Here is a 115343-nt window from a genome sequence, read left to right as displayed (position 1 = left end):
AAACTTGGTTCGGTACAAAATCGATTGTTTTATATGCAGTAGCAGCTATTGCACTAATCATATTTGTTCGAGTAGAGCTAAAGGCAGAAGAACCAATTGTACCACTTTCTTTATTCAGAAATCGTCGCTTAAATATAGTAAATGGTTTAACTCTATTTGTAATGGCGATTGTCATCAGTATTTCGGCATACTTGCCTATTTTTGCACAGTCGGTCTTTGGAAAGAATGCTACGCAAGCTGGTTTAATGTTGACACCATTATCTGTTATGTGGACAGTAGGGGCAATTTTAGGGAGTAATTTAATTGGGCGCCTAACTTCTAAGACGATTATTCAAATCGGTACAGGGTTGTTAGTAATCGCTACATTTATCTTAACCACTTTATCTGCTGACTCAAATGAGATACTTGTCTATGTTGGAACTGGGTTATTAGGTGTTGGTATGGGTTTAATAGCACCAATGTTAATCATTGCTGTACAAACTTCGGCTGAAAGAGACCAACTTGGTACATCTATTGGCTTGAATTCCTTTATTAATACATTTAGTCAATCAGTTGGGGCAGCAATTTTTGGTATGTTGTTTAATATAGCAACAAGCGAAAAACTTGCTAGCTTTGGTAAAGGTGACATCAATTTAAATGGTCATTTCGATACAAATATATTTTCTAGTGAAGAAATTGGCCAACTGGTCGATATAATAGCTAATGGTATTCGTGTCGTATATTCAGGTTCTTTTGCATTTGCGATTGTCGCATTTGTTTTAGCGTTCTTTATTGCTAAAAAGAAACCAATCCAATAGTCGATAATATTCCGTAATAATGTAATGATAGGTGTTTAGAAAATGGTAAATAAAAAGAAGCAACAATTACATATGAAATTGAAGCTCTGGCTGATCATTTTACTAATCCCGGTATCGATTGCGCTTTATACAACGACAATCATCATGTGGCAGCAGTTAAGAGAGTTACCGATTATTAAAAAACTTGGTGCTGAAGATATGAAAGATATTCCAGCATTTGATATTGAAATTCCGAATAAATATATTCCGATTTATCAGAAGGCAGCAAAGAAATACAATATTCCATGGACGTTACTTGCAGCACATCATCGCATTGAAACACGGTTTTCAACTATGAAAACGCTAGAATCACCTGTAGGAGCGGTAGGGCATATGCAATTTATGCCATGTACTTTTGTTGGCTGGAATCATCCTTCCTGTAAAGACCTTGGTAAAGGCAATATTAATAAGAAGGAATTGACTGATCCTAAAACTATTAAAAGTTACGGTGGTTATGGAGTAGATGCAAATGGGGACGGACTAGCAGATCCATATAATATTGAAGATGCGATTTACAGTGCTGCCAATTATTTAGCAGCTAGCGGCGCAGCAAATGGTAAGATTAAAAAAGCTGTCTATCATTATAATCATGATGAAGAATATGTAGAGAATGTACTCTACTATTACAAACTTTATGATAAACATAAAAAAGAGCTTGTTTTTAATAGTAAAATAGCTTTAGAGGCTTCAAAAAAATAGAGCTAGTATTATTAGCTTTCTATAAACATAAACTAATTTGAGCACACCTTTATTTCCAAAGTGGTGTGCTCTTTTGGTATAAATGGTATGAGTAAGTTAGTTGAGATTAATTTTACTTAACACAGGTAATTTGGAAAGTTGAGATTGATTATTATATTAAAAGGTTTTTTTAGGTGAATGTTGAATGTATAAAGATTGTAGATAGGATTGCTTGGTAAGTTACATTATAAATAATGAGAAATAGCAAGGAGTTGGATTTTACCACACTATTAAATAGGGAAGGTGAATTATGAAATTTGTTCTGATATTTGGACCACAAGCAGTTGGCAAAATGACAGTAGGGTATGAATTAGAAAAAGTGACGGATTTAAAACTTTTTCATAATCATATGACCATTGAATTGGTTAATCCTTTTTTTGAATACGGAACTAAAGAAGGAAATAGATTAGTAAAATTATTTCGACAGGAAATATTTGAAGAAGTATCTAAAAGTAATCTATATGGTCTAATTTTCACCTACGTGTGGGCTTTTGACCTTAAAGCTGACTGGGATTACGTACAAGAAATTTGTCAGCTTTTCATATCTAAAGGTGGTATGGTTTACTTCGTAGAATTAGAAGCAGATTTAGAAGAAAGAATTGACCGAAACAAAAGCCCTTACAGACTACAAAATAAGCCGACAAAAAGAAATATAGAGGAATCTGAAAGTGATTTAAGAAGAACAATGGAAAATTATAGGTTGAATTCAGTAGCTGGTGAAATCAATAAGGAACACTACATAAAAATTAATAATACAAATATGAGTGCTGAAAAAGTTGCTGCAATAATTAAAGATAGGTTTAATCTGTAAAAATTTCCTTGGAAAAACATTTGTAATTAGAGAAGAAAATAAACGCAAAAAGGATAGATAAGGCAAAAATTGTTTGCCTCGTCTATCCTTTTCATGTGCTCATTTCTTGTTCATACTTCTTAAAATTAAACTTGCAACGAAGACTAAAATCACGCCACCGATAACTGAAGGGAAAACGTAGAAGCCTTGAACTTCCCATCCCCATGAACCGAGCAATTTCCCACCAAGCCAAGAACCTAAAATCCCAGCCACCATATTACCTATGATTCCTCCGGGTATATCTTTACCTAATATTAAGCCAGCTACCCAGCCGATTAATCCACCTACGATTAAATATAAAATAACACTCATTTATGATCACCCCTTTAGATGTATATTATTCGTATTACCCTATTGGAGTGATTTTAAACTTTTTTTATGCTTTAAAAGCAATTACCTCTGCACCAAGTGTGTTTTTGAAGTGGTTTAACGCCCATTTGTGACCTTTTTCGTCAAAGCTTGCAACCCCATTTTCGTAGATATAAGTTTTGAATCCTTTGTTGTATGCATCTACTGCTGTATGTAGTACACAAATGTCCGTGCAAACACCAACTAAGTGAATTTCTCGAATGCCTCTTTCAGCTAAAAGTTGATCTAAGTTTGTACCAGCAAATGAGCTGTATCGTGTTTTATCCATCCATAGAATGTTACTTTGAACTAGATGATTTTTGAAAATTTTTTGTAATGAACCAAAGAGTTCTCTTCCTTCAGTATCTCGAATATTATGAGGAGGGAACAATTTAGACTCTGGATGATATTCATCATTTTCTTCATGTAGATCACAAGAAAAAACGATGAACTCTCCATCTTTTATAAATTGTTCTGTTAGTGAAGAAATAGTTTGTTCGATTGCTTGGCCTGCTTTTCCACAAGTTAAAGCACCATCATCTGCTACAAAATCATTCGTATAATCGATTACAAGTAAAGCTTTCTTCATACTATAATGACCTCCAAATATGTCTTTACATATATCATTACATAGAGAGGTGAAATTGTCATATAAAACTTATTAGTTTGAATTTTTTGCAAAATAAGTTGTTTATGATTATAATATGGAAAAAGAAGGGGGAAGTACTTATGAATCAAACCTTAAAGAAGAAATTTAATAAACAAGGATTAGTATTTGCACTTATACACACAATTTTCTTCTTAAATCTTGTTGTGGATTTATGGGAGATTCGTTAGTCGCTGTTAAGTTGAAAATGATTATGATTATTCAAATGTCCTTTTAGCAGGAAAAGTAAAACATCATTATTAGATGGGTTTCTCGCTAAAGGGCATTTTTTGTTTTTTAATATATAGATAGGGTGTGAGGCAATGTCAACGTTTGATCGTGCCTTTGAACATTTGGAGTGTCCATTTGCGTGGATTGATTTAGATGCACTTGATGCAAATATCGATTTTATCAATCAACATAAAAACGGAAAAAGCATTCGAATTGCTACAAAATCGATTCGCTCAAAAGATCTCCTCACTTATATTGCTTCAAAGTTACCAACTTTTTCTGGATGGATGACGTTTACTGCTGAAGAGACGTTGTATTTGATAAATGAGGGGTTTGATCATTTTCTTATTGGCTATCCCATATTAGAACCGATGAGTACTAGAAAACTTGTTACACATGTGAAAGGTGGAAAGGACATTACCTTTATGGTAGATGATGTGAGACAAATTCAATTTTTGCAAGACATTGCAAATGAATACGACACATCTTTACATATTTGTATCGATATCAATCTCTCAATGAAAACCCCCTTTATTTACTTTGGGACAAGGCGTTCATCGTTACATTCTTTTTCACTACTTACACAATTTCTATCGCAATTATCATATTTTCCAAATATTATAGTGAAAGGCTTGATGGGCTATGAAGCGCAAATTGCTGGAGTAATCGATAAACCTCTACAAAAATGGCAAGCACCGATGATCCGATTTTTGAAAAATAAATCGAAGAAAAAGTTGACAGTTTTCCGTAAACAAGCTGTTGAGGAGTTATCGAAACGCTTTTCAACAATTGAATTTGTTAATGGTGGGGGTTCAGGGAGCTTACAATATACAATAGCTCAAGAAGAAGTGAGCGAGGTAACAGTTGGATCGGCATTTTTTGCGCCAGCACTTTTTGATCATTATCATACGTTGAATTTAAAGCCAGCAGCAGGTTTTGCGTTACGTGTCACGAGAAATCCTGCACCGAATATCGTTGTTTGTCATGGAGGAGGATATATCGCTTCTGGTGCAATAAGTAAGGACAAACAACCTGTACCTTATGATGCTCAAAATTATAATTTTTTCGATTTGGAAGGTGTAGGTGAGGTGCAAACTCCTCTTCATATACAAAGTGGTCATCAAATAAATATAGGGGATAAGATCTATTTTCGTCATGCTAAGGCAGGAGAGTTATGTGAGCGCTTTCTTAGTCTGGAAGCGAAACGAAAAGATCGATATATTGATAGTTTTGCAACTTATAGGGGGGACGGGAAATGTTTTCTGTAAAAGATTGGATTGATCAAAAAGAATGGGTAAATTGGTCAGGCAACGTGGTCAGTAAACCAACTAGATCCTTATTACCACTTTCTACTGAACATTTATCTCAGATAATAAAAAAAGTGAGTGAAAATGGGCAAACGCTTCGAGTAACCGGTGCTGGACATTCTTTCAGCCCTGTAGCAATGCCTGATGATATAGCTGTATCTCTACACAATATGCGAGGATTAATCAATGTCGATCAGGCATCAGGAGAAGTAACTTTATGGGCAGGGACCTATTTATATGAAATTGGGCCACTGTTAAAAGATTACGGACTAGCACTCCAGAATATGGGGGATATTCAAGAGCAAACAATTGCGGGAGCTGTTTCTACTGGAACACATGGTACAGGCATCACACTTGGTTCCATTTCAAATCAAGTAATTGCATGGGGGTTTGTAGACGGGGTAGGAGAATATCATGAACATAAAAGGGCAGCTGATGAATTGTCGAATTCCTTACATCTATCACTAGGATTGTTAGGGGTTCTTGTCCAAGTGACACTTCAAACTGTGCCATTATATAGTTTGAAATGTGTTTCGACACAATCCATTTTACCTGTGGCATTACAGGATTGGCCACAAATGATAAGAGAAAATCGCCATTTAGAATGGTTTTACTTCCCTGGTAGTGAGAAAGTACAAGTGAAAATGATGAACATGATACCAATAATTGAACAATCGAAGTCATCAAAAGTCATTGAAAGCGTTAAAAATCAATTTGTAGAAAATGGTTTGTTTTATCTGATGTCAGAACTGTGCCGTAAACAGCCTAAAAGAACCGCTCTCGTCAGTAAAATTTCTGCTTCTAGTGTTCCAAACGGTGTTAAAACTGGACTAAGCTACGAAATTTTCCCAACACCCCGTCATGTTAAGTTTTTAGAAAGTGAATATGCGATACCATTAGAACACTTTGAAGCATGTATGGAAGAGATACATTATACGTTACTTTCACATCCATTCCGTGTACATTTTCCGATTGAATGCAGAACGGCGGCAGGTGAAATGGGCTATCTAAGTCCAACAGGAGGAGTAGAATCAGCATTTTTAGCATTTCATATGTATAAGGGGATGGATGAGAAGCCTTATTTTAGATGGGTAAAACAATTAATGACGAAGTATAACGGTCGTCCTCATTTCGGAAAAGTGAACGCATTATCTGCAGAAAGAATGCTAGAATTGTATCCGAATTTGCCGAAATTTTTAATTCAACGTGACAAGTATGATCCAAATAACGTTTTCATGACAGCTTATTTTAAGACATTGTTTACACAAGTAGAGTGCCAAAGTTTAATAATGTAACGCCTTTCTAGCTCCATTCCATTTATAACATAACAATGGTATGGGGCTATTTTGATACCTAAATTAATGCAATTTAAAAATTTTTCTAAAAATTTAAAAAGTGTTCATAATTCAGCTAAAACCAAACTAAAAGGGAATGAAAACGCATACACAAATATTTAAATTTTTTAAATTGATAAACAATTCAAAAAATAAGGTTGACGTGAGTTCAAATACGTACTATGATAGCAACAATTTAAAAAAACGTTTGAGACAACATTCAAAAACGTGACTATGTTATTTAAAGAAAGAGTGATAGATATGGGAAACCAGTTAATTTATCTTGATGGGGATTTTGTTAAGAAGGAAGATGCGAAAGTATCAGTTTATGACCATGGCTTTTTATATGGTGATGGAGTGTTTGAAGGTATTCGTTCATATAACGGCAATATCTTTCGTTTAGAAGAACACTTAGTAAGACTCTATGAATCAGCAAAATCCATTTTACTAGAAATTCCATACACAATCGAAGAAATGACTGAAGTAGTGAAAGAAACAATTAAAGTGAATTCTCTACAAAGTGCTTATATCCGTTTAATCGTTTCACGTGGCGTTGGTAACTTAGGAATAGATCCTAGAAGTTGTAAGAAAGCAAGCGTAATTGTAATCGCTGAACCACTAGCTTTATTCCCAGCAGAGCTTTACGAAACTGGTATTGAAATTGTTTCAGCTTCAAGCCGTCGTAACCGTTCTGATGTATTAAGTCCAAAAACGAAAACATTAAACTATTTAAATAATATTTTAGTTAAAATAGAAGCTAACTTAGCAGGTGTTTCTGAAGCGTTAATGATGAATGGTGAAGGTTATGTAGCTGAAGGTTCAAGCGATAATATCTTTATCATTAAAGACAATAAATTAATCACGCCTCCAGGTTATATCGGTGCTTTAGAAGGGATTACGCGTAATGCAATCTTAGAAGTTGCTGCTAATAAAGGATACGAAGCAATTGAAGGTGTGTTTACTAGACATGATGTATATGTAGCTGATGAAGTATTCTTAACAGGTACAGCTGTTGAAGTAATCGCTGTAGTGAAAGTAGACGGCCGAATTATTGGTGACGGTACACCTGGTAAAGTGACAAATGACATTTTAGAGGGTTTCCGTGCAATCGTTGAACAAGATGGCGTGAAAGCTTACGACGTAAAAACTACAGTAGTGTAATGAGGGGCGTTTAAAATGAGAAGTGACATGATAAAAAAGGGAGTCGATCGTGCTCCGCATAGAAGTTTACTATATGCAACAGGTGTTAAAACAAAAGATTTAGATAAACCATTTATAGGAGTTTGTAATTCTTATATTGATATTATTCCAGGTCATGTTCATCTTCAAAAGTTTGCTGAAGTTGTAAAGGAAGCGATTCGAGAAGCGGGCGGGATTCCATTCGAATTCAATACAATCGGTGTTGATGATGGGATTGCTATGGGCCATATCGGAATGCGCTATTCATTACCAAGCCGAGAGCTAATCGCAGATTCTGCAGAAACAGTAATTAATGCACACTGGTTTGATGGTGTCTTCTACATTCCAAACTGTGACAAAATCACACCAGGAATGTTGATGGCAGCAGTTCGTACGAACGTTCCTTCAGTATTTGTATCAGGTGGTCCTATGGAAGCTGGTGTTTCTTCTACTGGAGAGCAACTTTCATTAACTTCTGTATTTGAAGGCGTTGGTGCTTATAAAAGCGGACAAATGACTGCAGAGCAATTAAAGGACATCGAAGATAACGCGTGCCCGACTTGTGGCTCATGCTCAGGGATGTTTACGGCTAACTCTATGAACTCTCTTATGGAAATGCTAGGAATGGCTTTACCAGGAAATGGTACGATCTTAGCAACTTCTGATGCACGTCATCAATTGATTAAAGACGCTGCAAAACATTTAGTCCAAATGATCAAGGATGATGTAAAACCGCGCGATATCATTACGAAAGAAACAATCGATGATGCTTTTGCCCTTGATATGGCCATGGGAGGTTCAACTAATACTGTTTTACATACATTAGCAATCGCTCATGAAGCAGAAATTGATTACAACATAGAAGACATTAATAAGGTAGCTGAACGCGTACCGTATTTATCGAAAATTATGCCAGCTTCGAATTATTCAATGCATGATGTTCATCTTGCAGGTGGTGTTAGTGCAATTGTCAATGAGCTTTGTAAAATTGATGGGGCCATTCATAAAGATCGAATCACTATCACGGGTAAAACAATTGCTGAAGATGTAGCAGGGTATGAAATTACGAATACGGATGTCATACGTACAAAAGATAATCCATATAGTCCTGTAGGTGGTTTATCAGTACTATTCGGTAATATTGCTCCTGAAGGCGCTGTTATTAAAGTAGGTGCTGTTGATCCTTCTATTAAGGAGTTCACAGGTGAAGCTATTGTCTTTGATTCTCAAGAGGAAGCTCAAGATAACATCGATAATGGTACAGTTCAATCAGGTCATGTCGTAGTCATTCGTTATGAAGGACCTAAAGGCGGACCAGGAATGCCTGAAATGCTTGCACCAACTTCCGCTATTATGGGGCGTGGTCTAGGTAAAGAGGTAGCACTTATTACAGATGGTCGTTTCTCAGGTGCTTCACGAGGTATCTCAATAGGGCATATCTCTCCAGAAGCTGCTGATGGTGGACCGATTGCATTAGTAGAAAATGGTGATACAATCTCTATCGATTTAACAAACCGTACGATAGAATTACAAGTTTCTGCTGAAGTCTTAGCTGAAAGAAAGCAAAACTTAAAACCTTTCGAACCAAAGATTAAAAAAGGTTACTTAGCACGATATTCTAAGCTAGTAACGAGCGCTTCTACTGGCGGCGTAATGAAAATATAGTTTGACAATCAAATATAGAAATCGTTGATGAGGTTAAAGGTTATAGATTTAAGTATTCACAGAGAGCCGGTAGTGCTGGGAGCCGGTAATACAACTATATCCGACATCCCCTCGGAGTGGGTTGCTAAACACGTAAGTAATTAGGTAACCCCGGGCGCAACCAATTGCGCTCGTTAGATAAAGAATAGATTTGTCTATTCAAAAGGTAGTCTTTTGACTATGAACAAGGGTGGTACCATGAAAAGCTTATTTTCATCCCTACGTAAAGGTTTTCTTTGCGTGCGGAGAAATGGGCTTTTTTTATATAAAAATTTGGGGAGGAGTTATATGATGAATGCACAAGTTCCACTAAAGAGTAGAGAATCAGCACCGGAAGAGGCCAAACAAGAAATTAAAAAGAAACAAAATGGTGCTGCATTATTCATCGAATCGTTAAAGAAACAAAATGTTGAAATTATTTTCGGATATCCAGGTGGTGCTGTCTTACCATTATATGACGCACTATACAAAGATCCGATTAAACATATACTCGCCAGACATGAGCAAGGAGCAATTCACGCTGCAGAAGGTTATGCTCGCGTATCCGGCAAACCAGGAGTAGTTATTGCTACATCTGGACCGGGAGCTACAAACCTTGTCACAGGTATTACAGATGCGATGATGGATTCTCTTCCACTTGTAGTCTTTACAGGTCAGGTTGCAACAACTGTTGTTGGAACAGATGCTTTCCAAGAAGCTGATATTGTTGGCATCACACAACCGATTACAAAGCATAACTATCAAGTGAAGAACATTAATGATATTCCAAGAATCGTAAAGGAAGCATTCCACATTGCTTCAACTGGTCGTAAAGGACCAGTACTAGTTGATATTCCAAAAGATATCGCAAATACCATTTTCGAATCGGAAGTGGATGATAATGCACCAATTAATTTACCAGGTTATCAGCCGACGTTGCATCCGAACTTTTTGCAAATCCAAAAAGCTGTGAAAGCAATCGGTGAAGCAAAACAACCTTTGATCTTAGCAGGTGCTGGAATTCTAGCTGCAGATGCATCGGTTGAATTAACTGAATTTGCTGAAAAACATAATATTCCGGTAACTAATACTTTGCTTGGACTTGGCAGTATTAACGGTGAACACGAGCTTTTCCTAGGGATGGCAGGTATGCACGGTACGTTTACGTCTAATATGGCGATTAGTAACTGTGACTTACTTATCAATATAGGAGCCCGCTTCGATGACCGTCTTACAGGAGATCTAAGCAAATTCGCTCAAAAAGCGAAAATAATTCATATCGATATTGACCCAGCCGAAATTGGCAAAAACGTTCCAACTGATATTCCAATTGTTGCAGATGCAAAAGAAGCATTAAAAGCACTATTGAAACAAGAGATTGAAACACCTGATACGTTGATTTGGCACGAGTATTTGACTGAATGCTTAGCGGAATACCCATTATGGTATGACGCAAAAGAGCCAGATACAGTTTATCCGCAACAAGCTGTGGAGCTAATTAACCGTATTACAAATGGTGAAGCAATCGTCACAACCGATGTAGGGCAACACCAAATGTGGACAGCACAATACTACAAATTTAAAACCGATCACAACTGGGTAACGTCTGGCGGACTTGGAACAATGGGCTTTGGTTTCCCAGCTGCAATTGGAGCGCAATTTGCTAAACCTGATCAAAGAGTTATCTCTATTGTAGGTGATGCAGGCTTCCAAATGACATCTCAAGAACTTGCTTTATTGAAAGAATTTAACTTACCAGTGAAAATTGTTATTTTAAATAACAGCTGTTTAGGGATGGTTCGTCAATGGCAAGAAACGTTCTATGAAGAGCGTTATTCATCTTCTCTAATGCCAGTTCAGCCAGATTTCGTGAAACTAGCTGAAGCTTACGGTGTGAAGGGTTACCGCATTAATACAATTCATGAGGCTGAAGATATACTAACTGAAGCACTGTTATCAGATGAACCAGTACTTATTGATTGTCGTGTAAAACAACTTGAAGTTGTTAATCCAATGGTAGCACCTGGTAAAGGATTAGATGAAATGATTGGGGTGAAAAAAGAATGAAAAGAGTTATTACAGTAACTGTGATCAATCAAAGTGGTGTCTTAAATCGCGTCACAGGTCTACTCATGAAAAGACAGTTTAACATCGAAAGTATTACGGTTGGTCATACAGAACAACCGGGTATCTCTAAAATGACTTTCATCGTACATGTAGAAGATGAAAATAAAATTGAACAATTGGTCAAACAGCTTTCAAAACAAATTGATGTGATCAAAGTAAATGATATCACTGACAAATCAATTGTTATACGTGAGCTTGCACTAATTAAAATTGTTGCTCCACCGAATTTGCGCATGGAGATTAACTCAATTGTCGAACCTTTCCGTGGTTCCATCATCGATATGGGTAAAAATGTTGTGACTTATCAAATCGTCGGTAACCCAGAAAAAATTGACGCATTCATTGAATTGATCCAACCATATGGTATTAAAGAGCTAACACGTACTGGAGTTACAGCATTTGTACGTGATGCACCAGTAAAACCAACAGCGCAACTTTCGATTTTACAATAAAAGCTTTTCAAAAAAACTACTAAACCAATCAGGGGGAATTTAAAATGGCAAAAATGTACTATAACAATGATATCAACGAGGCAACTTTACAAGGTAAAAAAATCGCAGTAATCGGATATGGTTCACAAGGTCATGCACACGCTCAAAACCTAAAAGAATCAGGTTTCGACGTTACAGTTGGTATCCGTCCAGGCAAATCTTTTGATAAAGCTGAGCAAGATGGACTAACAGTTAAAACAGTTAAAGAAGCAGCTGCAGAAGCAGACGTTATCATGATCTTACTTCCAGACGAACGCCAAAAAGCAGTTTATGAAGAAGAAATCGCACCAGGATTACAATCAGGAAATGCACTAGTATTTGCACATGGTTTCAATGTTCACTTTGGCCAAATCGTACCACCAGCTGATGTTGACGTATTCTTAGTAGCTCCTAAAGGTCCAGGACACTTAGTACGCCGCACATACGAAGCTGGCGCAGGTGTACCAGCACTATTCGGTATTTTCCAAGATGCAACTGGTAACGCAAAAGATTTAGCACTAGCTTATGCAAAAGGTATCGGTGCAGCACGTGCTGGTGTAATTGAAACTACTTTCAAAGAAGAAACAGAAACAGATCTATTCGGGGAGCAAGCAGTTCTTTGCGGTGGTACAACAGCTCTAGTAAAAGCTGGTTTCGAAACTTTAGTAGAAGCTGGTTATCAACCAGAAATCGCTTACTTCGAATGTATGCATGAACTAAAACTTATTGTTGACTTGATGTATGAAGGCGGTCTAGCTAACATGCGCTACTCAATCTCAGATACAGCTGAATGGGGAGATTTCGTATCTGGTCCACGTGTAATAGATGCTTCTGTAAAAGAGCGCATGAAAGACGTTTTAACAGATATTCAAGAAGGTAAATTCGCAAAAGAATGGATCAACGAAAACGAAACAAACCGTCCTAAATATAATACTATTAAAAAAGCAGAATCTGAGCACCAAATCGAAGTAGTTGGAGATAAACTTCGTGAAATGATGCCTTTCGTAAATAACGGTAAAAAGATTGAGAAAGAAGTGGTTCATAGTGCGCAAAATTGAAATTTTTGATACTACACTTCGTGATGGAGAGCAATCAGCGGGTATTAACCTAAACACCGCTGAGAAGCTTGAAATTGCTAAACAGCTAGAACGCTTTGGGGCATCTATTATTGAAGCAGGTTTTCCTGCTTCATCCCCTGGCGATTTCGATGCAGTACAACGCATTGCAGGTACAGTTAAAAACTCAATCGTTACAGGTCTTGCAAGAGCAATTAAAAGGGATATTGATATTACTTGGGACGCCCTAAAAAAAGCGGAACAACCGCATATTCATGTATTCCTTGCTACAAGTCCGATTCATATGCAATACAAACTTAACAAAACACCAGATCAAGTTGTTGAAGCAGCCGTAGAAGCTGTCAAATATGCAAAAAAAACATTTCCACTTGTTCAATGGTCTGCAGAAGATGCTTTCCGCTCTGACCGTGAATTCCTTGTACGTATTATTAATGAAGTAATTAAAGCTGGTGCAACTACTATTAACATTCCAGATACAGTAGGTTATGCAAGCCCTGCAGAATATGGTGCACTATTTAAATATTTAAGAGAAAATGTCACAGGTAGTGACAAAGTAAACTTCTCCGCTCACTGTCATGATGATTTAGGCATGGCCGTTGCAAACTCAATCGCAGCAATTGAAAATGGCGCCAATCAAGTTGAAGGTACTATTAATGGAATCGGTGAACGTGCAGGTAATGCAGCATTAGAAGAAATAGCTGTAGCAATGCACATCCGTAAAGACATTTACGGAATCGAAACTGGCATTAACTTGCAAGAAATTAAGCGTACTAGTCAACTAGTGAGTAAACTTACAGGTGTCGTTATTCAACCAAATAAAGCAATCGTAGGTAAGAATGCCTTCGCTCATGAATCAGGTATCCATCAAGACGGAATGTTAAAGAATCCTGAAACATATGAGATTATTACACCTGCTTTAATTGGAGAAAGTGCGGTTCCTCTCGTATTAGGTAAACACTCCGGAAGACACGCCTTCAAAGACCGTGCTGAAACGATGGGCTTTGACTTAAGTGACGATAAAATTAATCGGGCATTCGCGGAATTTAAAAAGTTAGCTGATCGTAAGAAGGAAATTACTGAAGAAGATTTATTAACTTTACTAACAGATCAACAAATTCAATATGAAGAAATACCAGTATATGAGCTGAAAAGCGTTCAAGTTCAATACGGTACTGAGAACATTCCTACAGCTACCGTGCAAGTAATTCAACCAGACGGTGAAGAAGTAACTGTAGCTTCAACTGGTTCGGGTTCTGTTGAAGCAATCTTCAATACTTTGGAATTACTGATTCATTCGAAGGTTGAGATTTTAGACTACCGTGTAACTTCTGTAGGTAAGGGGCGTGATGCATTAGGTGAAGCGGTTATTAACTTAACGTACAATGACCAAAAAGTTACTGGTCGTGATGCAGCGCAAGATGTCTTGGAAGCATCGGCAAAAGCGTATTTAAACGCTATCAATAGACAGATAATTCAATCAAGTATAAGAGCTAAAGAATTAATTCATTAAACATATAGAGGAGGAGTTTTTATGGAAAAGAAAATTACAGTACTACCGGGTGATGGCATTGGCCCCGAAGTTGTCGCTTCGGCAGTGTCAGTACTACAATCAGTCGGTAAAAGGTATCATCATTCATTCCACATCGCCTATGGTGCAATAGGTGGCTCAGCAATCGATCGATATAACGATCCGTTACCTCTAGAAACAATTGCCCTTTGCGAACAAAGTGATGCGATATTACTTGGGGCAGTTGGGGGTCCTAAATGGGATCAAAATCCAGCAGAATTGCGACCAGAAAAAGGATTACTACGCATTCGTAAGCATTTTGATTTATTCTCAAACTTACGTCCAGTGCAAGCAATTCCGTCACTTTTGAAAGCTTCTCCTCTAAAAGAAGACATTGTGAAAGATGTTGATTTACTAATTGTTCGTGAATTAACTGGTGGTTTATATTTTGGCGAACCACGTCAACGTACTGAAAAAGCAGCTTTAGATACATTAGTCTACACACGACATGAGATTGAACGGATCGTTGATAGTGCTTTCCAATTAGCCCGTGTACGTAGAGGGAAATTAACGTCTGTTGATAAAGCAAACGTTCTTGAATCTTCAAGACTATGGCGCCAAATTGTAGACGAAAAGAAAGCTGGTTATCCAGATGTTGAAGTTGAACATAGTTTAGTCGATTCTACAGCAATGAAATTAATAACGAACCCGGCAGCGTATGACGTTGTTGTAACGGAAAATATGTTCGGTGATATTCTAAGTGATGAAGCTTCAGTAATTACGGGTTCACTTGGTGTGTTACCTTCTGCAAGTATACGTTCTGATAATTTCGGATTATATGAGCCTGTCCATGGTTCAGCTCCTGAAATTGCAGGGCTAGGCATTGCGAACCCAGCTGCAACGATTTTATCTGTCGCGATGATGTTGAAGTATTCATTTGGCTTAAATGAAGAAGCAGCTGAAATTGAACGTGCTGTAGCTGCAGTATTCGAAGATGGTTATTTCACAGGAGATCTTGCAACTCCAGGAAGTCGCGTATTAACAACAGCTGAGTGGACTGAAAAAGTCATCAATGAACTAGACACTAGCTTCGTTTCAGATAGCATTATGACATCATATATCTAAGAAAAGGTGATATTATATGGCAAAAAATATAATCGAAAAAGTATGGGATCAACATGTCGTTTATCAAGAGGACGGGAAACCAGATTTGCTTTATATCGACTTGCATTTAATTCATGAAGTAACATCTCCACAAGCGTTTGAAGGACTTCGTTTAAACAATCGTAAAGTATGTCGTCCTGACCTATGCTTTGCAACAATGGATCATAATGTGCCGACGAAGAATTTACCTACGATTAATGACCCAATTGCTAAAAAACAAATTAACACATTAGCTGAAAACTGTGCAGAATTTGGTGTTCAATTAGCAGATATGGGACATCCAGATCAAGGGATAGTTCACGTAATCGGACCGCAGCTCGGTTTAACACAACCGGGTAAAACAATCGTTTGTGGTGATTCACATACATCAACTCACGGTGCATTTGGTGCAATTGCGTTTGGTATCGGTACAAGTGAAGTGGAACATGTATTATCAACTCAAACGTTATGGCAAAGCAAACCAAAAACGATGGAAATCCGTGTCAACGGTGAACTTGGCTTTGGTGTAACAGCAAAAGATATTATTCTAGCAATCATTGCGAAGTTTGGTATTGATGTAGGTACTGGTCATATCGTTGAATTTACGGGAGATGCTATTCATCAATTATCGATGGAAGAACGTATGACGATATGTAATATGTCAATTGAAGCAGGGGCAAAAGCGGGCTTAATTAGCCCTGATCAAATCACTGTTGATTATATTAAAGGTCGTGAGTATGCTCCACAAGGCAATGCATTCGAGGAAGCAACTGAGTATTGGCTATCATTAGCGTCAGATTCTGATGCTACATATGATCGTGTTCTTGAAATTGATACAAATGAAATCGAACCATTTGTCACATGGGGTACAAATCCCTCAATGGGTTCTGGTATTTCAAATCACGTACCTTATGCAGCTGATTTCAAAGAAGAATCAGATAAACAAGCACTAAAAAAAGCACTTCAATATATGGATTTACAAGAAGGTACACCTTTAACTGATATTGCTATTCAACATGTGTTTATCGGTTCATGTACGAATTCACGACTACATGACTTACGTTCTGCAGCAGCAGTTATTGAAGGTAAAAAAGTAAATGAAAATGTAAAAGCAATTGTTGTACCAGGTTCCGTCACCGTTAAAAAGCAAGCAGAAGAGGAAGGGTTAGATAAAATCTTCTTGGATGCGGGCTTTGAATGGCGTGAATCAGGATGCAGTATGTGTCTTGCGATGAACGAGGATGTGGTTCCATCTGGAGAAAGATGTGCGTCAACGTCTAATCGTAACTTCGAAGGACGCCAAGGTGCTGGTTCTCGTACGCATCTTGTGAGTCCACAAATGGCAGCAGCTGCCGCAATCGCTGGACATTTCGTAGATGTTCGCGAAATTTTAAATGTACCTGTGTAATGGAGGCGTAGAGGATGGAACCAATTAATGTAGTGAATAGCGTACTAACACCACTTAATCGAAAAAATGTTGATACCGATCAAATTATTTCTAAAGAATTTTTAAAACGAATCGAACGTACAGGTTTTGGTCAATTTGTTTTTTACCACTGGCGCTTCGATCAAAATGATCAACCAATTGAAGATTTCGTATTAAATCAATCACAATATCAAGGCTCTAAAATTTTAGTAGCGCACGAAAATTTTGGCTGTGGATCATCACGTGAGCATGCACCATGGGCGATTTTAGATTATGGATTCAATGTAGTTATCGCACCAAGTTTTGCGGATATTTTCCACAATAATTGTTTCAAAAATGGTATTTTACCAATTAAGTTGTCTGTTTCTGAAGTAGAAGAATTACTTGCAGCAGGTGAAGCATCACCGCTTGAAACAGAAGTGAATTTAGAATCTCAAACTGTAACAGCAAATGGTAAAGTATACAAGTTTGAAATTGACCCTTACTATAAACAAATGCTATTAAATGGTTGGGATGAGATTTCTTTAACATTCCAATATGATGAGCAAATTACGAAATATGAAGCAACTCGCAAAGCGTATTAAATAAGTATATAAACTACCTAGTGTCTAATTTGGCATTAGGTAGTTTTTCATAATTTAAGAGGATATTTAATTGTTTGTTTTTTAGTTGATTTTTGACAAGGGGTGTAACGTAATGTTTCCAATTTTAAAGACTGAACGGCTAATTTTGAGAGAACTAGTAGAAGATGATGCTCATGCTATATTAGATTGCTTTTCAAATGTTGATGTATTACGTTTCTATGGGCAAAATCCACTAACAAGTTTAGATCAGGTGAAACAAATTATCGAAAATTTTTCGAGAAATTACGAGAAAAAAATGGGCATCAAATGGGGAATTGAGCGAAAAGGTGTGAATGGAATTATAGGAACAATTGGCTTCCAAGAATGGTCTTATGTACATAAGCGAGCAGATATAAGCTACGCACTTTCTCCTGAATATTGGGGAAACGGATATGCAACTGAAGTTGTAAAAAAAGTAATTACTTTTGGTTTCGAAAATCTTGGCATAAAGCGTATAGGAGCAGTCATTTTTGTGGAAAATACTTCTTCGAATAAGTTATTGGAGAAATTAGGCTTTGAAAAAGAAGGCGTTTTAAGAAATTATATGTATCAAGATGGTGTTCCACATGACACTAATATTTATTCATTACTAGATGATAAATCCAGTTAGAAAACTAAATTAGACAGGAAATAAAATTCTAGATAGTAATTTGATAGCTTTTCTAATGGAATAACAGAACTTACATGAGAGTTATCATAACCATATTGCCTGGGAAATGAGATATAACGGAATTGAATTTTCTGAAAATATTCCAAGGATATCAAGCGAATTGGCTGGGTAAGATCGATTCGCTTTTAATATGGAGGTCTTAATACTGTGACTCGTTTCTATAGTATTTACTTTAAATAGTATTTGTCTAAAGATTCAAAGGTGCCACCGAATCAAGTTTTTGGATAGATCTTAACAGAATTATTGTTGGGTTACCCCAAATTCTAAACGATTCTTTGTTAATATAAACGTAGATATTGTACACTTAATAGTAATACATAGAAAAAAGAGGGGGAGCATAATGACCAATCATCAAAATCCAATTCTGTTTTATGACGGTTGTTGCGGGTTCTGTCAGTGGGCAGTACAGTTCGTCTTAAAACATGAACGGAATCACGATATTCTTTTTGCTCCATTACAGGGTGAAACTGCAAAAAGCACTTTGTCACCGAATCTTACAAAGAACCTCGATTCAGTTATAGTAAAAAGTCCATCTGGTATATTGACTGAATCAGAGGCTGTGTTTTTTTTACTCCCTTATTTAAAACCACCTTTTCCCTTGTTCACTATTTTCAAACTAATTCCTTTATTTATACGAAATCCAGTATATCGTCTCGTAGCTCGCAATCGTCATCAATTAATGAAAGCACCTGCTAGCTGCCACTTACCAAATGTGGATGAACGCAAAAGATTATTGCCATAATTCGATTTATTTGGTATCACTTTTATAAGAGTATAGAAAAACCATCAAGCTTTTAACTTGATGGTTCTTCTACTTTTTCCGGACTATTGGAAGCATTTAATAAAACTACTCCTCCAATTATTAATACTATGCCAAGGAGTGTCATGATGCTAAAAGGATCATCCCATAACAATACACCAATAACTGCTGTTATAGCTGTCCCTATTCCGGACCAGATAGCGTAAGCTAAACTTAATGGTATGGTTTTAAGACATAGTGATAAGCAGTAAAATGCTATTCCAAAACCAATTATTACACCAATAGAAGGGAGTATAATTGTAAATCCTTCTGATAATTTTAACATTGTTGTACCAAATATTTCGCTAATGATGGAAACACCTAAAGCTATATAACCTCTCATACTATAACCCCCGATTATCTAAAGATTAATGAACACTACCACTTGAGAGCTTCAGTACAACAACTCCGCCAATGATCAGCACTAATCCTAAAGCTTTTTTTAAATTGAAATATTCTTTATATACTATTACACCGACTATTGCGGTTAAGGCTGTACCTACCCCTGACCAAATTGCATAAGCTGTACCTAATGGAATGGTTTTAAGTGATAAAGATAAGCAATAAAAAGCTGAAAACATTCCAATAATTACGCCAATAGAAGGGAACAGCTTTTTAAATCCATTTGAAACTTTTAACATAGAACTACCAAATACCTCACTAATAATGGCTACTGCCAAAATTATATATGGATTCAAGTTGAATACCTCCTACTTTGTCATGTTGATTAATTTTTGAATAACATCTTCACGCAATTTATCATCTATTGGAGCTATATTAAACAGTTCTGAATAGTAAAGTCCATCTATAGCTAATCGGATAATAGTTGCTGTTACTGGATCTATACTATCTTGCTCCACTTTATTTTGCATATGCTGATAGCTTTGAGACATGCTTGTTAATAAATCTGGATTTAACATAGAAGATGCAAGTAGTCCTACATTTAACTCAGCATTGTGATTTAAATCCTCTTTTGTTGCTTCTATTAAAGCGCGGCTCCATCTACCTTTTTCTATTGAGTCATTCATAGCGTACTCATTAAATCGAGAAGTGAAATCTTCGAAGATATATTGAGTTACTTCCAATAATAATGCTTCTTTACTTGGAAAGTGATACAATAAACCACCTTTACTAATCCCAGCTTGCTTTGCCACTGCATCTAAAGTAAGTGAATTTATATCATTTTCCAAAATATAGTCTTTAGCAGATTTTAGAATGTGTTTGCGCTTGATTGTTGCTTTTGATTCCATGTGTGAAGCCCCCCTTCAATAAAACCGTCCAGATGGTCTTTTATGTGTTTTTATTATACCGTCTAGACGGTTTTTTTGTCAATATATAAAGCTATGATGAATCAAAAAAGGGAGTTAAAGCAGATGAACATTGATTTTAACTCCCTTTTTTCTAAATAACTATCTGATTAGATAATATGCAACTAAGAATAATATATATATAGAACTCGATAGTCTATATTATATATACATCGCTGCTCCTCAAATTTATCATCAACTCATAAATACTTCTACCACCATATAAAAAAGAAAGATTAACACAACCTCTAAAGAAAACAATGCTAGTTTAATTATTTCAATAGAAATTTCCCTTTTTACCTAAACATAAACGACAAACCAACTAAGTATATTATTAGATGATCCATAATTAGTATTTAACATTAGTTTTTAATATAGTATCTCCATTGGTTATAATAGAATAGAGGTGACATACAATTGAACTATAAAAAGATTACCAGAAAAAAGATTTATGAAGAAGTCGCTGATATATTAATAGAAATGATTAAAGATGGTCAGTTGAAACCAGGAGATCAATTAGACTCTGTACAAGAGTTGGCAATCAATTTTCAAGTAGGAAGATCAGCAATTCGTGAAGCACTAACTTCATTAAGAGCAATGGGACTTATTGAAATGCGACAAGGGGAAGGGACATTTGTCAAAACATTCACGGCAGATAATCTATCTTATCCTATCCAAAGTGCAATGCTCATGACGAATAAAAATATTCAAGAGTTATTAGAAGTACGTCAAATTTTAGAGACAGGTATTGTCGCAAGCGCGGCGCAAAAAAGAACAGCAGAAGATTTGGAAGGGATGCGTGTTCATTTAAAGGAAATGATCAATCACACAAAAAACTCTGATCTAGGGGAGAGAGCTGACTTAGCCTTCCACTTAGCCATTGCTAAAGCTGCGAATAATGTATTACTTAGCACATTAATGCAACATGTGTCCGATTTAATGTCTGAATCTATGCGTGAAACACGTCGTATTTGTTTATATGATGAAAAACAAACATTAGATTTCTTAAACGAACAACACCATTTGATTTACAAACAGATCGAAGCACAAGATGCGGAAGGTGCTTCAAAAGCGATGAAGTCGCATTTGCAATTTGTAGAGTCAATTTTAGCGCAATATATCCAAGAGGAAAATGACTAAGCTGTAGGTCGTTCTTCTCAATAAAATTAACAGAAAAATCAGTATTTTCAATAAAAAGATTGGAAAACCATTGTTTATTACTGTATCATTAATGAAAAATAAGTCATCAGATGACCATATCTTTGAGGGGGTATGTACATGAAGGTAACACTATTTGTAACATGTCTTGTGGATATGTTCGAAACAAATGTGGGAAAAGCAACTGTGGAGTTGTTGGAGCGGCTTGGTTGTGAAATTGATTTTCCTACAGCTCAAGTATGCTGTGGTCAACCGTCTTACAATTCAGGGTATGTTGAGCATACAAAAGCAGCTATTAAAAAAATGATAGAAACGTTTGAAGCAGCGGAAGTTGTTGTTACACCATCAGGATCGTGTGCAACAATGTTTCATGAATACCCACAAATATTGAAAGATGAGCCAGGTTGGTCTGCACGTGCAAGGCTATTGGCTGAAAAAACGTATGAACTGACAGATTTTATCGTAAATGTTTTAAAGGTAGAAAATGTCGGTGCTAAGTTGACTGGAGAAGCAACTTATCATCCTTCATGCCATATGACACGCTTATTAGGAATAAAAGATGCACCATATACACTTTTATCAAACGTAGAAGGACTAGAAATGAAACCCTTACCTTATGCGTATAATTGCTGTGGCTTTGGGGGAACGTTCTCCGTGAAAATGGGGAATATTTCTGAACAAATGGTTGATGAAAAAGTAGATGCGGCAATCTCTACAAACGCTCAGATTTTAGTAGCATCTGACGGTGGATGCATTATGAACATTGCAGGACGAATGCAACGTAGGCAGGTACCAGTGAAAGTAATGCATATTGCTGAAGTGTTAAATTCACATTAAGGGGTGAGCATATGGCTGTAAAAATTACAGATGGGAATTTTAAAGACAAAGTAAAAGATAATTTAAAAGATGACTTTATGCGTGGTGCTGTGTCTGGTGCACAAGATCGCCTTCGTTCTCGCCGATTAGAAAACGCAGAGGAACTTGGAAACTGGGAAGAATGGCGCTCTCATGGAGAAGAAATTCGCCAACATGTACTTGAAAATCTCGATTATTATTTACAAGAACTTTCAGACAACATCCAAAAGCTTGGTGGTCACGTTTTCTTTGCACAAACTGCAGATGACGCTAATCGTTATATTGAAGAAGTTGTTAAAAAGAAAGAAGCAAAAAAAATCGTCAAATCAAAATCAATGGTTACTGAAGAAATCGGTCTAAATGCAGCATTAGAAAAGGCTGGTTGTACTGTGATTGAGACAGATTTAGGGGAATACATTTTACAACTTGACGAACACGAACCACCTTCCCATATAGTCGCACCTGCACTACATAAAAACAAAGAACAAATTCGTAAGGTGTTCGAAGAGAAGATAAATTATAAAAAATCAAATGATCCAACAGAATTGGCAAGGCATGCACGAGAAACTTTACGTAACGAGTTTTTAACAGCGGATGTTGGTATTACAGGTTGTAACTTTGCTATAGCTGAATCTGGTTCGATTAGTTTAGTAACCAATGAGGGGAATGCTCGTTTAGCCACGACTGTGCCAAAAACGCAAATTACTGTTATGGGTATGGAGCGCATTGTACCTACGTTCGAAGAATTAGAAGTACTCGTTAGTTTGTTGACTCGAAGTGCTGTTGGGCAAAAACTAACGAGTTATATCACGGTATTATCAGGTCCACGCCGTGAAGGTGATGCTGATGGTCCTGAAGAGTTCCATCTTGTCATTGTTGATAATGGACGTTCGAAAATTCTTGGAACTGAATTTCAATCAGTATTACAATGTATTCGTTGTGCAGCATGTATTAATGTATGTCCTGTATATCGGCATATAGGAGGGCATTCATATAACTCAATCTATCCAGGACCAATAGGAGCTGTATTGACTCCGTTACTTGCAGGATATGATGACTTTAAAGAATTACCTTATGCCTCTACATTATGTGGTGCTTGTACGGAAGCATGCCCTGTGAAGATTCCGTTGCATGAGTTACTTCACAAGCATCGACAAATAATAGTAGAAAAAGAAGGTAAAGCACCTATTTCTGAAGGCTTGATGATGAAGGCGTTTGGTATTGGGGCATCCTCTAATCCGCTATATACAACAGGAACAAAACTCGCAACAAAAGTTATGAAGCCCTTTATGAAAGATAAAGAGTTTATATCTAAAGGGCCGGGGCCATTAAAAGAATGGACAATGATACGCGATTTCCCTGCACCAAAAAATGAACGTTTCCGCGACTGGTATAAAAACCGTGAAGGAGGAGACAAGAAATGATCCAACAACGTGCACCTTTTATAAAAAATATTGCAACAGCACTTGGCCGAGAAATGAATACAACAAAAAAGCCTGAACGTCATTGGAAGTATAATCCGCAAGCAAAAACACTGACTGATCTATCCCAAGATGAGCTTGTGCAAGTGTTTCAGAAACAGTGTAGCAATATTCATACAGACTATATTGAAACAACTGCAGACCAATTAAAAGTAGTGTTAGCAAATCGTGTAGATTTAAATGGAGGCGGTCCCGTTTCTATTTGGAAAGATGAACGTTTCGACACATTCGGTCTACGTAATTTACTGGAAGAAGAGTGGCCACAAGCAAGTGTTGAAGTGAATGAATGGAATGTAGAAAATGGACATGATAATATTAAACTTGCAGAAAAAGCGAATGTGGGTATTACCTTTAGTGATATAACACTTGCCGAGTCTGCAACAGTTGTTTTATTTTCAACAGGCGGTCAAGGGAGATCAGTCAGTTTGCTTCCACAAACCTATATTGCGATTATTCCCAAAAGCACAATTGTTCCAAGAATGACTCAAGCAGCACAAATTATCTCTGAAAAAGTGCGAAGTGGAGAAACAGTACCGCCATGTATTAATTTCATATCTGGACCAAGTAATTCAGCCGATATTGAGATGAATCTGGTGGTTGGTGTGCATGGCCCTGTAAAAGCAACATATATAATAGTAGAAAATCGATAATTTAATATAAAATTCGATTAAGAATACAATACGATTATGAAAAAACCTGTATGTAAAATACAGGTTTTTTCATTTTATTTAGAGAAGTTCATCAACATTATATAAGAGGAATTTTATATGAAGATATCGAATTAACTATATTCAATCAGTTAGATTTTGAGAGAGGGGATTAAAAATGGGGAAAGTTGAAGGTTTTGAATTAAATAGTCAAGAACCTGAAAAAGCAGCATTATTTTATTCCGAAGTTTTTTTTTGGGAAATATCAGTACCGCATTGGGATTATTGAGCCGTTTCTATAAATAAACGTACTGAATCTGGAATTAACGGCAGAATAGGTAAAGGACCTTATGATTATCCTCATGGCTCCCACATTCAAATAGAGGTTGATTTTATAGATGATGCGATTAATAAGGCGTTTTTCTTGGCATACTTAGTTGACCCTACAGGCATCAGTTTTGGTCTTATTCAAAAAAAATAAAACCCAGTCATTAAGTGACCACTTGGATTAAACATGATTGCACGAAATATTAAAAGATTAAAAACTAAACTAAAACACGGCTTTAGTTGCATTTGTAGATATGTTTTTAATTTCGTAAAATTTGATGTATTCTGTATTAAAATGAAAAAACAACATTTTCGAGAGTGCTTATGGCATTTAGAAAAAGGTCATAAATTTAACTTATCACACGCTATAATATTAATGTAATTTACTTATGTATCTAATTAGTATATTATTGTTTGTGGAGAAAAGAAGCTATTATTAAAGCCTTTTCATTAGTTAATTAGAGGGGGAACCAACCTATGGCAAACAAAAACTTGCATAACAGCCGTGCTTCATTCGACGTAAATGGTAAACAATATAACTTCTACCGTTTAGCTGCAATCGAAGAAGCTGGTATCGCAAAAGTATCACGCCTTCCTTATTCAATCAAAGTATTATTAGAATCTGTTTTACGTCAATACGACGGCTATGTAATCAAAGAGGATCATGTTGATCAATTAGCAAAATGGGGCGCAGATGTAGATCCTAATGCTGAAGTTCCTTTCAAACCATCACGCGTAGTATTACAAGATTTCACTGGTGTACCAGTAGTAGTTGACTTAGCATCTCTACGTTCTGCAATGAAAGAAATGGGCGGAGACGCTAACGAAATTAACCCTGCAATTCCAGTTGACCTTGTAATTGACCACTCAGTACAAGTTGACAAATACGGTACTGCAACAGCTTTACAAGCTAACATGGACCTTGAATTCGAACGTAACGCTGAGCGTTATAACTTCTTAAAATGGGCTCAAACATCTTACAATAATTTCCGTGCTGTACCTCCTGCAACTGGTATCGTTCACCAAGTTAACCTTGAGTACTTAGCTCCAGTTGTACACGTGAATGAAAATGCAGACGGAACTTTCGAAACATTCCCAGATTCAGTTGTTGGAACTGACTCTCATACTACAATGATCAACGGTATCGGTGTACTTGGATGGGGTGTAGGTGGTATCGAAGCTGAAGCAGGTATGTTAGGTCAACCTTCATACTTCCCAGTTCCAGAAGTAATCGGTGTTAAATTAACAGGCGATCTTCCAAACGGAACTACAGCTACTGACTTAGCTCTTAAAGTAACACAAGTTCTACGTGCTAAAGGTGTAGTTAATAAATTTGTTGAGTTCTTCGGTCCGGGAATCCCTCAATTACCACTAGCTGACCGTGCAACAATTTCTAACATGGCTCCTGAATACGGTGCTACATGTGGTTACTTCGCAATTGACGAAGAATCATTAAACTATATGCGTTTAACTGGTCGTGACGAAGAGCACATCCAAGTTGTTGAAACATACTTAAAAGAAAACAACATGTTCTTTGATCCTGAATTAGAACCAGTTTACACTGATGTTGTAGAAATTAACCTTGCTGATATCGAGCCTAACTTATCAGGTCCTAAACGTCCGCAAGATTTAATTCCACTTTCAAACATGAAAAAACGTTACCACGAAGTAGTAGTAGCTCCTTCTGGTGTACAAGGTTTCGGTTTAACTGAAAAAGAATTCGAAAAAACTGCAACTGCTAAATTCGCTGAAGGCGATGTAGAAATTCCTGCAGGTGCTGTAGCAATCGCTGCAATCACTTCATGTACGAATACATCTAACCCTTACGTATTAATCGCTGCAGGTTTAGTAGCTAAAAAAGCTGTTGAAAAAGGTTTAACTGTTCCTAAATGGGTTAAAACTTCGTTAGCACCAGGTTCAAAAGTTGTAACTGGATACTTAAACGATTCTGGTCTTACAACGTACTTGGACGAAATCGGTTTCAACACTGTAGGTTACGGCTGTACTACATGTATCGGTAACTCAGGTCCATTACTTCCTGAAATCGAAGAAGCGATTACTTCAAATGATTTATTCGTAACTTCTGTACTTTCAGGTAACCGTAACTTCGAAGGTCGTGTACACCCACTAGTTAAAGCTAACTACTTAGCATCACCACCACTTGTTGTTGCTTACGCATTAGCTGGTACTGTAGATGTAGATCTTCAAAATGATTCATTCGGTAAAGACAAAGATGGCAACGATGTATTCTTCGCTGATATCTGGCCTACTACTGAAGAAATCAACAATGTTCTTGGTAAAGTTGTAACTCGTGACCTATTCCAAAAAGAATATGCACGCGTATTTGACGAAAATGAAAAATGGAATGAAATTGAAACATCAACTGATTCTCTATACACATTTGATGAAAAATCAACTTACATTCAAAACCCACCATTCTTCCAAAACCTTGCACCAAAACCAGAAGACATTAAAGGACTTTCTGGCTTACGTGTACTTGCGAAGTTCGGTGACTCTATCACAACTGACCACATCTCTCCTGCAGGTGCGATTGGTAAAGATACGCCAGCTGGTCAATACTTACGTGCTAACGGTGTAGAACCTCGTAACTTCAACTCTTACGGTTCTCGTCGTGGTAACCACGAAGTTATGATGCGCGGTACTTTCGCTAACATCCGTATCCGTAACCAAGTTGCTCCAGGTACAGAAGGTGGTTACACTACTTACTGGCCAACAGGCGAAGTTGAGTACATTTACGATGCAGCTATGAAATACGCTGAAAATGGCACTGGTTTAGCTGTACTTGCTGGAAAAGATTACGGTATGGGTTCTTCACGTGACTGGGCTGCGAAAGGTACTAACCTTTTAGGCGTTAAAACAGTTATCGCTGAATCTTACGAACGTATTCACCGTTCAAACCTAGTAATGATGGGTGTTCTTCCATTACAATATGTTGATGGACAAAACGCTGAATCTCTAGGCTTAACTGGTAAAGAAGAAATCTCAGTTAATATCGCTGAAGGTGTTAAACCTCAAGATATCTTAACTGTGACTGCTAAAGCTGAAGACGGTTCTGTTAAAGAATTCAAAGCTCTTGCACGTTTCGACTCAGAAGTAGAAGTAGACTACTACCGTAACGGTGGTATCCTACAAATGGTACTTCGTAACAAATTAACAAAATAAGTTAGGTTTGATTCTTTAAGAGTCTTCCTTCCTTGTATACATGTGTAGCGTATCTTAACTGTATGCTACACATGTATTTTTCTATTTTAATATGGAAAATAAATGATATTTTGAGTCAAATTGAGAAAAAATAGTTGAGGTGTACCAATTGGGATTTATGGAAAAGAAGAATCTTCAACTTTTCGCTTCTTCACTTGCCTTCATTCTCGCTCTTAATATACCGTTTGCATACTTGAATACAGTTCATGCGGCACCAGTAGAGCAACAACAAAAGGACAATGAGAAAGTTGAAATAGATGAGACAGTTGTACCACAAGAAGTAATTACATTAGAAGAAACATCAGATAAAGATGAACCCGAAATACAAGAAAAACAATCATCTGTAGAAACTCCAGAAAATATTGAAACAACCGAAGAAGAAAAGATTGTAGAATCGCCAGAGGTTATATATACATATGTAACAGTGAATGCAAACAGTTTATTATTCGAACCAAATAACACGACAAATGCTTTGTTACAATTAAATGATTCATCAACCATTTACTACGTGAACCCTACAGATAACGCAAATTGGTATGAATTATCAATTGGACAAAATACATATTGGATTGCACGTGAAAACCTGAGTGAAGCAAAATTAGAACTTGTTGTACCTGAAGTGAAAAAGACAGTAAGTATTACAACTAAAAAACCCTTCAAAATTTATAACAAGCCAAGCACAACTTCGACAGTTTTAGCGGTAGGATCACAAGCAACAAAGTTTAAAACAATTAATATTGTCGACAATTACTTCGTTGTAAATGTAGGAAATCAAACAGGTTATATCGCATTTAAAGATGTCGAATTATCATTTAAATCATCAGATAATGTCGAAATTACTAACAAATCAGTGACGCTATATACAGTCACAAATAATAAGTTCGAAAAATTCGGTACATTAACAAAAGGTGCTGTTTTTAAACCAACAAAAACTACTAGTAAGTATCATTACATTAAGAAAAGTGGCAAACAATATGCAGTTCCAATTACTGGCACAATGCCTACAAAGAAGGCAAACTCTTTAGCCACGCTGAAATCAGCAACATATCCAATCACTTTATATGCAGAAAAAACTTCAGCTGTGTACGATCAAAATGGTATCAAAATCGGTTCTTTAAACAAAGGACAAACTGTACATTTAAAAGGTATATCTAAAGGTTTCGGTATAATTGAATATTTAGGTCAATCTGGGTATGTCGATTTAGCTAATTACTATCACAAAAACATCGTTAATCCGACAAAAAACGTCACGTATAAGGCATACTCGTACTATATGAAAGTTTTCGCTAAATTGTATCCTGAGTTTACATCTCTAGAGAAAATTGGTGAATCTGTCGAGGGAAGAGCAATCTATGCGTTAAGAGTGGGGAATGGTAAGAAAGAAATCTTAGTAGATGCAGCCATTCATGCTCGTGAACATATGACCACAAATGTAGTAATGGAAATGATAGATAACTACTCTTATAGCTATAATAAAAAGACAAGCTTTGCAGGTTATGATGTGCGTCAAACCCTTGATACAACAAGTATTTGGTTTGTGCCAATGATTAATCCTGATGGTGTGACATTAGTACAAAATGGTATAAATAGTATGGCGAATAAGAATCTGATCAAGCAGATCAATAAAAGCTCAAATTACAAACGTTGGAAAGCTAATGCTCGTGGTGTCGATTTAAATCGAAATTTTGATGGTGAATGGAAATATGTACCTTTTACACCGAAAACCTATAAAGGTTACAAAGGTCCCCGTGTATTCTCAGAACCTGAAGCGCAGGCACTAAAAGCTTTTGTCGAACGTCATAAATTTAAGTCCGATATTTCATATCACTCATCTGGTCAAATTCTATATTGGTTTAACTTCCAAAATAGCACTAACTATAAGCGTGATTTAGCATTAACACGTCAAATTAGTCGTGTAACTGGGTATTCAATCATCCCACCTCTTTATGTTCGAGGTAGTGGATCTTCTGCTGATTGGTTTATCATGTCACAGAAAAAGCCTGGTATTACAGTTGAAATTGCACCATATTCAGGTGAAGGTCCAGTATCCCATAAACATTGGAATAATGTATGGATGAAAAACAAATCAATAGGTTTGTTAGCATCAAAAGAAGCTAGTAAACGATAACAAATAGGCGAAGCTAATGGCTTCGTCTTTTTGTTATCGAGGGATATAAAATTAATGCTTTGATGTCGAATTACGCTGTATATAAGGCTTTTTTGAGTAATTTCAGTTAGACTTCTGTATAATAGAGTTATGAGGTGAAATAAATGTTTGTTAGTAATAAAGAGATAGAAATCCGTTATGCGGAAACAGATCAAATGGGTGTTGTATATCACTCAAATTATATCATTTGGCTTGAATTGGGACGTACACAGTTAATCCGTGATTTAGGATTTTCAGTGACCCAACTTGAAGCAGACGGCTATGTATCGCCAGTGATGGATATTTCCATTCAATACAAAGCTGCGATGAGATATGGTCAAGTTGCGACAGTTCGAACTTGGATTGAATCCCACGGGAAGTTACGTACAGTATATGGCTATAAGGTTCTTCATGAAGATGGCACTGTAGCAGTAACAGCAACTTCAGAACATATTTTAGTGAAAAAAGATAGTTTTAGACCGGTTTCTTTAGGAAAAGTAGACCCTATATGGGATAGAAAATATAAAGAAATTGAAAGAAAAGAAGCTTAATGGCATTAGGTGTTACTAGAGCTGAGCTGGAATTATGGAAAAAGCGCGTGACCGCTGGTGAAATCGCTTTTCTTACGCATTATTGGAAGGACGAGCGTTTCCCAGGTTGTAAAACTGTGACAAAAGCAGGTTGTGCTGACGTCGAAAAACTCATCAAATGGGGAGCAAACTATGGTTTAAAACCTGAGTGGATCGATTATAAGCATTACCCGCATTTCGACCTTTTTGGCGACTTTGAACGCCATATTTTATTAAATGAAGGGCAATTACAGCAGTACAATCGCTTTTATGCATAACAAAAGCATGGCGCACTTCACTTGGCGCCATGCTTTTCGTTTGTATTATTAAGCTTCTTTTGTATAATCATATTTAATTTCATTAAGTGTTTCATCCACCAGTATATGTAGATCGTGATTGTCGAAAAACCATAAATCATCTTCTTCAATGTAGAAAAGTGTATTATTCTTTTCAACTTCAACTGCAGGATTTGTAGACTGTTCACGATTCATACCAAGTGAAAAACCTTCATGAAAAGGGCTAGAGCCACCATACCGAGCATAAAAACGAATTTGGTCCCCGTCTTCTAATTCCATTTCTTTTTCAAACCATTCTAGTGCTTCATCTGATACGATAATTTTCATGCGATGTACACTCCTTGTAGTTTACAACCATTTAACCTTAGGCTCAGTGCCTGCTTTAATACGTACAATGTTCGAACGATGTCTGTAAAAAATAAAGACAGCTAATATTGTAATGATGATTAATAAAAAATAGTCTTGCTCAAAGAGCGTATATATAATAGCATAAACAAAAGCTACTACAGAAGCAAACATAGAAGAAAAACTGACCATTTTGGATACTTTTAAGCAAAGTATGAATGCAATAAATAAGATGATGAAAATTGGCCAATGGTAGCCTAGTACTACACCAGCTGATGTGGCTACCGCTTTACCGCCACGGAATTTTGCGAATACAGGGAACATATGACCTACAACTGCAAGTGCTCCAGCAATTAGTGGATGAATGCCACTATCTGCAAAGTAAGCAAGTGTTGGTAATAACGTCGCTATCGTTCCTTTTAAGATATCCATAAGTGTTACGACAATACCTGCTTTTTTACCGAGAATTCGGAAGGTATTCGTTGCACCAAGGTTTCCGCTACCGTGTTCGCGGATATCGGTTTTATAAAATAATTTACCGATCCATAAACCTGAAGGAATTGAACCTATCAAGTATGTCAAAATGATTAATAGAATCATATTCATAAAAAAACTCCTTCTTAATTTTAGTAGTTGGTACTAATAGTTTATCATAATACTATATTAGGACACAATATACTCATATTCTTAGATTATAATCTTATTCTTATTTTGCTTTAGATTCAACGTATTGGTACAATAAACTCTATATGAAATTAAATTACCGCTTGTTGACAGTAAAAGAGAAAGTGCGTAATATAATTTTAAGTGGAACGGGTGTTTGTATTTAGGGGGAATTTTTTTGACAGATAAACAAACAGTCATGTCTTACAATGATGATGCGATACAAGTACTAGAAGGATTAGAAGCTGTTCGTAAACGTCCAGGTATGTATATCGGTTCAACTGATAGCCGAGGATTACATCATCTTGTTTATGAAATTGTCGACAATGCAGTCGATGAAGCATTAGCCGGCTTTGGTTCACATATCATTGTGAAAATTCACGAGGATCAAAGTATAAGTGTACGTGACTACGGTCGAGGCATGCCAACAGGTACGCACAAAACAGGTAAACCAACACCGGAAGTTATTTTTACCATTCTGCATGCAGGTGGTAAATTTGGACAAGGTGGTTACAAAACAAGTGGCGGATTGCATGGTGTAGGTGCTTCCGTAGTAAATGCACTATCCTCATGGCTTGAAGTCACTATTCACCGTGACGGCACAAAATATAGAATGCGCTTTGAAAATGGTGGTAAACCCGCTACTACATTAGAGAAAATAGGTACAACAAAAGAATCGGGAACATGTATACATTTCCTACCAGATGACACTATATTTTCAGCGACAAAGTATAATTTTGACACCCTTGCGGAACGGTTACGAGAATCTGCCTTTTTATTAAAAGGCTTAAAAATCGAGCTAATTGAAGAACAAACAGGCAATCATGAAACGTATCATTACGAAAACGGTATCGAGGCATTCGTCGCATACTTAAACGAAGAAAAAGACGTTCTACACCCAGTCAAGTATGTTGAAGGATCACAAGACGAAATTGCAGTCGAATTCGCGTTCCAATTCAACGATGGCTATTCAGAAACAATTTTATCTTTCGTTAACAACGTTCGTACTCGTGACGGGGGCACACATGAAACCGGTGCCAAGGCAGCTATGACGCGTGTTTTCAATGAATATGCACGTAAAATTGGCTTACTAAAAGAAAAAGACAAAAACTTAGACGGCTCAGATATTCGTGAAGGCTTAGCGGCTATTATTTCCGTTCGTATTCCTGAAAACTTACTACAGTTTGAAGGACAAACGAAAGGAAAGCTAGGTACTAGTGAAGCGAGAAGTGTCGTCGATTCAGTTGTGTCTGAGAAATTACTATACGTGTTAGAGGAAAACGCTGAACTAAGTGCTTCTCTTGTACGTAAAGCAATTCGTGCGCAACAAGTGCGAGAAGCAGCGCGTAAAGCACGTGAAGACGCTCGTAACGGTAAGAAAAACAAAAAATCGAGTGCATTATTATCTGGAAAGCTAACTCCAGCACAGTCTCGTAACGCTGCTAAAAACGAATTATATCTTGTCGAAGGTGATTCTGCGGGCGGTTCAGCTAAACAAGGCCGTGACCGTACATTCCAAGCGATTTTGCCACTGCGTGGTAAAGTCATCAACACTGAAAAAGCAAAATTACAAGATATCTTAAAAAATGAAGAAATCGCTACGATTATTCATGCAGTTGGTGCAGGAGTAGGAGCTGACTTCACAATTGATGATGCTGCGTATGATAAAATCATCATCATGACCGATGCCGATACAGATGGTGCTCATATCCAAGTCCTATTACTGACATTTTTCTATCGCTATATGAAACCGTTAATTGAAGCGGGTAAAGTATATATTGCACTACCACCACTTTATAAAGTTTCAAAAGGGGTAGGTAAAAAAGAAGTATTGGAATATGCTTGGACTGAAAAAGATTTACAACAAGCGATTGATAAAATTGGTAAAGGCTATATTTTACAACGCTATAAAGGTCTTGGTGAGATGAATGCCGACCAATTATGGGATACAACAATGAATCCAGAAACAAGAACATTAATCCGTGTTAAAATCGACGATGGTGCGCGTGCTGAACGCCGTGTTACAACGCTAATGGGCGATAAAGTAGAGCCACGTCGTAAATGGATAGAATCAAACGTTGATTTTGGTCTAGATGAAGACTCCAATATTCTTGACAATGAATTCATTCAAAATGAGGAGGACCTAGTATGACACAGACCGAAAGTTATCAAGATTTACCACTAGAAGAAGTCATCGGCGATCGGTTTGGTCGATACAGTAAGTACATCATTCAAGATCGTGCCTTACCTGATGCTCGTGACGGTTTAAAACCCGTACAACGCCGTATATTATATGCAATGTTTATGGGAGGTAATACACATGATAAACCCTTCCGTAAATCAGCAAAAACAGTCGGTAACGTAATCGGTAACTACCACCCTCATGGTGATAGTTCTGTTTATGAAGCTATGGTACGTATGAGTCAAGACTGGAAAGCGCGTCATATGCTAATTGAGATGCATGGTAATAACGGTTCTGTCGACGGTGATTCAGCCGCTGCAATGCGTTATACAGAAGCGCGTCTATCTGCTATTGCCGCTGAAATGCTTCGTGATATTCAAAAAGAGACAGTTGATCTTGTACCAAACTTTGATGACCAAGACATGGAGCCTACAGTATTGCCCGCTAGATTCCCAAATCTGCTAGTTAACGGCTCTACTGGTATATCCGCAGGTTATGCAACAGATATTCCTCCACATGCATTACACGAAGTATTAGACGCTGTTTTAATGCGTTTGAAAAACCCAAATGCGACTGTTGATGACCTTATGACCGTTATAAAAGGTCCAGATTTTCCAACTGGCGGTATTATCCAAGGTGTGGAAGGTATCAAAAAAGCATATGAAACAGGTAGAGGGAAAATTATTGTTCGCGCAAAAGCGGAAATTGAAGAGCTTAAAGGTGGCAAGGAGCAAATCGTTGTCACTGAAATACCATATGACGTTAATAAAGCAAACTTAGTCAAGAAAATTGATGAAATGCGTTTAGATAAACGTCTTGAAGGAATTGCAGAAGTACGTGACGAATCAGATCGTACAGGTTTACGAATGGTCATTGAACTAAAAAAAGAAGTTCCAGGAAAACCAATTCTGCAATATTTATATAAAAACACAGACCTTCAAATCACGTATAACTTTAACATGATTGCGATTTTTAAACGTCGTCCAACGATGATGACATTGCCATTATTATTAGATGCATATATAGATCATCAAAAAGAAGTAGTCACAAGACGTTCTCAATTTGACTTAAAAAAAGCGAAAGATCGCCTACATATCGTAGAAGGGTTAATGAAGGCATTATCAATTTTAGATGAAGTTATTCATACAATCCGTCAGTCAAAAGATAAAAGAGATGCTAAAAACAACTTAATGTTAAAATTCGAATTCACAGAAATTCAAGCTGAAGCAATTGTTTCATTACAGCTATATCGTTTAACTAATACCGATATTACGGAATTACGTGAGGAAGAAGAAGAACTAAAAGCGAAAATTGCTGAATTACAAAGCATTTTAGAGAGCGAAGCAAAACTAATAAGTGTTATTAGAAAAGAACTACAAGATGTGCGTAAACGTTTTGCTGAGCCACGTCGCTCAATTATTGAAGCTGAAATTGAAGAAATAAAACTGAATTTAGAAGTTTTAATTCCAAGTGAAGAAGTTGTTGTGACAGTTACTAAAGACGGTTATGTAAAACGTACTAGTCAGCGGTCTTACAATGCTTCGAATGGCAAAGACTTTGCGATGAAAGATTCCGATCATTTATTGTACGAATCCCAAATCAATACGCAACAGCATCTATTGCTATTTACTAGCAAAGGACATTATATTTATCAACCTGTACATGAGCTACCAGATATTCGTTGGAAAGACTTAGGTCAGCACATCTCAAGTATTGTGCCAATTGATTCGGACGAAGTAATCATCAATGCACGAGGGGTAGAAACATTTGACCCGGATGTATTTGTAATGACAATAACTAAAGGTGGACAAATTAAACGTTCACCACTGAATGAATACGTCGTTCAACGTTATTCAAAACCAATTAAAACAATGAACGTGAAAAAAGGTGACGAAGTAATTTATGCGGATCTCGTGACGATTACGGATGAAGTCATCTTGACTACTCATTTCAGTTATTCCGTTCGATTCCCAATGGAAGATATACCTGTTACTGGTGTTAAAACAGCTGGTGTTAAAGCCATTAACTTAAAAGAAGAAGATTATATTGTAGCTGCAAATATTATCCCGGAAAATGATAATGGTGATTTAATGCTTGTTACACATCGTGGCGCAGTGAAGAAAATGGCTGTCGCTGAAATTGAAGTGAGCGGTCGTCCAAAACGCGGAGTCGTAACCGTACGTGAATTGAAAAAGAATCCACACCGCGTCTTTACAGTCATTTATGTTCATAAAGGTGACATTTTACTTGTAGAAACTGAAAAAGGTGTTCAAGAGCAAGTACATGAAGATAATTATCGTAATGCAGACCGGTATTCAAATGGTTCATTTGTTGTAGATATTGATACTGACGGTGAACTTACAAGAGTTGTGAAAATGAAGCCTACAAAATAATATATGTAACTTTACAGGAAGAAAGGAGCTCATAGTGGCTCTTTTCTTTTTAAGGAGAATAATATGTTGAAAAATCGGAATGTTTGGATCATTTTAGTTGGTGAACTAATTGCAGGACTTGGATTATGGGCAAGCATAATTGGTAATCTTGAGTTCATGCAAGAAAAGGTACCTTCTGACTTTGTTAAGTCACTTATTCTATCAAGTGGTTTACTAGCTGGAGTGATGATGGGACCATTAGCTGGACGTGTCATCGATCAATCCCGAAAAAAAACTGTGTTAATTTACTCTAGTGTTGGGCGTGTTGTAAGTGTTGTTTTTATGTTTATCGCATTAGCGACAGGATCTATTTGGTGGATGATTGTCTTCTTAGTACTATTACAAATTTCTGCCTCTTTTTATTTTCCAGCACTTCAAGCTACTTTACCCTTAATTGTAGGTGAAAAGGATTTATTGCAATTAAATGGTTGGGATATGAATGTTTCTACAGTTGCTCGTGTTGCAGGAACCGCCTTAGCGGGTTTGATATTAGTATATTCGGCTATAGGTACACTTTATTTGCTCTCATTCGTCGCGTATATTGCATTGCTCTTGTTTACTTTTATGTTAAAAATCCCAGAGGAGATTCCTCAAAGAAAAGCTCAATCTGAAGAGAGTACCAAAAAGGGAAGTGGCTTTAAAGAAGTATTCCCAATGCTACAAGCTAATCTTGGAGTGAAAATGACGTTTATTTTATCGTTTATTCCTGTCTTATTTTTAGGTTCATTTAATCTATTAGTTATTAAGATTAGTGAATTTCAAGATTCGTCGATGATTAAAGGTATGATTTATACAGTTGAGGGTATTTCCTTTATGATTGGTTCTTTTGCCATCAAATATATTGGAGACAAATGGAAGATAGAGCGAATCTTATTTGTTTGTCTCATTGTCATTGGAAGTGGGGAAATGCTGTTGTATTTTGCAGGAAGTTCATTCCTGACATTAATAACATTTGCACTCTTCGGATTCTCCTTAGGTTGTTTCTTCCCAACAGTGATGACAATATTTCAAAAACAAGTACCAAAAGAATACCACGGACGTTTCTTTTCTTTCAGAAGCATGTTAGATCGGATCATGTTTCAAATCGTTTTATTGTCTACTGGTGCTTTACTAGATTTTATTGGCCTGCAATTTATGGTACTAGTATTCGGCGCTATCAGCGTATTGATAACGACCTATTATTGGTTACAAATGAGGCGTGTTGGGGTTCAGATTGAAGCGGAGCAAATTTAGCGAAAGATTAAATTAATTCTCTATATTTAAAAGGATTTTTTCTTTTTTCATAGAATTCTTGAAGAAGACTATAATCTGTAAGGAGGATTACTTTGCCGCAAACATTTAGACAGTTTTTAGATAGCTATTTAGAGATTTGGAGAACATCTTCATTTGAAGAGATGAAAGCACTCATTTCCATTGATTATCAAGCACGAGAGATTACTCAAAATGGGATACTCGATTATGGTTATTGTGAATCACTAGAAGGTTGGACTCAAGGGTTTAATTTTGTGAAAAATAAGGAAGCAAAATGGGATATTAGAGAAATAGGCATCGTTTCTTTAGGTAAAGATGAATGCATGGCCATACTTTCTGGAACGATTTTACTCGATGGTCAAAGTCCACTACCAGCTAATTTGTTTTTTGAAACTTTCCGTTTTGAAAACAATGGTTGGAAACAGGTTAGAAGCTACACTGAAACTGGTGTACCCGTTGAACATTTGAATGGTTTGTCTATTAATAGAACTAGTGTAATGACGGAATAACTAAGTAAGTATATATTAGAGTATTAAAAAAAGCATTTCTATTGAAATGCTTTTTTATAATCAAACTGTGTTCAATAATATAGTGCCAATCATCTATTTCTTTTCATGCACTTTTACATAAACAGTACCAAACAAGTTGTCATCAAAAAAAGCATCCATTTTCCACATACCACTTTCCGGTAGAGACATATGCGTTGGCGTACTCATATCAGCACCATTATTAGGAGAGATATTAGTTCCGTCACTCCCAAATAATACAATTGGATCTCCACCATTTTCATGGGTAGCTAATACTTTTAATGGACGTTCTAGCTCTTCCTTAGACCCCCAAAAATGCCACATATACTTCTGAGTTTTATCTGGATAAAACTTAACCACTTCACTATCATCGTATATAAAGCCAAGTTTTCCTTTTTCACCAATCATTGTATAGTTACCAGATTCAAATAAAGAACTTTCTTTCCAAGCATCCTTCTTATTACAACCAATAATTGTTATGATGGTGAATAGAATAAAAATAATAATTAAACTCTTTTTTAACACTAATTTTCCACCTCCCTCAGTTTATAATAATATTCGCTTCTAATTCTGAAAAACCTTTTCATATCAAAATGAATTGGTAAGTGAGTAGCACTTACAAGTAAATACATTGTAATGGTTAATGAAGAACCAAACAAAACACGAAAATCCTTAAAAGAATTTAAATAAGCAGGTGTATTTTTTGAGAAAAACTAATATTCGAGTGACTTTTTCAATATATGGAGAAAAAATGTCGCTTACTGATATAACCGACAAACTAAATTTGGAGCCAGATGAATATTATAAAAAAAATGATCCAATAAAAACTAATCCAGTAATTAAGAAAAAAGAGGATTGTTGGTGCTTAGATAAAGGAGCCCAAGAAACCCTCAATTTAAATGAACCACTTAATGAACTCTTAGAACTTATCCGTGAAAAAGATAATGAATTGATAGAAATAAAGAGATTGTATAACGCAAATGTAAAATTTGATATAGTTATCATAATAGAAGATGAAGAATTACCAGCAGTTTATCTTGAACAAGAGATAATCCAGTTTGCGGGAAAAATTTGTGCAGATATTGATTTTGATATGTATATCAATTAAACGTATTACCTTATACCTTCTAAGCTGATAAATTCAGCATCAACCGATTAAACTTTTCCGATTTCTCAAACCTTCTTTTTGTCATATTTCATTAGTTTCTGCTCAATATTATCGATGTTGCATTCTAAATTGATTATGGTGAATCGTTAACAATTACAGAATTATAATATTTTTCTAGCTAACGGAGTATAGGTTTACTGCAGAAAATGAAAATGAACTACAAGCCATTTAGCCCATCCATATAACAATCATAAAGATTTATTACAAATAATAATTATTAATTCACAATAACAACTAACTGTGATAAACTAAAAGCAAGTTAATAAATATGGTTTGAGCTATTGAGAGACCTAACGACATTATTGCGTTTTTGCAATGATGTGCGTTTTGGTCTCTTTTTTGTTGTCTTAAAACGTAGAGAAGGGAAGGAAAAATAATGGTTCAATTTTCAGCAGTAAAAAGAAATGCAACATTAGAAGGTATGGGGAAGGAACAATTTGATTTACTTGTAATTGGGGGAGGAATCACAGGAGCAGGTATTGCATTAGATGCTGTGACGCGTGGTTTAAAGGTTGCGCTTGTGGAGATGCAAGATTTTGCCTCTGGAACATCTAGTCGATCTACCAAGCTTGTTCATGGAGGCTTGCGTTATTTAAAACAATTTGAGATTAAAGAAGTAGCGGAACTTGGGAAAGAACGGGCAATTGTATACGAAAATGGTCCACATGTTACTACGCCAGAATGGATGTTGCTTCCTTTTCATAAAGGAGGTACTTTCGGGAAAGTATCTACCTCGTTTGGATTAAGAGTTTATGACTTTTTAGCAGGAGTGAAGAAAGCAGAAAGAAGACGTATGCTTTCTAAAGAAGAGACGATTAGTAAAGCACCACTTGTAAAAAAAGATGGCTTATTAGGCGGTGGTTTGTATGTTGAATACCGCACAGATGATGCACGTTTAACGATTGAAGTGATAAAAGCTGCTGCTGAAAAAGGCGCATCTATTTTGAATTATGCAAAAGCTGATAAATTTATATACAATGAGCAGAATAAAATAACTGGAGTAGCAGTGGTAGATGTTCTGACAGGAAAAAGTGTTCAAGTTCAAGCAAATAAAATAGTAAATGCAACAGGACCGTGGGTTGATAAATTAAGAGAAGTAGACGGCTCTAAAAGCAATAAGAGCTTAATCTTATCAAAAGGTGTCCATCTTGTATTTGATCAATCGATTTTCCCGCTTCATCAAGCTGTGTATTTTGATACACCAGATGGTAGAATGGTGTTTGCTATTCCAAGAGATAAAAAAACGTATGTAGGAACGACGGATACTTTTTACAAAGGTAACCCAAAAGATATGAGTGCATCAAAGGAAGATCGCCATTATATTTTGAATGCTATTAAGTATATGTTCCCTGAAATAAACGCATCGGAAAAAGATATCGAATCTAGTTGGGCTGGTGTTCGTCCATTGATTCATGAGGATGGTAAAAATCCGTCTGAGATTTCGAGAAAAGATGAAATTTGGGAATCTGAAAGTGGATTAATTACGATTGCTGGTGGTAAGTTAACTGGTTACCGTAAAATGGCAGAGACTGTCGTTAATATGGTTGTGAAAAAATTAGATGGTGAACAGAAGTTTGGGGCTTGTTTAACGAGAAACTTACCAATTTCAGGTGGTGAAGTTGGCGGTTCTTCGAGAATGGAACAATTCGTAATAGAAAAAGTAAAAAAAGGGCACAGTATGGGCTTAGAAGAACAAGAAGCAATACAACTTGTAAAATTGTATGGCTCTAATGTGGATGTCGTGTTCTCTTACTTACAAGAAGGTAGTAAAAACCTCCCTCAAGGCTTGTATATACAGTTAATGTACGCAATTCATCATGAAATGGCTGTTAAACCCGTCGATTTCTTTATAAGAAGAACCGGCAGGCTACTATTTAATATTGCAACAGTGTATGAATGGAAGGATCGAGTTATTTCTGAAATGTCATCTATTTTTAACTGGACAGAAACGGAACGATTACAGTACGAAGAAGAGTTGAATCAAGAAATTCTTTGCGCAACGACTGTTTTATAAATAAGATGGTAAGGTATCAAATCGTAAATGGTTTAATAGGAGGGGAATGATATGTCTTTTCATAATCAAAATATTCTTCCGGCTATGCGGAATCTAAAACAGTTAGAGCAGTTGTTAGAAAGTCACTTTGAATATATCGTTTTGCTAGAAGTGCATTTAAGCAATCTAAAGTCAATTAAAGCAGAAGCTAATAGGCATGGTAAAAAGCTAATAATCCATGCAGATTTAATTCAAGGTTTAAAAACGGATGACTACGCTGCAGAGTTTCTATGTAATGATATCTGTCCAGCAGGAATTATTTCAACTAGAGCAAATATGATTTTAAAAGCAAAATCAAAAGGAATCATAGCCATTCAAAGAATGTTTTTATTGGATACAATTGCTTTAGAAAAAAGTTATTCTTTACTCGAAAGAACAAAACCAGATTTTATAGAAATTTTACCTGGAGTGATTCCGCAGCTAATTAGTGAAGTTCATGCTAGAACAGGAATTCCGATTATTAGTGGGGGATTAATCCGTACGGAGGAACATGTGCAAGACGCATTAAATGCTGGAGCTAGAGCAGTTACAACATCAAATGCTAAACTTTGGGCTGCATTCAGCTGAAAATTAACATGTGCTTTTGGGAATTTATGACTCTATATGAATATAAAACGTATTGACAATAGTTAAAATGCTTTATAGAATACAGGTAGGTTAACAAATAGTGGTTGAGTTTTGAGCTCCACATTTTCTCATTCTGCCATAGGCGGGTGATTAGATGTGGAGTTTTTTGTGATTTTTCGTAACCGCTTACAAATATTTAGGGGGAAAAGAAATGACAGCGTTTTTCGGGGAATTAGTTGGAACAATGATTTTAATCGTTTTTGGAGCCGGAGTTGTTGGTGGCGTCGTGCTAAAAAAATCCAAAGCAGAAGGATCAGGCTGGATAGTTATTACTGCTGGATGGGGACTTGCAGTTACTATGGGCGTCTATGCTGTAGGGAATTTTAGTGGGGCGCATTTAAACCCAGCAGTAACTATCGGAATGGCATCGATTGGTAAATTCCCATGGTCTGACGTACCAGGGTATATTTTAGCACAAATGATTGGAGCAATAATCGGGGCAGTTATAATATACTTTCAATATTTGCCACATTGGCAGGAAACAAAGGATACGGACGCAAAACTGGGCGTATTTGCTACAGCACCTGCGATTCGTCATCCACTTTCCAATCTAACAAGTGAAATTATCGGTACTTTCATCTTACTTCTTGGTTTACTTATGATAGGTGCAAATGAATTTACAGAAGGTTTAAATCCATTAATTGTTGGTGCGCTTATTATGGCAATTGGTTTATCACTAGGTGGAACAACAGGCTATGCTATTAATCCAGCACGTGATTTAGGGCCAAGAATTGCACATTTCATTCTTCCTATTCGTGGTAAAGGTTCATCGGACTGGAGTTATGCTTGGGTACCAGTTGTTGGTCCTATCATCGGCGGTGCATTTGGTGCACTATTTTATCAACAAGTATTCGAAGGAGTTAATAGCGTAGCATTTTGGATAGTAGGGGCGATAACACTTGCCGTTCTTGTAGGTGCCCAAATTACGCTAAAACAAGAATCAGAAGAAAAGAAACGCTGAGGACCATCAGAAAAACATATATTTGGAGGAAATTACATGACAGATAAATATATTTTGGCACTAGATCAAGGAACAACAAGTTCTCGTGCGATATTATTCGATAAAGAAGGCTCTATTTTCCATACTTCACAGCAAGAATTTACACAATATTTCCCTCAATCTGGATGGGTTGAACATAATGCAGATGAAATTTGGAGTTCAATTTTGGCCGTTATTGCTGGTGTATTATCTGAAAAAAATATAAAACCAGAACAAATTGCGGGAATTGGCATCACAAATCAACGAGAAACAACCGTCGTTTGGGATAGACATACAGGAGATCCGATTTATAATGGAATTGTTTGGCAATCTCGTCAAACAGCCGATATATGTGACAAATTAAAATCACAAGGTTATGCTGATACATTTCATGATAAAACAGGACTATTAATAGATGCCTATTTCTCAGGTACAAAAGTAAAGTGGATTTTAGACAATGTGGAAGGAGCGCGTGAGAAGGCGGAAAGAGGAGACTTATTATTCGGGACGATTGATACATGGCTTGTTTGGAAGTTATCTGGCGGAAAAAGGCATGTAACTGATTATTCGAATGCATCTAGAACACTGATGTACAATATATTTGATCTGAAGTGGGATGAAGAGTTGCTTGAAATTTTAGAAGTTCCTGCTTCTATGTTGCCTGAAGTTCGCCCTTCTTCAGAAATATATGCTTATACAGCAGAGGACTGTTTTTTTGGTCATGAAGCGCCGATTGCTGGTATTGCTGGAGATCAACAAGCAGCACTTTTCGGTCAAGCATGCTTTGACAGTGGAATGGTAAAAAATACGTACGGTACCGGCTGCTTTATGCTAATGAATACAGGAGAAAAGGCTGTTAAATCAGATCATGGTTTACTAACAACCATTGCTTGGGGAATTGACGGTAAAGTGGAATATGCTTTAGAAGGAAGCATATTTGTTGCAGGATCATCAATTCAATGGTTACGGGATGGTCTAAGAATGATTAGAAACGCGCATGAAAGTGAGCAATACGCTGAGAAAGTAGTTTCAACAGATGGCGTTTATGTTGTTCCGGCATTTGTTGGATTAGGGGCTCCTTATTGGGATAGTGATGTAAGAGGAGCTATGTTTGGACTTACTAGAGGTACAACCAAAGAGCACTTTATACGCGCAACTTTGGAATCGCTTGCATATCAAACGAAAGATGTTCTGGATGCAATGGAAGCAGACTCTGGTATTTCACTAAAAACGTTACGTGTGGATGGAGGAGCAGTAGCAAATAATTTCTTAATGCAATTTCAAAGTGACTTATTAGATGTACAAGTTGATCGTCCAATAATCAATGAAACAACAGCACTTGGAGCCGCTTATTTAGCAGGTTTAGCAGTTGGCTATTGGGAAAATAGAAATGAAATTTCAGAGAACTGGAAAAATGACAAGTCATTCCAACCTAAAATGGAACAAGAGAAACGCGAAGGATTATATGAAGGATGGCAAAAAGCAGTAAAAGCCGCAATGGTTTTCAAATAAATCATTTCAGTCTTACGCTTGTCTGAACAATTAATCTCCTAATCTATGTATTAGGGGGTTTTTTGTAAGTATGATAGTGTAAATATAATTTATTTTGACAAAAAGATAAATAAAGGATTATGTAGTAACATTTTAGTTAGGTAGCTTGTGTTTGGTGGTTCACCTTCTCTTTAGGAGAAGATGTTTGAAGGATCAACCTTGACAATATTAATAGGGTCATTTAGTACATGTAACTATAAAAAATAATCCATTCTTGAGTTGAATGAACGGGTTAATCTAATTAGCAATTAGACTATTCTTTTAAAGGAACTTGCTTAAATAAAAGTTTAATTACCTTATTAAAAATGTGTTAGAAGAACTTACAGTGGTAATAAAATCGCTAACAAAGCAATAACAGAAGAATCAAATGGTTATCAATATAATCGTAGGTGATTACGAATCAGGAAAATTCGATGAAATGAGCAAACTTTTTTAAAAAAGTAATCAAATAAAATATGTTTAAAGCCAGTTTTGATGACTATTGATCAAAATGGCTTTTTTCTTTGCTAATAAATCAACCTATTTAATAAAATTTTAATAAAACTATATTGTATAACACATCCCCGCAACTCCTAAATAATGAGATTTCATTCATCTAAAAGGTAGTATCAAATTTAAATAAAAGTTTATACTTCTAACGAGGTCATATCTTCAGCTAGCCAAATAAAGCTGGCTTGTTGAAGATATAATGGTCATTATCCAGCTAGAGTTGGGTTAACATAATCAAAAAAATTGTAAGAGGTGCTTATGGAAAAGAAATTTTTGTTTTTATGTCTTATTGTAGCTTTCTTTATGTATCCATCTCAAAGCAATGCGATTACAGTGCCATGTAGTCTTATTTTGGAGCCTGTTGATAAAAGTTTGACAAATGCCAAAGGTGAAGCATTGATCTATAAAGTACAATTAAATCCACCAAGTTTTGCACGAACAAATATAAGTATTCTTGCTGTTCACATTCCAGAGCCTTCGTCTTATGGAGACTATGATAGTTATGAAGGGTTTGCTTTTATTCCAAAAGAAATAAGTTGGCGTTTTAGGCTTTATCCTACTCCAGAAGAGTATAGTCCAACTTGGGCTGGACGATTTGATTTAATTTCAGCAGAAATGGAGAATGTTGAAGTTCAAGTGCGCCTCTCTAATTCCAAAACTGAAAAGTTGGGACCAAGTATTCTAACAAACAGTATTAACTATTGTAAGTAGTAAGTACTGTTATTAAAGATAAGTTTCAATTTGAATTTTCAATAAGTATCGTAATTTATCACGAATTATTGGAGGAGTAATTTATGAAGAGAGTTATTACACCATTAAGTACACTTCTTTTTTTATTACTTGGTGGTGTATGGTTTATCCAACAGTCTCAAGTTCATGTAGAAGCTTCAACGAATCATTCTTTGACTCAGAAAAATCGCGAGGATGAGCTCAAATCAGAGAACTGTGAAAAGGTTGTTAACGCTATAAGAACTAAACTCAAAGAAGAAAACATTCCTTATCAAATCTCAATCGCCATAACTTTCCCAGAGGAGAGAGTGGATGTGCTGATCGCAGGTAGACAAAGCTATATAGATGAAAATGAAAAAAATATCCAAAAAGCTACTCAAGAGGCAATACGAAAAACAATTTATAAAGATTATTCAGTCCATGTCAATAAGACATTTACGTATTCCATTGAAACAGATAAACAATATAATGAATTAAATAAAGAAAAAATAAGGTGGAAGCTTAAAGATAAGGGATATACAAAAGTTCAAAGAGTTTTGAAAGAAATAGAACCAAATTTAGTAGGGTTAAGTATATTGACAAATATACGTCCAGATGATGCAACTGGTATTAGTTACGGGAAAGAAATAGAAAAAGAAATACAAAAAGAACTAGCAAAAGAAATTGTAGCACTAAAAACAAAAAATTTAGAAGTAGAAATTCATGTTTATGACATAAGCGGCGAAAAAGTCATGTAAATGTTATTTTGATGAACAAACCGGAGATAGGATAGCAGAAGAAATGTAAATAATTACGAAGCAGAAAAAATAAATAATGATTCAATCAGATTGTTTTAACTTTAAGAAAAATAAAACAAACAAGAAATTGAAGCAACACAAAAAGCATCTCCATCGGAATAATGATCTCCCTGGAAATGCTTTTTGTGTTTATGGAATTGAACTTTTATTTTGTCTTTTTTCGTTTTAGTAGTTCTTGTATGAGTGCTAAATGCAACTTCTCCGCGCTGTGTTGTTACATCTTTGCCTAAATTGCGTAATACATGCTGTCTATGACGTTTTGCTTTTGAGATAGCCAAAATGGTATCACTCCTTCTTTGATTTGTTTTCAGCATACTTGAAACGGGAAATAGAAGCAATACAAAGACTTTCTTACTTTTCATTTTTTTGACAAGGTTCGTAGGATTGTTGAAGAGGGTTATTGTCAATTAACGTAGAAAACATTATTAAGATTAAAAAATTGTGCTAAAAAGTGTTACAGGGAGTGCAATAGGCTTTGAAAAATATCTTTTTAATTCTTCTCACTCAACGCCTTAGAAGATTTAGAAATTATAATGGAGGTGATTAGCTTTGCAAAAATGCGAGAAATGCAATGCACATTTTAGTTGGAGTGAAATCTATAAATCCTTTTGGCGGAATTATAAACCGATTAAATGTAACGAATGCGATACAACACATAAGATAACAGTACCAAGCAGATTAATTTTTGTCTCTTTTACTATTCTTCCAATGCTCATCTTCGGTTATTCCATGCCCTCTTTTAGCAATGGTCTTGTGACACTTGGCATAGCTATTTTTATTTTTATAATTGGTTCTTTGTTGGCACCTTTTCTTGTTACTTATAAGAACTCTTTGTGAACTAATGTACTTAAGCTAGCGGGTGCTTTAGTAAGAAAATCTCTGAGCTATTCTGACAGCTCTTTTTCTTCTTCAAACTAAAGGGGCAGGTTAGCGAAAGAAGGGAATTTTAAAAAAGTAAAGAATTGTTATAAAAGGGGTGAAATTAAATGGATAGACTACTTCAAAAATTACAAAGATTTGGCGTGCATTTCATAAAAGGTGATAATATAATCACTTTAGAAATTTTAGAGAATAGACATAATCAAGCTGCTGAAATAGATATGCTTATAAACGAGCTTTTAACTCAACTAAAAAGCAGTAAACTGAAAAAAGTGAAGTTTGAGTGTCCTAAAACTTTTTTGAATAGCTTAAATTGTACTAGGACTAAAATGGAAATTATTGGTGAAAGGGTTATATATACGAGATCTTTTACAACACCATTAGATGTATCGATACAGAATTATGAGGTATGGTCAATTTCTGAGAATAACTCTATCTCTTTTTTATCTGAAGTAATGGGTGAAAATTATATTGATACAGAGAAGTTTTTAACCGGAATGAGGGCTGAGCTTCCATCACAAGTAGAGAAAATGTATACAGTGTATATAGTTAATAATGAACCTGTTGGTGTAGTTTTTCCTCATATAGAGCCAAATACAGATAAAGAAGGTCGCATTTTTTGGATAGGAATTCATCCTGATTTTCTAGGGAAAGGGCTGGGTAAAAACTTACACTTAATAGGATTACACAGATTGAAAGATGAATTTAAGGCAAAGTCTTATCTAGGTTTGACTCAAGTTGATAATACCCAAATGAGAAATATAATGGTTTCAAACGGTTGCATTCAAAATGAAAATTCAGTAATTTCATTACAACATTCAATTAAAGAATAGATAAGTAGCTATAAGTATGGAGCAGAATTAAAAATAATATTTGTGAAAAAATACACTTAAACTATCGGGCACTTTTGTAAGAAGATCTCCGGGCTGTTCGGACAGCTCTTTTTTTTATTCAACTAAAGAGGCAGGTTAGTTTAAGTAGAAATGATAGAATAAGTAAAAGTGAATAAAAGGAAGAGGTGGTGTAATTATAGATATTATCACTTTCGGTAAAAAAAAGAGATGGTAAGGAATACATATTGAGACCTGCTATTTATTGTTTAATGTTCGATAGTCAGAAAGATAAAATAGCAGTGATTCAAACAAGTGATGGTAAGTATTTTCTTCCACGTAGGGGCATAGAAAAAAGTGAGACACACGAAGAGTGTTTGAAAAGAGAATCTCTTGAGGAAATGGAACAGAGTACGTACATTATAAGTCAAGGAGAATCGAAATGAAGAACTATATTATTGTATCTATAGTCTTATTATTGATTTGTGGTTGCTCTCAAACAAGTTCAAAAGAAAGTAAAAGTTTTATGGAAATAATTGGTGAATTATCGGTATCTAAACTTGAAGTTATTGATGGGCGAACTGGGGAAAGACATAGTACTACTGAAAATGAAAAAATAGAACAGTTTTATCAGCTTCTAAGTGAAAGAGAATATAAAGAAATGAAAAATCATGAAAAAGTAAAGGGATATATATATTGCGCTGTTCTATATTCAGGAAAAAAAGATATTAATGTAACATTTTTAGGTAATGAAATTGACATTGATGGTACTTATTATTCACTAAATAACCCAATAGTAGAAGAAGATATATTCAAACTTTTAGAGTAAGGTAGACAGTTTAACGGCTGGAGGTTGATATGAGTCAATCCTGAAGTGTTTTAAAGGGTTATTCTTAGAAATTTATTAAGAAAAACACATTCATAGTTAGAAAGCTTTGTGTCATTTTGATCAGACTTTATTCGAAAGCTCCAATAATTTAACTTAAAAAAATTACATTGAAACAATTAAAAAAGCATCTCCATCGGAATAATGATCTCCCTGGAAATGCTTTTTGTGTTTATGGAATTGAACTTTTATTTTGTCTTTTTTCGTTTTAGTAGTTCTTGTATGAGTGCTAAATGCAATTTCTTCGCGCTGTGTTGTTACATCTTTACCTAAATTGCGTAATACATACTGTCTATGACGTTTTGCTTTTGAGATAGCCAAAATGGTATCACTCCTTCTTTGAATTGCCTTTAGCATACATGAAGAGAGGGATAGAAGCAATACTTAGAATACCTAACACTGCATTTTAATAGAAAAGAAATCGATGAACAATCTCTTTTCAGAAAATAGGATACAGTGTATGGGGTTATGAAAGGTGAATTAATTTCCTAAGGTTTGAGCCAATTAGTTTACTTTATTTAAGACTTCAATTATTATTATTTAATTGCGACAAACATTATCCAAGTTAGATTATATTATAAATTTCTTAAGTAAATTAACCTATTAATGTATATTGAAAAATAGAAAAAAGAGGTGATGTTATGCAAATGAAAAAAGGTGTAGAACAGTCTATCTCGGCTATTCTTATACTTAATCTACTGCCCAATAAAGCAGTGTTACCAGGAGAAGCCATTAGTGAACAGTTAGGAACTTCCGTGACTTATTTTCGGAAATTACTTAGAAAACTAGTTTGCGCTGATTTAATTATGTCCTTGCCTGGTGTAAAGGGTGGCTTCCGTTTAAATAAAAGTCCAGAAGACATTCGAATCTACGATATATACCTTGCAATCGAGGGTCAGCAATCTCATTTTGCACCAAGTGATGTACTAGATGATGTATTGAATTTAAAGAAGCAAGATAGTTGTCGTTTGATTACTGAAATCATGGATGAAGCTGAAACTGCATGGCAGTCAGTTTTGAAGAACAAAACTATTGCGAATTTATCAGAAGAGTTACAACAAGAACGTTTTGCAAAAGAAGTTGAGATGTTACAACAATGGGTGAAAGAAAAGATGGTTTTATAAGATCTAGACACCCTTTTTGGAGGAATTAGGTATGAATCATTTTCAGTCACATCAAGGATTTTCGCATTCTTTTAAGGAAAACCGATTAACACTCGGTTTAGCATTTCCTCTAGAGGCATATACAGGGAGCACTCCTCAAATGGATATCGATGATCAAATAAAGCTAGCCAAACAAGCAGAAGATTATGAATTTGCCGCACTATTTGTGAGAGACGCCCCGATTTATGATCCAAACTTTGGTGACGTCGGCTTTCTATATGACCCTCTAATGTTTTTAACTTATGTCGCAGCGCATACAAAAGCAATTGCACTTGGCACGGCAAGTATAGTGACACCTTTGCGAAATCCACTGCATTTAGCAAAATCAGCTGCAACATTAGATCAATTGTCAAATCAACGTTTCTTGTTTGGGACGGCGACAGGTGATCGCCCAATTGAGTTTCCAGCCTTTAAAATAGAGTCAGAGAATCGATCAGCCCTTTATCAAGAGAGTATTTCCGTTATGAAGACCGTATGGAACGAGACATTTCCACAAATTCAAACTGACCACGTTGCATTGACACATGGAGATGTAGTACCAAAGCCTGCTTTACAGGATATTCCTGTATTTGGGACAGGTTATTCAGGACAGACGTTAGAATGGTTAGCAAAAAATACAGATGGCTGGCTCTTCTATGCACAAGATGTAACAAGTCAGCGCACTTTAATTCAAAAATGGCGGCTTGCTACTGACACGTTTAAGCCATTTATCCAGCCAATCACGATTGATTTGTCTTCTAATCCCAATGAAGCACCAAAACCAATTGCAGGTGGCTTCAGAGCAGGTCGAAATTTTATCATAGATTATCTTTCTGCATACGAGGCAGCAGGTGTTAATCACATTATGTTTGGAATGAAATATAGTCAGCGTCCTGCTGCGGAAATCATTCAGGAGCTAGGTGAATTTGTTGTTCCAAAGTTCCCGGCTATTAAGTAGAAACTCAGTTTCAATGGCTTATATTGTTTGAATGAAATTCTAAGGTTTTATGGAAATTAGAGCACTATGTATTTAATTAAAAATATAGTCAGTCGAATTTTAAAAAAAGAGAAAAGAGATGGAAAAAATGATACCAAGTTTAAAACGTATTAATGAATTGGCTAAAAAGCAACGTGAGAGTGAATTGACAGCTACTGAAAAGGTAGAGCAACAAGCATTAAGAGAAGACTACTTACGTGAAATTCGTGGACAAGTACTTGAAACTTTCTCAGGTTTGAAGGTAATGGATCCACTAGGAAACGATGTAACTCCTCAAAAATTACGTTCTGAAAGAAAAATTGAATCCAACGAATAAAGGGGAGTTCTCAATATGAAATTAAGTGTATTAGACCAAGCACCTGTTACTGGGGGAAATGAAGAGAGAAACGCCGTTACAAAGGCAGTAGAACTGGCAGTCCTTGCAGATGAACTAGGATATCATCGAATGTGGATGGCTGAGCATCATAGCTCAAGGACTTTTGTAAGTGCAGCACCTGAAATTATCGTTAGCCATATAGCATCGCGGACTAAGAATCTTAGAGTCGGTACAGGTGGGACTATGATGATGCATTACTCACCGCTAAAAATGGCTGAAGTATTTAAAACACTTAGTGCATTAACACCTGGACGTATTGATTTTGGGGCAGGGCGCGCACCGGGTGGCGATCAACTTTCGATATTAGCCTTATCTGAAGGTCGTCAGCCGATGTATCACAATATGTACGAGAAATTTGAAACGACCCTTCAATTAATCAATGATGAAGTACCTACAGAAGATTTGTATAAGCAAACAATTGCAGCGCCATCAAGTATCGTATTACCCGAGGCATGGCTTTTAGGTTCTAGTGGTAATAGCGCCTTAAAAGCTGGCTCTTTAGGTGTAGGTTATTCCTTTGCACAATTTTTTAACGGCATAATGTCGAAAGAAATTTTCGACACTTATAGAAAAAGTTTTAAACCTTCTGTCTATATGGAAAAATCAGAAATAAATGTTTGTTATATGGTGACAACTGCTGAAACGCGAGAAGAAGCTGAATTTGAAGCAGGACCTTATGATCTGTTTAGCTTATTTTTCATGCGTGGTCAGATAATACCAATGATGACGCCAGAAGAAGTACAAAATTATCCGTTGACTGAAATGGAGAAAATGCAAATTCAAGATAATCGAAGACGTCATCAGGTCGGTTCTGTAAAAGAAATCGCAACCTTTTTGGAAGAAGAACAAGCTAAGTATGGTTTTGATGAAGCGATGATTTGTAGTATTCCGAATTCGCAAGAGAAGCGTTTAGAAGTATATCGCTTATTGGCTCGTGAACTTTTATAAATAAAATGTGAATCTGGTTATTCTGACATAAACCAGATAATACACAATATTGTATGAATTTGGTATTATAAGTTTAGTGCTTTACAAACATTTCTACTGAACATTTTATAGTGGAAATGGACGCTATTTAATTTTTAAAACAACTGTATTGTCTTGGCCCATAAGGTCTTAGATTGTGAATTTAAAAGACATGATTTGTTTTAAAGCATAGTAAACGGAGGAAGCAATGCCAAATTTACTCGATATTAGATCATTGTTTAAAAGCAACTGGATAAAAGTATATTTTATTTTTATGGTTTTCTTAAATCTTTTATATTGTGTTATTGAGATTTATCGAATAAATAATGGAGCAAAACTTGCTCAAATAGGCAGTCCGACAGCAGATTTATTAGCTAAAGTACAGTCGGTAGCGCAAGTCAGCGGTGCCATCCAATCAGCTATGCTTCTACTAATGCTATTCATAACCTTAATCTATTTTAAGAATAAAAGAGATTTGTTTTCTGTGTTGTTAAATGTACATCTTGTTTATTTCTTATGTATGTATGCAGTAGACTACGCATTGAGTTATGCATATTCTATTACTATTGGCAATCTACTAGAGGCTATTATAATATTATTTTGGTTGTTTTCTATTTATGTTTTAATTTTAGTAGTACAAAGAATTCACAGTTCAATTAGTCGAAGTATTTCAAATTAATAAAAGGTACATTACTAAATTTCTTAGTAATGTACCTTTTTTATTTATTGCGTATTTAATTTTGATAGTACAGGAACATTTTGTACTGATGTATCTGTACTTACTTTATTTTGAGCGCCAGTTGGATCGAATTCATTTTCTGATTTTGCTACGATAACAGTTGCAACACCGTTACCTATTAAGTTTGTTACAGCACGAGCTTCAGACATGAAGCGGTCAACTCCGATTAATAATGCAATACCTTCTACTGGAATCATCGGGAAGGCAGCTAAAGTCGCAGCTAGAGTGATAAAGCCTGAGCCTGTTACACCTGCAGCTCCTTTGGACGTTAGCATCAACACCCCAAGTAACATTACTTGTTGCCAGATTGATAGAGGTACGTCATAAGCTTGTGCGATAAACATGGCAGCCATTGATAAGTAAATGGATGTACCATCAAGGTTAAAGGAATAGCCGGTTGGTACAACTAATCCAACTACTTGCTTCGAACAACCGTAGTTTTCAAGTTTCTTCATCATTGATGGTAATGCTGATTCAGAAGATGAAGTACCTATTACTAGGAATATTTCATCTTTAATATAGGCGATAAATTTGAAAATATTAAAACCAAAGTATTTTGCAATCGAACCTAAGATTAGGACGATGAATAAGAACATTGTAATATAAACAGATACCATAAGAAGTCCTAAATTAAATAGTGATTTAACACCAAAGTTTCCAATAGTATAAGCCATTGCACCGAATGCACCGATAGGAGAGAGCTTCATCACCATACCGATAATTTTAAAGAAAATTTCTGACGTTTGTTCAAATAATTTAATGACTGGTTTTGAAGCCTCTCCAAGTGAAGCAGAAGCGACACCAAACAAAATAGCACAGAATAGAACTGGTAGTAATTGTCCAGCTGCAAGAGAGCCGAAGAAGTTATCCGGAATGATACTCATGATAAAACCAATTAAGCCTTCACTTTCAGCAGCTGCAGTTGTATACGCGGATACATCACTGCCAGCAGCTGCAGAAGTATCTAAACCTTTACCAGGTTGTACAAGGTTAACGACTAGCAATCCAATAGCTAATGCGATCGTTGATACTACCTCGAAGTAAAGTAGTGCTTTCCCTCCGATTTTACCAACCTTTTTCAAATCGCCCATATTCCCTATGCCGATGACAACCGTAAGGAAGATAATTGGTGCGATTAACATTTTAATCATTTTGATGAAAATATCAGCTAAAACTTTTAACTTAGCGCCAAATTCGGGGAACACTGCTCCTACCACAACGCCAAGTAGAATGGCGATAATTACTTGTACAGTTAGGTTTTTAAAATTGATTCTCAAATGTGTACCTTCTTTCTATAATGTGTTTTGATATCGCTTTCATTGCTATTATCATAAATGCAAAGAAAACGTTTTCATAGATTTTGGTGATAATGTTCTTTTCGGTCGTTTTGGTCTTTTTATTTTTCAATTATAAAAAACCCTTGCAAATGTATATAGGTCAAGGGTTTGCGGTTTATATCTTTAATCTAAATTTATTATTTTATTTTTATAGTACAGAGAATAAAAATCTTTTTGTACTAGTACAGGTATTTATTTCTCCGAAAAAAAGCCACCTGAGTTAAACCCAAGTGGCTATATACGAAAGTCTTGTCTAGCAGATCGAGTGCTATCTAGAACATTTGTATACTAGTTAATGTGCAGTATTTTCAGAGTCCAATTCTTTTTTATAACCGTTTGTTGGATTGAATTCATTTTCCATTTTCGCAACAACTACTGTTGCAACAGAGTTACCGATAATATTAGTTATTGCACGTGCTTCACTCATAAATCTATCGACACCAATAAGTAGGGCAATCCCTTCGACAGGAATCATAGGGAAGGCAGCTAATGTTGCGGCTAACGTTATGAATCCAGATCCTGTAACACCAGCAGCTCCTTTAGAGGTCAGCATTAATATACCAAGCAAAGTGATTTGTTGCCAAAATGATAGTGGCACGTCATACGCTTGTGCGATGAACATAGCAGCCATTGATAAGTAAATGTACGTACCATCAAGGTTAAAAGAATAGCCAGTCGGTACAACTAAACCAACTACTTGCTTAGAACAACCGAAGTTCTCTAACTTACGCATAATAAGCGGTAAGGCTGATTCAGATGAAGAAGTTCCGAGTACGATAAACAGTTCATCTTTAATATAATTTATAAATTTGAAAATATTAAAGCCGTAATACTTTGCTATGGAGCCTAATACGATAATGACGAACAAGAACATCGTAATATAGACGGATAACATCAGTTTACCTAATGACCATAATGATTCAAGACCAAAGTTACCAATCGTATAAGCCATAGCACCAAATGCACCGATTGGTGACAATTTCATAATCATGCTAATAATTTTAAAGAAGATATCTGCTACTTGTTCGAATAATTTAACAATCGGTTTTGCAGGAGCACCGATTGAAGCTGTAGCAACACCAAACAACACAGCACAGAATAATACAGGAAGTAATTCACCAGCTGCAAGAGAACCAAAGAAATTCTCCGGAATAATACCCATGATAAAACTGGTGATGCCATGTTCAGATTCAGTAGCTTGTTTTGTAAATTGTGCTACATCACCTGCAGTTGCAGAAGAAGTATCTAAACCTTTACCTGGTTGGATAATATGTACAACGATTAATCCTATTGCTAGAGCAATAGAAGATACAATTTCAAAATAGATTAAAGCTTTCCCACCAATTGAACCAACCTTTTTCAGGTTGCCCATTCCTCCTATGCCAATTACAACTGTAAGGAAGATAATTGGAGCAATCAACATTTTAATAAGTTTAATGAAAATATCAGCAAGCACTTTTAATTGAGACCCGAATGTAGGGAACAACGCGCCTACTAGAATACCAAGAATGATTGCACAAATGACTTGAACTGTTAAGTTTTTAAAGTTAATTTTCATATAACTGGCCTTCTTTGTAGTTTTATTTGGTATCGCTTACAACGATTCCATCATAACGCTGTTGTATATGTTTTTAATGTTATGGTTTTAAAACTCTTTTTGGTCATATTGGTCTTAAATTGTGTTAAAATTTAGATTCTCTCCAAAATGCAGTCATATCAAGGGATAAGAAAAAGCCTTGGAGAAATCCAAGACTTAAAAAAATTAATACACAAATAAGGAAATCCTCTTTTGTACTAGTACAGTTGTGTAATTATTGTTATTTATTGTTAATTTCTTTTTCGATTTCCTGTAAAAAGGTTTCGCTTATTTGACTACGATAATCATCGTAAATCGGTAAAAAGAGTTTTTGCCACCTTTGTTGTTCTTCATTCGACAACTTATTTATATGAACATCAGACAATTGTTGTAAACTTTCTAAATCCTTATCATTCATTTGCTTCGAATGTTCAAAATTCCAAGCAGTGGCTTCATTAATCGCCTCTATTACTTTTTCCTGCAAATCGGTTGGCAGACTATTATAAAAATCCTCGTTCATCATAACAGCGTATCCTAGTACACCATGATTTGTAATCGTTAAGTTTTTTTGTAGTTTATAAAAGCCCTTTGAGTAAATGTTGGAAATTGTGTTTTCTTGTGCATTCAGTTCTTTTTTTTCTAGTTCTGTATATAGTTCATCAAATGATGTAGCAACGGGGGTTGCTTCAAACAAAGTAAATTGCTGTTGTAAAACCTTACTAGGCATGGCACGTACTTTAAGTCCCTTAAAATCTCCAGAGGTAAGTATCGGTTTACCAGACGTCAGTACTTGCTTAAAACCATTATTCCAAAAAGCCAGTCCCTTAATATTAAAACGACCTAGTTGATTTAGTAATTGCTCTCCGAAAGGCCCTGTTAAAACTCGCTCCACATCATCTTCTGTATGAAATAAATACGGTAAATCAAGCACTGCCCATGTTGGCAACGTTTTTGTCATTTTGGAAAACGATGGAGCAATCATTTGTACATCTCCATTTTCCAATGCTTCCAATTCATTATTATCATTATAGAGCAAACCGTTTGGATAGATCACAACGCGGATACGGCCATCAGTTTTTTGCTCTAATAATTCAGCAAACTTTATTGCTGTTTGTCCTTTAGGTGTATTTTCCGCCACTATATGACTAAAGTTGATAACGATTTGATCATTTAACCCGCCTTGTTCTTCATCAATTGGTAATGAGGAATCTAATCCGAATTGTTGTTGATAGCCGATGATACCAATAAGTACTATTAAAGTGATGATAGCTGTAGTAATATATAAACGCATTTATGTACTCCATAACATTCTGACTTTTTTCTTACATTCTAACATAGTTTCAAATGTTACAATGGAGTCATTCAATAAATTATTCAGGGGGGCGCGATGAAAACAAAGCAAATTTCGATGAATAGTAAGATAATGGCGCTCACCTTTTTCCTCATCGTTTTTTCATTATTAGTTGCAGGTATTTTCGTACTCGGAAATATAATGAAAACTAAAGAAAAAGAGCTAGGTACCGAAGCAATGTTAATAGCTAGGACGGTCGGAAAGCTACCAGAAATAAGGGAGCAGCTCGCTTCAAATAACTCGTTTGAAAAAAAATCAGCTACAATCAATCAAACCGTAGAAGGTATCCGTGTTATAAATAAGGCTGATTATATTGTTGTTTTAGATATGGAGCATAGAAGGTTATCACATCCTGTCAAAAGTATGATAGGACAGACATCTAATACAGTTGATGAGAATGCAGCTTTTGTTGAGCATTATTATATTTCTAAAGCAAAAGGTGAAATCGGGAATGTAGTGCGTGCCTTTGTTCCTGTTATGAGCGAAGAGCACAAACAAGTAGGCGTCGTAATCGTAGGTTATAGTTTGCCAACTGTATTTGAGATTATTAAAAGCATTCAAAATGAAATTATTATAGCAACAATGCTCAGTCTCTTTTTTGGGGCATGGGGGGCATGGGTATTAGGTCGTCATATGAAGAAGCAGATGTTTGGCTTAGAACCTCATGAAATTGCACGACTTTATAAAGAGCGGACAGAAACATTTAATGCAATGCATGAGGGAATTATCGCGATTGATAAAGAAAACACAGTAACCATCTTCAACAAAAAGGCACGTCAAATTCTAGGTGTAGAAGGTGACGACTTCATCGGCAAGAAAATCTATCATATTTTACCTGATACACGTTTACCCGAGATTCTTGATTATAATGAACCTGTTTATAACAAAGAGCTCTTCATTAATCAACACAGTATTATGAGTAATCGCGTGCCAATTGAAGTGAATAATGAAACAGTCGGGGCTATAGCTATTTTCCAAGACCGTACTGAAGTGAATAAGCTTGCAGAAGAATTAACAGGGGTTCAAGAGTTTGTTCAAGCACTTCGTATTCAAAATCATGAACACAAAAACAAAATGCATACTGTAGCAGGACTATTACAGCTTGGGCACTACGATCAGGCACTAGCTTATATTGTAAAAGTAAAAGAGCAACAAGATGATATTACGAACTTTTTAGATGAGCGAATTAAAAACCAAAATATCTCCGGTCTATTATTAAGTAAAATTAATCATGGTAAAGAACTTGGCATTGAAGTTGAAATTGATATGAATAGCCAGCTGTCCTATATACCAGAAAGTCTTGCATTTAATGATTTTGTAATTCTGCTAGGCAATCTAATTGAAAATGCATTTGATGCACTATTAAATGTAGAACGAGATGATAAACATGTCTTAATAAGTATCGATCAAGACGAACATACCTTATCTATTTTAGTGGAGGACAACGGGGCAGGTATTCCAAATGATAAACTGGAGCAAATTTTTCAAAATGGTTTTACAACAAAAGCTCAAAAAAATCACGGTATCGGGTTATACTTAATTGATGGAATTGTGAAAAAAGGAAACGGTACTATCGAAGTATCCAGTACACCTGGTGAAGGTACAAGCTTTTTCATCACTTTTTATTTGTAAAGGAGGGCTTGAGTATGCTTCCCATATCTGTGTTATTAGTAGAAGATGACCCGATGGTGCGTCAAGTAAACCGTCAATTTATCGAGCGTGTCAAAGGGTTTCGCATAGTCGGTACTGCAGGGAACGGTATTGAAGGAATGAAACAGATTAAGCAGTTGAAGCCAGATCTAGTCGTCATGGACATATTCATGCCAGAACAAGACGGTATTAAAACGCTGCAAAAGCTTCGTGAAAGTGATACAAAGGTGGATGTCATCACAGTGACAGCCGCTAACGATATGAAAACGATTCAACATGTGTTACAGCTCGGAGTATTTGATTATATTATGAAACCATTTACATACGAACGCATTAGACACACTCTTGAAAATTACATGCACTTTAAAGAAAAAGTATCCGAAAAAAACGAATTGACTCAGCGCGAGCTGGATGAATTATTACATCATCAACAAAATACTAGAAAAGAGCCGAATAACTTACCAAAAGGTTTAAACGGTTCTACTTTAGAGAAAATTGTTTCTTATATTGAAAAACAGGAAGCAGCCATTTCTGCTGAAGAAGTTGCCAATGGTGTAGGGCTTGCACGAGTCACAGCACGTCGCTACCTTGATTATTTAGAAAAACAACAAAAAGTCGTCATCGATATTCAATACGGGGGCGTAGGAAGACCTGTTAATCAGTATCGAATTATTCATTAATGTAGTAATACCAAGGTTTGTTGAATGGATGACGGTTCTACTATACTCGCAAAAAGGCAGACTAGTAAGTGAGCAATTTAAAGATGGTGAATAAATGTTAATTAGAAATAGAAAATTGTTAAGAGCGTTTCCAACTGAATTAAAGCACGATGCTGTTAAAGTTATAAAAATGATTAACCAAACAAACAAGCTAGACTTCTCTAATTGTTTTGAGGTTAATTTTAGAGGAAGTAAGTTGAGTATTCCTGAACGAATTTACAGTAATGAACTTTCCTTATCGCAATACAATTCATTAACAGATAGACAACAAGTAGTATTAAATTGTTTATTTACTAGACATCATGATGGTTTTATTAGAGAAGAGAATTTAAAAAAGATTATTAATCAATGTAAGGAATACAATTGGATAATTCCCTATATAATTCGACTTACTGGGGAGTATGTAATCGAAATTTTACAAGTGATAAAAGATAATTTAGATAATATTGATAAGGCTATAATAACAGATTTTAAAGCAGAGAATGCAAAGTTTTATAATACGATTGAAAGTAGAGTAATCAGTTATTGGAATTATTATTATCGAAGGAAATATCCAGTCAAAACAGATTATGTAGGTTATGAAATCATTAAGTATTTCAATGCGTAAATGTTCGTTATATTAGGTTAAGTTTAGTTTAAATGGGGGATTCAATATTTTTTGAATCCCCCTATTTTTATTTAAAGAATTCAAAATGCTTTTTTCGAACTCATCTTTAAATGAAAAAAATTCTCCTACCGATATTCAATAAATAATTTATTTACCAAGGTGATACATCACTTCATGGATCAGATATCTACAATAGTAGTAAACAAACTTGTGATTCTGTAAAATCAACAAACTCTTTTTTAAACCTTTATATATCTCGGAGTGTGCCCCATACTACAGAAATATATGGTTTTGTATTAACAATCAAATCTTTCATTAAAGAATCATTGAATGATACTTGAATAGATTCCTCGCCATTATTTTTAGTAATGACTAAACCTGCTACTTCCTCTAAATCCAATTCCATTCGTAACCTTTTTTCGTCTCTCCAATTTAATCTTAGTCGATTTATTGCGGGTTCAATAATTACCTCAAGTATTTCGTTATCTCGTCTCAATACAAATGTGAGTTTGTTATAATACCAAACCAAGTCTTTGTCTAATATTTCTGGTATTGATTCAAATACATCAATCAGTTCATGCATTTCTGGGAATGTTTCGATTGTATTCATCTTCTCTCTAATGTTTCTATAGTCTATGGATTATTAAAAGGTTTTCTATAGTATAGATTATATTAAAATAATAATCTCGTTCTTTATAATTTAATTTTTGAAATCGCCTATTTCTATGTAAAGCAGACAATTGGTTTTATTCACAAATTTATTACTACGAATTGTATTTGAATTCGCCTATTTCCACAGTTAACTGCATAGATTAGTGTTAGCAGACAAATAGTAGATTGAAAGATTTTATTTGTGCAACAATTTAAGATTATGTAGTTTTCATAGGGGGTATGAAAGGTGAAGAAGATTATTAATCAACCTGAACAAGTGCTAGCGGATATGTTAGCGGGTTACAAGTTAGTGCATGATGATGTGACGTATTTAGAAGATACACATGTCATAACACGCTCTCAATTTACATCTAATAAAGTCGGCATCATTAGTGGTGGTGGTAGTGGGCATGAGCCTGCACATGCGGGTTTTGTTGGTCAAGGGATGCTAGATGCGGCGGTATGTGGACATGTTTTTACCTCTCCTACTCCCGATCAAGTATTTAGTGCTATAAAAGCTGCAGATCAAGGCTTAGGTGTTTTCCTTGTCATTAAGAATTATAGTGGGGATTGCATGAATTTTGAAATGGCAAAGGATCTGGCAGAGTTAGAAGGTATTGCAGTAGACTACGTTATAGTCAATGATGATGTTGCTGTATTCGATAGTAGCTATACAGAGGGGCGTCGTGGAGTTGCCGGCACAATACTTGTGCATAAAATTATCGGTGCAGCCGCAGAAAAAGGGGCTTCTCTTAAAGAAATTAAAACGCTAGCAGAAAATGTCGTCGCACATCTTGCAACTGTTGGCGTTGCTATAAAACCTGCCATTGTTCCTGAGGTTGGTAAACCTGGTTTTGACTTAGAAGAAGATGAAATGGAATTTGGTATTGGAATACACGGAGAACCCGGTTATAGCCGTGAAAAAATCAAAACTTCTCGTGAAATTGCAGAAGAGTTAATTCATAAAATTGAAGTGGAAACCAAATGGACGACAGATCAAACGCTTGCTGTACTTATCAATGGTATGGGTGCTACGCCACTTATGGAGCAATATATCTTTGCACATGATTGTTTAAATATATTGCAAGAAAAAGGCTACAAAGTACAATTTAAAAAAGTTGGGAATTACATGACTGCTATAGATATGGCAGGTGTTTCATTAACATTATTACAATTAGAAGATGTGAAATGGCTTGAATATTTAACTGAAAGTACTCTAGCGCCTGCTTGGTAAAGGGGAGTTTCTATTGATCATAACAAAAGAGTTGGCACAAAAATGGTTCACTTTATTTGCAGAAAAAGTGATTCAAGATAAAGAACAATTAAGTGAATACGATCGTATAATTGGTGATGGAGACCACGGCATGAACATGGCAAGGGGAGCGCAACAATTACTCTCTTCATGGCAAGAGACGTCACCTGTTCTTTTAGCAGAAGTATTCAAGCATGCTGCGATGAAATGGATTAGTGGGGTAGGTGGAGCATCAGGGCCCCTATATGGTACGGCATTTCTTGAAATGGCAAAAGCTATTGGCACGAAAGAAGAGTTAAAGCATGATGATTTAATAAATGTAATCAAAGCTGGATTTGATGGGATAAAAAAACGAGGAAAATCAGATGTCGGCCAGAAAACAATGCTAGATTTATGGGCACCAGCTATTGAATCCTTAGAAAAAGGTGAGCTAACAACTGCAACATTAATAATAGCTCTTACAAAGTCCAATGAATTGAAGGCAACTAAAGGCAGGGCATCCTTCTTAGGAGAGAGATCTATTAACGAAGTAGATCCAGGTGCTGCTTCCTCTAAACTGTTTTTTGAAGCACTTTTAGAAGCAGGTGATTTTAATGGCGACTAATATCGGTATGGTCCTAGTGTCACATAGTAAGGATATCGCAAAAGGTTTATATGACCTAATACACCAAGTTGCACCAAATGTGTCTATCACGTATGTTGGAGGTACAATAGATGGTGATATTGGCACAAACTTTGAAACAGTTCAACAGGCAATTGAAGAAAATACATGTGATCAACTGTTCGCTTTTTATGATTTAGGTAGTGCCAAAATGAATCTTGAAATGGCTGCGGAACTCTCAGAGAAAGAAATTGAGATTATGGACGTCTCGTTTATCGAGGGTGTCTATTGTACAGCTGCGTTATTTGAAATGAATGCAGAATTACCTGCAGTTATAAATGAGTTAGAGAAATTAATGATTAAAAGATAAGGTTAAACTAACTCTAAAAGTCTTGTAAAGTTCGATAAAAATCACCTCTTTCGTTTATATTAGAGGTGATTTTTTATTGTATATTTATGTTAAACTTGATGTGGAGATAGTGATGAAATGTACTTAAACAAAAGGACTTTTAGGGTGATCAAGGAGTGTATTAACAATGTTAATTATTCTTGTAGTATTTAATTAACACGAAAAATGGGAGTGATTAATATGGGAAATACTCTATTTACCGCATTTAGTCTTTCAGGTAACAATGGGTTAAGAAGCCATTTGAAAATGAGAGAGAAATCAAATCGTTTTACCCTCATTCAATCTACGGAAATATCTAATAATGTAATCCAGTATCTTTATGAACGTAATGGAATACAAATTTATAGCTTTGCATGTCTATTAGAGGACGAAATCGGCATTGATTCGTATCTTTTTATTGAAAACAATGATATATATGAACAATTTGTTTCTCATCTTAAGGAAAAAAACGCAGAAGAGCTTAGCATTGACGTATATTTAGATGTTCATAACCATGAACAGACAGAGCAGAAGTTAAATCAATTGTTCAAAAAAGAAAATACGGAAGATGAATCGTATTTTTGTCATTTATTCGGTCAACAAATGTGGCATGGAAATGCTTATATGGTTGCGAATCGTTCTGCATTACTAGGAATAAAAGAGGCGATTGAAGTTGCTTTAGAAAATGAAGAGTCGAGAGTAACGATGTTTCCTTTTGATGGGGAAGCCTATGATTTGTTTATCAAATGTACAAATGAAGGATTTGATTGGTCACAAATTAACCTACCTTATCATAATCCAGAGGTAATTGAAAATGACAAAGGCACAAAAAAACCTTCTAAGTTTTTTGAAAGGTTTAAAAGGATATTAGCTTCGGCGGATTAATATATGTAATTCCAAGTGGAAGTGCAGTGGTTGTTTTATAATTATAAAAAATAAAATTAATTCTAAAGCTACAATTGACCCTATACTAAAATCAATATTTATATCCGATTAAGGTCGTTTTACTGTAATTATGAAATCAAAACCCACCACTTAAATTGGAGCGCTGGTGAACAGAAAAAAGTCTTCTTAGCAAATGCACTATTAGGAGAAAATGAGTTGTTTATTTGGGATGAGGTAACCAATTATTTAGATATATTCGTAATTAATCAGCTGATAGATGCGATAAAGAAATATCAACCTACTATTATTGGTGTAGACCATAATGAATATTTTGTTAATGTTATAGCTACTAAAAAGATAGAATTAACATCTTATTGATAAATGATTTTGTTGTAGTAAATGAGTTCAATTGAAATACAAGAAAAGGATAGAGAGCAAATATGTTTTGCCCGCCTATCCTTGCATTTTACACCCACACAATATATGACATTATAGTTTCTATAGGGATTTCTGAGTAGAATAATTGAAATAATAATAGATTATAGAACATTAAAATTCATAAGAATTTAGAGGTGATTTAGAATGATGATTTCCTTTATACTTTTCTATTTAATAGGAATTCCTTTATCTGTACTGCTTCATGAAATAGGTCATGCACTAGGTGTAGTAATATCCTCAAATGAAGAAGCGCATGTCTATCTCGGTTCAGATAATGACTCCAATAATGAAAACTTTCGATTTGGAAGAATACACTTTCATATCAATTGGGCATATTTTGGGTTCTGTACTGTAAATAAAAACAAGTTAACGAAAGTTCAATTTACAATAATGTTAATAGGAGGACCAATCGTTTCTTTATTGCTATTTAGTGCCTCATACTTTTTAATGGTTGGATTTTCACATTTTGAACCTAAAAACTTTTTTAAAGGAATGACAATTATTAATTTCGTTCTGTTTATCAGTACGATTATTCCATTTCGCTATCCAAACTGGCTTAAACCGTATGCAGGACTAACTTCAGATGGTTATCAATTACTTAAATTATTTAAAGGTAATAATTCATAATAAATACAAGGATAAATAGAGATTAAATTGATAGAAATATAATTTTTTATACTATCAAGTTGTTTTATAATAAATAACCATTCACAGCTATCTAGGATAGTAAGAAAATCCAGGGAACTTAACACCAGGATATTTTACTTTTCTTAGGGCATTTAATAGTTCTGGTCCAACATGCAAATTGTCAGCTACTAGTTCAGAAGGGGTAAGTGCCATCCATTGGTTTAAAGACACATAAGCAAACCGATCACTCTTGAACATTTCCAAAAACCACAAACTTTCAGTACCGGTATTTTGAATATAGTGTCCATTAGCAAATGGCACATAACCGACATCTCCAGCACGATAATCGAATGTTCGAGCTATACCTTTGCCACTAAATACCGTCATGCGTCCCTGTCCAGACAGGTAATACTGCCACTCGTCATTATTTGGATGCCAATGCAGTTCTCTCATTGCACCCGGTTCAATCTTGACAAGGGCCGCAGCGATTTTTTTTGAGATAGGAAAGTTTGAAGAGTCTACTATACGTACAGTGCCCCAGGTATTTGCATTGGTTTTTGCGCTAATAACTTGTGCTTGAACGTTTCAGGAATCGTTCCGTAAGGGGATTGTACCTTTTCACTTTGTAGGGGACCTGGAACCTTGTCTTGAAATATATACACCTGCTTTGATGGTATATTGTCAAATGCACTAATAGGGACTCCGAAATTAGCAGACAATACATTTTTTGACGTGTGAGCAAACCAATCTGAGATGGATAAAGTATTCAAGTCTGAAAAAGCGCCGTCATCGAATACGAGTAGGAATTCACAGTGTTCCAACCCTTGGATTGAATGTGGTAGTCCGGGTGGGAAGTACCAAAGATCACCTGGGCCAACATCAGCAATAAAGTTACGACCTTCTGAATCAATGGATGTAATTCGTGCATGACCGGATATCATAAAAGACCATTCTGCTTGTTGATGCCAATGTAATTCTCGAACACCACCAGCCGTCAAGCTCATATTTACACCAGCAAGAGTAGTCGCTATGGGCAATTCTCTAACAGTAATCTCTCTTGACCACCCACCATGATTTAACGTCATAGAGGTGTCTGAGAATGAAAAACGCATATTAGGGAGTAAATCAGCATCTGTCTTCGGTGGAACTAACATATCTGGGTTTTCAAGATCCCGCATAATATCTCTGGGTCCAGTATCATATCCTCCTTCGCCGTTACTTCGGATAGGCTGGGGTATATTTTCTTCTATATTTTCGTTCGGATTATCCATTTCATAAACTCCTTTCTTTAGATTACTCGTGGGATAAAAACATACATAATGATATATGATGAGAAATCTGTCTAAATGACTATCAAACTCAAGCAAAGGTGTTTTCTGGATTTGAAGTTAGAACTCCAAAATGAATAAATCCGTCCATTTAATTTTCAATGAAGTTTCAGAAATCTCATCCAAATTATTAAGGGATAAGGCGTATGTCTACACAGCTGCCATCGATCCTAGATCTCCTAATCCATATATTAAGATCCAGATTGACGAAACAAATGAAAAAATCAATAAAGTGAATGTTGAACTTCAAAAAGAGGGTATATTATATTAACATGCAAAAGATGAAGAAGGGATTGTTAAACATGAATAAAAATAAAAAATATTCATACCCAGAAAAAATCATAGTCTCTAATATTTATTCCGAAGCAGATAATACTATACGTTATTTTTTGCAACTTAAAACTCCGCTTCAGTCAAAATCAAGCGCGACAATTATAATGATGAATCCTAATAACGCAAGTAGAGAACATTCCGATCCAACGGTAAATAAAGTTTGTTCTTTTTTCAGAGATAGTAGGCAATTTCAATACGGAGTCATCAATATATTAAACTTATTCCCCTACTTCGAACCAAACTCACACTTATTGGATCTCGAAATAGAAAACAATACTCAATCATTCAAAATTGAATAAACATATAAATGTTAATCACTTTAATTTCATGAAATAAGTTACAATTAAAATGTAAAGTTAAGTGCAGGATAAAATTAAAAATGAAGGTGAGTATTATGAAAATAAGAAGATTAGTTGCAACAGACAATATACCAATGGATTTGTTGTTACAAGCCGATCCTTCCGAAGAGATTGTATTAGAGTATTTACAAAGAGGTGAATGCTTTGTGATGGAGGATGAAGATAGCATTATTGGTGTATACGTTTTAATCCCTACACGTCCCGAAACTGCGGAGTTAGTGAATGTTTCTATTCACGAAGACCAACAAGGAAAAGGCTTAGGTAAAATTCTAATTCAGCATTCCATTGCTACTGCCAAGTCAAAAGAATATAAAACAATAGATGTTGGAACAGGCAATTCGAGCATTTCACAAATTGCTCTTTACCAAAAATGTGGATTCCGTATCACACATGTAGATAGAGACTTCTTTATCCGTCATTATTCAGAGCCAATTTTTGAAAATGGTATTCAATGTATAGATATGGTCCGACTTTCTCAAGATTTACACTAGGCAATCGGCTTTAAAATAAAACAACTTAGTGTTCTCCAGACGCTTGCTCAATTTAACGAGTGTTTCTAATACTATTCAGGAGTATTAAATGCCTCAAAGGCTGCAGAATATGAACGGGAATTAATTGTTAACTTCAATTCTATAATGTCATCGGTCACTACCTATAGAGTAATCTGCCAATTTTATTACATGTTAGCATTACCACAAATAATTGAATTGTGTTTAACTTGAACTGAGCATCCCTTGAATATCAAGTGATGCTTTTTAAATTCAGGTTATTGTGAAATGAGAATATTGCTATTCCCCAAATCTCTTTGAGTATATAATTGGTGCTTTATTTTTAGAAGATACATCAATAAGAGCAACTTCTTTTATTGTGTTATATTTTTTTCTTTAGTCCTTTTCCCGATTAAGGTTCCTTTATTGAAAAACGGACTTTCAGGCTTAAGAATTAAATTAGTTACAACCCAGCTAATATCATCATTATTTCTGTTTAGGTAACGACTTAATGATGTACCAATCCCTTTAGCTTTAGTATTTATTACGTCAAAAAACTTAATCTCTTCGTCATCATCTAAATAATGAATTGCTAAAAATGGGACGTTTAATGTACTGTCTGTTTCATTTATATATTCTTTAATACCACCTAATCTATGTTGGACGTTTGAAACCTCACATAGTCTTAATGTGAGGTGATTTTGTGGATAGCTTAGTAAAATTGGTTGGCGGTAATATAAAAGACATTCGAAAGTTGAAAAAACTAACTCAAGAAGAATTAGCAGAGAAATGTGGGCTGCACACATCTTATTTAGCAGGTGTTGAAAGAGGCGACAGAAATATAACATTGCAAACGCTACAAAAAATTATTGACGGATTAGAAGAAGTGCCAAGTGCTATTTTTAATTACAACAATATACATATTAATAGTAAATATTATGAGAAGAAAGATTTGATTATGTTACTACAAAACCTTATAGATAGCAGAAGTGAAGCTGAAATTCATTTGATTTTAAAGATTGCTACTGAGGTATTTGCTACGTATGGTAAATGATGTTATAGTAGTCATTTTGCACAAATTTACGCCCTTATATATTGATTTACAATAGCGTTTCCATAAGGGCATTTTAATTTCTATGGCTGGCCTTATAATACAAACGGGTGCTTTAGTAAAAGATTGTTGAGCTGTTTGTTTTTGTATATAATAAACCGATTATTCAGAATGAAAATTTTTGATGATGTGGAAACGATGGATGAACTATCGTTTCTTTTTTTATTAAATTAATTCCAAAAAAGTAATTATTGGTATAGTATTTAATTTGGAAGTTTACACCTAGAATACACTTCGGAAAAATTAATGTATTGAATGGAGAGATTAAAATGAAAATTATCAAGCTTTTAATTACTAATTTTAGGTCAATAGGTAGTAGTGAAAATAATCCAGGTGTTGTGATTGATTTAGAAGACACAAATGTAATTAATTTAATAGGCCAAAATAATGTTGGAAAATCATCAATATTATCTGCGTATGAATATTTTGTGATTAGTGGAAAAAATGCTTTAGACGATGATTTTTATAAAAATTTAGATTTACCAATTGAAATAGAGGCTTGGATAAAGGCCGAGAATCAAGTGGATGAAGAAATGCAAGCTATGAAGAAATCATTGTGCAAAGATACTAAAATTGCTAGGTTTAAAAAAGTGTGGACTAAAGAAAACAGGGGAGGGCAAAAGCATACATATAATTATGAATTGAACAAATGGGAAGTTGGGGGAGGAGGAGGTTTTGATAGTCTATTACAATTTGCTTGTCCTACACCCGTATGGTTGAGAGGGTTAGATTCGGTGGAAATGATTCTAGACAGTGTGCAAAAGTTAATAAAGGATAAAGTATTAGTAAGAGCAGCTGAGTCTGTAAGGTATAAGTTATTGGAAAAGGAACTTGAGGAATTAAGAAAAGATATAATTGCAGATGATTATTCTCAGAAAATTCAAACGAAGCTTACAGAATTAATGAATGATACCTTTCCGAATTTGAAGGTATCTCTATATGGGAATGAAAAAGCCAATTTGGGTAAGAAACTTTCTGATTTTATTGATACAGACATAAATTTTTCGGAAAGTGATAGTTTTTCAGTACAAATGAATAATCATGGACATGGGATTAGAAGACAATTTTTGTTCAACACCATTAGAGGACTAAATGACGTTTTTATAGAAATGTCTAAAGCAAAAAAAACTAGAAATGAAGAAATTATAGATGGTTTGTTATCCACTCACGAATTAGGAAGTAAATCTAAGATGTTATTAATTGAGGAACCAGAGCTTTTTTTACATCCACAATCGGTTAGAATGTTTGCGGATGTATTATACAATCTTGCTGAACATTCGGAATTCCAGATAATGACGGCTACCCATTCGCCTATCATGGTTGATTTAAGTAGAAATCATACTACTTTATTACGAGTAGTTGCTACTGATGATGGATCAATAGTACATCAAGTCAAATCTAATTTGTTCAAAGATGATGAAAAGGAAAAAATGAAAATGCTCAACACATTTAACCCATATGTTTGTGAGGCTTTCTTTTCTAATAATGTTATTTTAGTTGAAGGTGATACTGAAACAGTAGTATTTAGAGAATTACTTAATAAATTTGTAGAAAGTAAAGTTTTAGATATAAAGGATGTACCACTGGTTGTAAACTGTGGTTCTAAGATGAATATTCCTTCTTTTCAAAAAGTTCTTAGACATTTTGATATTAAGTATTTCGTAATCCATGATTTAGATAATAAATATAATTTAAATGGAAATAAATCCGCAGCCTGGACACTTAACACAAAAATATATGAAGAGATTGTACTACATAACAATAACGGTAGTACTAGAGCAAATCGCTTTATTATGGAAAGAAACTTTGAAAGTCAACATGATTATCAGTATGATTCTTCATTAGGTAAACCTTTATCAGCATACAAATTAGTTTCTAGTTGGAATATTGAGGATAATACGGTTGGGGCTATAAGAGCAATAAAAATGGCATTAGGTATTACTGAACAAGAAGATTTTGGACAAGAATGGGTTGAGGTAAGAGGAGAAATACCGCTTGAAGTTTAAAATTAATAGAGAAATTATTGGAACGAATTGTGAAATGATGCTCGGATTACGTCTAAGTGAATTGGTGACGCTTGACCGTAATGATGTGTATCTTTATGAAGGTAAAGGGACAATAAAAGTGCGTGGGTATAAAAATAGTTGCAATTGAATTGTTTCACTTAGCAGTAGAATTTGCAAAGCAATCAAAGAGTATTTAGATCAGGGAAAAAACAATCTTGAAGCATTGTTTTTATCATCTTTATACAAACATATAAGCGCTCGTTAGATTCAATCATTGTTAACACAATATGGAATAAAATTATCTCAACTTCGTCTTACATTTATGAAGACACTTGTTGATATGGGCATACCACTAGAGAAACAGGGCGGTGTTGGTGCGGTAATCTTTAATGATTTAAAAAATGATCGCTTAAATGATATTGAATTTTCATTAGAACAAATGATGAACTTTGAGGGAGAAACAGGTCCTTATGTGCAGTACACATTTGTGCGAATTACATCGCTACTTGAAAAAGGTGAATTTAAAGAGCAGGCACTACAGTTTGACGCTTTAGGAAAATATGCGTGGTCGGTAATCCAGCTACTTGAGCAGTACCCAGTCATTGTTCAAAAATCATTTGAACAAGCTGATCCATCACAAATCGCGAACTTCAGCTTGCAGTTAGCACGTGCATTTAATAAGTAGTATGCACATACGAAAATTTAGTCGACGATGAGTGGAAGCAAATGAAACTCTCATTCGCTTTTTGCGTAGCAATTATATTGAAAGAGCGCTATGTTGATTAGGTATTTCTGCGCCAAATAAAATGTAAAGTTAAATTAACACGTGCAATTGTTAAATAAGGAATCAAAATCTTTCTAAAAGGTTGTGTTATTCCAGGATAGGGCGCATTTCTTTATTAAGGAATGCGCCTTCCTCCATTAAAGGGCCATATTGTAGAAGAATAGACGAATCGTTTTTACTATGTATTTCGTATATTAATGTTAAAAGTAAATAATCTACTTTAGAGGGGGAATGTTTTAAATGCGTGTAGCTGCTATTTACGATATTCATGGGAATTATTCAGCATTAAAAGCTGTTTTAGAGGAGATTAAGAAGGCTAATGTTGATAGGGTTATAGTAGGTGGAGATTTAGCTTGGGGACCCGAACCACGTCAGGTGATGGATATTTTAATGGATTATAAAGATGAGTTTACTTTCATTAAAGGTAACGCTGACCGTGAGGTTTCATATCGTTATGGGAAAGAAAAGGGATTGGACGAATTTACAGCAGAGTTAAACCACTGGTGTGCGGATCAATTAACGGAAGAACAGATAAAATTCCTAAAGAGTTTCCCTGAAGAAACAACCTTCAACATAGATGGTTTGGGCGAAATATTATTTGTACATGGATCTCCTCGCAGTGATGAAGAGGCTATTCAAATAGATACTCCTGAAAATGAAATTCGACCCATGATTGAAAATGTAACTCAAGATATTATTGTTTGTGATCATACACATATTCAATTTGATCGCTCTGTTGATAACAAACGGCTTATCAACGCAGGAAGTGTGGGATTACAGAGCCGAGCCAACGGTGCTTGTTGGGCTTTATTAGGTCCAAATGTTGAATTAAAGGTCACTACTTATGATACAAAAGAAGCTACTGAAAGAATTCTTAAGTCTAACGCTCCTTACAAAGAGGATTTTGCTGCACATTATTTGAATCCACCTAATGAGGGGCCTTAATCAATTAAATTGACCTCATGAAAACATAGCTTATTCCAGAATAGGACGCGATTGTTCAATAAAACTTAGATTTTTAAATGACTTTATTATTATATTTTTTAGTATCGTGAAGTTTCTTAAATTAAAAGTTAAACAACTTTATTTTTAACCCCGTCCTAAATTCGAACGGGGTTATGCTTGTTTAAGCTTTTAAAGTTAAATAACTTTATTTTCATTTCACATTACTGTTAAGGAAGCTATTGAATTAGAAATAAAACCACATGAGTTGGTACCTTGGGAGAAGATGGACCCTAATGCCCAAATCAAGATGCGATACTTTTTTGTACTCTTTTAACTCCCTTGTACAATAAATTGTAGACAACTAAATAATTTTATTTTGGGGAAATATAATTACTTTTTCTCCAAGAAATAGGAACTAATATTTTGAACTTTTTAAAATTTTTCAAATGAATAGGCATCATGTAATTCACTTACGGATTCTATAATGCCCGCTCGTTCAACTCATGTAATATATTGATAAGGTTAGAGGGAATTGTTGATGAAGATTCGTCAGTGGTAAGTTTAGTGTCACGGGGACAATGGTTAGTTTGTTCGTTAGCATAGAGAGAGGCACCTTCTTCAGATATATACGTTTATCGGAGGTGCCTGGTTGTTTATATACTTATTTGATTACGGGCTTACGCTCTTTTTTGTAGTAGGTTTTTAGTATTATCTAATGAGTTATTTAGTAGTAATATAGAAAGTGATACAAATGGAAAACATGGTATTATAAATACAGTTTGTAAAATCGATATGTAGAAAGAAAGGTTTGAGTAATAATGTTATATGATATAACCAAAGTAGACATAACAAGAATTGAATTAGATGATACATCAAATATAGATGTTAGATATTCTTTAAAAATACCATTTTTAAATAGATTAGAAGGATTATCAGTAACTGTAATAATGATGAATCCATCGCAAGCAAATTTAATAATTTCTGATCCGACAATAGACAAATTAATTAATTTTTTCTATGACTATGAGAAGAATGGGGAAAAGATAAAAGATTTAACAATTTGTAATATATTCCCAATGTATGCTAGTAATACTAAAATGGCTCTTTCTAAAATAAGAGAGTTACATGAAGGAAATAATTTAGAAAAGCTACTAGATTTGAATGAATCAAAAATAAAACTGATAATTGAAGATACTGATTTTCTTGTTTTAGCTTGGGGAAAGCCGGAAGTGAAGACAATTCACAATATTTTATATTATAAAGAAGCAAATAGAATTCTAGGTTTAATAGATGATGAAAATATTGAGAAATATGTGTTTGAAATGAAAAATGTTAAAACATTATTTACTGAGCACGGAGATCCTCGTCATCCAGGACGCTCAGCGAAGTTAGGTGAGTTAAAAAAGGTAACTAAAAATCAACTATTAGGATTTTAAAAGGTTAATGTTTCCGAAATATTAGGATGAAAGTATGTGAAATGGGGGGAGAGTAATGAAATTAGAATTTTTATGGTTTGCTAAATATAAACAATTAACAGATTTCCAGGCCAACCTCGGAAGTCAATTTAAGTATTCTTTCGAGAGTGAAAATAATGTATTAAAAGTTGATAAAGATAGTAATTATATTGAATGGTATTTTTCAGATATCGAAAATACTGGAATTGATATTACGGCAATAGTCGGTGAAAATGGTGTTGGGAAATCAACAATTATAGATTTTATTCTCGATTTTATTAAAAATGACTTATTTAGTACAAAATACTTGATTGTGTTTAATGATGGTTCGGATAGAATCATCATTCAAAATATTACTAAAGAAGATCAAAAGGTAAATGTGGAAAGTCAGAATGATGAAATTGTTATTAAAAAAATCGGTGATAGGGATGAAGAATCTAATGTGGTACAGAAAAACAAAGAGGTAGAATTTAGGTTTAATGTAAAAGATTTCAAAACACAAAAACATAATATGCCTAAAGCAATTTTTTTTACTAATGTGTTTGATGTAAGATATATGAGAGGTGTTGAAAAATTAGTAAGTTCTGATTCGTTTGAAGATGATAGATACGTGGAAGATACATTCTTTTGTAATGATATATCAACTAATAACCTGCTGTTGGAAAGTGAGAATGTAGTCGAATTTTTAAATAAAGAATTTGAAAAACAAATTTATTTTATTTATGACTTTATTAATAGTTTTGAATTGTTAGAGATAATAAAAATACCCGATTACATAAATGTTAAATTAATTGAAAGTGAAATGTTCTTAGACATTGATATCGATGATTTTTATGAATTTGTCGAAGTCTTTTTTGAGGGAGATGTAATAAAAGATTTCTTTGGTTTTATCCCAAAAAGTAATCTTGATGAATTTCAAATAGAAATTTTAGAAAATCTATTAAAAAAATATTTATATTTAATTGATTTAGAAATAAGACAGCACTTTATAAACTTTTATGAGGAGATTCCCTATGTAACTTATATGTATGAAGAAACTTCTTTTTCTATGTTAGAAGATGCAAGAGAAATTCTGGAGATTACCGGGGAATATAGAGAAGATGATATATTCAGTTTTTTACCGTTTTTAGTAGAAATGTATTTGCATGAATATTCATCAGCTGATCTACAATCAATAAAAGATTTGAAAATAAAATTAATTAAAATATCCGATGATATAAAGTGTTTTGCCGAAAAAGTATCAGAAATTAAATTTACATATTTAAATTACGATTTGGAATTGGATACACCAAGTAAAAATAATGCATATATAAGTACTTCAGAAGATATCAAAGAATTAATAAAAAATCATGAAGATGTTTTTGGAAATAATCAACTATTTAATTTTGCATGGACCCAATTAAGTAGTGGAGAACATGGATTATTAAGTTTATTTGGGCGAATATACAGTACTTTTAAAGATTTACAAATAAAAGATGTGAATGATAATAGTTACTTATTATTAATTGATGAAGGTGATTTATACTTTCATCCTCAATGGCAAAAAGATTGGCTATACTATTTTATTCAATTTTTAAAAGTAACATTCAAAGAAAAAGTACAATTAATTCTCACGACTCATTCTCCTCTGGTATTATCAGATTTCCCCAATTCTAATGTTTTGTTTGTAGGAGGAAAAGATTCTATTAATCTAGAGGGGAGTCCTCGTACATTAGGTGCAAATATATTAGAGTTATTTGCAAATTCATTTTTTTTAAAAGATGGTTTAATTGGAAGGTACGGAAAAAATCAAATTAATATGATTACTAGAGAAATTATTAGTTCCACACCTAAATATGTAGCTAATAATAAATCTCGATATGAGGCTTTTATTGATAATATAGGTGAACCTTTAGTTAGAAATAAGCTGATTGGAATATTTAAAGATAAAGTAGACTTAGGTTCAAATAGTGCAATTGACGAAAGAATAAATAATTTAGAAACCGAAATTCAACTTTTAAAGAAAATGAGGATGGAAGAATGATTGAACTGGAAATCACTCAAAAAATCCTAGATCTGCATGAGGGTTGGGTGTTTGGAGAAAATGCTTCAAATGAAGAAAGACTGTATAAACAGTTTGAAAAACTGACTGATAATGAGAGTGATTTAGATATAAAGAATATTTATTTACATCTAAGAAAAAAATTCAAGGAAATTATATTAGGGGATTTAAATACCTTAAACAATATAATTTTTGAGTATGAAAAAATGATGGGAAAATTTAGACTAAACGATAATGAAGAAATCAAAAAAGTAAGAGGTCGTGATAGGTGGATTGGGAAAAAAGAACGTCGTATGTTGTTGGAGATGAAAGAGATTTTTGAAGGGGAATATAAATATTTTTATTCCTCTACAAATTGGAATGCCTATTTATTTTTAAATGAACTGAATATATCTATATGTCCTTATTGTAGTTCACAGTTTATATTTTTATACAATGATAAAGGAAAAAAAACTAGGGCAACTTTAGACCATTTTTTTGACAAAGCTACATATCCTTTTTTGTCAGTATCAATTTTTAATTTAGTTCCAGCTTGTAAAGTATGTAATTCTGATTTGAAATCAACAAAGGAATTTACACTCAAAAAAAATTATTCACCATATGAAAAAAAAATAGCTGATAAAATTGAATTTGTAATTGATGTTACTAACGTGAAGAAATCAAAAAAAATTGAAAATAAAAATAGTGAAATTGATTATTATGAAATGTTCGTAGGGAATAGCACAGAATTTGATATTAAAATTAATGTTAATCCAGTTGATATATTAAAAGAAACTAAAATTAAAGGGAATATAAAGGATTTTGGTATTGAAAAATTTTACAATAAATATCATAAAAATTATGTGAAATCTATAATTAGAAAAAGTCATATATATAATAAAGTTTATTTAAGCACTTTATTAAATACTTTTGATTTAGTTTTTATAAATGAAGAAGATTTACTAAGTGCCATTTATCCGAGGGTAGAAGATGATAAAAACTTTATGTTGGGAAAACTTACAAGAGATATTGCTAAAAAGCAGCTAGAATTTTTGAATAAATGATTGGTATTGGAGATTATTTCCAGTACCGAGTTAGTCATTCGAATTGCTTAGAACTTGCACTACTGTTTAAAATACCAAACGCGCGGAATCGCTCAACATTTTGAGTCGGCAAACAATAAAAAATTGGAAATTGATGTATCAGAAGAAGTCGAAGTAGTGAATGTTGAATCAGCAGCTACACCGCTTTCAGCAAATACAGCAGAAGCGATAAGCGAAACAACGAAGCAAGCTCTGACTTTAGGACACCTGTTTCTGAAGTAGAAACTCCGAAGAAATAAGGTAGAATTTGGTAGTATTACCTAACGGTTCCTACAGCTGGAGATATAGGGGGGGATTTGCGGAAATCTATTTAAATGTGATGTATGAAAATCATGTGCAAGTAGTCTTTTAGAAGACCATATCCGACTATCATTCATCGGCGAAAATCTAAATAAAGAGACAATGAATATTATATTAATGCAATTGAAAGATTCTATTTATGGCATTGATTCCTTTTCGCTAATTGGTAGAAAACCCTTGGATAAACTAAAAAAGGATATTATTAAACAGTTTGAGTGGTCTTAGTCGAATATTATGATGAAAAACAGCCGTTTCAAGTTTAAGAAAGTGGAAGTTAGCTGCTTTGTGTGAGAGCTTAATAAAAATCACCCAAGGGCAACCAGATTTTCTCTGGCTGCCCGGAAAACAGCATTTTTTAAGCATTTTTCTTTGTTCGTGAATTTATTAAATTGTATTTTAATAAGAATAGCAATAAATCAGAACCTATTTTGATCAAACTTTGTTCAAAATAGGTTCTTTTTATATGCAGCTAAATCGATGTTTGAAAAATAATTCAATATTTATTACCAAGCACCAGTGATAATTCTTATTCATCTATTCAAAACGGTACGACTTTCCTATAAACAGTTAAACTTTGATTCAAATCTACACGTGACTTACTTTTATTTGCTCGTTAATGAAATAACATGACTGGAGTCTTACAACTTCAACCAACCACATAGAATATCAAAATATATAAATTAAATGAGAAGATTTTAAGAAATTTTGTTCTTTGTTCACAAACACACCAGAAAGATAAATTCGATAGTATCATAATCTGAATTTTACAAGTTTAATTTAAGGATTCTTTTAATTGACTTAAGGTATTTTTAAGATTTCGTATTTATAATAAAGACACTAATACTCTAAAGGGTGTAGAGAAGGATTGGAGGAAATTCAATTTGAAAAAGAAATATATTTATATTTTATTAACTGATACGGGAACTCTTTTTTCAAAAACAATTAAGCAATACACAAAAGCTCCTTACAATCACGCATCCATCGCTTTTGATATAAATTTAAATGAAATGTACAGTTTCGGAAGAAGGCATCCAAGAAACCCTATAAATAGTGGGTTTGTGAAAGAAGATGTATTAGAAGGTACATATAGAGCATTCCCACAAACAAAATGCGTTCTATATAAATTTGAAGTGGATGAAGAAAAAATAGAAAAATTGAAGAATATAATAGATAAATTTGAGAAAAATAAAAACCTGTATAATTATAATTTACTAGGAATAGTGGGTGTGGCATTTAATGAACCTATTGAACCCCGGAATTCCTTTTTTTGCTCTCAGTTTGTGGGAGAAGTATTAAATAGAGCTGGTGTTATTTTTTGGGATAAAAGAACATCATTACTTACACCAAATGATTTTAGAAATTTACCAGGATTTGAAGAGGTATATGAAGGAATGCTGTTAGAATATGAACCTATTAAAAGTAGAATCTATTTAAAAGAGAGCTGACATTAGTCACTCTTTTTTTATGTAAGCATTTCAATGTGTAGCTAAGTTCTGCCTTCAAATAATGTTCTTCGGTTTACTTTTATATTATTTACATATGCTATGATAAAAAAAGTAGAATCATCAAAATATTAGGAGGTAATAAAGTGATTACATTAAAACCGATGAATCAAGAAGAGTTTAAGCAGTATCTGTCTTTTGCTATTGAAGACTTTGCAAAAGACAAAGTGACTTCAGGCAATTGGAGTGAAGATGAAGCAATTGATCTATCTAAAAAAGAATTTGCTCGACTATTACCAAAAGATGAGAAATCAGAGCAGAATCATTTATTTTCAATCTTTCACAACCAACAATTAGTAGGAATGATTTGGATTGCTCAAACATCAGCTATAAATCCAAATGAAGGCTTTATTTACGACTTTATCATTTATGAGCCACATCAAGGGCAAGGATATGGTAAGCAAGCTATGAAAGAAACCGAAATTATTGCTAAAAAGCTAAGAATAACCAAAATTGGACTTCACGTATTTGGTCATAACAAAATTGCACGAGGATTATATGAGAAGTTAGGCTATGAAATTACGAATATAACAATGGCTAAATCGATTTAATAATGGCATAGATAGTACAATATTGTTTTCTTAACAAATATTTTCTTTTTATAAAACTAATTTAACAGTTCATTTGGAAGAAACATTTTTGAACGGTTTTGGTTCAAAATAGTTTCTTTTTATTTGCTATGATTTAAAGATTCTATTGCAAATTTGTGCACGCCTTATTTTATACAAAGATTACATATTTTAAAGTTTAATTGATTCCAAATGCAAAGTCGTTCGTCTATTAATGAAAGGGGGAATTTGCTTATGCAGGAACCGTTTAAACAGCTCTATATTTTACATAGTGATGGCATTTATAAATACATATTTTTTATGGTTAATAATAAGGAACTTGCCGAAGATTTGACGCAGGAAACGTTTTTCAATGCATTTAAGCAATTTCAAACGTTCCGGATTGAAGCCACAATCACTACTTGGCTAAAGCGAATTGCAAGAAACCTTGTCTATGATCATTATCGCAAAAAGCGATTAATTCAGTTCTTACCTCTTACAAATAAGGTGGATTATCAAGACGATAAACAAACCCCGATTGAAGTACTTGAAACAGGTGAGGAAATGGCGATTCTATACGGGGCTTTAAGAAAGTTGAAATTAAATCACAGAGAAACGATTGTGTTACGTAAAATTGAAGGACTCTCAGTGAAAGAAACAGCCCAGTTCCTTGAATGTACTGAGGCAAAAGTTAAAAACAACACAGTTCGTGCAATCGTTGCACTAAAAAAGATTTTACAAGAAGGGGGTCATGATGATGGATCGTTTAGATGACAAATTACAGAAATTAAATACTATAAAGCGTTCACACCAGGAGAAGTTACACACGCTCGAAAAACTTTCGAATCGGATTGACAGGATACCCACAAAGAAAGTGAATTGGCGAGTTCCTGTTATACTTGCATCCACTGTTGTTGTCTGTATCATCTTACTGCTGACAACTCTTAATGGCCCTTTACAAAAAACAGCTAAAACAGCTACTGAACCAATAACCAATTTTACTTCTACAGTAGAGCTAGAACGCATATATTATGTTGATTGGTCAAAAGATGTAAATTTCGAGAGCTTTTTAGCAAGAGCTTCAAAACTTTACTTGGATATGAATACAATTGAAGATAAACAACAACTTTCAACATTTAGTTATTATTTTAGTCACCTAAAAGAAGTTCAGCATATAAATAAGAATGAACTTTCACCTTTTAATGATTTAATATTGCAAGCAAGAGATGGACGGGAATGGCATATTAAAATATATGAAAATCCTGGAGAGCCATCCATTTTAAGGGACATGGAAACCGACCGCTATTTTGAGATTAATACCAAGTCCGGCAATTTTGATGAAGATTTCATCGATTTATTTCTGTTTAAACTAAATATGAAACCCTTTTATATATCAATAATAGTGAATATTATTCCTGCATTAATGAGGTTAATCGAATATTTAGTGTTAAAGTTATCTTTTATTCCTAGTATTCCAAAACTAGAACGAAAAAATCGAGATCGAATTATACAATTGATTATAGTGGTTGTTTGTCTACTAGCAATTGTATTTCTTGCTTTTTATTTTCAGCCTATAAACATCCTAGTACTATTATCCATCTTAACATTAGCTATTTTTAGCAAATTTTATTTCGATTGGATATTCATTCGTGAACACCATGATTCCAAGGTACAACAAAAATATAAGTTGTATTTAAGCATACAAATCATTATTTACTTATTAATGATTTGTATGTTAATCGTCATCATCCACTAACCATACTCTAAATCGCCCTAATAATCTAAATTTCGACGAATAAATAATGATGAACTTTCCAATGATGTGTTTAGACATACAAAAAAGGGAATTACATGTTAATTAAGAAATTTATGATGGGAGGGGATTAAGAAATGGTAATTCTGTTTTTACTTGTACTCGTGATTCTATGTTTGATCCCTTTGCTCCTTTTGGATTTACGAATAGGAATGAAAGAGGCGAATATAGATCGTGCGATTGAAATACTTGAGGATGAACTTGAAACAGGTAAGATAAAACTATTTAAGAAACCACAATTCAAACCCAATTTCAAATTAAGATTTGCTCATATGAAGCAAAAAGCAGCTAGTAGATGGCAAGGTTTTAAAGAAAAGTCTATGCATTATAAGGATAAATTCCAATCATGGCAGCAAAGTCTAATCAATTCTTATCGTAAATAATGAGTAAATAATAATACCTCAGCATTTAATGCTGGGGTATTATTTGTTTTGTAAAAGGGAATGTTTAGCTATAGAGCTAAGTGAAAATTTACATTTTGATTTATAGATATAAAAAGGGCTATCCTAAAAGTTGGTGAAAACAACTTTTGGGGTAGCCCTATGTCATTATCTCAGTTCAAATCTATACGTCGAATTCTAAATTAATGATTTTCCATTCATCGTCCATCTTTTTGAATACTAAATGTAGGAATGTTGGAGGACTAACAAGCTCAACATTATTACTTTTATAAAATTCTCTAATAAAGATGTTGAATGTTTGATTATTGTGATTATAATCGTATCCTTGAATTACCCAATCATCTAAATAGTTCTTACCGTCAAGCGTATATAAAAGCCAATCTACATTATCTATGATGACATATAACCCATTATCTTTATTTTTTAACGTTAATTCCTTTGCCATTAATGCATGTAGTTGCTTTTGATTGCCTGTTTTTTGCGCTTGAACAAAGTCTCTAGATAAGTTACTTATAATTGCGAAGTTTTCTTTTTCCATCTTATAAACAGTAATATCTTTTTTAAGCTTTTTTATTGTTTGAGTTGAATTTTCTGCATTGCTTTCATTTTCCTTAGATGAATCAGTATTAGCTTTTGCATGTTGGAGTTCTACAAAACCATTCGTATTTGAACAAGCTGTAAGCAACATAAGACCAAAAACAAATAAGACCAAAATCTTCTTTCGCATATATTACCTCCTCAAACTTTTCTTATTAATGCAGTTTCGACGTAAGGTGGAATATTTCCTTTTTTACTTATAGGATTTCAGCGAAAATGAACATTTTTGCAGTATACCCACTTTAATTAAAACCAAAATTAACATTAAAACTATTCTTTGAAAGATTGGAGAGAACTATTCGGAAGTGAGTCTAGAGTGGAGAATGACTATAATAAATTGTTTAAGTAGGGGAAAAAGTAGCCTTACTATTGTTGATGGAGCTTATAAGAATCAACTATGTATTAACGGATCTAAAGGACGTAGGAGACATTATTCTAATAGAGTAGGCACTAATTAGTAAAATAAACACCTCAAATTTGTAGGTGTTTATTTTGCCTTCCTTAATATCCATAAAATAGCCTTTTGAAATATACGATTATTATCCTCATGAGTTAATAATCCCATAATATACCAGGTCTTCATATCGATTTTCTTTCTTCACATGGTCAACTAATATACCTTCTTGTTTCATACCTAATTTTTGGATAACTCTCCCTGAAGCTGGATTTGAATTGAAGTAACGAGCGAAAACCTTATGGTATTGTTTTTCTTTAAATGCAAATTGTAGAGTAGCTTGCGCTGCCTCTGTAGCATATCCATTTCCCCAAAATTCTTCACCAATCCAATAGGCTATTTCACCATTATTAAACTGTTGATTGTTAGATAGCGCGATAGCTCCATATAATTCTCCTGTATTCTTATCTGTTATGGCAAATTCATATGATTTATTAGCATTAAAGTTATTAAAATGAGGTTCAATCCAAGTTAATGCATCTTGTAAAGAGTATGGAAAGGGTAGGTACAATGTATTTTTATAAATATTATAATTATTACAAAGTTTAGTAATAGCTATTGCATCAGATTTTTGAAACAGTCTTAGTACAAGCCTTTTAGTGGTTATTGTTTTATCTTGACTATCAAATATCATAAGAAATCCTCCCTACATCATGTGAGATAGTACTAATATCGAGTAAGTTAATTGCACAAATAGTACTTCTCCAATTTTACGATGGTAAAAACGAGATTCCAATTAAACTAATTTAACTTTCCTAGTTCTATAATTCGACAGAAAAAAGCGATAACCTTTATTAATCTACCGCAGCCATTAGCAAAGTTAGAAAACATAAATAGTTATTACTTGTTCATTTATTCTTGATTTTGATAGTACGAGCTAACTAATGAAAATACGTCTTGATTAATTAATCACGGCTTATACTCAAAACCTCTATCATTTCTTGAATCTACTTCTCAACTTTAGATAAAGTGTAGAACGTAGTGATCAATGAAGAGTCGAGAATGTAGATTAAAAAAAACAAAAAACTGAGTAGAAATTCCCCTTCAATCGTCTATAGTTAAGAAGGAGGGATTAAATGGATAAAATGTCATTTCAACAATTATATCAAACACTTAATAATGCGATTTATCAATACATATTTTATCTGGTTCAGCACAAAGAATTGGCAGAAGATTTGACACAAGAAACATTTTATAGGGCGTATAAGCAGTTTGCTACATTTCGTGAAGAAGCCGTTGTGAAAATTTGGATAAAACGTATTGCAAGGAATCTTGTCTATGATCATTTTCGACGCAAGCAAATTGTAAAGTTTATACCATTTGTACATACGGATGATCGGGTTGAAAAAGAGACACCCAGCGATATTTTAGAACGGGGAGAAGCAGTTGCTACTTTATATGAGGCACTTAAAGAATTAAAACTGCCATATAGAGAAGCTCTTGTTTTACGAAAGATTGATGGGCTGAGTGTCAAAGAAGCGGCTGATTTTCTTGGATGCTCTGAAAAGCAAGTAACAAACAATACTGCTAGAGCTTTAAAGGCATTGCAGAAGATATATGAGGAAAGGGGATAGACATATGTCACAGAACTTTGATTCAGAATTCGATAAGTTAAAGAATCCTTCTCGTAATTTACGTAAACAGCAAGAAACTTATGATGAATTACTACAAAAAATTGAAGAGGTGGATACAAAGACGAATTTTTGGCCACGACTCCAATATCCTTTTATCCTCATTGCGACTTGTTTTGTGCTCTTAATCACAGTACTTACATTAAGTCCAAATAATAGTGAAAATCCATATCAGAATGCATCAATGGCGTTACAAGGTGTATCGAGTCAACAGGTTGAAGCAATTTATACTCTGGGTCTTGAAAATAGCCAAACAAAAAATGAAAAGTTTTATGGCAAAAGATCAAAAGCTTATATTAATGTACAAAAAGTAACCGATCCCGCATATATAGATTCGATTATCACTCATATACAAAAAAATGAAATAGCACAAATAAACAATGAACAATTATCGGCTATTGCAGATTTAATAATAGTTGTTAAAGGTCAAGAAATAAAATTAAAAATATTTGAGAATACATCTCAAGAGTTATTTATGCAAAATTGGGAAACACGTGAAATGTTTCATCTAAAATACCGTTTCATTCTTGAAGATTTAGTGGAAATTGAAGAGCAAAACCATGAATGGCGAAATATTTTTCTAATTTTAGGCATAGTTTTTGTTTTTCAATATTTAATCAAAATGCTTTTAAATCGAGTTTTTAATATTACCTTTCCTAAAGTACGAGTGAAACAGACTCCTTTTAGAATAATTGTTTCAATAGTGATATCTGTAGTTGCTCTAAGTTTAATAAATATCTATGGATCAAATATGGTAGCAATCAGCTATTTTTATTTTGGTGCTTTCATGGCATTATTTTCTAGTATGGATTTATTATTTGGATGGCGTTTATATAAAGAAAATGGAGTGTTGTTAAGAAATATTTTACAGCTACTTCTTATTCCTGTATTTTTAATTATTATGATTATCGTTAAATAATTTCAGCAAGCTGGTCAGGTGGATTGACCAGCTTTTTTTCTAAGATTTATTAACTTTGTGATATCACTTCAACTCAAATAGCATTTTATTCGTTTAAAACTAAATAAGAAAAAGAAATCCACCAATTGCAAAAAAACTAATGACTGCTATTATCAACACTCCAGATGAATCTTTAATAGATTCAAGTAATACTTCTTTGATAGTGACCATATATATTGTGCCCGCGGCTAAACTAATAGCAAACGACCAAATCATTGGATTGCCAATACCAATTGAATTACCTATGTAAGCACCAATGCCAACTGGGAGAGAAATAAGCAAAGTTAAAAAGAACAAGGTCCATACTCCAAGACCAGCTATAAATAAAGGGGTAAATACAATAATGCCCTCAGGTATATTATGAAGTAGGATAGTGTGTAACAGCGATTCCTTGACTGTTGAGTTTTGGTTTGCTCCTAGCACAATTCCTATAGGTAAATTATGGAAAGTAATACTAAGCATTAACAAAACCCCAGTCTGTAACGCACCATTTTTTACATGATTTTTAGTGGCGCCAAATAGAACATGTAAAAGTTTATGAGCAATTTGAAACAATATCACACCTGCAAAGAAACCTAGGATAAACGTGATCAAACTACCGAGAATGATTGCCTCAGGAGCAATCTCAAAGCTTAACAAACCGAGAGTTAAACCTGCGCATATACCGTAAATGATATCAATTTTCTTTTGAACACCTCTTAAAATCCACGCAATTATGCCACCAACGCTAAAGCCACCTACAGTGTACACATACCCAATAACATAAATTAAAGTCACTATATCATCCTCACTAAGCCTAACTGATTGTTTGCCTATAAGTTAATATGAATTCAGTCTTATATTTATGAAGGGAAGATAATAATGACTAGATTTTGAACTTATACAAATAATTTAGGTTCTACTATGGAGCGTCTGAGCTTTGAAGAAACCCTTAGAAGATGAGAGAATAGGGGATCTAGTGAAATATGTAGAAAATCGATTAGCAATGTAAAAGGATAGATAATGCATTTTTTAATCGCTTTTTCTATCCTTTTGAAATTTTGTATACACAAATGAATTTTACTGATCATTACTAGAAACGAGACCCATGTTGCTAGTTGTTTTATCTTTTTGAATTTGTTTTGACTCACTTTGATGTTGCATACTATAAACGATTGCTGCTTGTAATAATAATGCAATTAAGTAAAGCACAAAATGATACATTCCGTAGTGTAATAACGAAACGACAAATAAGACTGGTACGGAAGATAGAATAGATATATTTTGATTTTTGGATAAAATAAAAAGTATTGTAGAAATACATGAAGTAACAAGTAGAAGCTCAATGATAGTCCAAATGTTATTGATATTCAAAATAGTGTTTAACTCTTCTATATAATTCATTTTAAACCCCCTTTCTTGTTTATATTAATATTCGCGGCTTTTTATTTTTAAACCTGCTAAATAACTGTAAAAATATTAAAAGTTATTATCTCCAATAAAAAAGTACACTACTAAAAATTTAGTAATGTACTTGATGGATACATTTTATCGTACTACAACGCCCCATTGAAGAGCATTGTATGCGCGTTCGAAGTTCGTCTTGCTGACCCAATATTTTTCTTTCTTACTGTTTGGATCTGCTACATAGTATGAGCCGTTGCTGTTGTATCCGATAACTGTGACAACATGCATATTATCAACGATTCTCTTTGTACCTGCACTGCCCATTTTCCACTTGGCCCAAACTGGCTTTTTAAAATCTAATGTTACGTAGACTGCGACTGGATTTCCTTTATCTAATTCTTTTTTGATTTGAGTAGTAGAGTAGCCAGATACATTTGCTACTTTACTGCTATATTCTTTACCATAAGTCGTTAATGGTTTCGGGAAGATGGATTGGAATACACCATTTTGGTTAGCATAAGGATTGCCACCAGCAAAACCTTTATATGGATTGCCACCTTTATCTTTTGGCATATCATCTAAAAATGTACGTAAGCCAACTTTTGAATAGCCTTTGTATTGTAAAGCCATCAATAAACTGGCTCCCTCACAGCCAAATGGAGCATTCACAGGTGATAATTGACTTACAAAAGGTACATTCAATGTTTTACTCGAATAACTTTTGACTACTGTACTTGAAATCCAACCTGTTTTGTTATTTACCTTTACCTTATGCCAAGTTGTAGAACCTACTTTTTTTGTAGCATATGAAGTGAGAACTTTACCTTTTTCCACTGAAGCAATCACTTTATATTTACTCCCTGCATTCGCACGAACGTTTGATATGTACAAAGTTTGAATCTTCTTTACGGGTGCGCTAACCTTGGTAATATCTCTATGTATTTCAGTACCATCCGTAATAGATGTTGCTTCTGTTGGTGTTGTTGATGTTGAGCTAGTTGCCGATAAGCCACTTAATAATAATGAAAAACTCATCGTAGTAGTTATTAGAATGTTCGTTTTTTTCATATTAAAAACCTCTCTAAGTTGTTATTTGTTATGGTAACTCTCCAAAAAATCTGTTCTACCTTTTAAAAAGTAACTAATCTTATCTAAAACGGAAAAATTACATTAATATCTTATCATGTATATTACTTGTTTTGTAAAAGGAAGTAATCATGGAATGAAATAATACACCAATTAACTTTTGGAACATTTTACTAAATAGACTCGTTGTATTTAAAGATTGAATGATTTGGGTCATATAAAAAGTAGAGAAGATCAATAATAAATAGCCTTTTCATTGAATGAAGTATTTTTGTATTCATATATTAAACAAATGGCAAAGAGTGAAACTAATGAAATCCTCCATAATAAACATACTTAAATGGGATACTAAAAGGAGATAAATAAATGACAAATGTGAAAGCAGAAAAGAATTCTCTTTGGGAATGGACAAAAGCCTTATTCATTGCAGTTGGACTTGCGTTTATATTTCGCTTCTTTCTATTCACTCCTATTATTGTAGAAGGCGAATCAATGATGCCTACTCTAGAAAGTGGGGAACGAATGATAGTTAGTAAAATTGGTCAACCTGATCGTTTTGATATTATTGTGTTTCATGCAACTGAGGACAAGGACTATATAAAGCGAGTAATAGGCATACCAGGAGATCATATCGAGTATAAGAGCGACCAATTATATATTAATGGACAACCCCATGATGAGCCTTATTTAAATAAATATAAAAGCAGTCTATTGGATGGAGGTACATTAACTGAAGACTTTACACTAGAAGAATATACGCAAATGTCTGTTATCCCTGAAGGTTATGTCTTTGTAATGGGGGATAACCGTAGAAATAGTACTGATAGCCGAATCATTGGTTTAGTTCCAATGAATAAAATTGTAGGAAACGCTGATATAACAATATGGCCAATTGACGACATAGGATTTATTGAAAAATACAAATAAAGATTGGCGTATTCTGTAGGAATAATACAGGATACGTCATCATTTTATCTAAGTACTACCAGAGAGAAATAAAAGGAGAGTTACAAAATGTATACATATGAATTGTTTGAAGGGGTTTTTACCCTATTTAGGCCACTTTTTATAACGATTCTTTTGATCTCAATTCTTCTTTTTATAGCAATCATCTTACCAAAAGTTCGGAAACGCTTTATTAATGCGTTTACTGTTGTAAGTTTATCTATCGTCAACGTTTTATTGTCCACTCAATTTTTATTTATGGATGGAATCATTGTAGACGAACTCAATTTAGGTGGAGATGCAATGACTCTCTATGTATTTATAGCGAATGTTTGCTTTAGTTTTATAAATGTTATTAGTTATTTCATAAGTCAAAATAGAGACTACTATAATTGTTACCATTGAAGGCAGTATTGAATGCCAACAAGTCATAAAAACATAAAACTAAGTTAGACTTGTTGACTAAATCTAACTTAGTTTTTATTCAGACTATAGTTGCATGAATTACGATCCTTCTTTTGCACTTGGATAGTCAATAGAATTAGCTATTTCCACTAAAATTTCAGCTGTCACCTTAGCTGAAACCCTTTTATCTATGCTTAGCATATACTGCCACTTACCTCTTTCGAAAACAAGTACATTAAAATCGGAAATTCTCATCAACGTTGCTTCATTTCCATTTTTAAGCTCAAAAGTATTCAATACATATCTCTTTCTATTAGGAATTCTCTCTTGGATAGGTCGAATATCGACTTTATAATGATTTTCAGAAGCCTGATCATTTATAAAAACCACTTCAAATGAGTGATTATACTCACTAAAGCGTCCAAAATAATGAGTAAAACTTATTGGTGGCACTCTAAGTGGTAACTCCAGTTTTTCATTATAATGTTGTTCGAATTCGTTAGAAGCTGCTATTACGGTTTTGTATCCCATCTCAGGATATATTTTTTCATATGGACTAGGTTTATCATTTGCTATTGCAAGTGCCATAAAAAAGAACAGGGAACAAGATGAAAATAAAAACAGAAGCATAATCTTTTTCATATTTCACCACCTCGTATTTTCTATAAGATTTTATTATTCCCAGTACTGTCAGGAAAATTCGGAATTACAATGCTTAGACTATTTCCCTGACGATTCACAAGATATAACATCGTTAAAAAGGTTTGTGGTCTTAAAGAATCTAAATAGACCACTTACTGAGAGTTAAAATTGTATTCACCTAGTAAATTTATGGCGACATATGGTGCAATAAGTCTTCATGATAATCATCCCTTACTTTATTAAAGTCCTAGATAATGGAATAACAGGGGAACTTGACATGTCACCTTTTGGTGTCCTATAATTAATGTGACACTAAAAGGTGTCCCATTAGGTTAATATGAAGTTTAATCGATAAATTTACAGGAAATAATAATGAAAAGGTGGGGGTGATTTTGAACGAGAAAAGCCAAGTTAGGGATGTTTATGACGCTGTTGCCGATCCAACAAGGCGAAAATTACTTAGAATGTTATCAGATGTTGAAGAATTACCCCTACATGAGATTACGGTTCATTTTAAAATGGGCCGTACTGCAGTTTCTAAGCATTTGGCTATCCTTAAAGGTGCTGATCTTGTAATTGCTCGAAGGGTTGGTAGAGAAACGAGGTATCGTTTGAATGCCACTCCGTTGAAAGAAATACATGATTGGGCATCTTTTTATGAAGGATTCTGGAAAGAAAAAATTATCAAATTAAATCTTTTATTGGAGGAACAAAAAATGAAACCAGATGTATCATTAGATTTTCAATTTACAAATTCAATCGAGCAGGTGTGGAACGCTTTAACAGATTCGGATACACTAGCGAAATGGATATGGAAAAATGACTTTAAACCAGTCGTAGGACATAAATTTCAATTCCGAGCTGAGCCAAATGAGTGGTGGGATGGAATTGTAGATTGCGAGGTGCTCAAAGTGGACGAGCCTCATACATTATCTTACACTTGGTTAAGTGCCGGGGAAAGCACTACTATTACATGGACTTTGAAAAAAGGTTCAGATGGAACTATCCATCTACATCTAGATCAAACTGGATTTAGTGAAGAAACAAAAGCACGCCAAGGAGCTATCGAGGGAGCTAAATATGCTTGGACAAATATGGGTGATCAGCTCGGAAAAGTTTTAGCAGAACTGTAAAAAGATTTCTTCATTCTCTAGCATGCCTGATTTTCAGAAACAACCTTGTGAATGTGTACTTGAATATTTCAAACAAAAAGAAATGATAATTATTAATCGTTTATACTAATAAACCATTCTTCAACAATCGGGCGCATTTCCGTAACAAGAATGGCGCTCTTTCTTTATGAGAATGGCGCTCTTCCAGAACACGGAAAGCGTCATTTTTAATGGAATAAGGGATTGATTAGATAACCTATTTTGTATTAATAATAATTTATCAAACGGGGCAGGATGGTTGTAGAAGTTTTTATAATATAACTAAGCATTAAGTATATACTTTGTGGAGTTGGGGTAAAAAAGACCACTAAATGGTGGAATTGATCAAAATAGAAATATCCCTATACAATTAGTATGAAATTGTCGATTCGAAAAAACACAACAAACTCAATTGAATTTTTATCATTATGGCAATATTAAATTTATAGAATCGCGAGGGCATCACTATGAAAATCAATCAATTAATTGCGAATAATATTAACAAATTAGATGCCGTACTACCAGTAGATAAGTCGTTAGGAATCGCTGGTTTGTCTGGATCTGGTAAAACGACATTTTGTCAAACAATTGGCGAAGAATCCAAGAAGCGTCTCGTTTCTTTATTGCCAAAAGCTGAATATCAGTATTTATTTCCTACAATTATGGATACAAATTTCAGTGCCATCAAGATGGAAGAAATGCCATTAGTCCTTTTCCTTGGAAAATCATCAATCTCTTCTAATCCACGTTCTACAATTGGCACACATACAGGCGTATTCAAAGACATTCGTGTTACTCTTGCTGAAAAATTCAATTTGTCTCCAGAAGTTTTTTCATTTAATAATGAGTTAGGTTGGTGTCCAAGTTGTAAAGGTCGCGGAACTACTAAAAATGTCGAATGTCCTAAGTGTAAGGGGAAGCGCTTTAATCAAGAAGTTGAACAATATATGATTGATTTATTTGATAAACCACATACTATTTCTAATATAAACGACTTAAGCATTGAATCTATTTTATCTCTTGCAGAAGTTTTAAATATTAGTGAAGGTAAACAACATATCCTCAAAAATATGATCAATATGAATATTGGTTACTTAACATTAAATCGTATTATGGGCACATTGTCAGGTGGAGAATTAACCCGACTATACTTAGCAGAATTCATGGCATCCAGTGAAAATACCGTAATAATTATTGATGAAATCTCTGTGGGCCTTGATCATCAAACATTATTGAAAATTTTAGAACAGATTAAAAAACTGGGCTTTAAGAATCAAATTTGGCTCATTGATCATTCTGACACAGTGCTCGACACAACGGATGAGCAATTGTTCTTTGGTCCAGGTAGTGGGAAATATGGCGGGAAAATTGTTGAAGAATCTCCACGACCAAAACCAATCATTTGGGAACGAAATGAAGCATTGCCAACAGGTTACTATCAATTCAAAGAGCTTTACTGTCGTAATATTCAAATGGTAGAAATTCAAATTCCCCAAAACAGACTTGTAACGTTTACGGGTGAATCAGGATGTGGAAAATCGACACTTGTAAATGAGTGTATAGCCAAAGACTTTCTGAAGCGATATCCAAAAGATAAAATTGTCATGGTTGGGCAGGAACGAAACCAATCGATTACGAGTCGGTCAACAGTTGCGACGTTTCTAGATATTAAAAGGAAACTCACCAAATATAGTGAAGATATTGATGCTATTTTTCAACGCTCGATTGAAGATATTATTGATGAACTCCCAGAAGGAGACATTGCTCATAAACGATTGAGTTTATTGATCAAACTTGGTCTAGGTTATTTGACGTTGGAAAGAAAAACTCAGTCCTTATCTACTGGTGAATTTCAATGTGTCCATTTGGTTTCTGAGCTGTTTGCCAACTCTAGAAACCCACATACGCTTTTTATTTTTGATGAGCCTTCAAAAGGTTTATCACAGAATATTTTAAATCAATTCATCGATAGTCTCAGAAGCATTTTGCAAGATGAATCTGTCTCAATAATAATGATTGAACATAATTCGTATATGCTAGAAAACTCTGATTTTATCGTTGATTTTGGTGAAAGACAACTTGCACCAGTGGAGCATCTGGAAGTTGTCAGTCATGAAGACTATTATCGTCGAAAAAACAGTGAAGACGGAGTTGTTCCAATACAAATTTCTTCAACACGCAATCAACAAAATGGCGTTACCTACTTAACAGAAAATCATATTGCCTATTTTAAAAATGCAGAAAACGTCTATAAGGGTGGTATATTAAAAAGCTTATCATCTATGGCTCGTTTGATTTATGGTGAGTACGAATCTGAAACAATTGCCCCCGTCATCGCCATTGATTTAGAACGTCATTTGTATAGTCAATATAGTTTTCTATATGAAATGGGCGGCTTGATCAACCATATTGTAGCAGCTCATCCGACCAATCAAAATACGAATAGCTTCGATTTTTATAATCAAGAAAACCATTGTCCATCTTGCTCGGGCCGACAAGTGATAGAAAAATTTGATATTGATATTGTTATTCAAAACAAAACCGTGCCATTCTGGGATGGCCTATTCCATCCAGAAGTGATGAAGGTTTTAAAATTCTATCAATATCCAAAATTACAATTCCTCTTTGATGAGATTAAGAATGAGCTTGGTCAGGATCTAAGTAAAAGTTATAATGACATGACGGAAGCGGAAAAACACACATTTTTATACGGGTATTGGGAAAAGTCATTCTATGATAAAGCAGGAAAAGCGTCGAGGACTTGGGAAGGCTTTAATTTCATCATTGGACGCTATATCGTTGTATCGAAATCGATTATTAAAGAGCAAATGAAAGCATCCAAAGAGATGATTACCTGTCCAATCTGTCAAGGAACCGTGCTAAACCACCATAAAAAGCTAAAATTTAACGACACTGATATTCGTGAGATTATTCAGCAGCCTATTGATCAAGTAATAGAAACAGTTGGTAAGTTACAAATACTAGAAAAACTCAAGGCTATTGTCGGCGGTGATATGACTTTGACTGAAGATGTTTCCCTATTACCTAGAGAGACACAGGTTACTCTGAAAATGTTTGAACTGGAGCAGGGTAGTTTTGCCCATTACGAAATGGTTTTGCAAAATGTCCTACCATTCTGGAGCAAAATTAGCAGTAATATCGAATCTATCAGTTTGAAAAATCGGATCACTATCTGTGATTTTGACAATATAACCGAAACGAGAGAAACAATCATTGATAAGTATTTTACCAATGGAAAATTCAAAAAGCTTACCTATGTATATGAAGCGTTTGGTTACAAAAAAATTGTCACTCAAATTAATAAGATTAAAAAAAGTCATCAATGTCCTTTCTGTAAAGGGAAGAAAGTAATTTCAGAAGATGGACTCCATGATGGTGTGTATAAATTATCGGTACCCTGTGTTAGTTGTTATGAAAGTGGCATCAATGATGAAGGACGTGAGGAAATCATCGAAGGCATAGACGTACAAACATGGTTAACTGGTAAAGTAAGTGATGTTGTTTCTGAAAGTTTAAATCTTGAGGCAGTTGCACATATTCCGATTTTCAGTCGTATTCGTGAGCTGAATAAACAAGAGATGATGGCGATATACCAATTCCTTGAGCAAAATAATTAAATTAGATTTATTAAAACAAGTTATATTTAAGTTAAGAGCTAGCTGTTAGTCAATGAAGAAAACTCATTTGCAATGATAAATTGCAAATGAGTTTTCTTTTGTTCTGAAGAGACGCTTGTTGGTTCAAAAGAAAAATAAATGAGTAATGCTGTGGGTACAATGTTATTAAGGGAGACTGGTTGCCTCCCTCTATCAAAATTTAAAAGTAGTAGTATCCATTTTCCTATCACGTCCGCGGTCAATTCTTGTCCGAAGACTGCTACCGCCGTCATTCTCCCAACGATCAATGTCCAAATAATTATCGTCCCAGACTTCAGGTATTCCTCCACCATCTGAAGGGGTTCCAGTTCCCATTACTGAAATACTCACAATATCAACAATGTCATTTTTTACATCATCCTTTTTTAATATTTCATACCAATATCTATATTATGTAATGTGTTTGTTTTAGTTCATTGCGCTTTCCAAAAAAGAGGGATTCATTGACCAATCCTTTATAGATTATTTCTTTTTAGATAATGCATATCATTAAACTAACGAGGAGAGCGTTGATCAAAGTAGAATAGGTGATTATCATGTTGAAGTTGAATTTGTAATAAAGAGGTATTATTAGATGTATATCGAAGTAGTTAAGAAGCGCTATCTGAAAAGGATGATTCAAATGAGTAAATTTTTATTATTATTTTTAACACCTTTTATTCTTATGGGGTGTAGTCAACTTGCGGAAAATACAGTAAGTTCAATGTATTTAGATGGAAAGATAAATGTTGATAATGAAGAATATAATTTGATACAAGGATTCTATACATATAAGGATGAAGAGGTAGAAAGTAAAAAATTAGACCCTTTCTCCCCAATTGAAGCTGCAGACCAATTTGACACTTTAACTGTTGAAAAGAATAGTGAAATAGAAATTGAACTTGAGAATAAAACTACTTATATTACTGTGTATCAATGGAATGAAGATGGTTTAGTTAAAGAAGTACAATTAGTCGGTAATGTATTAACAGTTCCTTCTGAAGAAGGCTATTATGTATATGAAGTCGTAGGGAAATGGAAAAATGGCGAAACTACTTTGGTATTTGATATTGATGTAACTTAGAAGTTTGTGAAGTATTGTATTTTAAGTAACGGGGGAGTTAAGTTGAATAAAAAGGGGAATTTCAGAATGTTCTAGAAGAATTTCATCAAGAATGTCTTAACTAAAGATAAATTACTCTGCATATGCATAAAATTCAATTGAATGAACGTTCAATCAGAATCTTATAGTTCACAAGATTTAGGAGGAATAACTAATGAGGCAATCTAGTATTATTTTCTTTGAAAGAAAATTTCCGAGTGCAAACATGATTCTTATTAAGGATCAGCTACCAATATTAATTGATACTGGTTTTGGGAGTGATGTGAAAGAGACAGAGGAATTAATTAAAGAAGTAGGCGTATCACCTGAAGATTTACACCTAATTGTGAATACGCACTATCACAGTGACCATGTAGGAGGCAATTATCATCTCCAAAAAAAGTATGGTGTTAAGATTGCTGCTCATAAATGGGACGCCGATTTAATTAATTCTTGTGACCCTGAATCTTGTAGTGCAGAATGGTTAGATCAGCCTGTAGAACCTTATCGAGTTGATATTAAGCTTTCGGAAAATGATGAGATACAGACTGGAAGTAGAATTCTGAGAGTCTTACACACACCGGGACATACGTTAGGACATATTTCTTTATATGAACCTGAAGAAGAGATATTAATATGTGGGGATCTCTTTCATAAAAATGATATTGGTTGGTTAAATATTTTTCGAGAGGGTGTCTCGTCTATCCAACGATCACTTGAAAGTTTGGATCAGTTGGCCACAATCCGTATTCAACATGCATATTCAGGACATGGATCTGAAATAGAGAATCCTAAGGCTTCTATTGATGCTGCAAGGGAACGGTTTGAAAAGTGGCTAATGACGCCAGAAAAAATTTCCTGGCATGCCTGCAAAAGGATTTTTTCATTCACATTAATCATTCATAACGGATTGGCAAAAGAAGAAATCAAAAACTACCTTCTCAAGTGTGGTTGGTTCCAAGATTTTGCACGATACTCTTTCCAGCTTCAGCCGGAAGAATTTATCCAAATCCTGCTCGATGAAATGATTCGTTCCGGAGCAGCGAGCTGGCATAATAATTATTTAATCGCTACCACTCCATACCAAGCACCACAAAAGAAATGGATGGACAAGAACATTAAACCGAAAAAATGGAAACTTCAGGATTTTCGTGATTAATTAAAAGGGGCGATTTATATGCCATTAAATGTAGGAGATATCATTACGTTTGAACGGGCTTTTACAGTAAGGGATGTTGAAATATTTACAGCAATTTCAGGTGATGAGGGGATTCATCATCTAACACCAGATGAACAGGGAAGACTTGTTATTCAAGGGTTATTAACGGCAACTTTACCAACAAAAGTAGGTGGAGATCATAACGTCATAGCTCGTAATATGAACTTCGAATTTTCAAGACCTGTGTTTACGGGGGATACAATTATTTGTGAAGTGAAAATTGAAAAATACGAAAGACAAGAAAATAATAGAACAGCTATTATCGCAACTTTTGTATGTAAAAATCAAAACGAAAAAGAAGTTTTAAATGGGGAATTCTCAGGTGTTATACTTTAAGTTCTTTAAAATACTATCAACAAAGAAAGGCTTCGAGTTCAATTAGATACATTACGGAATAGATTAAAAGGTTGTTTTTAATAATAAGATACCGTTAATAGAAACAAATTTAAGAGGTTGTTAAAATGAATATTTCCCAGTTAAAAAGGTCTGAACTCATTGTTGTACTGAGTTTGGGCCTTTTATTTTTCCCTAAATTAGCTTGTCAATGATATGAAGCTTCAATGAACTACTAAATACAGATAACTATGCGCATGCTATAGGATATCTAGTTCATCATGTTTTTAAGGTAATTAGACATTAGACCGTTTCATATGATGGAGATTTAAAAATAAAATTGTTGCATGAAGTTAAAGGTACTGGTGAAAAAGTAAATGAAGCTTTATTGGTATTAGAACAACGTGTAATTGTCTAAAACAAAATACATATGATGATGTTTGCACGTCGTTTAGAAATTTTTAAATTTACCGATTTCGTATAAGAAAACCAACTAGATGTAATTACGCTTTTAGAATACATTACATAAAGACTGGATATTCAAACCATTAGATGTAACTTCATTGTGAATAAATATAAATAAAGTCTGATTGGGGAGGCAGAGAATCTTATGGAAGTATTGTGTTATGAACCAAGTAGAATTCGTATAAATTCTAGAAAAACACTAGTTATGGACTTTTTAGCAGGTGATATTGTGATTGATATCGATGGTGTATTGTACTTTTTAGAGTCAACCAATGGAAATTGCATAGAATTTGATATAAATAAAAATTGCATTGTAAATGATAACGCCATTTATAGGTTCACGAATAATACAGTACTTACCCTTCGAGACCTCGCTGAAAAAAGTAATCTTATCGCGGTTATTAAGACATATACAAATCGTTTCGTTACGAAATTACAAAAGTTAAATGAACCACAAATAACACCAGAAACAGAGAAGCTCATTGCTGAAATTGAAAAGAAATATTTAGAGTGGCTCATTGATTTTGCATTAGACACGGGCGATAAAGAATTATTTTATAAATTAATGAAAGGACCATAGATTTAACATTGTTGTAGTTATTTAATTAGAAATCTAAAACCATTTAATTATCCTAAAATTTTGAATTTATTACATGGAAGGATTTATAATAAGGATAGAGTACTATATAAACAATATTAAAAAATGCACATTGACGTGTTGACTATCCAAAGAAAATTTGAGTAATGTAAATTCTTTATTTTTAGGGGTGTATAAATGGGCGAACAAATTAGTATTTTTACCGTAAATAACTTTTCTGAAGATCCATTATTAAAAAAAATAGAACAGTTACAGGTCGGTGAACATGTTATGATCCAAAGTTACATGGTGGAGCGTACAATCAAATTTTACGAAATTCAAAACGATGAAGTACATGAATGTTTTCATACCAAACAAGAATGTTGCAACTATATTGATGAGAACTTATAACAATTTCGACTAAAGTTATGTAAATTTTGAAATGGAAGAAACACAGGACGGAGATAACTCCTACTATGTTTCTTTTTTTGTGATTAGATTCGAAGGTTACCTAAAACAAGAGGGATTATTCAAAATGAAAGTAAAATACAGAGATGTATTTATGATAGGTATTTTTGAATTCAAATCTTCTTTAGACGAAGGTTTTTAAAAGCAACAATTTAAATGTTAAAGCAGCGAGAGACAATATCAATAGTCAAATTTTTATAGCAACTTAGGCAGAAAAAAGGATCAAACTTATTGAAAGTGATTTACTATATATTCCCTTTTTATTAGATGTATCATTTGGGCAATATATATATAACAGTAATAATCGTTTTTTTAATTGAATGGTTTTATTTATCGAATACATTTCATTTAGAATAATTACCTCAAATTTGTGTATATGACTACTAAATAATCATATTGCAGGGAAGGAGACATTAATGGTCAAGAAAAGATTTGCATTTATTTTGGTTTTATCTTCATTCGTATTTGGTGGTTGTGTAAATAATGAAGCAGCAAAAGAAGAAATCATTTCAGATGAATCATTTGATGTTGAAAATGTTGATTTTTATAAAGGAAAGGCAATGGAGAGCAATCAAGTAATTGTTGAAACAGCAGACATGATGTATAGAGAGAATGCTACAGTTTTCACCTTTCAAAAGGGGGAAAGTGGTAAAACGAAATTAAAGAAAACAAAAACTAAAGCAGAGTACGACAAGATTAAAATTAGATATGTACTAGAAATAGGAAAAGAAGATTTAAAAGAAATAAGTACAAGATATAGTGATGTGATTAAAAATACGTTACCAATAGATGATCATTGAAAATGATGTATTTGTGAATTAATGATTGTTCAAAAGTAACCTCTATACCTCTAAGATAGCCTAATTAAAAGGAATTCGTTAATATCAAATGAATTCTTTTCTGCATTTTTGATGAAACTCGGGAGTGTCTTCAAATATACTTCTTACTAATTAACCTTTGATATCAGCTAGTATTAGATAATAAAAACGAGATAACTATTAAATTAAAACATTAAAAGTATATTTATTTGATAATATTTAGTAACAGGTACTATAAATAAGTGTTAATATGATTAAGATAAATAACTTGGAGGTTTTTTTATGTTTCAATCAAAAGCGAGAATAACAGCTATCGGTTCGTATGTACCTGAACGAACATTAACTAATACAGATTTAGAAAAACTTGTTGAGACAAATGATGAATGGATAATGCAACGTACAGGAATTAAAGAGCGAAGAATGGCGCGAGAAGATGAGTTTACAAGTGATTTAGCTTATCAGGCTGTTCGAGATCTAATGGAACGATACGATAAATCTGTAGAAGATGTGGATTTGATCATCGTTTGTACGATGACTCCTGATTTCAAAACACCAAGTGTCGCTTCTGCAGTGCAGGCGAAGTTAGGCATAAAGAATACAGGTGCTTTTGATTTAAATACAGCTTGTTCTGGTTTTACGTACGGATTATACGTAGCTAATGGGATGATTACATCAGGATTAAATAAAAAAGTCTTGGTGGTTGGGTCAGAGACTTTATCTAGAATTACAGATTATACTGATAGAGCTACTTGTATCCTATTTGGAGACGGTGCTGGAGCAGTGCTCTTGGAATATGATGAACAACAACCAAGTTTCATTTCTTCACATATAGGTTCTGAAGGTGAGGGTGGCAAGAGCTTATATTGTTCGAATTTATCAAACATGATGAACGGTGAGGAAATAGTAGACAATGGAAAATTTGTTCAAAATGGGCGAGCAGTATATAAGTGGGCTGTCAAAACAGTGCCTAAAGGAATGAAAACGGTATTGCAGAATGCTTCAATGGAATTAAAAGATGTAGATTGGTTTGTTCCTCACAGTGCAAATTTAAGAATGATTGAATCAATATGTGAGAAAAGTGATTTTCCTATTGAGCAAACATTATATAGCTTAGTGGAGTTTGGTAATACTTCAGCAGCAACAATACCACTGTCATTAGATCAAGGGGTTCGTGAAGGCAAAGTTAAGAACGGAGATAAGATCTTATTATACGGATTCGGCGGTGGTTTGGCACACGCAGGATTACTTATCAATTGGACGGTTGAATAGAAAAGTATAAAGGACTAATATATATAAGATACAAAGCGGATATTTGGGGAATGTAATTTTAAATTTATATATATAAAAGATTCATAAAATTTGATATGAAGCAAGAAAGATGAGTGATTGTGGTCACTCATCTTTTTTTTGGATGATTTCAATATTTTTAGTAGTGAAAATTTATTAATGACAATGCATAAGTTGCACCTATTATTGATAAATATAAAATAGCATTCATTTTAGTACATACTTAAAGATTAGCAATATGAGAAGGTAAAGAAAGGTGATTAAAAATCATGATTAAGAAGACGATTATTTTACTTTTTTTTATAATGATTATCTTAATGTTACTAACTTTTTCAATAAAACCTACTATTAATTTTGATAATAATTACTATGCTCAAAAGATTTCAGATGCACTTGATACATATATAGAAAGTGATGAACTAATTGAATCTCTTACAATCAAAAATGGGAAAACCTTTTTTTATTCGGATATATACCGTAAAACAATTCAAATTTTTTACTTTGAAGATGGAATACTTAGTTATAATGGCAAAATGAACTATGAAGTGTGGAAGAGAAAGGACCACGAAGGCGATCCAGTAGAATGGATCTATCATGAGTTAGAAAATGGTGAAAGTATTATTTGGGGAGTATCACTGACAGATGATACTATCGAAATAAATAATAAAGTAAAAGTTCAAGATTATATTCAATTAGAAAATGGAGTCAACGTCTTTTTCTCAAAAAATAAAGCAGAACTTAATTTACCTATTGATGTGACATTGAAGAACAATAAATAATTGGAAACAGCATGTACTGTTCATGCTGCACTTTTTATAAATACAACCGAACCGTCTCTTCTCTGTATAGGATTCGCTTTAATAGTACAAACCTAATGAAACTATTAATTTTAAGTTCAAATCGCATATGATTTGAACCTTTTATTTTTGTTAATTTAACATGCTTTATTTCCAATTTAAGTATATAACGGAACGTAAACTGGAAAATTTTTACCTGAAAGACTTATATGAAACTCACACATTTCTTAAAATATATGTTCCATAACGAATGGTAATCGAACATCCTATAGCGACTCCAGATAGCCGATTTCGTTCAGTCTATAGCATAACAACTTAGACCTTCCTCGAACCAAAAGATATTATGGCTCTAATGATCATACAACAAATACATTCGGAGGGGAAAACGATGAAAGGAAATAAAAAGAATTTACAAACGAAAGACATCGCTATAAGTTATACACATGTTGAAACGGGGTCCAAAACAATTTGCTTTATGTTTTCAGGTTCAGGATACAATTACGATAAGCCCCTATTTTATTATGCAACAATGATGATGCTTCAAAATAAAATAGATATTGTACATATCCATTATTCCTATAGTGAACATATATTGAAAAAAACGCTTGAGGAAATATCTAAAGTAATGATGAATGATATAAACACTGTAATGTTAGATGTTCTAAAAAATGGTCAATACAATGAAACGATTTTTTTAGGAAAGTCGCTTGGAACAATTCCAATTGCTATTGACCTTATGAAAAGAGAAGAATTCTTAAATTCAAAGATGATTTTACTTACTCCATTAATAAATTTAGATTTGATTTTTGATTCAATTATAAGTAGCGAACATCAAGGGTTATTAATCATCGGAGACAAAGATCCTCGTTTCAATTTAGAACAAATTGAAAAATTAAGTAATACAAATTTTGAGGTAGAGATTGTCCAATATGCAGATCATTCCTTGGATATCGGAGAATTTGAGACAACCAATTCAATATTAGCTTTATCAGATGTAATGGAAAAAATTCAGGAAGCAGTTAAGGTTATATGAAATCAACGAAAATATAACCCAATTGAGAAGATGAATTCAAAAGAGGTGCGAATTACACCTCCTTTGAATAAGTGAAATGGCGTTTTATCCATAATTATACACATTATTTTATGATCGTTATTATATTTATGAGAGATATTTACCCACCTAGCAATATAGATTTCTTCTCTGGATTTTAGTGCTTCAAAGCAAGAATTAAGAGGGTTATTCATTCATTTTTGAGAAAGTGTTCCCTCAATAACTGTAAGGAGTGAGGTAATGAAGAAATGGATGATGCTCAGTTTAATATTGATTGTATTAGCAGGCTGTCAATCAGCATTATTGGGAGGCGGTCAAACAATCATCGAGTGGGTGAATTTTATCAAATGGAACGGTCAGGATTTTAATAGCATTGATTCAGGTGTATTGGCAGATAATCAGTACATAGGCGAAAAAGTCGGTACGGTTAATTTCAAATTGGCAGACAATGTTACCAATCCATCATACAAAACAAAAGATGGCGATGCAGCTTTCTATGAAAAGGGAACAGAAATATATTCTATTAAAGGGAACAACGATTTATTAGCTGTAAAGAGCGAGAATTCTATTAATGGTTATCAACTCTTTTATTCAACCGAAAGTACAGAGTATAAATGGCATTTTAAACATATGCCTTTAGATGAAGTTAAGAAAATAGAAATTTACACACAAGTAAATAATAAACGGATAGCTGAAATAGTAGATAAAGGGAGAATAGAAGATTTTCTTGAAATATTAAATACCAGTGTGGAAGATAAAGATTTTGCCCCAAATACCAATAACAGAGATTCGATAACTTACGAAATGATTTTTTACACAGATGGTCCCATTGCTTATAACTTTGACATGCAATTTGATGGCAATACATATTTTTGGTACCCATGGGATGCTTGTATTTTATCAGATGATATAAAAGAATTTATCCCGGAAAATTAGTGGAGTTAATAATCAATAATAGGTACTGCTTTTTTACATGAAGGTAATCGCAGGCAATCCATGTGCGACGTCGCTTGCTTTGTGTTTCGCGTATGTAAGAAATGGGCCCGTATTCTAACACTAATATAAATATTTATAAATATTAGATTTTTCATCCAGAAGAATGTCCACATGAATTATCCATTAGGTGTATTCCAATATTACAATAAAGACAGCAACACAACGCATTTCCAATGGAGCTATGTAGATGATTCTTTATTAACTTACTTTGAAATTGAAGTCTATGATGAAAAATTACGCACGTGGGTTAAGCAGATTGTCGTAACGGGGTTGTTGAAAAGCAACCAATTAATGGGGGTAAGTATTAATTATAAAAGAGCGGGGTCTAAGTTTCTGACACTGCTCTATTAATTTTAACAATATAAAATTAACCGTGATACCAACCTGTCTTACAATTAATAGAGACTACTCGCCACCACTTTCCGTCTTCTTTCACCAAGAAATCATAGGTTCCTTGACTACCGGTTGCAGAATTTTTTTTAAACTTTGATGGGGCACCTTTAGGTACATAACCTTGCTTCTTCAAAGATTTGTAAACTCTATCTTTAACACCAGGTGCCTATGTATAGGGATTGGAAAAATTCAATTCATGTGTTTTGACATAAGCTGTTTTATTTTTATACTTAATTTTAGACCATCCATATTGCCGATAGGATTCCCAATCGTACTGATCTTTACCGATTTCTACACCACCATAGACTTTAACAACCTTACCGATTTTAATTTTCCCTAAAGTTTTATAGGATGTACCAGGGGAGGATTTAACGGTTAAATTTTTACTAGCATAAGCTTTGTCATAACTTGCAGCTTGAGCATCTGTTGCGTTTATACTTGTAAAAAGTATTACCAAACATAAACCAGCAAGAAGTGTGATTATTTTTTTTATTGTGAAGTCTCCTAGCATAATAAATTCGAATAGGGTATTTCCTATTTTCTCCACCTATAAATATACCTTCCAATTCTATTTGAATCAATACAAGCCTAGTCCATTTTTATGACTATTTACACAACACTCCCCAAAACATTGTCTGACCTTGAAGTCTTTGACAAGGAGAGGAATTATAAAAACAAGCAAGGAACAAGAGCATTCGGTCTAAATTTGAACTAAGAGAGAACAAGCCTAACCTGTTCTATTATTATTGCTCTTTTTTATTGTAAAGAGCAGAAGTCGTTAATTTGGCACTGCTCTTCTTTTTGTTTTATCTAATAGCAGGACAATGGAACTAAAAATAGCTTGTTAAAGTAATTTATTATTGCTACTATTTAACAGTGTTGATTATAAAATGAAAGTGGGATAAATAACTATATGAAAAATTCAATGAAATTTGTATTATCTATGATTGTATTCATGGTTACAATTTCCGTGGGTTCTCATGTTAGCTTTGCTAATAGCTATGAGCCTATCATCCATGAAACTATTCCAAATACAACAATTAATTTTAGTACAAAAAAACTTACGAATAAACCAGTTAAAGTCACCATCGATACATCTAATTATGAAGGTGGAGACCATTATGTTTATGATGGAAATTCGAAAAAGATTATAAAATCTAATAAGATAACGGTTGAATTTACTAAGAATGGTCGGTATGAATTTTTACCTGTTGATCAAGAAGTAGATGAAGAATCTGCTCCAAATCATGGATATAAATGGATTGTGATTGAAATTCGTAACGTAGATACGACGAAGCCGAAAATTAAAGTTCAAAAGCCTACTTTAGAACGAGGCACAGGTAACTACCAATTAAATTTTGGAATTACTGATTACGGGTCTCGTATAAAGACAGTGACTCGTCAAACTTCTTATAACTCTTCATATACATCAGAAGAAGCTGGGGATGGCGTTGATAGTCATATGATTATTAAAAGAAATGGTCGTTACAAAGTGACAGCCACAGACTTTGCAGGGAATAAAGCAGTTAAGTATATTACTGTAACTGATTATAAAAAAGCGCCACTAAAAGTTAATACATTTACGTCGAAAAATAATTACATAACCGGGAAATCTATGAAAAATACTTGGGTTTCTATTTACAATTTAAACACAGGTTATAGAATAGCAAAAGTTAAAACGGATAGTAATGGCAAGTTTAAAGCAAGTATAGGAAAACAGAAAACAGGTACAAAACTGTATGTATGGACTTGGCATATTCCAGAAAAGTATGTGAGTGCTAGTAAAGATATAACTGTAACAAGATAATGAAATATAATACTAAATTGTTCCTGTTATTGTAGCTGATCTACCTTATCGCCACAAATAACAAACTTAATAAGTAAAAAATACTTTGGTAGTGTTGATTATAAATAAGCTTGTTTAAGTAATCGAATGTACTGCCTGCATTATACGATAAATTAAAAGAATCCATTTACAAGATTGATCAAAATGGATTCTTTTTAGTATACTAAGGATCAACTTTTTAAAAGGTTTAATATTTCCTACTAATGTTGCTAAGTCTAATTTCAGCCCATATTGGCCTAGACACCATTTTTCCTTTCTTTAAGTGAATTTTTAATAATCAAGTCAAGTAGCTGATGATAAGGGATACCTGCTGAATGTGCACTTTTTGGCAGCAGACTGTTTTTCGTCATGCCGGGTAATGTATTAACTTCTAGCACATATGGGACCCCGTTTTTAATCATCATGTCTATTCGGGCATAAACGCTACATTTCAATAATTTATAGCTAGAAATCGCTGCAAAAGCGACACGATTATGTGTTTCTGGCGGGAGCTGGACCACCTCTTCAATGGTAGCCACATCATTATATTTCGAGGTATAATCAAAAAATTCACTCTGATGACGAATGGAAATCACCGGTAAAAGCTTTCCATCCAATATCGAACAAGTGATTTCCTCGCCCGTAATAAGCTTTTCGATTATCACTTCGGAATCCCATTTGAATACTTCAATAATCGCAGATTTTACCGTATCTTTGTCATAAACAATTTTTACTCCTACACTCGAACCACCTGAATTAGGTTTCACAACTACTGGGAATCCCATTTTGTCTAGTTCATCCATATTAAGTTCTTCCGTGTTCATAAGGTGAATCCAATCCGGTGTTTGCACCCCTTCATACCTGATGATTTTTTTTGAAATATTCTTATCCATGCATAAGCTGCTGGACAGGACACTGCTCCCTGTATAGGGAACTCCCATGGTTTCAAGGGTACCTTGAATGGTACCGTCCTCACCGAATTTGCCATGTAGCGCTAGTAGCGCAACGTCAAGATTCCTTGTATTTTCCACTAAATCTTCTTTTTTCTCTATGTGGATTGGTACAACTTTATATTTATTTTTATCTAAATGAACCATCATTTCTTCACCTGTCATAAGTGAAACTTGCTTCTCGGAGGAAACCCCTCCCATAATGACGCCAACTCTCATTTTTTTAACCTCCAAAATTATTTTTTAAGGTTTCCCCTATGATTTTAATTCCCTGAATAATTTCTTTTTCGTTTAGCCTAGAAAATCCTAATCGTAACGTATGATTTCCACTACTGTCCGTGTAAAAAACATTCCCAGGCGAAAAAACAACTCCTTTTTGGTAACATGTTTCTAAAAGTTTTTGTGAATCAATGTTATTATCTAGTTCTATAAAAAGGTGGAGTCCACCGTCACCGGTTATCCGTTTACAAGGAATATATTGCTCACAATAATGGACAGCTAGTTCATATTTTTTCTTATAGACTGCTTTCGCTTTTTTTATATACTTCTCAAAATAGCCATCATTTAAATATTGATATAACACCGCTTGGTCTAAAGTTGACGTATGAACTGTCCGAGCTCTTTTCATACTTTCCAAATAATAAATCAACTCTTTGTCTGCTAAAATCCATCCAACTCGCAAACCAGGAAAAAGAATCTTAGAAAAGCTACTGATATAAATGACATTATTGCCGAGTCCAGAAAAGGCAGCCAATGGAGCCTGATGTGACCCCGAGTAACGTAATTCTTCATTAAATCCATCTTCAACAATAGGAAGCTGATAGGTTGAAAACAGATTCATGATTTTCTTCCTTTTTTCAGAGGATGTTACGATTCCAGTTGGATTATGATAAGACGGAATGAAATAGGCAAAATCATATTCATTCTTTGATAGGCATTTTTCTAGCTGCCTAACATTGACACCGTCATCCTCCATATCAATTCCATCGATTTCAAAGCCATGTAATCGAAAGAGCTTAAGGGCAGAATGATGGGTTGGATTTTCACAAATAAGACGGCCGTTCTTTTTATTTAAAGTGGATAAAAGAAGATCTAGACCTTCCGTGAAGCCATTGGTAATTAAAATATCTTTGTTTCTAATGTCTACCCCCTTATTCTCCATGTAGTGAAGCAGGTAGTCGATAAGTGGTTTATAGCCCTTTGCATAGCCATAGTTAAGAACAATGTCTCCTTCAATGGACATCCGATTTAAAAAGGCCTTTTTAAAATTTTCTACATCAAATAGCTTTTCATCGGGTGCGATACTTGTAAATGAGATCATTCCCTTATTCCAGCGCACTCCATTCTTCATGAGGTCCAATTTTTCTGCCAAAAAAGTTTGCTCATTGATTTTTTCAATCCAATTCAACTCGATAGATAGGGATTTGAAGGTCTCTACTTGATTTACAAAGTTTCCTTTTCCTTTTACCGCATAGATCAGGCCATCTTGCTCCAAATCCGCATAAGCCGTTAGAACGGTGTTTCGGCTGATGGATAATAATGAGCTGAGTTCACGGGTGGATGGAAGCTTTTGGTGCTCAAGCAAATGTCCGTTGGTGATCATTCTTTTTAAATATTCCTTAAGCTGAATATATAAAGGACGGCCTTCCGTTAGCTTAAAATCGTTAAACACTGTATTCATCCCCTTGCTTACATTTTTACATTTTTGCACCGATTCCAAAAGGTCCACTCATTATGTATTTTTACGGTCTTGTGGTGGGTGTGAAACTATAAAGAAACCATTTAGAGTCTTTCAGCTATGAAAAAGCCCTTGATAAGTAGGAATCTTAATCGAGGGCAACAATAGTTTAATTATATATTGGGGATTAAACTAATGGGAACGAACTTGACCAAGAGCACACAAATTATTTTTGTCACTAAAAGGAAAATATTAAAAAATATTAATCGAAAGAAAATGATAGCATGAGAGGAAGCTCTATAAAATCATATGTAGATGATAATGATGTGATTATTAAAGCTAAAGTTAAGCGTTATATCAATGGTGAAAAAGTTTCAGACTATACGAGAGTAGTTGGTTGTATTTTGGTTGTAAGCCGTTAAACAAGCAAAAACTAAAGCATCGTGATAGGAAAGTACCGGTATTAAGTTTTAAAAAAAGTGGCAGTGACAGGAGATATGGGGAATCCAAAGTAAATGTTAGGTTTTTAGACAATAATCGTAGTGGTGTAATGGAGATAAATGATTTGGATACTTTTGTATAAAAGGTGGAAATTATATCTATATCACCCTTTACTGCCCTATAATAAACAATATGTAACAGAAAGGGGAGTGAATAATATGAATGGTCCAAGTAAGGTATTAAGTTCTGTATTACTTAGCGGAGTGTTATTAGTGGCTAGTTTTACAAATCCAGTTGAGGTTAATTCGAGACAAACCACAGCTGCCGATAATCATAGCAATATCACGATGGTTGCTGCGACAATTAAGTACAAGGTGACTATCAATGGTAAACCAGTATCTCTTCATAATAGCTCTATTAGAATAGGCCCTAATCATATATTACCTGCAAAAAGCTTTATAAGACTATTAGGCGGAACCACTACTTTTAATAGCAAAACTAAAGTGTTAACTATTAAAAGCAATGGTACAACTTCTACAATCAAACAAGGATCTAAAGTAGCTACTGTAAACGGCAAGAAAATAACGCTATCGACAAGTGCTCAAGCAATCAATGATGTATTCATGATCCCACATGATCTAGTGGCCAAAGCTACAGGCACAAAAGTTTCTATATCAACAAGTGCAAAGACTATTGACATCACTCAGGCTACACCAATAAGCCCATCGCGTATCAAGACTAAATATCAAGGCCATACGTATGGTTCTGATAACCAATACCAGTATGATAAAACAATGGCTTATGTTAATAATTACTTCAAGAACTACAAAAGAAAATTTGTTTTTGGTTTTTGGCAACACGAACAATATGTGGACTACTTTAAAAACGGGGTAAAAATACCACCTGATTATATTCGTGGAGATGATTATTATGATGCTTTAGATGACGCTGAGCATTGGGGTGAAGATTTAAGAAATAATAAAATACCTTACTCCCAGATTGTGAAAGTCGCTGAGGTTGAGAGTAAAGCTAGAGATTTTTTAAATGACCAACCAATGTTAAGATGGGATGATGCATACGACGTATACTCGGCATACCACTTCTTTTACAAACGTAAAGGTGATTCGGATTCTTATGCACTTGCACAACAAATTGTATTTGATATGAATGGTTATAAAACTAGGATATTATCTACACCGCCGTTATCATGGTTAGAAGTAAAAATAAATGGAAAATGGTATATTCAATACGATGAATATTGGGGTGCCACATGGAGACTTTCTACTTCATCGGGGGTTCAATAGTTGGTTTCTCTGTGAATTCTGTTGCGATTGAAGGTTAGCGTTGCCGAGGATACGGACAAGGTGGCAACTGGAGAGATTGATGTCATGGCATATTTGCATGTTGGTTTGAACAATTATGTAATCAAAAAAGAGTAGTGTTCAATAAACGGGCAATTAAACCGAAAAGGCAAGCTTAAAAAGTGTGCAATTGAAATATACAATAAGGGGGACAATATGAAATTTTATCTTTCATCTTTTAAAATTGGAAATGAAGAACGGAAACTAATCGAATTAACGGAAAATGGGAATAAAAAAGTTGCATATATCAATAATGCATTAGACTTTGCGACTGATTTAGAAAGAAAAAATAAAAGTGATGTTGCGGACGTAAGTGAACTGCAAAGAATAGGTTTCACAGTGGATATTTTAGACTTGAAAATGTACTTCCATAACCATGAAGGATTGAAAGAAAAGCTTGATCAATACGATGTCATTTGGGTAAGAGGTGGCAATACTTTTGTTCTTGCACAAGCAATGAGATTAAGCGGTTTCGATGAAATCATTAAAAAGTATTATAGAGAAAAAAGAGATATTCTATATGGGGGATATAGTGCAGGTGGTTGTATTCTTGGACCAACTTTAAAAGGCATACACTTAGCAGACGAACCTGAGCAGAAACCTTACGGAAATGAACATCAAGCTATATGGGAAGGTTTATGCATTTTGGATTACGTAATTGCCCCACATTATAAATCAGAACACAAAGAATCTAACGATATGGACCGAGCAATTGAATTTATGATCGAGAATAAAATTCTATTTAAAGCATTAAAGGATGGAGAAGTAATCATAATTGAATAGACCTAATACCAAATTCTAATACAGTTTAGCAATCGGGCGCGATTGTGGTAGATCGGAAAAAAGATTGAAGGTACATCCTGCGAGATATAAGTTTTGTTTTTATGTTTAGTAAACAACTTCAATACAATGCTCTCCAAAATTGTTTTTAGAGGGAAATATTAAAATATTAAATATAATAATGGAAATGAGGCGAGTTTAAAGTGGGTTTTTTTATACTTGTTTTACTTCTTGTTTTTTCATATGACTTTACTAAAATGAGAAAACAAATGGATCGGATTATCGAGCAAAATGATGAGATGATTCAGCTAATGAAAAAAAGGCAAGAAGAGGAATAGATGCTATTTAGCTTAGGGAGGGAAAAATTTGGTATTTGAAACATTATCGGGCCAACTTTCAGTAGTGGTCACTCTAGCTTTTGGCGTATTGTTAATCGTTCTATATCCACTAATACATAAAGAGAACAGATACTTTGCTTGGTTTAGTTTTATAATGGGTGTTGTAGTTTTAATTCTATTAATTTGGTTTACATTTGGAAACGAAGTTATTAGAAACCAAATACTAAAGTATGGACTACATTAAATATGCTCACCATCTTTAAATATACATTATTTAACAGTCACTTCAAATATGATCATACTTTTTATATTGAATAAAAACAACAATGATTGAAGCCATGAATTTAGTATTTAGGTCTTTTATTTTAACTTTAGCAAAGTTTCATAAAAACAATTAAATAGACAATTCAAAAATGAGATTTTGTATAACATATCACTATTAGAGGTGGTAAAAAACACCTCTAATAAGAAAAGCGGTAAAATTGATGTATACACCAAATCTGCAATTGACATGACCGTCAGCATAGAGCTAATTAGAGATTCTCAAGACCATTGGTACAGAGCATTTAATATACAGCCGATAGACATGATGTCTATATTTTTGAAACAGGTAGGAATGGATTTGAAGAGTGAATGATAATAATGCACAGATAATCCCAAAGGATATATTATCAAGACAACAATATAAAAGGTAGATAAATTTAAGGACATTATATATTATATGTAATGTCCTTTCTTCAACTAACGATCCCTATTAGAAGAAATTTTAATCTCCAACACGTAAAAACTTTGGAGGTTTTCTCTGTACAAAATGTTTTTCAATAGACTTAAGAATTTCATCATTTCCAGGTAATGAGACAGTTTCTATCGCTTCCTCAAAAGATAACCATTGATAGTCGCTATGTTCATCATTTAATTTTACATCTTGATGGTCTTCCACAAACCCAACAAATACAGGGGCAACATATATATAATTTTCTTGGGGTGAATATATTTGATCGAATTTATTAGATGTATATAATAATACTTTTGTTATACCAGTTTCTTCTTTGATTTCTCTGAAAGCAGCTTCCCAAGCCTTTTCACCTTCTTCAATACTACCACCAATATAACACCAAACATTTCGTAGAACAGAAGAATTTCTTTTTAAGAGCAACACCTTAAATTCATCTTCCATCTTTTTTAATAAAACGGTCGCAATCCCTGTACATCGTATTGGGACTTCAAAATATATTTCACTCAATCAAAACACCTCTTTGTTTTTTTATCTCTTTTCACTTACAATCCAGTGTGTTGGACGTGAAAGCAAATGTGGTAATTTTGTTTGTTCATCACCTTTTGCAGCATTAACTTGAACTTGTGTGAGAAAGATACTGCCAGTTAGATTAGCTCCTCTTAGATCGGTATCTCTGAAATCTGCTCCAATAAGGTCAGCCATGCGTAAGTCTGCGTCTTGTAAGTCTGCCCCAATAAGATATGCCCCTCTTAAATTAGCTCCTCTCAAGTCCGCTCCTCTAAGCTTTGTCCCCATCAAATCTGCTCCTCGACGGTCAAGTGTTTTTCTTTTTTTAGAGCCAATATGCGGGGAGATTACTTTGCTCCTTATAAGTTCACTAGTGTTTAAAAGCAAAGCATTTACTACTGCTCGGTGCGATGGAACATCTAGCTTTAAAAGTTCATCTGAACTAAGTTGGCTAAGTCGTTCCGTTTCATGAAGTGCAGTGCTAAGTTCTCTATGTATTGGACTTGCTTCCTTTAAATTCAGAGCTTCAGTCAGATACCAGATCATTTCATGAAGTTGATGCATAGTTGGGAAGACATCAAACATTTTCTTCGCTATTTGTGTACTTTCGCGCCAGTCAATTCCTTTAAATGTAGTTTGAGAAACTTTTTGTCCGGCACCGAAGCAGTCAAAAACCGTGCAACCTTTAAATCCCTCTTGTCTCAGACTATTATGAATGCTACATCGAAAATCCGATTGCAAATTGCAGCATGCTTTGCCTGCCACTTTATCAATTGCAAAATCAACTGAAGCTGCGAAGGGGAGCGCTACACAACATAAACCAAAGCAGTTTTCACAATCTGCATGTAGATCACTGCGGCTAATGTCGAGTTTTGTATTAGGAAAATCACTATTATCAATCATTTGATTTACTTCCTTTGCTTAAGTATTTTAATAAATATGTAATTCGAGTAAATAGTTTGTTTGCCATTTAGATTTAAGAAACTTGTCTCTATTTTTTTCATAGTATCATTGATTAAATTTACCAGTCAATTTTTGGATATAATTAAATAAATGTGTTTATCGGAAATATTTTATATATCATTTCTATGAAGGTTACGAAAAAAATCGAAGAAGACATCATTACAATCCACATACAGCTCAATATTTGTATTCAAAAGGACCCTATCGTAAATGAATTCTTTGTAAAGATTACTCAATAATATATTCAAATGGATAAATTTGTTATAATTATTCTACTGCAATATTTAATATTCATAATGCGATACATTTAAATATACAAGGGGGTTAGCATGATGGTTACACTTAGCGATGATTTTCAAATGAATAATATTGCTAGAATGAAAGAAATTTATCAATCTGTTGGATGGAAAAAGCATAGCGAAAAAGTTATTGAACAAATATTTTCATCGAGTAATCATACTGTCTTTGCATTTATTAACGGCGAACTCGTCGGATTTGCAAGAGCTATTTCAGATGGTGTATTTAATGCAGCTATTTATGATGTAATTGTTCACCCAGATTTCCAAGGCCAAGGTATTGCGAAAATGATTGTAGATGAGCTATTAGTACAATTAAAAAGTATTTCCTGTATTCATATGATTTCAACTTCAGGAAATGAAGAATTCTACAAAAAATGTGGCTTTAAAAAGCTCAAAACAGGTATGGCTAGGTATTTAGATGTTCATTTGACTGAAGAGTATCTTACATAGTTAGAGAAAGGAGCACGACCATGAATAAAAATGAACTGATATCACTGTTCCATAAAGAACTTAGACAAGAAGCTCAAACACAAAGTTATACAAGAGAGGAAACAGAACATGTAGTACGACACATTTCACAGTTTGGAGAAACAGGGTTCATAGTCGCATCTGATGTAAATGAAGATAATGCAAGAACAATCATAAAGCAGGAGCTAAAGTATTTTAGTAGCCTAGGGCAAGATTTTGAGTGGAAAGTGTATAGCTATGATAAGCCTGACAGTTTGAAAGATATTCTTGAACAAGAAGGTTTTAGAGTAGATGCAGCAGAAGCTCTTATGGTGATGAAGCTAGATGATCATCACCACTTGCTAAAAAACAATCAACATTTCGCTTTAAAGGAAATAACGGATGAAAAAGGCAT

The 115343-nt window shown here is 34.3% G+C and carries 119 protein-coding genes and 2 pseudogenes (2 of these 121 only partly in view); 94 read left to right on the top strand and 27 right to left on the bottom strand.

Annotated elements, in window-relative coordinates; all coding sequences use genetic code 11:
- The 3 genes from ACQKM9_RS05220 to ACQKM9_RS05210 form a co-directional block, all read left to right on the top strand.
- Positions 1-797, top strand: the 3' portion of a protein-coding gene (locus ACQKM9_RS05220) for an MDR family MFS transporter (RefSeq protein ID WP_427733310.1). It extends 643 nt beyond the left edge of the window; 797 of the gene's 1440 nt are visible here — the last part of the coding sequence; the start codon falls outside the window, past its left edge; its stop codon occupies positions 795-797.
- A gap of 42 nt (positions 798-839) precedes the next feature.
- The gene (locus tag ACQKM9_RS05215; protein WP_427733308.1) at positions 840-1535 is read left to right on the top strand and encodes a lytic transglycosylase domain-containing protein; all 696 of its coding nucleotides are present in this window, start codon (positions 840-842) and stop codon (positions 1533-1535) included.
- A 289-nt stretch (positions 1536-1824) separates the two neighbouring features.
- Positions 1825-2385: an AAA family ATPase gene (locus ACQKM9_RS05210; RefSeq protein ID WP_427733306.1), complete on the top strand. Its 561-nt coding sequence runs from the start codon at positions 1825-1827 to the stop codon at positions 2383-2385.
- 99 nt (positions 2386-2484) lie between these two features.
- Here ACQKM9_RS05210 and ACQKM9_RS05205 read toward each other — a convergent pair whose 3' ends face one another.
- Complete coding sequence (locus tag ACQKM9_RS05205) at positions 2485-2736, bottom strand: GlsB/YeaQ/YmgE family stress response membrane protein (RefSeq protein ID WP_427733304.1); 252 nt, start codon at positions 2734-2736, stop codon at positions 2485-2487.
- A gap of 64 nt (positions 2737-2800) precedes the next feature.
- Positions 2801-3361: a cysteine hydrolase family protein gene (locus tag ACQKM9_RS05200; RefSeq protein WP_427733302.1), complete on the bottom strand. Its 561-nt coding sequence runs from the start codon at positions 3359-3361 to the stop codon at positions 2801-2803.
- 380 nt (positions 3362-3741) lie between these two features.
- On the opposite strand from ACQKM9_RS05200, the gene ACQKM9_RS05195 reads away from it, so the two are divergent.
- The 13 genes from ACQKM9_RS05195 (at position 3742) to ACQKM9_RS05135 (ending at position 18936) form a co-directional block, all read left to right on the top strand.
- Positions 3742-4917: an alanine racemase gene (locus ACQKM9_RS05195; protein ID WP_427733300.1), complete on the top strand. Its 1176-nt coding sequence runs from the start codon at positions 3742-3744 to the stop codon at positions 4915-4917.
- Positions 4905-6251, top strand: a complete 1347-nt coding sequence (locus ACQKM9_RS05190) for a D-arabinono-1,4-lactone oxidase (protein ID WP_427733298.1) — start codon at positions 4905-4907, stop codon at positions 6249-6251. The genes ACQKM9_RS05195 and ACQKM9_RS05190 overlap by 13 nt, the downstream gene beginning before the upstream one ends.
- A 300-nt stretch (positions 6252-6551) precedes the next feature.
- Positions 6552-7451, top strand: coding sequence for a branched-chain-amino-acid transaminase (gene ilvE / locus ACQKM9_RS05185; RefSeq protein ID WP_427733296.1), 900 nt, complete (start codon positions 6552-6554; stop codon positions 7449-7451).
- A gap of 15 nt (positions 7452-7466) precedes the next feature.
- Positions 7467-9134: a dihydroxy-acid dehydratase gene (ilvD, locus tag ACQKM9_RS05180; protein ID WP_427733294.1), complete on the top strand. Its 1668-nt coding sequence runs from the start codon at positions 7467-7469 to the stop codon at positions 9132-9134.
- Positions 9135-9464: 330 nt separating this feature from the next.
- The gene (ilvB, locus tag ACQKM9_RS05175; RefSeq protein WP_427733393.1) at positions 9465-11219 is read left to right on the top strand and encodes an acetolactate synthase large subunit; all 1755 of its coding nucleotides are present in this window, start codon (positions 9465-9467) and stop codon (positions 11217-11219) included.
- Positions 11216-11731, top strand: a complete 516-nt coding sequence (ilvN, locus tag ACQKM9_RS05170) for an acetolactate synthase small subunit (protein WP_427733292.1) — start codon at positions 11216-11218, stop codon at positions 11729-11731. The genes ilvB and ilvN overlap by 4 nt, the downstream gene beginning before the upstream one ends.
- A 44-nt stretch (positions 11732-11775) precedes the next feature.
- A complete protein-coding gene (gene ilvC / locus ACQKM9_RS05165; protein WP_427733290.1) occupies positions 11776-12807 on the top strand; it encodes a ketol-acid reductoisomerase in 1032 nt (343 codons plus the stop codon).
- Positions 12794-14335: a 2-isopropylmalate synthase gene (locus tag ACQKM9_RS05160; protein WP_427733288.1), complete on the top strand. Its 1542-nt coding sequence runs from the start codon at positions 12794-12796 to the stop codon at positions 14333-14335. Before ilvC ends, ACQKM9_RS05160 begins: the two co-directional genes overlap by 14 nt.
- 21 nt (positions 14336-14356) lie before the next feature.
- Complete coding sequence (gene leuB, locus ACQKM9_RS05155) at positions 14357-15457, top strand: 3-isopropylmalate dehydrogenase (protein ID WP_427733286.1); 1101 nt, start codon at positions 14357-14359, stop codon at positions 15455-15457.
- 16 nt (positions 15458-15473) lie between these two features.
- The gene (gene leuC / locus ACQKM9_RS05150) at positions 15474-16883 is read left to right on the top strand and encodes a 3-isopropylmalate dehydratase large subunit (RefSeq protein WP_427733284.1); all 1410 of its coding nucleotides are present in this window, start codon (positions 15474-15476) and stop codon (positions 16881-16883) included.
- 14 nt (positions 16884-16897) lie between these two features.
- Complete coding sequence (gene leuD, locus ACQKM9_RS05145; protein WP_427733282.1) at positions 16898-17485, top strand: 3-isopropylmalate dehydratase small subunit; 588 nt, start codon at positions 16898-16900, stop codon at positions 17483-17485.
- Positions 17486-17597: 112 nt separating this feature from the next.
- The gene (locus ACQKM9_RS05140; RefSeq protein WP_427733280.1) at positions 17598-18134 is read left to right on the top strand and encodes a GNAT family N-acetyltransferase; all 537 of its coding nucleotides are present in this window, start codon (positions 17598-17600) and stop codon (positions 18132-18134) included.
- A gap of 400 nt (positions 18135-18534) precedes the next feature.
- Positions 18535-18936 (top strand): thiol-disulfide oxidoreductase DCC family protein, encoded by a 402-nt coding sequence (locus ACQKM9_RS05135; protein WP_427733278.1) that lies wholly within the window; start codon positions 18535-18537, stop codon positions 18934-18936.
- Positions 18937-18988: 52 nt separating this feature from the next.
- Here ACQKM9_RS05135 and ACQKM9_RS05130 read toward each other — a convergent pair whose 3' ends face one another.
- Genes ACQKM9_RS05130 through ACQKM9_RS05120 form a run of 3 tightly spaced genes read right to left on the bottom strand, consistent with a single transcriptional unit; the run spans position 18989 to position 20243 of the window.
- Positions 18989-19336, bottom strand: a complete 348-nt coding sequence (locus ACQKM9_RS05130; protein ID WP_427733276.1) for a DMT family transporter — start codon at positions 19334-19336, stop codon at positions 18989-18991.
- Between the two features lie 25 nt (positions 19337-19361).
- On the bottom strand, positions 19362-19691 hold the full coding sequence (locus ACQKM9_RS05125; RefSeq protein WP_427733274.1) for a DMT family transporter: 330 nt from the start codon (positions 19689-19691) through the stop codon (positions 19362-19364).
- A 12-nt stretch (positions 19692-19703) separates the two neighbouring features.
- Positions 19704-20243: a TetR/AcrR family transcriptional regulator gene (locus tag ACQKM9_RS05120; protein WP_427733272.1), complete on the bottom strand. Its 540-nt coding sequence runs from the start codon at positions 20241-20243 to the stop codon at positions 19704-19706.
- 474 nt (positions 20244-20717) lie between these two features.
- On the opposite strand from ACQKM9_RS05120, the gene ACQKM9_RS05115 reads away from it, so the two are divergent.
- The 9 genes from ACQKM9_RS05115 (at position 20718) to ACQKM9_RS05075 (ending at position 30983) form a co-directional block, all read left to right on the top strand.
- The gene (locus ACQKM9_RS05115) at positions 20718-21440 is read left to right on the top strand and encodes a FadR/GntR family transcriptional regulator (RefSeq protein ID WP_427733270.1); all 723 of its coding nucleotides are present in this window, start codon (positions 20718-20720) and stop codon (positions 21438-21440) included.
- 138 nt (positions 21441-21578) lie between these two features.
- Complete coding sequence (locus tag ACQKM9_RS05110) at positions 21579-22295, top strand: (Fe-S)-binding protein (protein ID WP_427733268.1); 717 nt, start codon at positions 21579-21581, stop codon at positions 22293-22295.
- Positions 22296-22306: 11 nt separating this feature from the next.
- The gene (locus ACQKM9_RS05105; protein ID WP_427733266.1) at positions 22307-23737 is read left to right on the top strand and encodes a LutB/LldF family L-lactate oxidation iron-sulfur protein; all 1431 of its coding nucleotides are present in this window, start codon (positions 22307-22309) and stop codon (positions 23735-23737) included.
- On the top strand, positions 23734-24444 hold the full coding sequence (locus tag ACQKM9_RS05100) for a LutC/YkgG family protein (protein ID WP_427733264.1): 711 nt from the start codon (positions 23734-23736) through the stop codon (positions 24442-24444). The genes ACQKM9_RS05105 and ACQKM9_RS05100 overlap by 4 nt, the downstream gene beginning before the upstream one ends.
- A gap of 175 nt (positions 24445-24619) precedes the next feature.
- Positions 24620-24730: a VOC family protein gene (locus ACQKM9_RS05095; protein WP_427733262.1), complete on the top strand. Its 111-nt coding sequence runs from the start codon at positions 24620-24622 to the stop codon at positions 24728-24730.
- A 515-nt stretch (positions 24731-25245) separates the two neighbouring features.
- Positions 25246-27951: an aconitate hydratase AcnA gene (gene acnA, locus ACQKM9_RS05090; protein WP_427733260.1), complete on the top strand. Its 2706-nt coding sequence runs from the start codon at positions 25246-25248 to the stop codon at positions 27949-27951.
- 157 nt (positions 27952-28108) lie between these two features.
- A complete protein-coding gene (locus ACQKM9_RS05085) occupies positions 28109-30118 on the top strand; it encodes a M14 family zinc carboxypeptidase (RefSeq protein WP_427733258.1) in 2010 nt (669 codons plus the stop codon).
- 143 nt (positions 30119-30261) lie between these two features.
- Positions 30262-30687: an acyl-CoA thioesterase gene (locus ACQKM9_RS05080; protein WP_427733256.1), complete on the top strand. Its 426-nt coding sequence runs from the start codon at positions 30262-30264 to the stop codon at positions 30685-30687.
- Positions 30687-30983 carry a hypothetical protein gene (locus ACQKM9_RS05075; RefSeq protein WP_427733254.1) on the top strand — a complete coding sequence of 99 codons (297 nt, stop codon included), beginning with the start codon at positions 30687-30689 and terminating at the stop codon, positions 30981-30983. Before ACQKM9_RS05080 ends, ACQKM9_RS05075 begins: the two co-directional genes overlap by 1 nt.
- A 48-nt stretch (positions 30984-31031) precedes the next feature.
- On the opposite strand, the gene ACQKM9_RS05070 is transcribed toward ACQKM9_RS05075, so the two are convergent.
- Complete coding sequence (locus ACQKM9_RS05070) at positions 31032-31328, bottom strand: HesB/YadR/YfhF family protein (protein ID WP_427733252.1); 297 nt, start codon at positions 31326-31328, stop codon at positions 31032-31034.
- Positions 31329-31349: 21 nt separating this feature from the next.
- A complete protein-coding gene (gene plsY / locus ACQKM9_RS05065) occupies positions 31350-31952 on the bottom strand; it encodes a glycerol-3-phosphate 1-O-acyltransferase PlsY (protein ID WP_427733250.1) in 603 nt (200 codons plus the stop codon).
- A gap of 256 nt (positions 31953-32208) precedes the next feature.
- On the opposite strand from plsY, the gene parE reads away from it, so the two are divergent.
- From parE to ACQKM9_RS05045, 4 genes are all read left to right on the top strand, one after another.
- On the top strand, positions 32209-34161 hold the full coding sequence (gene parE, locus ACQKM9_RS05060; RefSeq protein ID WP_427733392.1) for a DNA topoisomerase IV subunit B: 1953 nt from the start codon (positions 32209-32211) through the stop codon (positions 34159-34161).
- Positions 34158-36584 carry a DNA topoisomerase IV subunit A gene (gene parC / locus ACQKM9_RS05055; RefSeq protein ID WP_427733248.1) on the top strand — a complete coding sequence of 809 codons (2427 nt, stop codon included), beginning with the start codon at positions 34158-34160 and terminating at the stop codon, positions 36582-36584. The genes parE and parC overlap by 4 nt, the downstream gene beginning before the upstream one ends.
- Positions 36585-36647: 63 nt before the next feature.
- On the top strand, positions 36648-37856 hold the full coding sequence (locus ACQKM9_RS05050; RefSeq protein ID WP_427733246.1) for an MFS transporter: 1209 nt from the start codon (positions 36648-36650) through the stop codon (positions 37854-37856).
- A gap of 92 nt (positions 37857-37948) precedes the next feature.
- Entirely contained in the window at positions 37949-38383 is a 435-nt protein-coding gene (locus ACQKM9_RS05045) for a flavoprotein (protein ID WP_427733244.1), read from the top strand.
- A gap of 93 nt (positions 38384-38476) precedes the next feature.
- Here the strand turns inward: ACQKM9_RS05045 and ACQKM9_RS05040 are convergent, their stop codons facing one another.
- Entirely contained in the window at positions 38477-38926 is a 450-nt protein-coding gene (locus tag ACQKM9_RS05040; RefSeq protein ID WP_427733242.1) for a hypothetical protein, read from the bottom strand.
- A 178-nt stretch (positions 38927-39104) separates the two neighbouring features.
- On the opposite strand from ACQKM9_RS05040, the gene ACQKM9_RS05035 reads away from it, so the two are divergent.
- The 7 genes from ACQKM9_RS05035 (at position 39105) to ACQKM9_RS05005 (ending at position 46734) form a co-directional block, all read left to right on the top strand.
- A complete protein-coding gene (locus ACQKM9_RS05035; protein ID WP_427733240.1) occupies positions 39105-39509 on the top strand; it encodes a DUF4279 domain-containing protein in 405 nt (134 codons plus the stop codon).
- Positions 39510-39945: 436 nt separating this feature from the next.
- Complete coding sequence (locus ACQKM9_RS05030; RefSeq protein ID WP_427733238.1) at positions 39946-41583, top strand: glycerol-3-phosphate dehydrogenase/oxidase; 1638 nt, start codon at positions 39946-39948, stop codon at positions 41581-41583.
- Between the two features lie 51 nt (positions 41584-41634).
- Positions 41635-42189, top strand: coding sequence for a glycerol-3-phosphate responsive antiterminator (locus ACQKM9_RS05025; RefSeq protein WP_427733236.1), 555 nt, complete (start codon positions 41635-41637; stop codon positions 42187-42189).
- Between the two features lie 211 nt (positions 42190-42400).
- Positions 42401-43210, top strand: coding sequence for an MIP/aquaporin family protein (locus ACQKM9_RS05020; protein ID WP_427733234.1), 810 nt, complete (start codon positions 42401-42403; stop codon positions 43208-43210).
- A gap of 36 nt (positions 43211-43246) precedes the next feature.
- On the top strand, positions 43247-44740 hold the full coding sequence (gene glpK, locus ACQKM9_RS05015; protein WP_427733232.1) for a glycerol kinase GlpK: 1494 nt from the start codon (positions 43247-43249) through the stop codon (positions 44738-44740).
- 786 nt (positions 44741-45526) lie between these two features.
- Complete coding sequence (locus ACQKM9_RS05010) at positions 45527-45979, top strand: hypothetical protein (RefSeq protein ID WP_427733230.1); 453 nt, start codon at positions 45527-45529, stop codon at positions 45977-45979.
- 83 nt (positions 45980-46062) lie between these two features.
- A complete protein-coding gene (locus ACQKM9_RS05005; protein ID WP_427733228.1) occupies positions 46063-46734 on the top strand; it encodes a hypothetical protein in 672 nt (223 codons plus the stop codon).
- 101 nt (positions 46735-46835) lie between these two features.
- Here the strand turns inward: ACQKM9_RS05005 and ACQKM9_RS05000 are convergent, their stop codons facing one another.
- The gene (locus ACQKM9_RS05000) at positions 46836-47072 is read right to left on the bottom strand and encodes a hypothetical protein (protein ID WP_427733226.1); all 237 of its coding nucleotides are present in this window, start codon (positions 47070-47072) and stop codon (positions 46836-46838) included.
- A 271-nt stretch (positions 47073-47343) separates the two neighbouring features.
- Here ACQKM9_RS05000 and ACQKM9_RS04995 point away from each other — a divergent pair, with 271 nt between their 5' ends.
- From ACQKM9_RS04995 to ACQKM9_RS04980, 4 genes are all read left to right on the top strand, one after another.
- A complete protein-coding gene (locus ACQKM9_RS04995) occupies positions 47344-47631 on the top strand; it encodes a TIGR04104 family putative zinc finger protein (RefSeq protein WP_427733225.1) in 288 nt (95 codons plus the stop codon).
- Between the two features lie 149 nt (positions 47632-47780).
- A complete protein-coding gene (locus ACQKM9_RS04990) occupies positions 47781-48506 on the top strand; it encodes a GNAT family N-acetyltransferase (RefSeq protein WP_427733223.1) in 726 nt (241 codons plus the stop codon).
- Between the two features lie 269 nt (positions 48507-48775).
- The gene (locus tag ACQKM9_RS04985; protein ID WP_427733221.1) at positions 48776-48949 is read left to right on the top strand and encodes a hypothetical protein; all 174 of its coding nucleotides are present in this window, start codon (positions 48776-48778) and stop codon (positions 48947-48949) included.
- Positions 48946-49332: a hypothetical protein gene (locus ACQKM9_RS04980; RefSeq protein ID WP_427733219.1), complete on the top strand. Its 387-nt coding sequence runs from the start codon at positions 48946-48948 to the stop codon at positions 49330-49332. The genes ACQKM9_RS04985 and ACQKM9_RS04980 overlap by 4 nt, the downstream gene beginning before the upstream one ends.
- Before the next feature lie 162 nt (positions 49333-49494).
- On the opposite strand, the gene ACQKM9_RS04975 is transcribed toward ACQKM9_RS04980, so the two are convergent.
- Positions 49495-49710 carry a hypothetical protein gene (locus tag ACQKM9_RS04975; protein WP_427733217.1) on the bottom strand — a complete coding sequence of 72 codons (216 nt, stop codon included), beginning with the start codon at positions 49708-49710 and terminating at the stop codon, positions 49495-49497.
- Positions 49711-50030: 320 nt separating this feature from the next.
- Here ACQKM9_RS04975 and ACQKM9_RS04970 point away from each other — a divergent pair, with 320 nt between their 5' ends.
- The 5 genes from ACQKM9_RS04970 to ACQKM9_RS04950 all read left to right on the top strand — a co-directional run bounded on the left by ACQKM9_RS04970 (position 50031) and on the right by ACQKM9_RS04950 (position 53549).
- A complete protein-coding gene (locus tag ACQKM9_RS04970) occupies positions 50031-50513 on the top strand; it encodes an RrF2 family transcriptional regulator (RefSeq protein WP_427733215.1) in 483 nt (160 codons plus the stop codon).
- A 31-nt stretch (positions 50514-50544) separates the two neighbouring features.
- On the top strand, positions 50545-51489 hold the full coding sequence (locus ACQKM9_RS04965; RefSeq protein WP_427733213.1) for an LLM class oxidoreductase: 945 nt from the start codon (positions 50545-50547) through the stop codon (positions 51487-51489).
- A gap of 127 nt (positions 51490-51616) precedes the next feature.
- Positions 51617-51844, top strand: a complete 228-nt coding sequence (locus ACQKM9_RS04960; RefSeq protein ID WP_427733391.1) for a DUF896 domain-containing protein — start codon at positions 51617-51619, stop codon at positions 51842-51844.
- Between the two features lie 15 nt (positions 51845-51859).
- Positions 51860-52852 carry an MsnO8 family LLM class oxidoreductase gene (locus ACQKM9_RS04955; RefSeq protein ID WP_427733211.1) on the top strand — a complete coding sequence of 331 codons (993 nt, stop codon included), beginning with the start codon at positions 51860-51862 and terminating at the stop codon, positions 52850-52852.
- 226 nt (positions 52853-53078) lie between these two features.
- Positions 53079-53549 carry a hypothetical protein gene (locus ACQKM9_RS04950; protein WP_427733209.1) on the top strand — a complete coding sequence of 157 codons (471 nt, stop codon included), beginning with the start codon at positions 53079-53081 and terminating at the stop codon, positions 53547-53549.
- A 44-nt stretch (positions 53550-53593) separates the two neighbouring features.
- On the opposite strand, the gene ACQKM9_RS04945 is transcribed toward ACQKM9_RS04950, so the two are convergent.
- The 3 genes from ACQKM9_RS04945 to ACQKM9_RS04935 all read right to left on the bottom strand — a co-directional run bounded on the left by ACQKM9_RS04945 (position 53594) and on the right by ACQKM9_RS04935 (position 57813).
- Positions 53594-54886: a dicarboxylate/amino acid:cation symporter gene (locus tag ACQKM9_RS04945; RefSeq protein WP_427733207.1), complete on the bottom strand. Its 1293-nt coding sequence runs from the start codon at positions 54884-54886 to the stop codon at positions 53594-53596.
- A gap of 352 nt (positions 54887-55238) precedes the next feature.
- The gene (locus ACQKM9_RS04940) at positions 55239-56504 is read right to left on the bottom strand and encodes a dicarboxylate/amino acid:cation symporter (protein ID WP_427733205.1); all 1266 of its coding nucleotides are present in this window, start codon (positions 56502-56504) and stop codon (positions 55239-55241) included.
- A 259-nt stretch (positions 56505-56763) separates the two neighbouring features.
- Positions 56764-57813, bottom strand: coding sequence for a DctP family TRAP transporter solute-binding subunit (locus ACQKM9_RS04935; protein ID WP_427733203.1), 1050 nt, complete (start codon positions 57811-57813; stop codon positions 56764-56766).
- Positions 57814-57909: 96 nt separating this feature from the next.
- Between ACQKM9_RS04935 and ACQKM9_RS04930 the strand changes: the two genes are divergently transcribed.
- The 3 genes from ACQKM9_RS04930 to ACQKM9_RS04920 all read left to right on the top strand — a co-directional run bounded on the left by ACQKM9_RS04930 (position 57910) and on the right by ACQKM9_RS04920 (position 60849).
- Entirely contained in the window at positions 57910-59505 is a 1596-nt protein-coding gene (locus ACQKM9_RS04930; RefSeq protein WP_427733201.1) for an ATP-binding protein, read from the top strand.
- 14 nt (positions 59506-59519) lie between these two features.
- A complete protein-coding gene (locus ACQKM9_RS04925) occupies positions 59520-60203 on the top strand; it encodes a response regulator (protein ID WP_427733200.1) in 684 nt (227 codons plus the stop codon).
- A gap of 94 nt (positions 60204-60297) precedes the next feature.
- On the top strand, positions 60298-60849 hold the full coding sequence (locus ACQKM9_RS04920; protein WP_427733198.1) for a hypothetical protein: 552 nt from the start codon (positions 60298-60300) through the stop codon (positions 60847-60849).
- 247 nt (positions 60850-61096) lie between these two features.
- On the opposite strand, the gene ACQKM9_RS04915 is transcribed toward ACQKM9_RS04920, so the two are convergent.
- Positions 61097-61459, bottom strand: coding sequence for a hypothetical protein (locus ACQKM9_RS04915; protein WP_427733197.1), 363 nt, complete (start codon positions 61457-61459; stop codon positions 61097-61099).
- 288 nt (positions 61460-61747) lie between these two features.
- Between ACQKM9_RS04915 and dhaK the strand changes: the two genes are divergently transcribed.
- The 5 genes from dhaK (at position 61748) to ACQKM9_RS04890 (ending at position 65691) form a co-directional block, all read left to right on the top strand.
- Positions 61748-62734, top strand: a complete 987-nt coding sequence (gene dhaK, locus ACQKM9_RS04910; RefSeq protein ID WP_427733196.1) for a dihydroxyacetone kinase subunit DhaK — start codon at positions 61748-61750, stop codon at positions 62732-62734.
- A 13-nt stretch (positions 62735-62747) separates the two neighbouring features.
- On the top strand, positions 62748-63356 hold the full coding sequence (dhaL, locus tag ACQKM9_RS04905) for a dihydroxyacetone kinase subunit DhaL (RefSeq protein WP_427733194.1): 609 nt from the start codon (positions 62748-62750) through the stop codon (positions 63354-63356).
- The gene (gene dhaM / locus ACQKM9_RS04900; protein WP_427733192.1) at positions 63346-63723 is read left to right on the top strand and encodes a dihydroxyacetone kinase phosphoryl donor subunit DhaM; all 378 of its coding nucleotides are present in this window, start codon (positions 63346-63348) and stop codon (positions 63721-63723) included. Before dhaL ends, dhaM begins: the two co-directional genes overlap by 11 nt.
- A gap of 219 nt (positions 63724-63942) precedes the next feature.
- Positions 63943-64626: a hypothetical protein gene (locus ACQKM9_RS04895; protein WP_427733190.1), complete on the top strand. Its 684-nt coding sequence runs from the start codon at positions 63943-63945 to the stop codon at positions 64624-64626.
- Positions 64627-65208: 582 nt separating this feature from the next.
- The gene (locus ACQKM9_RS04890; protein WP_427733188.1) at positions 65209-65691 is read left to right on the top strand and encodes a hypothetical protein; all 483 of its coding nucleotides are present in this window, start codon (positions 65209-65211) and stop codon (positions 65689-65691) included.
- Positions 65692-65778: 87 nt separating this feature from the next.
- On the opposite strand, the pseudogene ACQKM9_RS04885 reads toward ACQKM9_RS04890, so the two are convergent.
- Positions 65779-66962, bottom strand: a pseudogene (locus ACQKM9_RS04885) (oxalate decarboxylase family bicupin).
- Positions 66963-67092: 130 nt separating this feature from the next.
- Between ACQKM9_RS04885 and ACQKM9_RS04880 the strand changes: the two are divergent.
- From ACQKM9_RS04880 to ACQKM9_RS04800, 17 genes are all read left to right on the top strand, one after another.
- A complete protein-coding gene (locus tag ACQKM9_RS04880; protein ID WP_427733186.1) occupies positions 67093-67290 on the top strand; it encodes a hypothetical protein in 198 nt (65 codons plus the stop codon).
- Positions 67291-67321: 31 nt separating this feature from the next.
- Positions 67322-67651, top strand: a complete 330-nt coding sequence (locus ACQKM9_RS04875) for a DUF1643 domain-containing protein (RefSeq protein WP_427733184.1) — start codon at positions 67322-67324, stop codon at positions 67649-67651.
- Positions 67652-67746: 95 nt separating this feature from the next.
- Complete coding sequence (locus ACQKM9_RS04870; protein ID WP_427733182.1) at positions 67747-68202, top strand: GNAT family N-acetyltransferase; 456 nt, start codon at positions 67747-67749, stop codon at positions 68200-68202.
- A gap of 700 nt (positions 68203-68902) precedes the next feature.
- On the top strand, positions 68903-69253 hold the full coding sequence (locus ACQKM9_RS04865; RefSeq protein WP_427733180.1) for a helix-turn-helix domain-containing protein: 351 nt from the start codon (positions 68903-68905) through the stop codon (positions 69251-69253).
- 326 nt (positions 69254-69579) lie between these two features.
- Positions 69580-71316 carry an ATP-dependent nuclease gene (locus ACQKM9_RS04860; RefSeq protein WP_427733178.1) on the top strand — a complete coding sequence of 579 codons (1737 nt, stop codon included), beginning with the start codon at positions 69580-69582 and terminating at the stop codon, positions 71314-71316.
- Positions 71306-71464 (top strand): hypothetical protein, encoded by a 159-nt coding sequence (locus tag ACQKM9_RS04855; protein ID WP_427733176.1) that lies wholly within the window; start codon positions 71306-71308, stop codon positions 71462-71464. The genes ACQKM9_RS04860 and ACQKM9_RS04855 overlap by 11 nt, the downstream gene beginning before the upstream one ends.
- 126 nt (positions 71465-71590) lie before the next feature.
- On the top strand, positions 71591-72001 hold the full coding sequence (locus tag ACQKM9_RS04850) for a DALR anticodon-binding domain-containing protein (protein WP_427733174.1): 411 nt from the start codon (positions 71591-71593) through the stop codon (positions 71999-72001).
- 339 nt (positions 72002-72340) lie between these two features.
- Positions 72341-73045 carry a metallophosphoesterase family protein gene (locus tag ACQKM9_RS04845; protein ID WP_427733172.1) on the top strand — a complete coding sequence of 235 codons (705 nt, stop codon included), beginning with the start codon at positions 72341-72343 and terminating at the stop codon, positions 73043-73045.
- A gap of 818 nt (positions 73046-73863) precedes the next feature.
- Positions 73864-74481, top strand: coding sequence for a DUF1643 domain-containing protein (locus tag ACQKM9_RS04840; protein WP_427733170.1), 618 nt, complete (start codon positions 73864-73866; stop codon positions 74479-74481).
- A gap of 55 nt (positions 74482-74536) precedes the next feature.
- Positions 74537-76522, top strand: a complete 1986-nt coding sequence (locus ACQKM9_RS04835; RefSeq protein ID WP_427733168.1) for an AAA family ATPase — start codon at positions 74537-74539, stop codon at positions 76520-76522.
- Complete coding sequence (locus tag ACQKM9_RS04830; protein WP_427733166.1) at positions 76519-77583, top strand: hypothetical protein; 1065 nt, start codon at positions 76519-76521, stop codon at positions 77581-77583. Before ACQKM9_RS04835 ends, ACQKM9_RS04830 begins: the two co-directional genes overlap by 4 nt.
- A 54-nt stretch (positions 77584-77637) precedes the next feature.
- The gene (locus tag ACQKM9_RS04825; RefSeq protein WP_427733165.1) at positions 77638-77844 is read left to right on the top strand and encodes a hypothetical protein; all 207 of its coding nucleotides are present in this window, start codon (positions 77638-77640) and stop codon (positions 77842-77844) included.
- Positions 77845-78803: 959 nt separating this feature from the next.
- Positions 78804-79367, top strand: a complete 564-nt coding sequence (locus ACQKM9_RS04820; protein ID WP_427733163.1) for a hypothetical protein — start codon at positions 78804-78806, stop codon at positions 79365-79367.
- A gap of 143 nt (positions 79368-79510) precedes the next feature.
- Positions 79511-79975, top strand: coding sequence for a GNAT family N-acetyltransferase (locus tag ACQKM9_RS04815; protein ID WP_427733161.1), 465 nt, complete (start codon positions 79511-79513; stop codon positions 79973-79975).
- A gap of 252 nt (positions 79976-80227) precedes the next feature.
- Entirely contained in the window at positions 80228-80746 is a 519-nt protein-coding gene (locus ACQKM9_RS04810) for an RNA polymerase sigma factor (protein ID WP_427733159.1), read from the top strand.
- Positions 80730-81728: a hypothetical protein gene (locus tag ACQKM9_RS04805; RefSeq protein ID WP_427733157.1), complete on the top strand. Its 999-nt coding sequence runs from the start codon at positions 80730-80732 to the stop codon at positions 81726-81728. Before ACQKM9_RS04810 ends, ACQKM9_RS04805 begins: the two co-directional genes overlap by 17 nt.
- Before the next feature lie 134 nt (positions 81729-81862).
- Positions 81863-82168, top strand: a complete 306-nt coding sequence (locus ACQKM9_RS04800) for a hypothetical protein (protein WP_427733155.1) — start codon at positions 81863-81865, stop codon at positions 82166-82168.
- 181 nt (positions 82169-82349) lie between these two features.
- Here the strand turns inward: ACQKM9_RS04800 and ACQKM9_RS04795 are convergent, their stop codons facing one another.
- Both ACQKM9_RS04795 and ACQKM9_RS04790 read right to left on the bottom strand, forming a co-directional pair.
- Positions 82350-82913: a hypothetical protein gene (locus ACQKM9_RS04795; RefSeq protein WP_427733153.1), complete on the bottom strand. Its 564-nt coding sequence runs from the start codon at positions 82911-82913 to the stop codon at positions 82350-82352.
- Between the two features lie 415 nt (positions 82914-83328).
- Complete coding sequence (locus tag ACQKM9_RS04790; protein ID WP_427733151.1) at positions 83329-83871, bottom strand: GNAT family N-acetyltransferase; 543 nt, start codon at positions 83869-83871, stop codon at positions 83329-83331.
- 442 nt (positions 83872-84313) lie between these two features.
- Between ACQKM9_RS04790 and ACQKM9_RS04785 the strand changes: the two genes are divergently transcribed.
- Positions 84314-84811, top strand: a complete 498-nt coding sequence (locus ACQKM9_RS04785) for an RNA polymerase sigma factor (RefSeq protein WP_427733149.1) — start codon at positions 84314-84316, stop codon at positions 84809-84811.
- A gap of 4 nt (positions 84812-84815) precedes the next feature.
- Complete coding sequence (locus ACQKM9_RS04780; RefSeq protein WP_427733147.1) at positions 84816-85787, top strand: hypothetical protein; 972 nt, start codon at positions 84816-84818, stop codon at positions 85785-85787.
- Between the two features lie 99 nt (positions 85788-85886).
- On the opposite strand, the gene ACQKM9_RS04775 is transcribed toward ACQKM9_RS04780, so the two are convergent.
- From ACQKM9_RS04775 to ACQKM9_RS04765, 3 genes are all read right to left on the bottom strand, one after another.
- A complete protein-coding gene (locus ACQKM9_RS04775) occupies positions 85887-86603 on the bottom strand; it encodes a ZIP family metal transporter (RefSeq protein WP_427733145.1) in 717 nt (238 codons plus the stop codon).
- A gap of 282 nt (positions 86604-86885) precedes the next feature.
- The gene (locus ACQKM9_RS04770) at positions 86886-87209 is read right to left on the bottom strand and encodes a hypothetical protein (RefSeq protein WP_427733144.1); all 324 of its coding nucleotides are present in this window, start codon (positions 87207-87209) and stop codon (positions 86886-86888) included.
- Between the two features lie 144 nt (positions 87210-87353).
- Positions 87354-88280 (bottom strand): C39 family peptidase, encoded by a 927-nt coding sequence (locus tag ACQKM9_RS04765; RefSeq protein WP_427733142.1) that lies wholly within the window; start codon positions 88278-88280, stop codon positions 87354-87356.
- A 384-nt stretch (positions 88281-88664) separates the two neighbouring features.
- Here ACQKM9_RS04765 and lepB point away from each other — a divergent pair, with 384 nt between their 5' ends.
- Positions 88665-89225 (top strand): signal peptidase I, encoded by a 561-nt coding sequence (gene lepB, locus ACQKM9_RS04760; RefSeq protein WP_427733140.1) that lies wholly within the window; start codon positions 88665-88667, stop codon positions 89223-89225.
- Positions 89226-89747: 522 nt separating this feature from the next.
- On the opposite strand, the gene ACQKM9_RS04755 is transcribed toward lepB, so the two are convergent.
- Positions 89748-90290, bottom strand: coding sequence for a hypothetical protein (locus ACQKM9_RS04755; protein WP_427733138.1), 543 nt, complete (start codon positions 90288-90290; stop codon positions 89748-89750).
- Between the two features lie 464 nt (positions 90291-90754).
- Between ACQKM9_RS04755 and ACQKM9_RS04750 the strand changes: the two are divergent.
- The 3 genes and pseudogenes from ACQKM9_RS04750 to ACQKM9_RS04740 all read left to right on the top strand — a co-directional run.
- Positions 90755-90868: pseudogene (locus tag ACQKM9_RS04750) on the top strand (ArsR family transcriptional regulator); the annotation flags it as partial.
- Between the two features lie 138 nt (positions 90869-91006).
- Complete coding sequence (locus tag ACQKM9_RS04745) at positions 91007-91423, top strand: SRPBCC family protein (RefSeq protein ID WP_427733390.1); 417 nt, start codon at positions 91007-91009, stop codon at positions 91421-91423.
- 485 nt (positions 91424-91908) lie between these two features.
- The gene (locus ACQKM9_RS04740; protein ID WP_427733136.1) at positions 91909-95079 is read left to right on the top strand and encodes an ATP-binding cassette domain-containing protein; all 3171 of its coding nucleotides are present in this window, start codon (positions 91909-91911) and stop codon (positions 95077-95079) included.
- Positions 95080-95271: 192 nt separating this feature from the next.
- Here the strand turns inward: ACQKM9_RS04740 and ACQKM9_RS04735 are convergent, their stop codons facing one another.
- Positions 95272-95448 (bottom strand): hypothetical protein, encoded by a 177-nt coding sequence (locus ACQKM9_RS04735; RefSeq protein ID WP_427733134.1) that lies wholly within the window; start codon positions 95446-95448, stop codon positions 95272-95274.
- A gap of 292 nt (positions 95449-95740) precedes the next feature.
- Between ACQKM9_RS04735 and ACQKM9_RS04730 the strand changes: the two genes are divergently transcribed.
- From ACQKM9_RS04730 to ACQKM9_RS04680, 11 genes are all read left to right on the top strand, one after another.
- Positions 95741-96181, top strand: coding sequence for a hypothetical protein (locus ACQKM9_RS04730; RefSeq protein ID WP_427733132.1), 441 nt, complete (start codon positions 95741-95743; stop codon positions 96179-96181).
- Positions 96182-96374: 193 nt separating this feature from the next.
- On the top strand, positions 96375-97358 hold the full coding sequence (locus tag ACQKM9_RS04725; protein WP_427733130.1) for an MBL fold metallo-hydrolase: 984 nt from the start codon (positions 96375-96377) through the stop codon (positions 97356-97358).
- Between the two features lie 18 nt (positions 97359-97376).
- The gene (locus tag ACQKM9_RS04720; RefSeq protein ID WP_427733128.1) at positions 97377-97754 is read left to right on the top strand and encodes an enoyl-CoA hydratase; all 378 of its coding nucleotides are present in this window, start codon (positions 97377-97379) and stop codon (positions 97752-97754) included.
- 607 nt (positions 97755-98361) lie between these two features.
- On the top strand, positions 98362-98796 hold the full coding sequence (locus ACQKM9_RS04715) for an IDEAL domain-containing protein (protein ID WP_427733126.1): 435 nt from the start codon (positions 98362-98364) through the stop codon (positions 98794-98796).
- A 195-nt stretch (positions 98797-98991) separates the two neighbouring features.
- A complete protein-coding gene (locus tag ACQKM9_RS04710) occupies positions 98992-99204 on the top strand; it encodes a hypothetical protein (protein WP_427733124.1) in 213 nt (70 codons plus the stop codon).
- Positions 99205-99677: 473 nt separating this feature from the next.
- Positions 99678-100061, top strand: a complete 384-nt coding sequence (locus tag ACQKM9_RS04705; protein ID WP_427733122.1) for a hypothetical protein — start codon at positions 99678-99680, stop codon at positions 100059-100061.
- Positions 100062-100361: 300 nt separating this feature from the next.
- Positions 100362-101348, top strand: a complete 987-nt coding sequence (locus ACQKM9_RS04700; protein WP_427733120.1) for a ketoacyl-ACP synthase III — start codon at positions 100362-100364, stop codon at positions 101346-101348.
- 287 nt (positions 101349-101635) lie between these two features.
- Positions 101636-102145, top strand: coding sequence for a hypothetical protein (locus tag ACQKM9_RS04695; RefSeq protein WP_427733118.1), 510 nt, complete (start codon positions 101636-101638; stop codon positions 102143-102145).
- Between the two features lie 406 nt (positions 102146-102551).
- Positions 102552-103196 carry an alpha/beta hydrolase gene (locus ACQKM9_RS04690; protein WP_427733117.1) on the top strand — a complete coding sequence of 215 codons (645 nt, stop codon included), beginning with the start codon at positions 102552-102554 and terminating at the stop codon, positions 103194-103196.
- Positions 103197-103454: 258 nt separating this feature from the next.
- Complete coding sequence (locus tag ACQKM9_RS04685; protein ID WP_427733115.1) at positions 103455-104150, top strand: hypothetical protein; 696 nt, start codon at positions 103455-103457, stop codon at positions 104148-104150.
- Positions 104151-104321: 171 nt separating this feature from the next.
- Positions 104322-104561 carry a hypothetical protein gene (locus ACQKM9_RS04680; RefSeq protein ID WP_427733113.1) on the top strand — a complete coding sequence of 80 codons (240 nt, stop codon included), beginning with the start codon at positions 104322-104324 and terminating at the stop codon, positions 104559-104561.
- 208 nt (positions 104562-104769) lie between these two features.
- Here the strand turns inward: ACQKM9_RS04680 and ACQKM9_RS04675 are convergent, their stop codons facing one another.
- Complete coding sequence (locus ACQKM9_RS04675; RefSeq protein WP_427733111.1) at positions 104770-105150, bottom strand: SH3 domain-containing protein; 381 nt, start codon at positions 105148-105150, stop codon at positions 104770-104772.
- A 378-nt stretch (positions 105151-105528) separates the two neighbouring features.
- On the opposite strand from ACQKM9_RS04675, the gene ACQKM9_RS04670 reads away from it, so the two are divergent.
- Positions 105529-106410, top strand: coding sequence for a hypothetical protein (locus tag ACQKM9_RS04670; RefSeq protein WP_427733109.1), 882 nt, complete (start codon positions 105529-105531; stop codon positions 106408-106410).
- A gap of 275 nt (positions 106411-106685) precedes the next feature.
- On the opposite strand, the gene ACQKM9_RS04665 is transcribed toward ACQKM9_RS04670, so the two are convergent.
- Positions 106686-107597, bottom strand: a complete 912-nt coding sequence (locus tag ACQKM9_RS04665) for a D-alanine--D-alanine ligase (protein WP_427733107.1) — start codon at positions 107595-107597, stop codon at positions 106686-106688.
- A gap of 4 nt (positions 107598-107601) precedes the next feature.
- A complete protein-coding gene (locus ACQKM9_RS04660) occupies positions 107602-109050 on the bottom strand; it encodes a PLP-dependent aminotransferase family protein (protein WP_427733105.1) in 1449 nt (482 codons plus the stop codon).
- A gap of 665 nt (positions 109051-109715) precedes the next feature.
- Here ACQKM9_RS04660 and ACQKM9_RS04655 point away from each other — a divergent pair.
- The 4 genes from ACQKM9_RS04655 to ACQKM9_RS04640 all read left to right on the top strand — a co-directional run bounded on the left by ACQKM9_RS04655 (position 109716) and on the right by ACQKM9_RS04640 (position 112220).
- Positions 109716-110801 carry a stalk domain-containing protein gene (locus ACQKM9_RS04655; protein WP_427733103.1) on the top strand — a complete coding sequence of 362 codons (1086 nt, stop codon included), beginning with the start codon at positions 109716-109718 and terminating at the stop codon, positions 110799-110801.
- Between the two features lie 213 nt (positions 110802-111014).
- Positions 111015-111641, top strand: a complete 627-nt coding sequence (locus ACQKM9_RS04650) for a Type 1 glutamine amidotransferase-like domain-containing protein (RefSeq protein ID WP_427733101.1) — start codon at positions 111015-111017, stop codon at positions 111639-111641.
- Positions 111642-111841: 200 nt separating this feature from the next.
- Positions 111842-111976 (top strand): hypothetical protein, encoded by a 135-nt coding sequence (locus ACQKM9_RS04645; RefSeq protein WP_427733099.1) that lies wholly within the window; start codon positions 111842-111844, stop codon positions 111974-111976.
- A 28-nt stretch (positions 111977-112004) separates the two neighbouring features.
- Positions 112005-112220, top strand: coding sequence for a hypothetical protein (locus tag ACQKM9_RS04640; protein ID WP_427733098.1), 216 nt, complete (start codon positions 112005-112007; stop codon positions 112218-112220).
- Positions 112221-112742: 522 nt separating this feature from the next.
- On the opposite strand, the gene ACQKM9_RS04635 is transcribed toward ACQKM9_RS04640, so the two are convergent.
- Together ACQKM9_RS04635 and ACQKM9_RS04630 are read right to left on the bottom strand one after the other, a co-directional pair.
- Positions 112743-113219, bottom strand: coding sequence for an NUDIX hydrolase (locus ACQKM9_RS04635; RefSeq protein WP_427733096.1), 477 nt, complete (start codon positions 113217-113219; stop codon positions 112743-112745).
- 21 nt (positions 113220-113240) lie between these two features.
- Positions 113241-114122: a pentapeptide repeat-containing protein gene (locus ACQKM9_RS04630; RefSeq protein ID WP_427733094.1), complete on the bottom strand. Its 882-nt coding sequence runs from the start codon at positions 114120-114122 to the stop codon at positions 113241-113243.
- 389 nt (positions 114123-114511) lie between these two features.
- On the opposite strand from ACQKM9_RS04630, the gene ACQKM9_RS04625 reads away from it, so the two are divergent.
- Both ACQKM9_RS04625 and ACQKM9_RS04620 read left to right on the top strand, forming a co-directional pair.
- Positions 114512-114931: a GNAT family N-acetyltransferase gene (locus ACQKM9_RS04625; RefSeq protein ID WP_427733092.1), complete on the top strand. Its 420-nt coding sequence runs from the start codon at positions 114512-114514 to the stop codon at positions 114929-114931.
- 20 nt (positions 114932-114951) lie between these two features.
- Positions 114952-115343: the 5' portion of a GNAT family N-acetyltransferase gene (locus ACQKM9_RS04620; RefSeq protein WP_427733090.1), read on the top strand. The gene runs 388 nt beyond the window's last position; the window shows 392 of its 780 coding nt (coding positions 1-392); it begins with the start codon at positions 114952-114954; its stop codon lies off the right edge, out of view.

It is taken from the genome of Viridibacillus sp. NPDC093762, from assembly GCF_050279675.1.
Classification (GTDB): Bacteria; Bacillota; Bacilli; order Bacillales_A; family Planococcaceae; genus Viridibacillus.
The sequence above is the reverse complement of the archived record's forward strand: the minus strand, read 5'-3'. Positions and strand labels throughout refer to the sequence as shown.

What these genes read in the sequence shown, in the direction of transcription:
- ACQKM9_RS05215 (WP_427733308.1), top strand. Translation starts at nt 840, where the DNA reads ATGGTAAATAAAAAGAAGCAACAATTACATATGAAATTGAAGCTCTGG.
- ACQKM9_RS05210 (WP_427733306.1), top strand. Translation starts at nt 1,825, where the DNA reads ATGAAATTTGTTCTGATATTTGGACCACAAGCAGTTGGCAAAATGACA.
- ACQKM9_RS05205 (WP_427733304.1), bottom strand. Translation starts at nt 2,736, where the DNA reads ATGAGTGTTATTTTATATTTAATCGTAGGTGGATTAATCGGCTGGGTA.
- ACQKM9_RS05200 (WP_427733302.1), bottom strand. Translation starts at nt 3,361, where the DNA reads ATGAAGAAAGCTTTACTTGTAATCGATTATACGAATGATTTTGTAGCA.
- ACQKM9_RS05195 (WP_427733300.1), top strand. Translation starts at nt 3,742, where the DNA reads ATGTCAACGTTTGATCGTGCCTTTGAACATTTGGAGTGTCCATTTGCG.
- ACQKM9_RS05190 (WP_427733298.1), top strand. Translation starts at nt 4,905, where the DNA reads ATGTTTTCTGTAAAAGATTGGATTGATCAAAAAGAATGGGTAAATTGG.
- ilvE (WP_427733296.1), top strand. Translation starts at nt 6,552, where the DNA reads ATGGGAAACCAGTTAATTTATCTTGATGGGGATTTTGTTAAGAAGGAA.
- ilvD (WP_427733294.1), top strand. Translation starts at nt 7,467, where the DNA reads ATGAGAAGTGACATGATAAAAAAGGGAGTCGATCGTGCTCCGCATAGA.
- ilvB (WP_427733393.1), top strand. Translation starts at nt 9,465, where the DNA reads ATGAATGCACAAGTTCCACTAAAGAGTAGAGAATCAGCACCGGAAGAG.
- ilvN (WP_427733292.1), top strand. Translation starts at nt 11,216, where the DNA reads ATGAAAAGAGTTATTACAGTAACTGTGATCAATCAAAGTGGTGTCTTA.
- ilvC (WP_427733290.1), top strand. Translation starts at nt 11,776, where the DNA reads ATGGCAAAAATGTACTATAACAATGATATCAACGAGGCAACTTTACAA.
- leuB (WP_427733286.1), top strand. Translation starts at nt 14,357, where the DNA reads ATGGAAAAGAAAATTACAGTACTACCGGGTGATGGCATTGGCCCCGAA.
- leuC (WP_427733284.1), top strand. Translation starts at nt 15,474, where the DNA reads ATGGCAAAAAATATAATCGAAAAAGTATGGGATCAACATGTCGTTTAT.
- leuD (WP_427733282.1), top strand. Translation starts at nt 16,898, where the DNA reads ATGGAACCAATTAATGTAGTGAATAGCGTACTAACACCACTTAATCGA.
- ACQKM9_RS05140 (WP_427733280.1), top strand. Translation starts at nt 17,598, where the DNA reads ATGTTTCCAATTTTAAAGACTGAACGGCTAATTTTGAGAGAACTAGTA.
- ACQKM9_RS05135 (WP_427733278.1), top strand. Translation starts at nt 18,535, where the DNA reads ATGACCAATCATCAAAATCCAATTCTGTTTTATGACGGTTGTTGCGGG.
- ACQKM9_RS05130 (WP_427733276.1), bottom strand. Translation starts at nt 19,336, where the DNA reads ATGAGAGGTTATATAGCTTTAGGTGTTTCCATCATTAGCGAAATATTT.
- ACQKM9_RS05120 (WP_427733272.1), bottom strand. Translation starts at nt 20,243, where the DNA reads ATGGAATCAAAAGCAACAATCAAGCGCAAACACATTCTAAAATCTGCT.
- ACQKM9_RS05110 (WP_427733268.1), top strand. Translation starts at nt 21,579, where the DNA reads ATGAAGGTAACACTATTTGTAACATGTCTTGTGGATATGTTCGAAACA.
- ACQKM9_RS05105 (WP_427733266.1), top strand. Translation starts at nt 22,307, where the DNA reads ATGGCTGTAAAAATTACAGATGGGAATTTTAAAGACAAAGTAAAAGAT.
- ACQKM9_RS05100 (WP_427733264.1), top strand. Translation starts at nt 23,734, where the DNA reads ATGATCCAACAACGTGCACCTTTTATAAAAAATATTGCAACAGCACTT.
- ACQKM9_RS05095 (WP_427733262.1), top strand. Translation starts at nt 24,620, where the DNA reads ATGGGGAAAGTTGAAGGTTTTGAATTAAATAGTCAAGAACCTGAAAAA.
- acnA (WP_427733260.1), top strand. Translation starts at nt 25,246, where the DNA reads ATGGCAAACAAAAACTTGCATAACAGCCGTGCTTCATTCGACGTAAAT.
- ACQKM9_RS05085 (WP_427733258.1), top strand. Translation starts at nt 28,109, where the DNA reads ATGGAAAAGAAGAATCTTCAACTTTTCGCTTCTTCACTTGCCTTCATT.
- ACQKM9_RS05080 (WP_427733256.1), top strand. Translation starts at nt 30,262, where the DNA reads ATGTTTGTTAGTAATAAAGAGATAGAAATCCGTTATGCGGAAACAGAT.
- ACQKM9_RS05075 (WP_427733254.1), top strand. Translation starts at nt 30,687, where the DNA reads ATGGCATTAGGTGTTACTAGAGCTGAGCTGGAATTATGGAAAAAGCGC.
- ACQKM9_RS05070 (WP_427733252.1), bottom strand. Translation starts at nt 31,328, where the DNA reads ATGAAAATTATCGTATCAGATGAAGCACTAGAATGGTTTGAAAAAGAA.
- plsY (WP_427733250.1), bottom strand. Translation starts at nt 31,952, where the DNA reads ATGAATATGATTCTATTAATCATTTTGACATACTTGATAGGTTCAATT.
- parE (WP_427733392.1), top strand. Translation starts at nt 32,209, where the DNA reads ATGTCTTACAATGATGATGCGATACAAGTACTAGAAGGATTAGAAGCT.
- parC (WP_427733248.1), top strand. Translation starts at nt 34,158, where the DNA reads ATGACACAGACCGAAAGTTATCAAGATTTACCACTAGAAGAAGTCATC.
- ACQKM9_RS05050 (WP_427733246.1), top strand. Translation starts at nt 36,648, where the DNA reads ATGTTGAAAAATCGGAATGTTTGGATCATTTTAGTTGGTGAACTAATT.
- ACQKM9_RS05030 (WP_427733238.1), top strand. Translation starts at nt 39,946, where the DNA reads ATGGTTCAATTTTCAGCAGTAAAAAGAAATGCAACATTAGAAGGTATG.
- ACQKM9_RS05025 (WP_427733236.1), top strand. Translation starts at nt 41,635, where the DNA reads ATGTCTTTTCATAATCAAAATATTCTTCCGGCTATGCGGAATCTAAAA.
- ACQKM9_RS05020 (WP_427733234.1), top strand. Translation starts at nt 42,401, where the DNA reads ATGACAGCGTTTTTCGGGGAATTAGTTGGAACAATGATTTTAATCGTT.
- glpK (WP_427733232.1), top strand. Translation starts at nt 43,247, where the DNA reads ATGACAGATAAATATATTTTGGCACTAGATCAAGGAACAACAAGTTCT.
- ACQKM9_RS05010 (WP_427733230.1), top strand. Translation starts at nt 45,527, where the DNA reads ATGGAAAAGAAATTTTTGTTTTTATGTCTTATTGTAGCTTTCTTTATG.
- ACQKM9_RS05005 (WP_427733228.1), top strand. Translation starts at nt 46,063, where the DNA reads ATGAAGAGAGTTATTACACCATTAAGTACACTTCTTTTTTTATTACTT.
- ACQKM9_RS04990 (WP_427733223.1), top strand. Translation starts at nt 47,781, where the DNA reads ATGGATAGACTACTTCAAAAATTACAAAGATTTGGCGTGCATTTCATA.
- ACQKM9_RS04985 (WP_427733221.1), top strand. Translation starts at nt 48,776, where the DNA reads ATGTTCGATAGTCAGAAAGATAAAATAGCAGTGATTCAAACAAGTGAT.
- ACQKM9_RS04980 (WP_427733219.1), top strand. Translation starts at nt 48,946, where the DNA reads ATGAAGAACTATATTATTGTATCTATAGTCTTATTATTGATTTGTGGT.
- ACQKM9_RS04970 (WP_427733215.1), top strand. Translation starts at nt 50,031, where the DNA reads ATGCAAATGAAAAAAGGTGTAGAACAGTCTATCTCGGCTATTCTTATA.
- ACQKM9_RS04965 (WP_427733213.1), top strand. Translation starts at nt 50,545, where the DNA reads ATGAATCATTTTCAGTCACATCAAGGATTTTCGCATTCTTTTAAGGAA.
- ACQKM9_RS04960 (WP_427733391.1), top strand. Translation starts at nt 51,617, where the DNA reads ATGATACCAAGTTTAAAACGTATTAATGAATTGGCTAAAAAGCAACGT.
- ACQKM9_RS04955 (WP_427733211.1), top strand. Translation starts at nt 51,860, where the DNA reads ATGAAATTAAGTGTATTAGACCAAGCACCTGTTACTGGGGGAAATGAA.
- ACQKM9_RS04950 (WP_427733209.1), top strand. Translation starts at nt 53,079, where the DNA reads ATGCCAAATTTACTCGATATTAGATCATTGTTTAAAAGCAACTGGATA.
- ACQKM9_RS04940 (WP_427733205.1), bottom strand. Translation starts at nt 56,504, where the DNA reads ATGAAAATTAACTTTAAAAACTTAACAGTTCAAGTCATTTGTGCAATC.
- ACQKM9_RS04935 (WP_427733203.1), bottom strand. Translation starts at nt 57,813, where the DNA reads ATGCGTTTATATATTACTACAGCTATCATCACTTTAATAGTACTTATT.
- ACQKM9_RS04930 (WP_427733201.1), top strand. Translation starts at nt 57,910, where the DNA reads ATGAAAACAAAGCAAATTTCGATGAATAGTAAGATAATGGCGCTCACC.
- ACQKM9_RS04925 (WP_427733200.1), top strand. Translation starts at nt 59,520, where the DNA reads ATGCTTCCCATATCTGTGTTATTAGTAGAAGATGACCCGATGGTGCGT.
- ACQKM9_RS04920 (WP_427733198.1), top strand. Translation starts at nt 60,298, where the DNA reads ATGTTAATTAGAAATAGAAAATTGTTAAGAGCGTTTCCAACTGAATTA.
- ACQKM9_RS04915 (WP_427733197.1), bottom strand. Translation starts at nt 61,459, where the DNA reads ATGAATACAATCGAAACATTCCCAGAAATGCATGAACTGATTGATGTA.
- dhaM (WP_427733192.1), top strand. Translation starts at nt 63,346, where the DNA reads ATGGCGACTAATATCGGTATGGTCCTAGTGTCACATAGTAAGGATATC.
- ACQKM9_RS04895 (WP_427733190.1), top strand. Translation starts at nt 63,943, where the DNA reads ATGGGAAATACTCTATTTACCGCATTTAGTCTTTCAGGTAACAATGGG.
- ACQKM9_RS04890 (WP_427733188.1), top strand. Translation starts at nt 65,209, where the DNA reads ATGATGATTTCCTTTATACTTTTCTATTTAATAGGAATTCCTTTATCT.
- ACQKM9_RS04880 (WP_427733186.1), top strand. Translation starts at nt 67,093, where the DNA reads ATGAATAAATCCGTCCATTTAATTTTCAATGAAGTTTCAGAAATCTCA.
- ACQKM9_RS04875 (WP_427733184.1), top strand. Translation starts at nt 67,322, where the DNA reads ATGAATAAAAATAAAAAATATTCATACCCAGAAAAAATCATAGTCTCT.
- ACQKM9_RS04870 (WP_427733182.1), top strand. Translation starts at nt 67,747, where the DNA reads ATGAAAATAAGAAGATTAGTTGCAACAGACAATATACCAATGGATTTG.
- ACQKM9_RS04860 (WP_427733178.1), top strand. Translation starts at nt 69,580, where the DNA reads ATGAAAATTATCAAGCTTTTAATTACTAATTTTAGGTCAATAGGTAGT.
- ACQKM9_RS04845 (WP_427733172.1), top strand. Translation starts at nt 72,341, where the DNA reads ATGCGTGTAGCTGCTATTTACGATATTCATGGGAATTATTCAGCATTA.
- ACQKM9_RS04840 (WP_427733170.1), top strand. Translation starts at nt 73,864, where the DNA reads ATGTTATATGATATAACCAAAGTAGACATAACAAGAATTGAATTAGAT.
- ACQKM9_RS04835 (WP_427733168.1), top strand. Translation starts at nt 74,537, where the DNA reads ATGAAATTAGAATTTTTATGGTTTGCTAAATATAAACAATTAACAGAT.
- ACQKM9_RS04830 (WP_427733166.1), top strand. Translation starts at nt 76,519, where the DNA reads ATGATTGAACTGGAAATCACTCAAAAAATCCTAGATCTGCATGAGGGT.
- ACQKM9_RS04810 (WP_427733159.1), top strand. Translation starts at nt 80,228, where the DNA reads ATGCAGGAACCGTTTAAACAGCTCTATATTTTACATAGTGATGGCATT.
- ACQKM9_RS04805 (WP_427733157.1), top strand. Translation starts at nt 80,730, where the DNA reads ATGGATCGTTTAGATGACAAATTACAGAAATTAAATACTATAAAGCGT.
- ACQKM9_RS04800 (WP_427733155.1), top strand. Translation starts at nt 81,863, where the DNA reads ATGGTAATTCTGTTTTTACTTGTACTCGTGATTCTATGTTTGATCCCT.
- ACQKM9_RS04795 (WP_427733153.1), bottom strand. Translation starts at nt 82,913, where the DNA reads ATGCGAAAGAAGATTTTGGTCTTATTTGTTTTTGGTCTTATGTTGCTT.
- ACQKM9_RS04790 (WP_427733151.1), bottom strand. Translation starts at nt 83,871, where the DNA reads ATGATATTTGATAGTCAAGATAAAACAATAACCACTAAAAGGCTTGTA.
- ACQKM9_RS04785 (WP_427733149.1), top strand. Translation starts at nt 84,314, where the DNA reads ATGGATAAAATGTCATTTCAACAATTATATCAAACACTTAATAATGCG.
- ACQKM9_RS04780 (WP_427733147.1), top strand. Translation starts at nt 84,816, where the DNA reads ATGTCACAGAACTTTGATTCAGAATTCGATAAGTTAAAGAATCCTTCT.
- ACQKM9_RS04770 (WP_427733144.1), bottom strand. Translation starts at nt 87,209, where the DNA reads ATGAATTATATAGAAGAGTTAAACACTATTTTGAATATCAATAACATT.
- ACQKM9_RS04765 (WP_427733142.1), bottom strand. Translation starts at nt 88,280, where the DNA reads ATGAAAAAAACGAACATTCTAATAACTACTACGATGAGTTTTTCATTA.
- lepB (WP_427733140.1), top strand. Translation starts at nt 88,665, where the DNA reads ATGACAAATGTGAAAGCAGAAAAGAATTCTCTTTGGGAATGGACAAAA.
- ACQKM9_RS04755 (WP_427733138.1), bottom strand. Translation starts at nt 90,290, where the DNA reads ATGAAAAAGATTATGCTTCTGTTTTTATTTTCATCTTGTTCCCTGTTC.
- ACQKM9_RS04745 (WP_427733390.1), top strand. Translation starts at nt 91,007, where the DNA reads ATGAAACCAGATGTATCATTAGATTTTCAATTTACAAATTCAATCGAG.
- ACQKM9_RS04740 (WP_427733136.1), top strand. Translation starts at nt 91,909, where the DNA reads ATGAAAATCAATCAATTAATTGCGAATAATATTAACAAATTAGATGCC.
- ACQKM9_RS04730 (WP_427733132.1), top strand. Translation starts at nt 95,741, where the DNA reads ATGAGTAAATTTTTATTATTATTTTTAACACCTTTTATTCTTATGGGG.
- ACQKM9_RS04725 (WP_427733130.1), top strand. Translation starts at nt 96,375, where the DNA reads ATGAGGCAATCTAGTATTATTTTCTTTGAAAGAAAATTTCCGAGTGCA.
- ACQKM9_RS04720 (WP_427733128.1), top strand. Translation starts at nt 97,377, where the DNA reads ATGCCATTAAATGTAGGAGATATCATTACGTTTGAACGGGCTTTTACA.
- ACQKM9_RS04715 (WP_427733126.1), top strand. Translation starts at nt 98,362, where the DNA reads ATGGAAGTATTGTGTTATGAACCAAGTAGAATTCGTATAAATTCTAGA.
- ACQKM9_RS04710 (WP_427733124.1), top strand. Translation starts at nt 98,992, where the DNA reads ATGGGCGAACAAATTAGTATTTTTACCGTAAATAACTTTTCTGAAGAT.
- ACQKM9_RS04705 (WP_427733122.1), top strand. Translation starts at nt 99,678, where the DNA reads ATGGTCAAGAAAAGATTTGCATTTATTTTGGTTTTATCTTCATTCGTA.
- ACQKM9_RS04700 (WP_427733120.1), top strand. Translation starts at nt 100,362, where the DNA reads ATGTTTCAATCAAAAGCGAGAATAACAGCTATCGGTTCGTATGTACCT.
- ACQKM9_RS04695 (WP_427733118.1), top strand. Translation starts at nt 101,636, where the DNA reads ATGATTAAGAAGACGATTATTTTACTTTTTTTTATAATGATTATCTTA.
- ACQKM9_RS04690 (WP_427733117.1), top strand. Translation starts at nt 102,552, where the DNA reads ATGAAAGGAAATAAAAAGAATTTACAAACGAAAGACATCGCTATAAGT.
- ACQKM9_RS04685 (WP_427733115.1), top strand. Translation starts at nt 103,455, where the DNA reads ATGAAGAAATGGATGATGCTCAGTTTAATATTGATTGTATTAGCAGGC.
- ACQKM9_RS04680 (WP_427733113.1), top strand. Translation starts at nt 104,322, where the DNA reads ATGAATTATCCATTAGGTGTATTCCAATATTACAATAAAGACAGCAAC.
- ACQKM9_RS04670 (WP_427733109.1), top strand. Translation starts at nt 105,529, where the DNA reads ATGAAATTTGTATTATCTATGATTGTATTCATGGTTACAATTTCCGTG.
- ACQKM9_RS04665 (WP_427733107.1), bottom strand. Translation starts at nt 107,597, where the DNA reads ATGAGAGTTGGCGTCATTATGGGAGGGGTTTCCTCCGAGAAGCAAGTT.
- ACQKM9_RS04655 (WP_427733103.1), top strand. Translation starts at nt 109,716, where the DNA reads ATGAATGGTCCAAGTAAGGTATTAAGTTCTGTATTACTTAGCGGAGTG.
- ACQKM9_RS04650 (WP_427733101.1), top strand. Translation starts at nt 111,015, where the DNA reads ATGAAATTTTATCTTTCATCTTTTAAAATTGGAAATGAAGAACGGAAA.
- ACQKM9_RS04630 (WP_427733094.1), bottom strand. Translation starts at nt 114,122, where the DNA reads ATGATTGATAATAGTGATTTTCCTAATACAAAACTCGACATTAGCCGC.
- ACQKM9_RS04625 (WP_427733092.1), top strand. Translation starts at nt 114,512, where the DNA reads ATGATGGTTACACTTAGCGATGATTTTCAAATGAATAATATTGCTAGA.